The sequence below is a fragment of the Luteolibacter pohnpeiensis genome, assembly GCF_016595435.1.
GTDB classification, from domain to species: Bacteria; Verrucomicrobiota; Verrucomicrobiia; order Verrucomicrobiales; family Akkermansiaceae; genus Luteolibacter; species Luteolibacter pohnpeiensis.
This window is the reverse complement of record NZ_JAENIJ010000020.1, coordinates 1-94,956: the sequence shown is the minus strand read 5'-3', so window position 1 is coordinate 94,956 and position 94,956 is coordinate 1. Positions and strand designations below refer to the sequence as shown.

Here is a 94,956-nt window from a genome sequence, read left to right as displayed (position 1 = left end):
GCAACCGGCGCAACCGGCGCAACCGGCGCAACCGGCGCAACCGGCGCAACCGGCGCAACCGGCGCAACCGGCGCAACCGGCGCAACCGGCGCAACTGGCGCAACCGGGCCTGCTGGTGCTGACGGAGCGATCCAAACAGCCAGCAATGGCCTGACACTTACTGGATCAGATGTTCAGCTTGGTGGAACACTCACCCAAGATACCACGATCGATCAAAATGGCTCCAATATCGGCTTTATCGGAACTGGCAGAGTCGGCATTGATACCATCTCTCCAGAATTTCAGCTAACGATTCTGACTTCAGGAACTGGAGAAAAGAATGGGTTGGCCATCAAAGCAATTGATGAGCCTGTAACCGGTAACCCTGGTTTCGGGACCGCCAGCCAAAATACGACGTGGCTCCATCAAAATGCCGTGCACCAGCAAAACAACTCCACAGGCGCAAACCTATATCTGTCGAAGTCCACAGACGGAGATGTCACAGGGGCCATCTTTGCGAATTTCCTTACCAACGCGACGCAGCGCGGTTCCATCACTCGCACGGCTGGCGGGGTTGCCTACAACACGACTTCCGACATACGACTTAAAGAGAACATCCGGCCGACCGCCAAAGGCTTGAAAGAAGTCATGGACATCCAGGTCAGCGACTACAACTACAAGTCGAACCCAGGCCAAAGCGAAACGGGCTTCATTGCTCAACAACTCTACACGCAATTCCCACAAGTCGTGACCGTCGGTGGAGAGAATCCAACCACAGATCCATGGACCGTGGACTACGGCAAAGTAACTCCGCTGCTCGCCAAAGCCATCCAAGAACTGAAGCAGGAGAAGGATGCGGAAGTTTCAACCCTCCAGGCCGAAATCAAGGCTCTCAAGGAAGAGAATCAAAACCTGAAGCAAGGAATGGTTAGACTCGATATGCTGGAGAAAGCCGTCGCCGCTCTCGAAGGCCGCTCCCACGAAAACGTCACCGTTTCCCTGTCGAAGTAAGGGTTTCGACCGGTGTGCAAGGGAGATGTTCTCCGTTGCGCACCGGATTTTTTTCACGAAGGCGGATTAAAGCTCGCCCTCGATCAGATCTTCCATGGTCTGGCGTTTGCGGATCAAGGTGACCGTGCTTTCCTCGATCAAAACCTCGGCCGGCAGCGGGCGGGAATTGTAGTTGGAGGCCATCACGAATCCGTAAGCACCAGCCGACATCAGCGCGATGGTCTCGCCCGGTTGGAAATCGGGAAGTTCACGATCCTGACAGAAAAAGTCACCGCTTTCACAAATCGGACCTACGACATCGACTTTCACCCGGTCGGCAGTTGCCGGCTCCTGAAGCGGCACGATTTCGTGGTGTCCTTCGTAAAGGGCAGGACGGATCAAATCATTCATGCCGGCATCGACGATTTTGAAGGTCTTGGCAGATCCTTTTTTCTCGTAAAGGCACTTGGTGAGCAAAACTCCGGCGTTGCCAACGATGTAACGACCTGGCTCAAGCAGGATTTTCAGACCCAGTCCCTTGAGACGGGGAACCAATTCCTTGCCGTAACGCTCGATCGTAAGTGGTTTTTCTTCCTCTGGCTGGGCTTCCCACCAATCGACGCTGCCGGACTTCAGCGAATCCTTGTAGATGATGCCGATGCCGCCACCGATTGACCAGAACTCGATGCCGTAACTCTCCTTCAACTGCTTCACCAACGGAATCACCTTTTCCACCGCTTCCACAAACGGCGTGATGGAGGTGAGCTGGGAACCGATGTGCATTTGCAGTCCGCGCAGCTTGATATTGCGCAAGTCACGGTGGGCCCGCTCGTAAAGATCGGCAATGGCTTCGAAATCGACACCAAACTTGTTCTCGGACTTGCCGGTTGAAATGTATTTGTGGGTCTTCGCATCCACATTGGGATTTACCCGGACGGCTGCTGGCGCGATCACGCCAAGTTCTCCAGCCACCTGATTGAGGTAGCGCAGCTCTTCTTCGCTCTCGACGTTGAAAGAGTAAATTCCTTGCTCAAGCGCATAGACGATTTCTTCCCGGGTCTTGCCGACACCTGCGAACGTGCAATGCGCCGGATCACCACCAGCCTTGATCACGCGGTAAAGCTCGCCACCGGAAACGATGTCAAAGCTCGCACCCTGCGTCGCGAGCAAACGCAACACGGACAGGTTCGAATTCGCCTTCACCGCATAAGCCACCTCGTGCTCGACTCCGTCCAATGCCTTGTCCAAGCGCTTGTAGTGATCGACAATCGTTCCCGCTGAATAGACATACAGTGGGGTTCCGAATTCGTCCGCCAAGGAGGAGAGATCGACGTCTTCGCAGTAAAGTGAGCCGCTTTTGTAGGAGAAACCGTGCATGAGTTGGACGGAAGTAAACAGGTTTCCCACTGCGGTAAAGTGAGAAGACGCATGGCAGCGACGGATTCCCGGGAATCATCCGTACGCGAAACAGCGCGGGAATACCTCCCGCGCTGCCAGCAGCATCAACCTGATGCCGAGTTGGGGGGGAATCAGAAGTAGAAGTTGAGGCCGAAGTTCACTTGTTTTTCGAACTCCTCGTCGCCACCGGTGTTCCAGCCACCGCCGACGGAACCGGAAATGGCCAGGTTCGAGCGGAGGAAGTATTTCACACCACCGTCCAGACGGAGAGTGCCGCTATCTTCATTGTCTTCGTCGAGGCGGGTGTAAGCAGCGGTGCCGCGAACGAAAGGAACCCACTTGGTGCCGGTCAGGAAATTGTATTCAGCAAATGCGCCCACGGTGTAGTCGGTGTCACTGTTGACGCCGTTGATGCCGATCAACCCACCAATCAGCCAGTTGCTGGTCACGAATTGACCGTAGCTGACATTCATACTGTAGCGGGTGTCATCCGCCCAGTTAAGGTTACCGTTGAGGGTCAGTTCCTGCACGCCAGGAGCAAGCATTGGAAGACCATCACTCATCGGTGCGGATGGAGCATAGGAATCCGTGGTAACCATTCCACCTTTGGAGTCCGTGGTTGCTCCCATGGCGGCACTTGCTCCAAGAAGTGAAGCAATAGCTGCGATTTTGATAGCTGACTTGGATACTAGTGTTGTCGACATATTCGTAGGGTTCATGTTGTTTAAAAACCAGGACCGGGAGGCTCCTGGCGACGGCGTTACTCTTTGAGAGAAATTCACAGAGTCAAACGAGGATTCTGATAGAGAATTTGCGATCCGATGCGGAATCATTGCGTTGATTCGAGTCAAATGATTGCAAAACGCATCACTCATAATCAACGATTTGCAAAATTCTCTAATAGTCCTTAATTTTTACAACATTGCCAACCAACAATCAGCTGATTCATACATGCACAGCATTCGCAAAATGCAATCTAACCGAATATTGATACATTCAATTTGACGTAATTATGCACAGTTTTTGTTAGATATCTCAGACCAATTCCACAGGCTGACATTTGCTTAAAATACATAAAAAAGCAGCGCAGGGAACTTCCCCGCACTGCTCATGGCAACCAACGATAATTCCAGTATCTGTTAGAAGTAGAATCGGAGACCAAAGTTCACCTGCTTGCCGAAGTCGTCGCCATCCGGCGTGGTGTTCGAGATCCAGGATCCGGTCATCGAAGCACTGAGTGCCATATTGGCGCGAAGGAAATATTTCACCCCGAACTCACCGCTCAGTCGCACGGCATCGGCGTCGAAATGACCGTCGTTCACCCGTGCCCAATCCGCTCCCAGCCCCACGAAGGGAACCCACTTGGTGCCGGTGCAGAAGTTGTATTCGGTGAAAAGACCGAGATCGAAGCTGGCGTCACTGTTTTCGCCGATCACGCCACCTTTCACACCAACCATCCAGCCTTGGGCAACGAAACGACCGTAGCTCAGATCCAGTGCATACTTGGTGGAGGTATCCCAATTCAGATTTCCGGAAAGGCCGAATTCCTGAACCCCTTTGGAAAGGTCCGGCAGCTCATCATTGCTGAGATGAACCCCGGTCGTTTCCGAAATTTTGTTGCCGAGGTCGCTCAGAACCGCTGCTTGAGAAATTCCGGAACCCACTGCCATCACAGTCAGGAAAGCGGAAATCGAACTTTTGCTTTTTCTTAACATACTCATCTTAAGTCAATTTTTCTGAATACCGTGAACCTTCCGTTCAATCCGGTGCGACTTTCTGCAGGGGATGAGTCTTTATTTCAATCATTGTTTGTTTTTTAAGGATATTCGCCATGCTCCCCTGCTCCGTTCCCCTAGATTATTATGGATTGCCGATTTGCTCTGACGTGCGGACAATCGGTGCAGGTGGACGCAGCGAAGGCATTTCAGATCGAGCGCTATGGCGCACCGCATCCCGGTAAAGTGGAGGACCACGTCGCCGTCGAGGAACCGATGGAAATCCGCGTGGATGGTCATCCGATCTCGGTCGTCATGCGCACCCCCGGCCATGATGGTGATCTGGCCCTCGGTTTTCTGTTAACGGAACGCGTGATCTCGCAGCGCTCGGAGGTCCGAAAAATGGATGAGCGGCCGGAGGAGAACCGGGTATTGGTCTTTTTACACGATGGCGTGGAAGTGGATCTCAATCGTTTGAGCCGTCATTTGTTCGCTGCCAGCTCGTGTGGGATTTGCGGCAAAACCCGATTGGAATCGATCTTTCTGGATTCGCCACCTCTTACGCATCGATTGGAAATTCCCGATCACGTTTTGCTCGCCGCACCTGATCAGCTACGCGCCGCCCAACCCGGATTTGATTCAACCGGGGGCGTGCATGCAGCCGGTTTGTTCTCGCCACAAGGGGAACTGCTCATCGCGCGCGAAGACATCGGCCGTCACAACGCAGTGGATAAAGTCATCGGGCGGGCGCTTGCCGATGACATCCCGCTGAAGGATGGCTTCCTGCTCGTTTCGGGCCGGGTTTCCTTTGAAATCATGCAGAAAGCTCAAGTCGCCGGAATTCAACTGGTCGCCGCGGTTTCGGCCCCGAGCTCGCTGGCGATTGAATTTGCCAAAGGTTCGGGCCAGAGCTTGATCGCCTTTCTCCGGCCTCCCGGGTTCAATCGCTACACAGATTGAGCAATTTCAATTTCCACGGACTTGCTGGTCGGCGTGCCGCTGCCCTTCGCTTGCGCGCTGATCGGGACTAGCACATTTGCCTCCGGAAAGTAAGCGGCGGCGCTCCCGCGCGGCATCTCATAAGGCACTGCTGAAAAGTCGCGCACGATCCGGCGTTCATCGCCGCAAATGCTGGTGATATCGACCTTCGAGCCCGGGCGGATGCCGCGCTCGCGCAATTCCTCTGGGTTCACCAGGATCACCTTGCGGGCGTGACCAATGCCGCGATAGCGATCGTTCATCCCATAGATCGTCGTGTTGAACTGGTCGTGGCTGCGCAGCGTCTGCAAAATCAGCCGTCCCGGTTTCACGGCGAAAGAATCCATCTCCGCCGTGCTGAAAACTGCCTTCTGCTCCGGGGTTTTCCAGTCGCGCTCCTTGGCCGAATTTGGCAGATAAAATCCACCCTGGCGTGTCACCCGGAAATTGTAATCTTCAAACCCCGGCACCACCCGCTCGATCAAACTACGAATCCTATCGTAGTCCTCTGCCAACCACAGCCAAGGCACCGGATGCTTGGCATCGAAAAACGCAGCAGCGATCCCGGCGATGATCGCCACCTCACTCCGCAAGTCTGGCGAGAGCGGAGCCAGTATGCCACGCGATAGCTGCACCACGCCCATCGAGTTTTCGCAGGTGACGAAATTCTTTTCCCCATCGCGCTCGCTTCGCCCCAGACACGGAAGGATCAGCGCCGTCTTTCCGGTGACCAAGTGACTGCGATTCAATTTGGTCGAAACATGGCAAGTCAGCTCGCACTGCTCCAAGGCCGCTGCGGTGTAATCCGTATCCGGCGCGGCCTGCAGAAAGTTCCCGCCGAGGCCGAAGAACACTTTCGCCTCACCACGGTGCATCGCGTGGATCGAAGCCACCGTATCGTAACCGTGATCACGCGGCGCATGTATGCCGCATTCGCGATCCAGCGAGCTCAAAAACGATTCCGGCATTTTCTCCCAGATGCCAACGGTGCGATCACCCTGCACATTGCTGTGACCACGGACCGGGCACACTCCGGCGCCATCGCGACCGATCGCGCCTAACAAGAGATGCACATTCACCACCTCACGGATCGTTGCCACCGAGTTGCGATGCTGGGTAAGTCCCATCGCCCAGCAAGTGATGAGCTTGCGCGAACCATTGCACAGATCCAGTGCAAGATCCCGGATCTCGGATTCATCGATCCCGCTCAATCGCACGATCTCCGCCCAACCGGTGCCGACCGCCAAACTACGATACTCCTCGTAGTGAATGGTGTGGCTTTTGATAAAATCATCATCTACGACAGATCCCGGAGTGTTCTCCTCAAATTCCAGCAACGCTTTCGCGAGTCCGCGGAAAAGAGCGAGATCCCCATTGATCCGAATTTGAAGATACTTCGATGCCAAGCGCGTGGGACGGCCGAGCATGCCCGCGACTTTCTGCGGATGCGCAAACCCCATCAGCCCCGCTTCGCGCAGCGGATTCACCGCCACCAACTTGGTCCCGCCCTCCACCGCTTTTTCCAGGGTGCTCAGCATCCGCGGGTGATTCGTTCCGGGATTCTGGCCTACGCACAAAATGACATCCGCCTTCAGGAAATCATCCAGGGTCACCGTTCCCTTGCCCTCACCGATCGATTGCTTCAATGCCAGGCCGCTCGACTCGTGGCACATGTTAGAACAATCCGGCAGGTTGTTCGTGCCGTAGCTGCGGGCAAAAAGCTGATAGAGAAATGCCGCCTCATTGCTGGCACGACCCGAGGTGTAAAAGATCGCCTGATTCGGCGAATCCAGCGCCTTCAGCTGATCCGCAATCGTTCGAAACGCATCGTCCCACGAGATCGGCTCGTAATGGCTGGCACCCGCGCGCAGGATCATGGGTTCCGTGATGCGCCCTTGTTGTTCGTGCCACCAGCCGCTTTGTTTCGCCAGTTCGGTGACGGAATGTTTTGCAAAAAATTTCGCATCTACCCGCTTCGTTGTCGCTTCAGAGGCAAATGCCTTTGCCCCGTTTTCACAAAACTCCGCGATTGAGCGGTCATGATCTGGATCCGGCCAGGCGCAGCTCGGGCAATCAAATCCGCCGAACTGATTCATCTCCGCCAGCCCCACCGGCCCTCGCAATGCTCCCGCCTCCCGGAACATGTGCTCCATGGAAACCGCCACCGCAGGCGCCCCGGCAGCCCAGGTCTTCGGCTTCCCCTGCTTCAAATGTTCTTCACCGCTCATCGCATTTCAATAAGTGCCGGATCCTGATAAATTCAAGCGTATGGTGAGAAATCCCATGTGGATATTCAACAACGATATGTGCGAGCCACCCTGATCAGAATGCTCGTCAAAGCGCGTATCATCAGCCCCCATCCGCTAACCAACATTTTTTCTCCGCCCGAACTTTACCACTCTACCGATCGATCGATCGGCCTTTCCACGTTTTCCAAGTTTTCCATGAGCCTGAAAATCCGGATCCTATCCATCTGTCTTGTCGGCAGCTCGTTCTCAGTGGCCGCGCCACTGCGGGTTTTGATCACCAGTGATACCGACAGTTTCCAACAACTCTATTCACAGTCGTTGGAAAAAGCCGGCGCTGTCGTCACCGTCGACCCGACTCCCGACGAAGCTGATTTAAAAAATGCCGACGTGCTCCTGCTGCAGCAGTCCAACTACCAGCCGCTGCCGGATGCCTCGCAAAAAGCCATCGCCGATTTCGCCAGCCATGGCGGCGGAGTGGTTGCGATCAATGCCGCGCTTGCCGCCGGTGACGTCGCCTGGGGCAAGTCCGTCCTCGGCGGTGCCTGGGACCCGGAAAAGAGCCACCGGTTCAGCAGCCTGATGATGCTCTACGTTCTAACCGATGCGCACCCGATTGTAAAAAGTGCGTCGCAGTTCGACCTCCAGGACGACACGCTCTTCGACCTCGATACCGATCCGGACATCAACGTCCTCGCCTCCGCCTTCACTCCGAAAGGCCGCGATGGAGAAATCATCGGTGGCGATCCGACCAAGGGCGTCCGTGCCTCGATCTACGACATCCAGCCACAGATCTGGACTCATGAGGATGCGCAGCATCGTTCTTTCGTGATCCTCCCGGGATCTGAAAAAACGCTCGCTCACGAAAGCATCCGCACCTTCATCCTCCGCGGCCTCGCCTGGACGGCGAAACGCGAGAACGTGGATGAACTGACTGCCGATGTGAAACCGGACGATCTGCGCTACCCCAAGGGCGGCCCTTTGAAAGCGGAAGACGCGATCAAGAAATTTGAAATGCAGCCCGGCTTCACCGCCAGCGTCGTCGCCGCCGAGCCGCTGGTCAACAAGCCCATCGCCGTGCAGTGGGATGCCAAAGGTCGGCTGTGGGTTGCCGAAACCATCGAATACCCAAATGGTCGCCGTCCCGCCGTGGCCGAGCCATGGAAAGAAACCGGAGTCGTCGAGCCCGGCAAATACGATCGCCCGGCGCTCGATCGCATCAGCATTCTAACCGATACCGATGGTGACGGCGTCATGGACAAGAAGACCGTGTTCCATGAAGGCCTGGAGCTCATCACCGGATTCTGCATGCACGAAGACGGCGTCATCGTGGTCGCAGAGCCGGATGTCGTCTGGCTGCGCGATACGGATGGCGATGACAAGGCGGATCAGGAGATCCCACTGTTCGGCGGTTTTGTTCCCGGTGACACCCACTTCGTCGCCAACCACTTCATTTCCGCTCCAGACGGCTGGATCTACGCCAGCAATGGCAGCGGCTGCATCCCGACCGATCCGAAAACAGGCAAGGAACTCGCCCGCCTTTCCCCCGGGGTTTTCCGCTTCAAGCCGGACGGTTCCGTCATCGAACAAGTCGCATCCCAAGGCGGAAACACCTTTGGTGCTGAAGTCACCAGCGACATGGAAATTTACCACGGCAAGGCCACCAGCGGCGATCCGATCCAGCATGTGGTGCTTCCGGAATGGGTGCTGAAGAAGGCTCCCGGCTCCTCCATTTCCAGCATGCACTCGGTGAATCCTGGCCGCGCTGTCATCCGCAAGGATTTGCCAGACCGTGCGCCACTCATGCAGATCGACCAAGTCGGCCGATACACCGCTGCCTGCTCCGTCGCCATGTATGAAGGCGGTGCCTGGCCAGACGAATACAAGAACACGATGTTCACCTCGGAGCCGATCCTCGACATCGTGCACCACGAGAAAATCGTTCCTGATGGACCTTCGTTCAAAGGCGAGCTGGTTCTAACAGACCGCGAATGGCTCCGCTCGGAAGACTTCTGGTTCTGCCCCATCGATACCAGCTTCGGCCCGGATGGAGCTGCCTATCTGTTGGATTTTTATACCCCGGTCGTCGCCCACAATGACACCCGTGGTCCCCAGCACAGCCGCTCTGGCGCTTCTGTCCGCCCGGACCGCGAGCACTACTTCGGCCGCATCTACCGGATTCAACACGATGGCGCGCCGGTCCTCACTTCGCCGGATCTTTCGCAGGCAGATGCCGCCGGATTGATCAAAGCCTTCTCCCATCCGAACCGCGATGTTCGCTTTAACGCGATCCGGGTTCTGATCGAAAAGGCAGATCAGTTCCGCGACGACGCAGCGCCGCTTTTGGTGAATCTGCTCAAAGGCGGTGAGATGGAAGAAGCGCGGATCGAAGCGCTCTGGGCACTGCAACGTCTCGGCAAGCTCGACCCTTCCCTGCTGAACTTCATCGCAATTTCCTCCAAAGGCCATCTGCGCAAAAACGCCATGCTCGTTGCCGAATCCGGCGCCATCCCACTGGAACCGGAAGCGGTGAGCATCGCCTTGGCAGATCCCGATCAACGGACCCAGCTCGCCGCACTGCGTGCTCTCGGAGCTTCGCCGATGAGTGAAGAAAACGGCAAAGTGCTGCTCAACGCCGCATCGACTTTCAAGGACCCATGGTCGCTTGCCGCTGCTGCCGCTGCCGGCTCGGACAACCCGGTGCCACTTCTATCCGCGCTGCTGGAAACCGAACACGCGGACGATTCCCAAAAAGAACTCGCGCGTTTGCTGGCCGCCGCTCTTTCCGCCAAGACCTTGCCAGACCAGACCGCCTCGCTGTTTGAAAAAATCGCCAGCGCGACCGATTCCGAACTGGCCCTGCGCGTGTTGAACGAGCTCTCGAAGAACCCGCCACCGCCACCAGCGGACGCTTCCGCCGCCTTGGCTCATTTGAAAAATCTGCTCGCCTCCGGCAATCAATCGATCGCCACCGCCGCCATCCCCTTTGCCATCGCATGGGATCCACAAGGCAAGGTGCTGGCCGGTGAAGTCGCCGCCGCTTCCAAGAAACTGCTCGGCATCGCCCGCGATCCAAAGCAACCGGCCGAAGTCCGCGTCAACTCGCTGCGCTCGCTGATTGCCGCCCGTTCCACAGACCCGGAAATCCTGCCGGACTTGATCAACGTGCTGGATCAGAAACTGCCACAGCAAGTGATTCTTCCCGTGATCGAGCAACTGGCGGAAACCGGCGAGCCAAGCGTGGGCCCTGCCTTGCTGGAACACATGCAAAAGCTCGGTGGCCGTGCCCGCAATGCGATCTTCCGAGCACTCACCAGCCGCCCGGAATGGACCGCATTGATTCTGGACGCGATCGAGCAACAGAAGCTCGATTTCAAATCGCTCTCACCGCGCGAGGCATCCCTCCTGAGCAACCACCCGGATGCCGCCATCGCGGAGCGCGCCAAAGCCATCATCGAGAAACTCAACGGCAGCTCTGACAAGGCGAAGGTCATCGCCGATCTGCTCCCGGAAGTGAGCAAGAAAGGTGACCCGGCCCACGGCAAGGAACTGTTCAATCAGACCTGCACGATCTGCCACCAGATCGAGGGCAAGGGCGCCCAGTTCGGCCCCGCGCTGGATGGCATCGGCTCGCACCCGGTGAACGAGCTGCTCACCCACATTGTCGATCCAAGCCTGGTCGTCGACGATGAACATCGTACTTGGAACATCAAGATGAAGGATGGCACCCAGTATTCCGCCCTGATCGCGAGTGAGAACGACAAGCGCGTGCAGCTCCGCCTGCCAGGCGGTGCGACCCTCGACCTGGATCCGGCAAACATCGAGTCCCGCAGCAAAGGGTATAATTCCCTCATGCCGGAAGGCTTTGAAGCTCTCGGCGGCCCGGCCCTGCGCGATATCATTTCCTACCTGCAAAGCGTCGCCCCACAGACCGAATAAACGATCTCCAGCAAGTGCTGTTCGCAATGGCAAAGGGCCGGTTCCGAGTGGATCCGGTCCTTTGTTTTTCCTGCAGCAAGGCAAAATCTTCCAACAAACGGACTGGAAAAAATCAGCGCAGCCCCCGATGGTCCGCGCATGAACGCCGCTGCCGCTGGATTCCAAATGCCCGCCGAATGGTCACCGCAGGAAGCGGTCTGGCTGTCCTGGCCCGTCGATGACCCACGCCACTGGGGCGGCGCGAAACGCGATCTCATCTGGTCGAAATTCGCCGAGATCGCCGCTGCCATTTCCCGATTTGAGCCGGTCCGCATCAATGCCCCGGGAGCCGATCACGCTGAAATCGCCGCCATTTGCAACAAGGCCAAAGCCGTGCCGGAACACGTCCAGCTCTTCGACCACCCGCACAATGACGTCTGGTGCCGTGACCATGGTCCGATCTTTGTGAAACACCCGGAAACCGGCGAAGTCGCCGTCACCAACTGGGGCTTCAATGCATGGGGCGGCAAATTCCCACCATGGGATCAGGACAATGCCATCCCGGGAAAAATCGCCTCCTCGCTCGGCATGCGATGCTTTGACGGCGGCATGATCCTGGAAGGCGGCGCGATCGAAATCAACGGACGCGGCCACCTGCTGACCACCGAGGCCGTGTTGCTAAACCCGAACCGCAACCCGCATCTCAGCCGGGAAGAGATCGAAATCAAACTCCGCGATGGCCTGGGAGTTCGCGACATCCTTTGGCTCAAGCAAGGCATCGAAGGCGACGATACCGACGGCCACATTGATGACCTCGCCCGTTTCATCGATCCACAGACCATCCTCGCCTGCATCGATCAGAGCGGCACGATCTCCAACCAGAAGATCCTCGCGGAAAATCTCAGCCTGCTGAAAAATTTCACCGCTGCCGATGGCAGGCCATTCGAAGTGGTCGAGATCCCATTGCCGGAAGCCTGTGAAGTCCCCGGTTGGCGCTTGCCCGTGTTGCCGGCGAGTTATGTCAATTTCCTCATCGTCAATGGTGGCGTGTTGGTTCCGACTTTCCGCCAGCACCGCAACGACGATCGGGCGCTCGGCATGATTCGCGAGCTATTCCCCGGGCGTCAGGTCGTTGGCATTGATTGCCTCGATCTCGTCGAAGAAGGCGGCACCTTGCATTGCATCTCCCAGCAGCAACCCGCCTAAGCACCGCGAAATGGTAGCTGCGGCGTCCCATTAGTCCCACACATATCGCTCATCAAACGGCATCGCATATTTCGACAACAACCGGCGGTATTCCTCCTGAAATGTCATGACCCGATGATGGTCCGCCTGATTTTCGATATAACTCCCCAACGCCACCCGATGCGCCGGACTGACCGAAAAAATACCATAACCGCCCTGCCATTGGAAATTCGCCAATTTCCCTCCCTTCGCCTTCACCCATTTCGATGATCCCGTTTTGATTTCCCGCACCAGGTCCGCCGGAGCACACGTCCTTGGATGGCTGATCATCAGATGAATGTGATCCGCCACCGATCCGGCCTTCAACAGAGCGCCGTTCTGATTGGCAACAATCCCTCCAATATAGGCATGAAGTTCATCGCGGATTTCATCCTCAATCCATGCTTCACGATTCTTCGTCGAGAACACCAGATGCACCAATATTTGTGAGAGTGATTGCGACATGGAATGATCGTTGCGATTGGATTTTCGCGAATCGTTTGGGGGAGAGGCAATAGGGGGAATTGAAGCGAGAAGCCACCTCTATCATCGTATGGAAAGTTGTTCGAGATAAACCGTAGCCATTTTCATTTCGTGCCGTGATTCCGGTGAAATGGCAATGGGGATCAGGCAATCATCCAAACACCGGATGTCGCCCCGTTGGGGCTCAATAGCTCGGTTGCACGGATGCCCAGGGCCATGCCCTGGGCTATCGCATTTTACCCCTTTGGGGTATTCGTAACCGAATCGCCATTCCCGACCGCCGTTATTGAACCGCAAGCCATCGACGTATTCGGGCCGATCAAACCTCAATTGCCCCCATCACCAAAAGCCCCAACGGGGCTCAATGTGATAGCCCAAGGTGCAACTTCGGACAACCATCACAAAAATCATGTCGCCCCGTTGGGGCTCAATTGCTCGGTTGTATGGATTCCCAGGGCCATGCCCTGGGCTATCGCATTTTACCCCTTTGGGGTATTCGTGACCGAATCGCCATTCCCGACCGCCTTCATCGAACCGCAAACCACCGACGTATTCGGGCCGATCAAACCTCAATTCCCACCGTCTCGAAAAGCCCCAACGGGGCTCAATGTGATAGCCCAAGGTGCAACTTCGGACCAATCATCACAAAAATCATGTCGCCCCGTTGGGGCTCAATAGCTCGGTTATACGGATTCCCAGGGCCATGCCCTAGGCTATCTCATTTTACCCCTTCGGGGTATTCGTAACTGAATCGCCATTCCCGACCGCCGTCATCAAACCGCAAAACCACCGACGTATTCGGACCGATCAAACCTCCATTACTCCCGTCACCAAAAGCCCCAACGGGGCTCAATGTGATAGCCCAAGGTGCAACCTTGGGATCACGACCATAAAAATTATGTGCCCTGAAGGGGCACGATGAAACCCCGTCCGCGAATCAAGGCCATGCCCTGGGCTATCTCATTTTACCCCCTTCGGGGGTATTCGTAACCGAATCGCCATTCCCGACCGCCTTCATCGAACCGCAAACCACCGACGTATTCGGGCCGATCAAACCTCAATTACCCCCGTCTTCAAAAGCCCCAACGGGGCTCAATGTGATAGCCCAAGGTGCAACCTTGGGATCACGCACCATAAAAATTATGTGCCCTGAAGGGGCACGATGAAACCCCGTCCGCGAATTAAGGCCTCGCGCTGGGCTATCGCACTTTTACGCATCGGGGGTTTACCCGAACAACCCCGACGAATTCATGCAATAGCCCAGGGCGAAACCTTGGCATCCACCTTCACGCCAAAACATCACTCGCCCTGGAGGGGCGGCACAACACGCCGCCCCTCGCGGCCACTCAAATCATGGCACCACCTGCAAACGAATGAACCCTCCCTTTTCGTAGCCTTCCGGAACCTGCAACTCATACCAACGAATGGTCCCGAATTCGGTGGCGACCTCCACCGGTTCCTCCCCCTCTGTTAGAGGCACCCAGTCACTCAGATTCGCGGAAATTTCCGGCCGCACCACCTGCCCTGGCTGGGTCGTCCAATAAAGCCGGATGCGCTCCGCCTCTCCGGTGATCGCCGTGGGTGTGACTTGTGATAACTTGACCACCGGCACACGGGTTGTCGGAACCACGCGCACTTCATTCAACTGCAACGCAAAATCATCATATCGGGCCGGACCGGTATTCGGCGCGGTATCGAAAATGAAATAGCGTGAATCATTCGCAAAGGCAATCTCACCACTATCAACCAAGGCATCATTTATATAAATCTGATAGCCGGTTTGATAGACCGAGTAATCATTTGAATCATCAATCACCACTCGAATGTCCACCGGCTCTCCCGCAGGCAAACCTGTTGCAATGGCGGCATTGATATCCCCTGTTCCGGTGTGGGATGCGGCATCGATGCGCTTGAAAACTGAAATCGTATTGCCAGCCACCAAGTCGAGCTGGATGCCGAGATCCACTCCGCCCACCCCACCCGCTGGATCAGCCGAGTCGGAAATGCTCAACGTCGTTCTGGCCGATGCCGGATCGGTGTCATTCAGCTCATGCACCAGCCGCCATTCATACTGATTGCCGGCCAATTCCTTGCCGAAATCCAGCGGCGTTGATCCGTCGGCGGAAAACTGGAACGCCGTCGCATTCGCAGCCGATGCGATCTCAAGCGCGTTGTCCACGATCGAGTGCGCAAGCGCCGGCTTCGCATTGTTGGTGTGGATGTAGGAAAGCCCTGCTGCCATCGATCCGCTCAACCGCTCCTCCAGACCTTCGTTAACCCCCTGCCCGGCGGCGAATCCACCCGTCGTAGAGTTTCCACTAGGAAGATCGTAGCTATCCGCCAGCAACAGCCCTGCCGTCGCTCCATCAGACAGCTCGACCACCTCACCGACTTCACCCAGATAGACCTCTTGATACCACCGCATCAACGCTGTCTCCATTTCATCGATCAACCCCGCCTGGGATGCATCATTCACCAGATGGTTCGATTCCGCCGCATCATTGGATAGATCGTAAAATTCGCGATTGTTCCCATTCGTATCGCGCAAGAACTTCATGTCTCCACGGCGGATCGCCAACTGCGGGGACCGTCCTTTGGTGATGCCAGGATTGCTGGCAAATTCCCAAAACAGATCCCGCTTGCGAACCCGCGTCGATCCCTTGAAAACATCTAACATATTTTCCCCATCCAGCGTCGTCGGCGGAATATCCACATTCGCCAGCGCACAATAGGTCGGCAGCAAATCCAACGTCGATACCGCCGTGGTCGTGTTCACCTGCGCCGGAACCGTCCCCGGCATGCGGATGATGAATGGCTCACGCACCCCGCCCTCATAGATATCCCGTTTGCCACCGCGCAGGCCACCGGCACGATTCACGATCGACGTCGCCGAGTTATCCATCGGCGGGCCATTATCCCCCACCACCACGATCAACGTTTCCTCCGCAATGCCGAGGCTATCGACCGTATTGATCAAGCGGCCGATCTCCTTATCCAGCTCGTTCAGCTCGGAAAGGAACAACTTCGTCTGCGTGTCAGAGCTGATGTGATCGAAGTCGTTTTCCTTCCCAGGATCGGTGTTGAATGGCGTGTGCGTGTCGTTATAGGGCACGTGAACATAAAACGGTTTACCTTCACTCACCGCATCGGTGATGAACTCGATCGCCGCATCCGTGTGAAGGTCCGCGCCTTCCTCCCACTCCGCCCAGGTGATCTCGCCGGGCACGTCCGCATTGGCATCAGATAAACCATAATTCCGATACAGCACCCGATCGCCCATGCCTTCGAAGGCGACCAGCGATTTTTGAAATCCATAATCCTGCGGGTACGGCGCATTGTTCACATCACGCCCGCCACCCATGTGCCACTTGCCGAACTGACCGGTCGTCCAACCATGATCGCGAAATATCCGCGCGCTCGTTACTACATCCGGCTGCAGCCAATCGTTCAAACCTCGATTTTGATTGGCCGCCTTGTTATCGAGGAAACTATTGATCGCATGCCGTGCCGGCATACTACCTGTTAGAACGCCCACCCGGGATGGTGAGCAAATGGGCGATACCACATAGCCTTGGGTAAAACGAGTGCCGGACGCCGCCAAGGCATCCAGATTCGGCGTGATGGGATTGCCATTTTTATCCTTCACCGTGCTGCCATAGCAGGACAAATCGCCCCAGCCGATGTCGTCGATGAAAATGAAAAGATAATTCGGCACCGCAGAGGCCGGGAGGATCAGAAGAGCCGAAATGATGAGGGTTTTGAAAGTCAATTTCATAAATGGGTTTGGGAAAGTTCGAAGCCTCCCGGGTTAGTGGAGGCTTCTTCAGAGCGAGAGATCGGGTAATCCATCAAGCCACCTCAGCGGCGGCGGCGAACCAGTCCGAGCAATCCTAAGCAGCCGAGAATCGCCACCGATGGCTCAGGCACGGCGAAAGCAGCCACGGCATCCACATTCGCGCCCCAGGCTGTGGTGTTGCCGCCAAAAACATTCTGCGTATCCGAGCCCACGAGCGTTCCGCGATTCGTCGGGCTGGCGGCATAGAGCGTCACCGTTGCCCAGCCTTCCAGGTTTCCATTTCCGGCTGATTGATAATAGTGCCCTTCAAATTCATCACCCGCGGTGTAAACTCCTCCGCCACCCGCGATGAGCGTGGTGCCATCAGGATCATACAGATTGAAAAGATTTCCGCCATATGATGCCGCCGCAGTGGTGCCTGTATTGGTCAGCACGTCCGCCATCGAGGCCCACGATCTAACATCGCCATTGCTCGGCATCGTCCCGTAGAAACCACCCGTATTGCCATCATAGGAAAACCCGTTCAGCGCGGTCGATCCCGTAAACAAAGCCGTCGCTATGGTGGCACCGCCAGTGTTGGCCAAATAGCCGGAAAGGGTTGCATATTCAACTACATCGCCACTGCCTGTCACCCGGTAAATGTGGCCGGTGGAAAGATCCATCGTACTGCCCTGATCCGTTGCGTAAGACGCCTGTGTCGCAACCAACACGCCGCTGGTCACACTGCTGGTCTGCGAGAACATGTCGGCAACGCTGTCATATTGCCAAATACCGCCATCGGAAGTCGTCACATAAACCGCAGCCGCCTGAGCCACGCCACCAAGTCCCATCAAACCGACCGCCACAAGTGCGGTCGAAAGCCGACCGACTTTCATCTGCAAAGGTTTTATCATATTTCTATTTTGGGTTCCAGAGTTCACTCCCGAAGCAGTCACACCCCGGGCATCTCAATTGCATGTGCGCCCCGCCAAAAACGTTCGCAGGAATTCAGAGAAATTTTCCAGGTCCGTGTGTGATCGCTGTAAAGGCGGACTTCCCCCAGCCGACCCGCGCCCCCCCAAGAATCCCGCCCCTTCAGGGCGGATCTATTTGTTCCACATCTAACCCAGGGTGATACCCTGGGCTATCGCATTTCGCCCCGTTGGGGCATCCGTGACCCAATCGCCGTTCCCACCCGAAAACATCGGCGTATGCCATATCCACCCCAACCAAACCACACGATGCATTTCCAAATGGGTCCACCGATGCATGTCATGTCTACCCCGTTGGGGCATTCGTGCCCCAATCGCCGTTCCCACCCGAAAACACCGACGCATGCCATCTCCGCATCAACGAAACCATGCGATGCATTTCCAAATGGGTCCACCGACGAATGTCATATCTGCCCCGTTTGGACATTCGTGACCCAATCGCCGTTCCTACCCGAAAACACCGACGCATGTCATATCCACATCAACGAAACCATGCGATGCATGCCCAAATCGGCCCCAACGCATGCCATTTCCGCCCCAACGGGGCATGATACGATAGCCCAAGGTGTAACCTTGGGAACATCGAAGAACGAGATATTGAGCCCTGAAGGGGCGACATCCAACCGGCCGCATTTCCCCCCCACAATCCCGCCCCTTCAGGGCGGATCTATTTGTTTCATGTCTAACCCAGGGTGACACCCTGGGCTATCGCATTTTGCCCCGTTGGGGCATCCGTGACCTAATTGCGGTTCACACCCGCAAACACCGACGCATGCCATATCCACCCCAACCAAACCATGCGATGCATCCCCCAAATCGGTCCACCGACGCATGCCATTTCCGCCCCGACGAAACCATGCGATGCATCACCAAATCGGTCCACCGGCGCATGCCATATCTGCCCCAACGGGGCAAAATGAGATAGCCCAAGGTGCAACCTTGGGAACATCGATGATCAAGATATTGAGCCCTGAAGGGGCGACATCCAACCGGACGCATTTCCAACCGACAATCCCGCCCCTTCAGGGCGGATCTATTTTTACCCATCTAAACCCAGGGTGATACCCTGGGCTATCCCATTTTTGCCCCGTTGGGGCATTCGTGACCCAATCGCCGTTCCCACCCGAAAACACCGACGCATGTCATATCCGCATCAACGAAACCATGCGATGCATTTCCAAATGCGCCCACCGACGCATGCCATGTCCCCCCCGACGAAACCATGCGATGCATTTCTAAATGGGCCGACCGACACATGTCATTTCCGCCCCGACGGGGCATGATACGATAGCCCAAGGTGCAACCTTGGGAACACCGATGATCGAGATATTGAGCCCTGAAGGGGCGACATCTACCCGGCCGCATTTCCCCCCACAATCCCGCCCCTTCAGGGCGGATCCATTTGTTCCACATCTAACCCAGGGTGATACCCTGGGCTATCCCATTTCGCCCCGTTGGGGCATTCGTGCCGCAATCGCCGTTCCCACCCGCAAACATCGACGTATGCCATATCCGGCCCGACGAAACCATGCGATGCATTTCCAAATGCGCCTACCGATGCATACCATATCTGCCTCGTTTGTGCATTCGTGACCCAATCGCAGTTCCCACCTGCAAACATCGACGCATGCCATATCCGCCCCAACGAAACCATGCGATGCATTTCTAAATGGACCGACCGACACATGTCATGCCCCCACAGTTAAACCAGGAGATGCATGACCCAAATCGGCCCTGACACATGCCATATCTGCCCCAACGGGGCAAAATGAGATAGCCCAAGGTGTAACCTTGGGGACATCGAAGAACGAGATATTGAGCCCTGAAGGGGCGACATCCAATCGGCCGCATTTCCCCCCACAATCCCGCCCTTTCAGGGCGGATCTATTTGTTCCACACCTAACCCAGGGTGACACCCTGGGCTATCGCATTTTGCCCCGTAGGGGCATGTTGTATTCATCTTTCCAAACTACCCTAGACTATCTCATTTTGTTTTACCCCCGTTGAGGCATGTCATATTCAACACCACGACACGAATCGTTCGTGCCAACCCGATGGCGCGGTGGGCGTGTTTGAGAGTGGCTGCGGCGTCCCGCCGCAGGCCGTGGCAGGGGCGTCCCGCCCCTGCAATCCTCCCCAATCTCTACAACTCCACATTCCGCGAATGCGCCTCGATCCGATCTGCAATCCTTTCCACCTCCGCCACCGATAAAGCCCCCGCCACACCCAGCGATGGCAACCGCTTGCCAATCGGGCTTCCGCTCAAAACCGCCACGCTGCTCGTTCCATCATCCGTCACATACCACCCTGGCATCGCCACCACCGGGACCACCTTCACGGCCCGCGCCGACGATCCCGCCAACCACTTCGAAAACTCATCCGCGTTCCGCTTCGCCTGCGCCGTCGCCTTTCGATGCGGCTTCCCGTCCGGCAATTGGATCGTGTCCCCACTCACCTTCAGCTTGTGGCTTTGATTTCCATCCGGCAGCTCCCCATTTGGCTTCCGCCACGCCTTCGTCTCCACCGCGAACACCCCCGTCGGCCCCACCACGATGTGATCGATGTTAAACGTCGTCGCCTCCCCGCCCGGCTTCATGTCGAAGATGAAATCGTGGAAAACCCGATACCCCTGTGCCTGCAGCATCGAAAGTTTCTCCGCCACATACCGCTCCCCATGGAACCCCAAGCGGCAATTCCGCAAGTCCGTCCGCAGCTTCGCCAACTTCCGCCAACTCCGCCACATCATGCCACCACCCAAAAGCATGAAGAAAGACCAAATCAATCCATTCACCCACCAGATCTGCGAGCTGAAAAGCATGATCAACCACCCCGTAGCGACCATCGTCACAGCGAATCGCAGAGCCATATCCATCATCTCCTCGACCAAGTTCTCGATCTTCAACCGCAACGATTCCCCTGCCGGCCGCAGCATCTTCTCCGTAAACGGCGCCCGACTCTTCGCCCTCTCACGGGCAAACATCCTCTTAAAGCCAAAATGGATCAGCCCAAGCGCCGCACCGATCCAAACCACACCCACGATCATTCCCAGCTTCATCGGATCTCGAATACATTCAGTTGGAAGTTACACCTCGCTGCCCTTGGACCGCTCCAGCAACTCCCCCAAACTCACACCTCGCTCGTCCTTCCACATCGCCGGGCCGGAACTTGGATAACCGGAAACAATCGCCGCCGCCGCACTGGGTGAGGTAAACAAAGCATCCGAGGTAAAAACATAATTCCCATCCGGCTCCAGCTTCATCACCCCTTGCTCGATCAATTCCTCCCGCTGCAAGGCATAACCTTTCCCCAAAGTCTCCGTCACCTTTCCCGACGCCCGCGAGCCAGCAAGAATCACAAACCCCTCATCGCTCTGCATCGCCTGAGCCTTGAGATCCTGCTTCTGCTTTTGGATATAGAATTGTGCCACTGGAACCGCCCCCGTGCTCCGCACCTTGGCTCGTTCCAAAAAATGAAAGCCCGCCGTTTGCGCCACCAGCTTGAGGTTTTCGAGAAATTCCAACATCGTCGCCAGTTCTGCCTTTGATAGCGCCTTGGTGATGGGTGCCGTCGAATTCGTCAGCTTGATGCGCTTCGCATAGGTCGCCAGCTCGATCAAGGCGCTCTCCAGCCAGAGCACGTGAGACTTGGTGAGATTATCATCCTTGCTCGAAAACAAAAGCAGCTCCGTCACATCAAACCCCAAAGTCGCAGGATGCCCCTGCACCCGTTTGGCGACGTTTTCGCTCTCCCCGATGTAGGCGCAATGGTGCCCCTCCTGGGATTCCCCGCGCACCAAGTAAACGCCCGGCCGCTCAAACTCCGGCCACTCTCCGGATACCAAATCCTTGATGCGACTCACCGGCATCAACACCGCCTGCCCGGTCCAGTTCACCAATTCATAATAGCGCGGCCCCGAGGCCGATCCGTCAGGCAAAAAGAGCCGGAGTTGTTTCCCGTGATTCATGGATTGAATTGCGTTCGCTTGTTTCTACTTCGTCCACTCGTCCGCCAAGGCTTCACCTTCACCGAGCGCCAAACCGCCCTTAAGGATAAATCTCCGCAACAAATCCGTGGCTTTGATATTCACTCGATGGGGCGGCATTGACTTGCCTGCCACTGCCTCGAAATAAGCTTTTGCCTTTTGTTTATCGACCGTTTCCCGGAGATCATCGAAGCGACCATACTCATTTAAATTCGCATCCGTGACGTGGGAGTTCATCAAGGCGAGCAGCTTCTTCTCATCAACGCCGAGATGCGTGACGATGGTTCTCACTTCCGCCGCTTTTACCCGGGCCTGGTAGTCGGTCAGATATTCCCGAAAGCTTTTATCGGGATCAAGCTGCACATCCCCACGCTGAATGTCCCGCAATAGAATCTCAGCGAGCTTTTGCTCTTCCTGCGAGAGCGTGGAGAACGTTCGCTGCAATTCGATTAGAGTATTTTCACGAGCCTCCTCATCGCCTCCACTCTGCAAGACTTTGAGGTATTTCTTGAATCGTGAATTCATGTAATCCGTATCAATCTTGCCAGTATCGATCTCCGTGATGTGGCTATCGATCTCAAACGGCATCGACTCATCACCCCCACCTGCGCTGCTGCCCAGCTCTTTGTAGCGTTGCAGGAGCGTGATATACTGCTGCCGCGTAATCGCCAGTTCAACGGAGCGCACCTGCGGTTCCTCAAACTCGTAAACGGCCTGCTCCCAATCAAAACCTTGGATCTTCGCCGCTTCCAGAATGCAGCTAAATTCCTGGAACTGCCTCGCAAACGCCGCTCGCTCCGTGACATCGTCTGGCAACTTTCTAAAGTCCTCTACCCCTGCGGTGGAAAAGATGTTCGTGATCTCCACAAATGCAGCATTCATGCGCTCCAGGTTCTCTGGCAGCCGGTCCACAAACAGGCCGATCGGTTTATCGCCGGAATACAGTTTCACTGCAGCTGCGATATTCCGTTTCATGGTATGCGGCTTGCGATAGTAGCGGATCGTGCCAAACGGTTTATCTGGACCAAAGAGACGGTTCGTCCGGGAGAAGGCCTGAATGACATTTTCATAGGTCAGCACCTTATCGAGATAAAGCGTGTTTACCCACTTCGAGTCAAACCCCGTCAGCATCTGATCGACTACAATCAACAGATCGAGCTGCTTCTCCCGCTCCATCTCGATGCGGGTGTAGGGGCGCTTGTGCGCTAACCGGGCTGCAATGTCTTTCTTGAAAAGACTGTGACTCCCGAGGTCAAACCTTTGCCCATATCTCGCATTGTAGTCCTCCAGAACCTCGACCAATCCTTCGGATTTAAAAGCCGTGCGCTCGTCGTCATCGTCATCATTGTCCAGATGCGGGTCGAACAGCGCTGTGACCTTCAGTTCGGGGAACTCAGACTTCAACAACCGATAGTAAAGGATCGCCTCGACGATGCTGTGGGTGCCGAAGATGGCGTGAAACTTGTTATCCTGGCTCAAGGTTGTCCAATTCCGGGCAATGTCCTGAACGACTGCATTCTGGTGCTCGCTGCGGCGGTATTGGCTATTGAGAAGATAGTCCTCAATGCCTTTCTGATACACGCCCCTGTCATCCCGGCTCCCCGCCATCGGCACTTCCTGCATGTAGCGGTTGAAAATCTTTTTGCGATCCGGATCTGCCAAGGCTTCCTGAGGCGTGCTCGCTCTAGCCCGATCCAGTGCCACTGCCTGGCGCAGATCGCGGTCACGGTAGGTCAGCACCTGATAGGGATCGAAGCCCAGCACGTTCTTGTCCCGGATGCCGTCCGCGATGCTGTATCGGTGCAGCTCATCGCCGAACACATCGGTCGTTGCATTGTCCTTCTTCTCGTTTTCTTCGTGAATCGGCGTCCCGCTGAAACCAAAAAGAATCGCGCCTTTGAAGCTCTTCTTAATGTCGCCGAGCATGTCGCCAAAGGTTGAGCGATGGCATTCATCGACGATGAAGACGATGCGTTTGGCCCGGATCTTGAGCAGATCATCACCTTTCATGCCATCCTCCTCATCCTTCAGTCGGCTCATCTTCTGGATCGACGTCACGATCAAGGTATCCGCCGGGGCATTGCTCTTGAGCTTCTTCACCAGCACTCCGGTGTGTTCCGTGGCCTGCACCTCATTGCTATCACCGGCAAAGTTCCGGTAGGCCTGCAGCGTCTGGGTTCCCAGCTCGATGCGATCAAGCAGGAACACCACCTTATCCGCATCCTTGGAATTCGCGATGAGCTGGGCGGACTTGAAACTCGTCATCGTCTTGCCCGATCCAGTGGTGTGCCAGATGTATCCCCCAAGGCGGCTCGGGTTTTTCCAATCCGTCTTTGCCACCTTATCGGAGATGGCATGCGCGGCGTAGTATTGATAACTCCGCATCACCTTGAGCACGCCGTCAGACTCATCTGCCACCGTATAGGAGCCGATCAGCTGATGCGCCGTCGGAATCGAAAGCAGACTGGAGGTGAAGATTTTCCAGTCCTTGATGGGTTCATTGTTAAAGTCTGCCCATTGAAAGGCGTAGTCATGGTTAAATACTCCATCCGGTCCCGGATTGGCAAAGTAGCGCGCCTCGGTCGGCGTCATGGCCACGAAGATCTGAATGAGCGAAAACAGCCTGCTGAAAATCCCCTCGCGGGCGTAGGTCTGGATCTGGTTGTAAGCTTGGCTCACGGGAACCCCGCTCTTCTTCAGCTCGATGTGGATGACGGGCATGCCATTGATGAGCAGGATAAGGTCTCCCCGCCGATCATTGAGCAATTGCCCGCCACGGGCGTATCGTGGCTGCTGCACGATCTGATAGCGGCTCTGCCCGGCGGCGATCTCGTGACGATCGAAGATTTTAAGACTCACCTCCTTGCCGCAGTGCAGCTTATCCTTCGGGTTGTCACGGGTGATGGCGACCGTCTTGCCATTGATGAAGCCATTGAGCCGCAGGGGCGTGCGGAGCGCGGTGATCTGCTCCAGGATCTGCTGCATCTCCGTGTCCGTCAGCGGCACTTCATTTAGCCGGTCCTTGCCGGGATTGTTCTCAAAGAGGATTTTTCGCCAGTTCTCCAGCAGGTCCGCCTCGGTTGGGTTCTTCAGCACGGGCAGTTCGCCCCAACCGCGCTGGCGCAGCTCGTGGATCACGGCAGCTTCAAAGTCGGATTCTTTGGCAAAGGTGGTCATGGGTGATGGGCGCGGCGCTTAGACAAACATTCTCTCCAGGCAGGCGGATTTGAGCTGCTTGAGCTTTCGAAGCTGAATGGCGTGTTTGGAAATCAGCTCGTCCAGCGTGCGGAAGTAGCGGCCGATTTTTTGTTGTTCGGCTGGGCTTGGTGAGACCACCCCGATCTCGTTGATCGCAACTTTCGAGAGGCTTGGAACTCCCGTTGCCTCATTCTTTTTCTTCCAGTCCATTCCTTGAAAGATACAAAACACGAAATCGAGATCGTTTCCAAATCTCGGGATTGCATAGAATAACGTATCTACCGTCCAAAATGGGGCCTTCAAAATATAGGGCTTATCGATCGTTCCTTTTCGTCCAATTCCAATTGCATCACTGATAGATGAAAGCGCCTCGTTCACACTGAGCATGTATCCTCCCGTTCCGTAAACTGGTATGTTCCCCGCCGAGAGATGTTTGTAATCACGTCCACTACCGAGATCAATGATCTCCCCCAACTTCTTCTCCTCCCACTCCCCCTCGAAGCCTTTGAAGCGGATTTCGGGGGTGGTGGTGCCGGGTTGGGGGAACATCTTTTGGAGCATCGCTTTTTTCAGCGTCACCAGCTTGTCATGCTTCCGCTGTTGCAGCCCAATCAGCCGATCCACCTCCCGGAAATACCCGCCGATTTGGGTTTGTTCGGCTGTAACTTTCGAGACTGTAATCGGAGTGGCTTTTGCCTGCTCAACGGTGTAGTGCGCAATCGTGCCGATATGACTGATGCTTTGAAGGTGTTTCCGGAAGGGCTGAGCACCCAGATACGTGTGTAGGTAGTGACTATCTATTGAGCCGCGCACTTTGAACCAGAGAAGGTCGGCGTCTTTAAAATACAGCGGATCGTCGTTCTCGACCAGATAAGGCACTCCAATCGAGCCGCCGCCAGTGACCAAGACGTCGCCCGCTTTAATACGACCAACTTTCGCGGAGAGCTTTTCATAAAGGTCGTGAGAGATGAACGCTTTTGCATTCTTCTCGCCTTTGAACGCCGAAACCACATCGCTTGAACGGAAGAATGGCACGCCCGATTGAGTCCACTCATGCTTGTGAACACGCGCCGCCGAGGTAATCGGAAACAGTCCCTCAAGTGACACCTCGTCCCACTCCCCCTCGAACCCCTTGAAGCGGATCCTCGGCACCTTGCTGTTGCATTCCTTTCCCATTCAGTTCCCCGCTAGTAAGGTTTTCAACTCGGCGAGGCCTTTGAGGTCGAACTCATTGCCATCCAGTTCCTCGATCATGCCCGCCAGCGCGGTTTCTGCCTGCTGAATCTCGCGGGCGTTGTCGGCGTAGGTGATCCGATACTTTTCCGCGAGGGCTTCCAGCTTTCCAATGAGCATCTCAATCCGCTGTCCGGGCAGGCAATGCAGCGCTTCGCTAAACGGCGCGATCCATTTGCGTTCGAGGAGCTCGAGCACCTGTTCGTCACTCAGGCCTTTGATGATGTCTTTGGTCTGCAGGTGAAGGGCGGCGGCATCCTTTTTGATCGCAGCCTTGAGGGTTTTCTCTTCGGCCAGCCATGCGGCGACTTGAATGATTTTCGCCTCGTAAGATTCGGAATCGAACTTGCCGGACTTCTTCGCCTCGGCCTGCAGTGTTTTCGCTTCCCTGGCCACTGCGGCGGCGGCGAACTTGTCGCCCTCGTCGTTAACGGTGTCATTGGTCTTTTCCTCTTCGCTGAAGCTCTCGAGCGTTTCCTCGATGGAGGCAGCAATTTCGCTGAGACGGGTTTGCTTTTCACGGAGTGCTTCCAGGCCGGCCTGATGATGGACCTGCTGGACTAGATCAAAGGGCAGGATGCGGCCTTTCCAGCCATCCTGCACCTCGGCCTTCACGCCCTTGCTCGTTTTCTCCACTAGAATCGGCTCCACCACGCGGCAGGCATCGAAGCCCTCGGTCTGGATGATTTCCAGATCAATGGCGATGGGTTGCCAGTGATCATCGAGGATTTGGTATGCCTCGTATCGGTCGATGAGCGGCAGCGGCTCCAGCCGGGCAAATAGCGCCTCGCTAAGCACCGCCTCCTGCCGGGGAATCATGAGCGTAAGCATCGGCTTCAGCAACGCACCGCGCAACCAGGGCGTAAAATCAGCCAGGGCAGCGGCGAAACGATCCACGAAAGCCCGCACCTCAGTGTGGTCGCGGGTGGCGGTAGCGAGGTCAGGCACCTGTGGCTCCACGTAAGGCGTGCCATTGTCAGTAAAAAGGGCGGAGCGCAATCCGGGGAAGGCATCCCAAAATTCCCGCAGTGAATCCAGCTCGCTCACCGGGATGCCGCCGAACATGGAAGCATAGAGGTCCCAGCTTTCCGCAGGCTCGGAGGAATCCACGTAGCGAGGGATATTGAGATTGTAGTCATTTTCCTGCACCTCGGTCTTGGGGACGAGGCGGCTGTAGCCCGGCACGGTGGCCCGGGCGGTCACGGTGTCCGCGATCTTTTTGATATCGGAGGCGCGGAGCTTGTTGTTTTTTCCTTCCTTGGCGAAGCCCTTGGAGGCGTCCACGATCAGGACATCGCTCGCCGCGCGCCGCTGGCGGAGCACGAGGATGATGGTGGGGATGCCGGTGCCGAAGAAGATATTCGGCGGCAGGCCGATGATGGTCTCGAGGTGGTCGTTCTCGATCAGGTTTTTCCGAATCTCGCCCTCTTCACCTCCCCGGAACAGCACGCCGTGCGGCAGGACGATGGCCATGATGCCGTTCGGCTTCAGGTGGTAAAGATCGTGCAGGAGAAAGGCGTAGTCAGCCTTTGACTTGGGCGCGAGGCCGAAGCGGGAGAAACGGGCGTCGTTTTCCTTGTGCTCGGGGTCCCACTTCTGGGAGTAAGGGGGATTCGAAACAACCGCGTCGAGGTAAAGCGGGTTGTAGGTATTGACGGGGTCCCTGTCATCGAAGAACGGCCAGTCATCCTCCAGCGTATCGGCATTTCGCGTGACGATGTTTGTGGGGAGGATGCCGCGCATGACGAGGTTCATGCGGGTGAGGTTGTAGGTGTTCTCCTTTAGCTCCTGAGCGTAGTATTTGACGTTGTCCTGATTCGCCATGTGCTTGGCGATGGAGCGGCCGATATTCAGCAGCAGCGAGCCGGAGCCACTGGTGGAATCGTAAATCTCGATGGTATCGCGGTCGTGCAGGTGGTGCGCGATGATCTCCGACATGAGCACGGAAACCTCGTGCGGGGTGTAGAACTCGCCCGCCTTTTTGCCAGCATTGGCGGCAAACATGCCGATGAGATACTCGTAAATGAAGCCGAGCACGTCATAACCTTGCCGACCATCCATGGGGATGTCCTTGATGAGCTGGATGAGATCGCTGATGGCCTTGGTCTGCCGTGCGGCGGTATCGCCCAGCTTGCTCAGGCCAGTTTCCAGGGTTTTGAAAATGCCCTCGAAGAGCCGCTTGTGGTTCGGATGGATGAGGCGGCTGAAGGCGGACAAAGCATCGCGGACGTGGGAGACGTCGAAATCCCCTTTATTTTCGATCCAAGTGGAAAAGAGGTGCGGGTAAGCAATGAAGTAACCGATCTGGCTTTTGATGTGCTCGACGATCTCGGGATCGTCCTCCGAAAGATCGTGCAGATTTTGATCAGTGAAGTCTTCGCTCTTCGCAAAGCGGACCAATTTGTCAGAGAGGTATTTGTAGAAAATAAAGCCGAGGATGTAGTCTTTGTATTCGTTGGCTTCGATTTTCGACCGCATCTGATTGGCCGATTCCCAGATCTTGGAGGCGAGTTGTTGTTTATTCAAGGTGTTGGCAAGGCAGCGTGTGATCTCCGATATTCGCGCTAGGAACAGGCGATGGCAGTTTGGTTTTTGCTGCATGAGCAGCAGGAGGCGTTGCTTTTGATGGCAATGCCGGGATTTCTATCTCAGAAAACAGTTTTTTCGGCACGCACTTTATCCATCGAGCGAGGGAGTTTGTGTTGTTCGCGGCGGACTTTGTCTTGTTCGCGGAGGAAGGCTTGGGAGGAGGAATCGGGCATCTTGCAAAGATTGTTCTAATCGGCAGAGAGGCAACGGGAAGCCAAAAAGGCGCTAGGGTGGAAATAAGGGATTGGTGGCGTGAATGGATAGGGGTTTGGCCGGGGTGGATTGCGATGAAGGGCGATGCATGAAGGATGGTGGCGGGAGGGAAATCATCCGATGATGTCGCCCTCTTCAGGGCTCGGTTTTTTGGGGATGCTCCAACCCAGGGTGATACCCTGGGCTATCCCATATTGCCCCGTTGGGGCATTCGTGACCCAATCGCCATTTCCACCCGCAATTACCGACACAAGCCATATACCCCCCAGCAAAAGCAAGCGATGCATCACCCAAATCGGTCCACAGGCGCATACCATATCTGCCCCGACGCAACCATCCGATGCATCACCCAAATCGGCCACCGACGTATGCCATATCCGCCCCGACGGGGCAAAATGAGATAGCCCAAGGTGCAACCTTGGGAACATCAATGTTCGAGATATTGAGCCCTGGAAGGGCGACATCCAATCGGCCCGCATTTCCATCCGACGATCCACACCCCGGCCGCAATCCCGCCCCTTCAGGGCTCGGTTTATTTGGAATGCCCCAACCCAGGGTGATACCCTGGGCTATCCCATATTGCCCCGTTGGGGCGGCGGGCGTGTTTGAGAGTGGCTGCGGCGTCTCGCCGCAGGTCGTGACTGGGGCGTCCCGCCACAGCATGCCCCCCTTCCCGGCTCAAATGCCGGTGACGATTTCGTTCTTTAGCTTGTTCGTCGCAGGCTTTGCCTTGTTCGCGGCGGACCTTGCCTTGTTCGCGGCGGACTTTGTCTTGTTCGCGGCGGACTTTGTCTTGTTCGCGGCGGACCTTGTCTTGTTCGCGACGGACTTTGCCTTGTTCGTGGCGGACCTTGCCTTGTTCGCGGCGGACTTTGTCTTGTTCCCGGCGGACTTTGTCTTGTTCCCGGCGGACTTTGTCTTGTTCCCGGCGGACTTTGTCTTGTTCGTGGCGGACTTTGCCTTGTTCGCGACGGACTTTGCCTAGTTTTCGACGTGCTTTAGCTTCTACAGATCGGATTTGGGAAGATGCAGGGGGGGGATTCGGATGGAGCGAAAGGCGGAATTCAATCGGAACGCTGAGGTCATTTTCACTGCTAAATCATGGGGCGATTCCGGGAAATCATTTCAAAAATCGACGCATCTCAGCGCAAGGTTTGAAAATATTTTTAAATTTTTCACTGCGCAAATCTTGCTTAGATTTGCGAATTTTAAAATCCCTAAGTATTTGATGATGAATGATGTTCATTTATCATTAGGGCAAGCGACCGAATTCATTAAATTTGTTAGATCCATTGTCATGATTCATTTTTAGTTGCCGGGATACAATTTTTTAGATTAATGACTAATCCATAGCCAAGTAATTGAAAAAATTCCCAGTCATTTGGCTACACCAACCAATAATTCATGATTAGAAATGAGCACCACAAAACTAAGAGTATCGCAGAAATTCGCATCGGGTAGTGCGGAGGATTTAGTCACATTAGCACGAACGGTATCTGCCAAGTTGTATTCGGATGTGGATTACATCAGCCCTCCATTTCCCAAGGACACGCTGGATGTGGAAATCGCTGGGCTGGAGGAGGCCATGGAGCTGCAGGCGAGCAGCGGCCCTGCCGGGACGGCATTGAAGAATGAACGCCAGGCGTATTTGGTATCGCTGCTGCAGGAGCTGGCGCTCTACGTGCAGGTGGCATCGAAAAACAACCTTTCGATGTTGCTGGACAGTGGGTTCCAGGCAATGAGCCGTAACCGCAGCATGGTTCCATTAGCCACGCCATTGTTGCAACGGATCAAGCAAGGGATGTCTGGAGAAACGGAGGTGACGGTGAAGCCGGTGGCCACGGCAAAGTGCTACCAGGTGGACATCGCCCCGGTATCGAATGAGGGGGTATTGGGTGAGTTTTCCCAAGTCGCGATCCAGTCGAGTTCCCGTAATATTTTAGTAACAGGATTAACGCCGGGTAATGTGTATGCGTATCGAATTCGGGCCATTGGTGGCAGCACCGGATTTTCTGATTGGAGCAATATTACCACGCATCGTTCTCTATAGTTATTTTGATTTTGAATTCGAATCTATTCATCGCACGATGGAGATCTATCGAGGTTTTCATCGTGCGATTTTTTATTATCTGGGATGTTGTGGATGAAATTTGATCCCGGAAATAGGTTGGATGAGATTGAATTTTCGTAAGGTTTTGAGGATAGTTATTTCCGAAATTTGAAGAGGTTCCCGTGCGAGGTGGGGCATGCGGGAATGGGTGTGGAAAGGGTTTTAGCGGCAGATGTCGCCCCTTCAGGGCTCGTTTTTTTGGGGTGCCCCCAACCCAGGGTGATACCCTGGGCTATCTCATTTTTGCCCCGTTGGGGCATTCGTCACCCAATCGCCGTTCCCACCCGCAATTACCGACGCAGCCATATACCCCCCAGCAAAACCATACGATGCATCACCCAAATCGGCCCCCGGCGCATGCCATATCTGCCCCAACGGGGCAAAATGAGATAGCCCAAGGTGCAACCTTGGGAACATCAATGTTCGAAATATTGAGCCCTGAAGGGGCGACATCCAATTGGTCCGCATTTCCCCCGACGATCCCACACCCCGGCCGCAATCCCGCCCCTTCAGGGCGGATCTATTTTTCCACATCTTACCCAGGGTGATACCCTGGGCTATCGGATTTTGCCCCGTTGGGGCATTCGTGTTCTGCCTCATATAAACCACCCTGGGCTATCTCATTTTGCCCCGTTGGGGCGTGTGGTGTTCATCTTCCCAAACCAACCTGGGCTATCCCATTTTGCCCCGTTGGGGCGTGTCATGTTTAACACCACGACGCGAATCGTTCGTGCAAACCCGATGGGGCGGCGGGTGTGTTTGAGAGTGGCTGGGGCGTCCCGCCACAGCATGCTCCCCTGCCCGGCTCAGATGCCGGTGACGATTTCGCAGTTGGGCATTTCTTTTTTGAGACGCTCAATGGTCTCCGGGGTGACCTTGGTGTGCCAAAGGTAGAGGTGCTTGAGATTGGGCAATGATTTGAGCTTTTCCACGCCGGCATCGGTGACCTCGGTGCCGTAGAGATTGACGGATTCGAGGGTTTGCAAGCCTGCCAGGGTATCGAGCGAGGCGTCGCCGATCTGGGTCTGGGACAGGCGCAGGGTGCGGAGGTTTTTGGCATCGCCAAGTTTCTCGACGCTTTGATCGGTGATTTGGGTGGAGGCGAGATCGAGCGAGGTCAGCTCGGGAAGCACGGGGCTGAGTTTGCCGAATTGGGCATCGTCAAATCCATCGCGGATGGACACGGCGGTGAAGACCAGGTTGCTGGAATCCGCAGCTTCGTAGGTGAGCGCGCCGGAGAGTTCCTTGGAAATGCCAGCGACTTTTTGCTTCAGCTCCTCGTTGATGGGGGCGGCGGCGGTGGCTTTGATGAGGCTGCCGGCGACCTCGTCCAGGGACTTGCGCACGGCGTCCGGGACTTCCAGGTCCTTGACCTTTTTGGCGGGGTCCGCGCCGCTGTCGATCCACCATTTCAGCACGGCGAGTTCATCCACGGAGATGTCCGGCTTGCCTTCCGGTGGCATGTGCTCATCGTCGTCTTTTTCCAGCTCAATGCGGAAGACGAGATTGCTGTCGTGGGCGTTGCCGGGCTCGATCCCATCACCTTCCTTGCCGCCCTTGAGGATCATGTCGTAGGTGTCCAGACGGAGCCGGCCTTTGGACTTTTCCGCCTTGTGGCACTGGACGCACTTGTTATCGAGAATGGGGGCGATGACATCGGTGTAGACGACGAGATCATCGACGGATGCCACCTTAGCAGCTGGGGTGGATTTTGCCGCTGGCACTTCTTCGCCGAGCAGTTTTTTGAGAAATGGTGGCGCGTATTGGGTGAGGTAGGTGCTGCCGTGGGTCATGGAGGCGCCATCGTGGCTGGCGAAGGCCATGAGCCCGGAACTGCCGAAAAGCATGGCGCGGAATGCGAGGGCATTCCCGGAATAGGCTACGGTCCAGGCTTTGACTAAAAAGGTGAGGATGGCGGCGACGCTGAAAGCGAGGCCGAGCCAGAGGTGGCGGGTGGCCGTGGCATTTCCTTCGTAACCGCCGCCCTGGTAGAGCAAAAACCCGGCGACCACGGCGACCACGGCGGTGGCAGCGGCGAAGAACATGGGAAACAGCGGCGTTCCCGGGCCATAGCGCCAGCTGCGGAACATGCCGACGGTTTCCTGAAACAAGATCAGCGCGAAGACTCCGATGGGGAGGTGCAGCAGGACCGGATGGAAGTGGCCAAGGAAGCGGACCCAGTCCGGTGCTTTATCGCCATTCGGATCGCCAACCAGCAAGGGCATGGCGATGAGGCAGGCGATGATGAAGAGGCTGCAGATGGTGATGAACCAAGGTTTTCTGGAGGGCTTGCGGTGGTTTTTTACCATAAAGTTGCTGTCTTGGGAGGCAGTGGGAGATCAGACATCGACCGTTTTGGTCCATGCGAGCTCAGGCCGGTGTGGCATCGGGCCAGGGGTGGCGCGGCGCGGGGCTGATTTAGCACGGCGTTTGCCGAAAAATGGCAGCAGGCCGCGTACGTCGTGGCCGAGGTAGCTCGCCGCTTTCACAAAAATCGTGAGGGCGAAGGCTTCGTCGAGAAATGGAAGTGGGTCTGGCAAAATACCAATCGTGAGGAGGTAGCCGCCAGAGAGCAAAGTCAGGAGCCAAGCTAGTTTACGTCTCATGGCACAGGCTACTACGATTCCGTGTTGCGGCAACTTGCGGATGATTACCGGAAATCCGCTATTCTGCGAGTTTTTCCACCACCACATCCACCTCCAACAAGCACTGACCGGTGCCGAAATACGAGCCGCGGACGGGAGCAACGTCCTCGTAGTCACGGCCTACGGCGATTTTCACGAATCGTTCATCGGCCAGCGTGTTATTGGTGGGGTCAAAGCCGATCCAGCCGACGCCGGTGAGGTAGATTTCACACCAGGCGTGGGATGCCTGCGCGCCGACCAGCGAATCGCGCGGACCATTGTAGATGTATCCGGATGCGTAGCGGGCGGGAATGCCAATGGACCGGCAGAGGCCGATCATGACATGGGCGAAATCCTGGCAAACCCCGCAACGCAGGCGGAACACCTCGTCCAGATGGGTATTCACATCGGTGATGCCCGCTTCGTAGCGGAATTCCTGCCGGATCCAGGCCATGATGGCGGTTGCCTGATCGTAAACCGTTTTCAACCCTGCGGTGAGATCCAGCGCCATGCGCCAGAGTTCCGGGCTTTTGGCAACCCAGCGGCTGTCCTGAAGAAACTGCCAGGTGCGCTCCTTGACTGAGGAGTCGGTGTAATCCGCCATGACCATTTCCCGCCCTGCCGCCGGGATGACCAAGGGCAGGTTGTGGACCTTGATGCGGCTTTCGATCTCCAGCTTCTGGTGAGGCTTTGGCAGCTCGAAGTGGTGGGTGATGTTCTGGAACAGGTCGGTAAATCGCCGCACGCGGGTGGCGGGCAAAATGCGGACCAGAGCGGAAGTGGTATTCTGGAAGGGATAAGTCCGCGGCTCCAGATGCAGGGTGTTCACGCTATCCGTGACCGGGTGCGCGTAATGAAACACCGTCCGGTGCAGCACGGAGAGTTTCGTCCCCAGTTTGGTGGAGCGGTTGCTGGTTTGCGGTGATTCTGGGTAGCCGGTCACTGCTGTTGCTGTTGCTGCTCCATCTGCCACGCGGAAAGAGCGGATGGCGTGGACTTGGCCTCAGCCTGGAATTGCACCCGCTCCGGCATCAACACATAGGTTTCGAAAATCTCCGAGCCGATGTCGTTGAAGCGGCGCTGCAGTTCATCCAGATAGGAATGCAGGCCAGCGTCCAAAATATCGCTGGTGGAGCCGAAGTTCAGCGCGGCGAGCAAGCGCCCGGAAACGCGCTCCGATTCATTGGTGAACACGCCCTGCGGTGAATTCGAAATCCGGTGCAGGCTGGTGTCCACCCGCTCGATGCAGTAGCGGACCGAGCGTGGAAAATTGCGCGAAAAGATCAGGAATTCCAGCACGTTGCGGGCGGAGATCGCCTTGCGTTCCGCGCGGAATGCACCGATGGCGCCGCAGGAACGCAGGATCGCCGTCCAGTGGAGCACGCCAGGAGCGGTGACCTCTCCCCCCTCCTCCGCCGGTGGCAGGTAGTTGGAAATATCCAGGAAGCGGGTGGTCTTATCCGCGCGTTCGAGAAAGCGGCCGAGATCCATGAAATCCCACGCCTCATTGCGCGAAATCGTCGATGCCGCGACGCCGAGGAAAGTCACCGCCGAGCGACGGATGTTTTCGTAGTACTTCGGCGGGTCCAGCTCCAGGAAGCGCGATGCTTCGTCCGACTTGGTAAACAGGTAAAGCGCGTTGATTTCCTCCCACAGCTCGTCCGAAAGCTGATCGCGCACCGTGCGGGCATTTTCGCGAGCGAGGCCGATGCAGGAGGCGATGCTGTTCTGGTTCTTCGCGTCGTCGGTGAGAAACCGGATCACCTGCGTGCTGCCGACATCGTCATAGAGTTGCTCGAAAAGCTCTTCTTCCCCCAGGCTGAGCACGATCGGCATCCAGAAGGCCTTCAGGCGCTGGCTATCCAGACTTTCGAAGTCCAGCAGCAGCTGCTGGTTCACATCGATCAATCGGGCCAAATTATCAGCCCGTTCGACGTAACGGACCATCCAGTAGAGAGTGTTGGCAACGCGGGATAGCATGAAGATACGAGGGGGTTTTTTGATCGAAAACGCAGCGATTCCTTACTGGCGGAGCACCCAGGTGTCCTTGCTGCCGCCGCCTTGTGACGAATTCACCACCAAAGAGTCCTTGGTGAGCGCCACCCGCGTCAAGCCTCCCGGCACGATCTTCACATCTTCACCGTAAATGATATACGGCCGGAGATCGATATGGCGGCCTTCAATTCCGCCTTCACACCAGGTCGGGCTGCGCGAAAGGGAAATCACAGGCTGGGCGATGTAGTTGCGTGGGTCTGCGATGATCAGCTGACGGAATTTTTCGATCTCCTCCTTGCTGGCGGTCGGCCCCATCAGCATGCCGTAGCCGCCGGATTCATTGGCCGCCTTCACGACCAATTCCGACAAGTGACTGAGGATGTATTTTCGATCCTCTTCCTCAGAGGCCAGATAGGTCGGCACGTTCGGCAGGATCGGCTCCTGACCGAGGTAGTATTCGATCATCTTCGGCACGAAGTAATAGGTCACTTTATCATCCGCCACGCCGGTGCCGACGGCATTGGCCAGCGCGACATTGCCATGGCGGTAGGCATTCATCAGCCCCGGAACGCCGAGCACCGAGTCCTTGCGGAACACCACGGGATCGATGAAATCGTCATCGATACGCCGGTAGATCACATCCACCCGGACCAGGCCGTGGGTGGTGCGCATGTAAACGAAATTATCCACCACGACGAGGTCGCGGCCTTCCACGATCTCGATGCCCATTTCGCGGGCGAGGTAGCAGTGCTCGAAGTAGGCACTGTTATGACAACCGGGCGTCAAGAGCACGCAGACCGGGTTCACATCCCGGCGGGGCGAGATGTAGTGCAGCATGTTGAGCAGGTCGCGCGGGTAGGAATCGACCGGACGGACGCCCATCGAATCGAAAATTCCCGGGAACGCACGCTTCAGGGCGTTGCGGTTTTCCAGCAAATAGGAGGCACCGGATGGGCAGCGGCCATTGTCCTCCAGCACGTAGTAAACGCCGTCCGAGCCACGGATCAGGTCACTGCCGCAAATGTGGATGTAGATGTCCTTTGGCACGTCCACGCCGCGGAATTCCGGGCGGTAGTGCTTTGCCTGCTCGATGTAAAAGCGCGGGATCACGCCGTCCTTCAGGATCTGCTGATCGTGATAAATATCATGCAGGAACAGGTTCAGCGCGATGATGCGCTGGGTGAGCCCGGCTTCCAGATGCGCCCATTCATCGGCGGGGATCACGCGCGGAACCGGATCGAACGGGAAAATCCGCTCGGTGCCGCGGTTATCGTGATAGACGTTGAAAGTGATGCCCTGGCGGAGGAAATAGAGTTCCGAATTGCTCTTCCGGGTCAGGAAATCGCGCTCGGAAAGCTTTCCAAAACGTTCAAACAGTGGCGCGCAGAACGGTCTGACCTCACCATTTTCGCAAAACATCTCATCATGAAATTTGCCAGGATTGTAGAGATCAAACATTGCCATGGGTTGTATATAAGGCGTTAGCAGCTGTCGGGCCAACTTTGATTTACCGGGGTTTGCAAACCAGGAAACGCAATCTAGCGACAGTCTCCCCTTGAAATGCTGAAATCGGGAACGTATCAAGGGCGCGCCAGCCCGCCCGCGGGCGTTTTTTCTCCGTCTTCACTACCAATGAACGCCCTAACCCGCAGTTTTTCCGCCATTTGGAACTCATCACTTGGGAAAAAGTACATCGTCGCCCTCACCGGCATTGTCCTGTTTCTCTTCCTCGCCGGCCACCTTATCGGAAACCTTCTGGTTTTCGTCGGTCGCGAAGCCTTTAACAGCTATGCGGTCTTCCTGCATGAAGTCGGACACGGCATGGGCGTCTGGGTCGCCCGCCTGGTGCTGCTGGCCTGCCTCGTCGCCCACGTGATCGCCACCATTCAGCTGACGATCCAAAACCGCAGCGCGCGCGAGCAATACCAGAACAAGAACACGATCCAGGCCACCCTTTCCTCCCGCATCATGATGTGGACCGGCCTAACAATCCTGGCCTTCGTCATTTACCACTTGCTGCACTTCACGGTGCGCTTCTCGAACAGCTACAACGACTACATCGACCCCGAGTATTTCGCCGAGACCGGCTTGCAGCGCCAGGACGCCTGGAAAATGGTGATCGACGGCTTCTCCTGGTTCCCCGCCGTGTTCTTCTACATGGTCGCGCTGAGTCTGCTTTGCTCCCACCTTTCGCACGGCGTTTCGTCGGTTTTCCAAACCCTCGGGTTCCGCTCGAAAAAGTCGCAGGACCTCATCCGTTGCGGCGGAAAGATCTACGCGTTCGTCATCTGGGCCGGATTCATGTCCATCCCGGTCGCCATTTATTTCTTCAAGTTCGGTCGCTGACAGGCACTCCCAACCTTCCCCACGCTCATGATTCTCGACTCCAAAATTCCTACCGGCCCGCTTGAACAGAAATGGTCCAAGCACAAGATGGACTCCAAGCTGATCAACCCGGCCAACAAGCGGAAATTCACCGTGATCGTGGTCGGCTCCGGCCTCGCCGGTGGATCGGCTGCCGCCACCTTGGCCGAGCTTGGCTACCAGGTGAAGTGCTTCTGCTACCAGGATTCCCCACGCCGCGCCCACTCGATCGCCGCGCAAGGTGGCATCAACGCCGCCAAAAACTACCGCAACGACGGCGACTCGGTTTACCGACTTTTCTACGACACGATCAAGGGCGGTGACTTCCGCTCCCGTGAGGCAAACGTCTACCGCCTGGCGGAAGTTTCCAACGGCATCATTGACCAATGCGTCGCCCAAGGCGTCCCATTTGCCCGCGAATACGGCGGCTTGCTCGACAACCGCTCGTTCGGTGGTGCGCAGGTTTCCCGGACCTTCTACGCCCGCGGTCAAACCGGACAACAGCTCCTCATCGGCTGCTATCAGGCGCTGGAGAAGGAGATCAAAAAAGGCGGCGTGAAGATGTATCCGCGCACCGAGATGCTGGACATGGTGTTGGTGAACGGCCACGCCAAGGGCATCGTCGTCCGCGACATGACCACCGGCAAGATTTCCACCCACGCGGCGGATGCCGTGATTCTGGCGACCGGTGGCTACGGCAACGTGTTCTACCTTTCCACCAACGCGATGGGTTGCAACGTCACCGCAGCCTGGCGCGCCGCCCGCCGTGGAGCGCTTTTCGCCAACCCTTGCTACACCCAGATCCACCCGACCTGTATCCCGGTCAGCGGCGACTATCAGTCGAAGCTCACCCTGATGTCCGAGTCACTCCGCAACGACGGCCGCATCTGGGCACCGAAGTCCCGCGAGATCGCCAAGAAGCTGCAGAAGAAGGAAATCAATCCGTCCGACGTGGCCGAGGAAGATCGCGATTACTACCTGGAGCGGAAATACCCGTCCTTCGGCAACCTTGCCCCGCGCGACATTTCCTCCCGCGCGGCGAAGGAAGCGTGCGACGATGGCCGCGGTGTCGCCCCGACCGGTCTCGGCGTTTACCTCGATTTCCGCGACGCGACCAAGCGCCTCGGCGAGGACACGATCCGCGCCCGCTACGGCAACCTGTTCCAGATGTATGAAAAGATCGCCGGTGAAAACCCCTACAAGGGGCCGATGATGATCTATCCTGCCGTTCACTACACCATGGGCGGCCTGTGGGTTGACTACAACCTGATGTCGAACGTTCCGGGTCTGCACGTGCTGGGCGAAGCAAACTTCTCCGACCACGGCGCAAACCGCCTGGGTGCATCCGCGCTGATGCAAGGTCTCGCCGACGGATATTTCGTCATCCCGACGACGATCGCCAACTACCTGGTGACTCAAAAGCCGGGCAGCGTGTCCACCGAGATGCCGGAATTCAAGCAAGCGGAAGCCGATGCCAGCGCACGGATCAACAAGCTGCTGAGCGTCCAAGGCAACCGCACCGTCGATTCCTTCCACCGCGAGCTGGGCCATGTGATGTGGAACCAGTGCGGCATGGAGCGCTCCCGCGAAGGCCTGACCGAAGCGATCGCCAAGATCCCGGAAATCCGCGAGGAATTCTGGAAAAACGTCCGCATCCCAGGCTCCGGAAGCAGCGTCAACATGGAGCTGGAAAAAGCCGGCCGCGTCGCCGACTTCCTCGAGTTCGGCGAGCTGATGTGCTACGACGCCCGCGACCGAGAAGAGTCCTGCGGCGGCCACTTCCGTGCCGAGCACCAGTTCACCGAAGCCGATCCTGAAGTCCAAGCTGGCAAGACCCAGGCTGGTGAAGCGAAACGCCACGACGATCTGTTCTCCCACGTTTCCGCCTGGGCCTACAACGGCGAGGGCAAGGAGCCGAGCCTGCACAAGGAAGCTCTGGTCTACGAATCGGTGAAGGCATCGATCCGCAGTTACGCTTGATCGGCGTTCGTTTCCCGATTCGAAATCGATTTCAATCCGCAGTGCCTGCACGGTGCTGCGGATTTTTTTTGCAACCGGTTCGGATTGCAGTAGTTCTATCCACGCTTCAGCGACACTGAAGCTTCATCCCCGTTGAACCCACGCAAGGCACCTGCACCGCGCAAGGACTGAAAATCGGCTGTTCCTGATCTTCAGTGTCTCGCCGTGATGCGCTGTGCCTTGATTTCTACAAAAATCATACACTTTGCTCCATTGACTGAACGTCTTTCCCCCGTCCGCAGTAAGTCCCAAGTTTTCTCACCATTCACTCCACCGCCGCAGCGATCCTGCCGATGCCGAACCTGGCTTCAGACAGGCTTGGCGGCAGCTGTATTCGCGACGCTCTATGCAGCGCCCGCGACGGTTTTCTCGCAACCCGCTGCCCCGGTGGAACAGAAAAGCGCCAAACTTTCCGAAGTTGCTCCGGAAATCGTGCGCTCTCTGGAAATGGTGGACCAGGACATTTCCACAAGCCCGAACAAGGCAGAGCCAGATGTCCGTGCCTTTCTGCACGGCCTGTTTGCCCTGAACGAAGGCCACACCGCCGGTGGCACCCTGGCTCAGGATCATCCAGATCTGATGCTGCAGCTGCTGGCCGATCTGTGGCAACGCATCGAGAATGGTCCGGGTGACAAGCTGCCAAAAACCACCGGCATCCGCATCCGCAACAACACGCGGGAATTTGATCTGACGGATACCTACATCCAGCTCCTCACCCCAACGATCGCCAACGGCCCGGCCAATGACCAGGCGATCGCCGGATTGGCGAAAAATCCGGAAGTGACCAAGTTGCTGGCTCATTTTTCCGAAGGCAACGATGGCTCGACGGTGGAGAACGCGCTCACGCTTGGCCGGATGATTTTCAACATCCGCAAGGGTGAACCCCCATTGCAGGCGGCCCCTGCCGCGCATCCGGCGCTGACGATCGAGGATTTGCCGAAGCTGGACCGCAGGGTTGATCTCGGTGGCTTCGGTACGGTCCAGGAACTGGTCGCCTGGGCTCATGGGATGAATCCGGATCGCAAGAATCCATTCAAAGTTGCCACCAAAGAAGAGAATCAAACCATCACTCGGCGGGCCAATGCCTACATCAAACTGCCCGTGGAAGCCCTGCTCCCTCATCCGAGCGCGAAGGTTCTGATGGGTGACATTCCAGCGGATGCCGAACGGGTGGAGGATCGCGAGGTTCAAATCAATCTCAACCAACCGCGTTGGCAGGCGACCGGATTGTATGCGGCCCCGGGCGAAGCGATCACGATTCACGTGCCTTCCCGCCTCCGCAAAATGGGGCTACAAGTTCGCATCGGCACCCAGACAGACAATGTCTCACAACCCGGCAGCAACACCGCCGGCAGCCTTCAGCGATTCCCGGTGGTGGCGAATCACTTCGCGCTCAACCAGCCAGAGGTGACCGTTGGCAACCCATTTGGCGGCGGCATTTACATTGAGGTCCCCACCGGGGCAAATCAAGGCGACCTGCGGGTGACAACCTTCGGCTATATCATCCGCACGTTCGAAAAATTGCCATCGCCCGACCTGCAAAGCCTGACCATCAGCGGCGGCATCGAGATGCCCTGGTGGCGGCCCGGCATGTCACAGGCGGATTGGAAAAAGGAACTGGCCAAGCCTGCACCGTGGACGGAAATGGACTTCGGCACGCTGTGCCTCTACGTGCCCACAAGCGACGCCCGCAAGGCAAGGAATCCGCAGGGACTGACCGAGTTCTGGCAAAAAGTGATGGATGCGGAGTGGAAATTCGGCGGCTACACCGGCACCCGACTGGAGCCAATGCGCATCAGTTTCGACCGCCAAATCGCCTATGGCTTCATGCACTCCGGCTACCCGATCATGGCCTTCCTGCCGCAGGCGAAGGAGGCGCTGGATCTGAAAACCCTGGAGGAAAAAGGCAACTGGGGCTTTTTCCACGAAATCGGCCACGATCACCAACCACAGTGCATCACGCCGGACGGATTCACCGAATCCACCGTCAATTTGTTCACGATGTCCGCCTATGCGGCGATTTTTCCCAAGCGCGATCCCAAGCTGGGTCATGAATCGCTTGCCCATCCCGATGAGCTGCTCAAACGCCGCCGCGACGGGGAATCTGCCGATCCATGGGTCAACATTTCAGTATTCCTGCCACTCATTGATGCGTTTGGCATGGACAGCCTGACGCGGATGTTCAGCAGCTACTGGAAGGAAGACACCAAACACGGCGATGCCCCCCGGTATTCGTCGGATGAACGGCAGGACCATCTGGTGCTGCGCTACGGCCAGACGGTGAAACGGGATGTTTCCGCTTATTTTGAAAGCGTGCACTTCTACGTTTCACCATCGACCAAGAAGCAGCTCTCTGACTTCGAAGCCTGGGAGCCCTGAATTCCAGATCAGGACTCTTTGTGAGCCCCCTTGGACTGGGCCAGCCGGATCGTTTGCAGAATCACCGATGCATGCACCGCCCGGCTCAGTCCCATCGCCGTCTCAATCCGGCGGGTTTCGCGCTCGCCGGTGATGTTTTCGATGTGGTTGATGCGCTCAATCACCAGGCCGTAGATCGCCGGTTTGCCCTGGCCATTATCGATGAAGACCGGGCCGCCGCTGTCGCCATCCCATGAGGTGACATCGAGCATGAAGGTTGGTTGTTTTTCCAATGACTTCGCAGGGTAGCTCGCGACCAGTGCACGACGTGCGAGCGGGAAGCCGGCTTCGTTGGCTTCGACGCGGGCGGGATACGTCAGCAGGATGGTGTCGTCGCCAAAGCCCGGGAGATCTTTTTCGATCAATGAGGAGATCGGCAAAGTCGCATTTTCCGGCAGGTCCAGCTTCACCGGCATGACCGCGACATCGTAGTCCGGATTCTTGGTCCAGAGCGGCTTGCCGTCACTGCGGATCTGGACTTTGACGTCCTTGCGCTCGTAGTCCTTGTCACCATCCAACTCACGGAGCACGAGGATTGAGGTGCGTCCGGAAGATTTTTCGAACGTGTGGCCTGCGGAAACGATAAAGACCTGGGATTGATCCTGGATCAAAAAGCACGTCGCCGTGGAGTCCTTGTTGAAGAGCTTGAACGTCGCATTCATCATCGTTTCCGCGCATTCATTGGCTTGAGCAAAGGAAACAAGCACCGCCATGACACCTCCTAAAAAGGCCAGATTTTTCATGCCGCGAGCGTGCGAAGTCCGCGCCACCGCTGCGAGTGAAACTTCTGCGGGATGATGATTTTTCCGCGGTTATTTCTGGCAGGTCGGGCACCAATAGGTGGAGCGCTGGCCCTGCACCGCGTGGCGGATCTCGGTGCCGCAAACCAGGCACGGCTCGCCTTTCCGATCGTAGACAAATAGCTTTTGCCGGAAATAGCCGGGCTGGCCGTCGGATTTCAGAAAATCCCTGAGGGTGGTGCCGCCTGCGGAAATGGCATCAGAAAGCACCTCGCGTATGGAACTGACCAGCCGTTCCAGTCTTGGCAGAGAAAGCCGACAAGCCTGTGTCTGTGGTCGGATTCCCGCGCGGAAAAGCGCTTCGGAGGCGTAGATATTTCCCACACCCACCACCACCTTGCCGTCCATGATGACCTGCTTGATCGCGGATTTCCGGGTGGAGCAGATGCTTTTCAAATAGGTCGCGCTAAAACCATCGCCCAGCGGCTCCGGACCGAGACTGGCCAGCAGTGGATGCTCGAAAGGACTTTCGGATTTCAGATGAAGAATCACTCCGAACCGGCGGGGATCATGAAACCGCAGCTGCATGCCGGTGGATAGCGTGACGGCGAAATGATCGTGCTTTTTCCAGGCTTCCGCAGGATCGATCACCCGCAAACTGCCGGACATCCCCAGATGGATCAGCAGGGTCGAGCCATCATTCACCGCCAACAGCAGGTACTTCGAGCGGCGGGTCACGCCGATGAAGGTCCGCTGTTCCAGTTCCGCGACCGAATCCGACACCGGCCAGCGCAGGTCGTATCGTTTCACGATGACTTCCTGAATCTGCGCCCCGGTAAGATGCGGCTCGATCCCACACCGCGTGGTTTCCACTTCTGGCAGCTCTGGCACGATCGTTCAGTTGAGGACGTAAAACCAGACAGCCACCACGTGGCAGGCGCTCCCGCCCAACACGAACAAATGCCAGATCGCATGATGGAAACGCAGACTCGTCCACGCGAAAAACACGACCCCTAGCGTGTAGCTCAAACCACCAGCCACCAACCAGGCCAGTCCGGCAAATGGCAGGGCCTTGAGCAGGGGACCAATGGCGATCACCACCAGCCACCCCATCACCACGTAGAGTGCGGTCGAGATCCAGTGGTCTTTTTTACCGGGGATCAGCGTTTTCACCATCACACCGGCGATGGCCAGCCCCCAGACCGCTCCGAACAAACTCCATCCCCACGGCCCCTTCAAAGAAATCAGGGTCACCGGCGTGTAGGATCCGGCGATCAGCAGGTAAATGCAGGCATGATCCAGCATTTGGAAGAACTGCTTGGTCCGGACCGTGGTGAAAACGTGGTAAAGCGTGGAAGAGAGGTAGAGCAAAATCAGCGAAGCTCCAAACACCGTGACCGATACCACGGCGAGGGCGCTGCCTTGCGCCGCAAGAATCATCCCAACCAGCGCGGCAATGCTGAGAAGCACTCCGGCGGCATGGGTCATGACATTCGCCACTTCCTCACGATGAGTGTGACAAAGGGGTGAACGTGACGAGAGATCCAAATTCATAACAGCCTTCCCTCCATGCAACAGCAGTTGCCGTTTGTCCAGAAGCCTGTCTCTGAATCATGAGATTTGCGCTTCGCCATTTTGGAAAACCGATTAGTTTAACACCGTGCCCGAAGACGCAAGTTCCCCCATCCAACAGGAAATCCTGAAGCTGCGGCATGAATTGGAGGTCATGAAAATCCGCCACGAGCGGGAGTTGGACGAATTCAACACAAGGCTTTCGAAACTCGATGTTCTTGAGAATTTTGAGAATCCGCCCGTGGCTGACATTCCAGCAGCGGAGCCAGTTCCTGAGCCTGCCCCCATGCTGGTTCCGATGGCTGAAATTTCGCCGAAACAGGCTCCTCAACCGTCGACTCCCCCGCCCTTGCCGAAAAAGCCCGCAGGCGAATCGTTCGAATTGCAATTTGGCCGCACCTGGCTGGTCCGGATCGGCATTGTCCTGCTGCTCACCGGCTTGGTTCTGTTAGGAAATTTTGCCTATCGGAATTGGATTCACGATCTGCCGAACGGACTGCGCCTGACGGGATTGTTTCTCCTCGCAGGCTTGCTGACCGAAACGGGCCGCCGACTGGCGAAACGCGAGCACCTTCACGCCTACGGCGAGGTGGTGATGGCGGGAGGCCTGGCGTTTTTCTACTACTGCTGCTTTGCCGCGCATCATGTCGAACGCCTGCGCGTCATCGACAGCCCGGTGTTTGCGGGGATTCTGTTGCTCGTGTCCGCCGGGGCGATGGCCGGCATTTCGTGGATTCGCAATGCAAAGGCAACCGCCGTGCTCGGGCTGCTGCTCGCGTCCTACGCCACAATCCTGCAGCCGATCGGCTGGCTTTCCTGCGTCTCGAATGTGATTCTGGCGTTGACCGGACTGATGTTCATGCTGCGCCCCGGCTGGGCCGGACCGGGAATCGCATCGATGGTGGGCACCTATGTTTCGTTCACCGTGTGGCAAGTTCTTCAGGGAGCTCATGGCCAACCGACCGATCAGGCGAGCATGTGGTTTTTAGTCCCGACCTGGGTGATCTTTTCGCTCCCCGGGGTGCTGGGGCGCTTCAGGGAAACTCTATCCGATCGTGGCCGGGCGTGGTTCACCGGAGCCAACAATGCTGCGTTTTTCCTGCTGTTTTCCGCCGTATGGATCGCGGAAAACGACCGATCTGCTTACTGGCTGGTTCCCGCCGTTTTTGGCGCGGTTTTGCTGATACTTGGCTCATGGTGCCGCCGCCAGCAGCAAATCGTCGGCTCAGTCGACATCAGCCAAGGGCTCGCACTGATCACTCTGGCGCTTGCGATGAAACTCGATGGCAACCAGCTCCCGCTTGCCTTGGCGGTTGAGTCGCTGCTGCTGGCGCTCGCGTTTTTCCGCTTCAAGACCAAGCCGGAATTGGTTTTCACCTTCATCACCGCGCTCGGATCGACCTTGTTATTGATCGGTTCACCCGAACCCGCGCCTGTCTGGAGCGCAGGGTTGGCAGCGTTGGTCATGGCCATTTCCGGGGTGGTGCTGCAGCTAGGCCTGAACCAGGACGAGCAGCGATTCGCTTGGAAGCCCATCCTTTCGTCAGCGGTATTCTATCTGGCCAGTGTCACCGCGCTGGCCAGTTGGTGTTGGCGGCTTGAACCGTCCTTGAGATTTCCGGTGACCGTTGGCGTCGCCACGGTTCTTTCCGCCGTAGCGCTGTTTCTGAATCGGAAAATCCGCATGGTCGCGATGCAGTATTCGGTTCTGCTTTTCCTTGCTGCTGCGCTTTTGATCGTCTCGATTTCCGGGCTCGGAATCTCGACCTATGTGGCATTTCCGCTGATGCTCGCCGGATGCTGGCTGTGGCACCGTTTCGGTGAAAAATCGATCGATTCGATCCTTCAAGCATCCGCCTTTGCGGGGGTGACCGCGATCTCGTCCTGGAATTTCATCCATCAGCTGAATCTCTCCACGGAGCTGATCGTTCTCACGGTCGCAGGCGCTGGCTTGATCCTCCTCCTGATCGGCAAAGCTCTGCGTTGCCCGACACTTGCGATCTCTGCGGTATTTCTTCCATTGGCCGCCCTGATCGAGACCGGCTACCATGATCCGCTGGCGCCGTTTGTTCCATTCATGATCACCGCCATCGCTCTGGCAGAGATTGGCGTGATGCTGGTTCGAAAATCCGAAAGCCTCGTCGCCATTCCACCCGCGCGGATCACGGCGTTTCTCGGATTCGTCTACGGCTGCTACCTGTTCAGTCCTGAATATCATGCGGACCTCCTGGCGGGCACTGCGCTGGCGCTCATCCTAATTTCAACCATCATCAAACGTCCGATTGTGACCGAAGCCGCTGGTTTCGCCGCCATCGGGTGGCTTGGCGTGGTGGCGGCATTGATCATGGGGCCTTGGCAAGTGGCTCTTGAGACGGCTTGGTCAGGCGCAGCCGTGATCGCCGCCTCACTCGCTATTGCCATCACCTGGCGGCGTGGTTCGCACTTGCTGGGCATTTGGGTCGCGGCACTCACCTCGCTTTGGTCCACTCAAATGCTGGTCATGCGTCTCGACTGGAATGGAACGGCAGTGCTCTGGGCGATGCTCGGGTTTGCCTTTGTCAGCATCGGGCTTTGGCGGCGTTTGCTCGGGTTTCGCCAAGTCGGATTCGTCTTGCTGGCGGCATCCTTAATCAAGGTTTTCGCGGTCGATGTTTGGGATTTCAACGCGTTCATGCGGGTCGCCTCCTTCTCGGTGCTCGGGCTTGCGTTGATCTTGCTGGGCTTGTTCTACAATCGCTTCGCGCCACTTCTGAAGCGCCTGCTGGAGGAAGAAATGGAGCATCGACCATGATTTCACCGGGCAGTACTTGAAAGTTCGCCCGGCTACTGGGAATCATCATGCATGACCCAAGCATTCATTCTTGGCGCCGGCCTTGGCACCCGCCTCCAGCCGCTCACCGAATATCTTCCCAAACCTCTCGTCCCGCTTTTCCATCGACCACTGACCTCGTGGACCATCGATGCCTGCCGCGCCGCCGGCATCACCCGCTTTGCGATCAACACCCACCACATTCCAGACGCCTGGGAAGAATACCTGGCCAGCGCCGAAGGCGACGATGCCGACATCACCCTCTTCCACGAACCGGAGTTGTTGGAAACCGGCGGCGGCTTGAAAAACATCGCCGATTGGATGGAGGACGGCCCTCTTTTGGTGCACAACGGCGACATTTATTCCGACCTGCCGCTGGAAAAACTCATCGCCGCGCACAAGGCCTCCGGCCTGCCGGTGACGCTCGCAGTTCGCTCGACTGGCCATGCCAAACACATCGCGCTGAACAAGATCGAGGATCGGGTGACGGACATTCGCAACAAGCTTGGCAAAGGCGAAGGCACCCATCTTTTCACCGGCATTTACTGCATCAATCGCGAGTTCCTTGATCTGATCCCAGCGGGTGAGAAAATCTCCGTGATCCCGGCATTTCTGGAGCTCGCCAAGCTGGGAAAGCTCGGGGCCATCGTTCTGGACAGCGGCAAATGGTTGGATCTCGGCGATCCGGAATCCTACCTGCTAGCGCATCGCGAACTTTTCCTCGCTCCTTCGGTTCATCCACACGCGATGATTGGGAAAAACGTCACCATCAATCGCTCCGTTATCGGGCCATTTGCCGACATCGGCGACAACAGCGTGATTGAGGATTCCGTCGTTTGGCCAAGCGCGGAAATTCCCGCCGATTCCAAGATTTCCAAGCAGATCGTTTGTTTTTGATGGGTAAGTCCTGACTGCGGCGGCGCGCTCATTCCGCCCCTTCAGGGCTCCGATTTTGTGGTGGGATCGTTCCCAGGGTTGCACCCTGGGCTGTCTCATTTTCGCCCCGTTGGGGCGGTGGCGATGCGAGTGCATTGGAATGAGGATATTACGAAGGAGGGAATCGTTGCCCAGTAAATCCGCGGTTTTGGAACGACCGCCATCCCGTCGATCAACCCGTGCCGAAAAGCGGTCCAGCAGTTGAGATGGGTAGAATATTTTGGCAACAGGCCGCCTCTCTGCATCGTCCGATAGGCAAAACAATCCAACGGACCGACAGCCCATAACTTGCCCCAACGGGGCATCATGAAATAGCCCAAGGTGAAACCTTGGGAACATCGATCACCCACACATTGAGCCCTGAAAGGGCGGCATTGGAATGTGCGGAAAATTCACCCGAATCTTCCGATTTCTCATCATTCCGCACCCTTCCCCCGACCTCAACTCACGCAAAAAACTTTGCCACACCAACCAGCGCTAACGGCAAAACAATCCAACGGACCGACAGCCCATAACTTGCCCCAACGGGGCATCATGAAATAGCCCAAGGTGCAACCTTGGGAACATCGATCACCCACACATTGAGCCCTGAAAGGGCGGCATTGGAATCTGCGGAAAAATCACCCAAATCTTCCGATTCCGCACCTTTCCCCCAACCTCCACTCAAGTAAAAAACTTTGCCACAACAACCGGCAATAACGGCAAAAAACAATCCAACGGACCGACAACCCATAACTTGCCCCAACGGGGCATCATGGAATAGCCCAAGGTGCAACCTTGGGAACCTCGGTCACCTACACATTAAGCCCTGAAAGGGCGACATCCAATCGGCCCGCATTTCCAACCGACAATCCCGCCCCTTCAGGGCGGATCTATTTTTCCACATCTAACCCAGGGTGATACTCTGGGCTATCCCTTTTCGCCCCGTTGGGGCGGTGGAGATGCCGGGTATGGAAATCACCCTCGTCTCCATGGCGACTCGATATCGGAAAAACGGTTTGGCCGACCTTTACACGCGCTTGATCTTGCCGCTAGCGGTGAGAGGAACGGCATCGACGATGCGAAATTTGATGGGAACTTTGTAGCTCGAGAGCAGTCCGCGACAAAATTCGGCCAACTGTCTGGAGGTGGCTGTTTTTTCGCCATCAAGGACGACTTCCGCGACCGGCACCGCGCCCATGACGGGATGGTCGAGGCCGGTGACCCGTGACCGCGCGACTGCCGGGTGCCGATTCAGCACGGCCTCGATTTCCTCAGGGAAAACCTTCATCCCCCCCACGTTCAGCACGCTTTTCTTCCGGCCACGCAAAAATACCCGGCCGGTTTCATCCATTTCCGCGAGGTCTCCGGTCGCAAACCATCCGTCGTCGCAAACGTCCGCACAGAGCTTCCACGGCGATAGGTAGGCATCGAACATGCCCGGCCCGCGAACCCACAATTCGCCGATACTTTCGCCCTCAATCCGCACTTGGTAGGCCGGTTGCGGACGACCGACCGAGGCCGGCGCTTCGCCATCGAGATTCAACAAGGGCAGACCGATTTCGATGATGCCCAGGCCTTGCACCAACGGTTTGCCAAAGCGGCGTAAAAACTCATCGGCGGTTCCTGGGGCCAGCGCTGCAGCGGTGCTCACGGCCAACCTCAGCTCCGGCCAGGCATACCCGCCCCGATCCGCGGCCAGCAAGGCGTGGTGAAAGGGTGAGCCGTAAATGACAGTGGCGTTCGAAGCCTCGGCGAGTTCTAACACATCGGCCGCCAGATGGGATTCTCCCAGCACTGTGCAAGCGCCGGCGTGAAGGTAGAGCACGATCGAAACCGCGAAGTGATGGGTCATGGGCAGCATCCACAGGACCCGATCCGCCGGGCCGATCTGCAGGCCTGCATTCGCCGCCGTGATTCGTTCTAACAGTTTCTGATGACTTAGCACCACGCCTTTGCTTTTCCCGGTGGTGCCGGAACTGAAGCGGATGAACGCAGGGTTCAGTGCCAGAAATTCTTCTTCGTGTGAAAACCTTGCGGGATTCAAAGAACGCCAGATCCGGCCAGCATCACTGCGTTCCAGAATGCCACCGAGGCACGTCCGCTCCACCACCTCATCGCGCTCAGCTGCGGTGAGTTCGTCAGCCAGCGGAACCAGGCAAGCTCCGGCTTTCAAAAGCGCCAAGGCGAGGACGATGTATTCGACGCCATTCGCACACGAAAGCCCGACGCGAATCCCCGCGTGAAATCCCTCACAAGCTGCCAGCCAATCTGCGGCTTCACTGACCTGCGACTCCAATTCGCCAAACGTCAGGATCGCTCCATCTGCCAGCAACGCCGACCGTTCCTTCACCGCGCCACTGAAGATTTCGTCGACGATGTTCATTCTGAAATCGCGGCCAGAAAATAGCAGCAGTTAGAAATGATGAGGTTCATGATTGGTGGAGACTTCCCGCCAAAATTCCTAAACGCCTCGCAGGGGAGCAAGGATTTTTCAGCCACCGGGATTTGAAATCCTCTCAGAAATCGAACGGGATTTCAGGAAAGTGGTGAATTTTTGCGCAATTCGATTTCGTAACAATTCAGGCACCGAAGCCTGCTTTTCGAGCGGCTTGGGATGTTGAAATTCCGATCATGAAACGACTCCACCTGCTCACCTTCGCTCTCATTGGCGCCCTCGCTTCGCTTCCATTCTCTGCATCAGCCGAACCAGATGCCAAAGCCATTCGTGAGGCGATTTTAAATCCGAAATCGGATCGCGTGCTGGTGGTCGCCCATCGCGCACTTTCAGGAAAATCAACCGGTGCGTGGGAGCGCCACCCCGAAAATTCATTGTCCGCGATCCGTGAATCGATCGAAAAAGGCATCGATATTCTTGAAATCGATGTCCGGAAAACCAAGGACGGCGAGCTGGTTCTGATGCACGACTCGACCATTGACCGGACCACCGATGGCAAAGGCAAGGTGAGCGATCTGACATTGGAGCAACTGCGAAGCTATCATCTGAAGCTCGGGCTCGGTGGATCGAAAGCGGAAATCACCGATGAAACCATTCCAACTTTAACGGAAGTCATGGAGACGGTGCGCGGCAAGTGCATGGTGAATCTCGATAAGGCAGGCTCGCTTTTCGGAGAATGCAGCAAAGTGCTCAAGGAAACTCACACCAGCGAGCAGGCGATCATCAAATCCGGTGATTCCGCCAAGGATTGCGCCATTCAGCTGAAGAAGCTCGATCGCCACATTCTCTTCATGCCCGTGCTATCCGGCAAGGGAGCGGATCAGACCGAAGAGGCCATGACTCAGTGGATCGATTCCTATCGCCCGCTTCACCCCGTCGCCTACGAACTGGTGTTTGATGACGACCGGGATCCGATCGTTGCACCGGCGACCATCGCTGCGATTCAAAAACAGGGCGCGCGGGTCTGGATCAACAGCCTGTGGGCGAGCTTGAACGGCGGCCATGACGACGCTCGCTCGCTGAAATATCCCAAGCAAGGCTGGAGCTGGTTGATGGATCACGGCGCCACCATCATCCAGAGTGATGAATCGGAAACCTTGATCGGGTATCTCACCGACCAAGGCAAACGAGGTCAATGAGCCGTCTTAGTTCGCGGGCTGGCTGACCGATGGAGGAGGATTTTTCGTTCCCCAATCGGAAGGTTCCGGCCCCATCACGAAACGGAGCGTGGCTCCATTTTTGATGTCTTCGTGCCGCAGCCAGGCTTTGTCCCATGGCTTGCCATTCACGGTAAGCGATTGGACGTAGATGTTTTCCGGGCTGGCATCGACTCCTTCGATCACGATCTTCGCTCCGTTTTCCCGAGTCAGAGTGGCTTTCGGGAAACGCGGACCATTGAGGAGATAAACGTCCTGGCCCGCGTTCGGGAACAGGCCCAGGCTGGCGAACACATACCAAGAACTCATCGCACCGCCGTCTTCATCGCCCGGATACGAGGTCATGGTGTAGTTTTTGAAATTCGACCGCACCCACTTGGACGCGAGATCCGGTCTGCCTGCGTAAATGAAGCTGAACGGCGTGAGGAAGGATGGCTCATTGCTGAAGTCGATGAGCTTCTTGTCCAACGCGTGCTCAAGGCGCTTCACATACGCTTCCTTGCCCCCGGAAAGCTCGATCAAACGGGCGAAGTCGTGAGGAATGAAATAGGAATACACCCAGGAGGAACCTTGATAGAAACTGCGGTCCGTCACGCCGTAGCTCGGTTCGCTGCGGGAGTTTTTCGGATCAAACTTCAACCAGGTACCGTCGTGCCAGCGAGGTGCGAGAAAGCCTTTGAAGCCATCGCTTTCTTCATCCGGATTCCAGAGATTTTCCCAACCGCTGCTGCGTTTCGCATAGCGCTTGGCATCCTCGGTTTGGCGGAATTTGGCCGCGACTTCTGAAACGCAGAAATCGTTGTAGGCGAACTCGATGGAGCGCGAGCAATACAGCCCGAATTCGAATTCACGGAATGGCACCCATCCGCGGTCATCGACCCGATAGGACGGTGTGCGCTGCTGGTCCGCGTTGAATTTCAGAAACTCGTAGGCTTCTTTCCAATCGATCCCTTCCACACCTTTCACGCAGGCATCGGCAAAGATGTTATCGACATCATCGCCACCCTGGTTGCCAAGCCATTCCGGAGCATCCTTGCCAGTCCATTTGTAGAACCGGTCGTTGCCGCCGACGAAGGCATCCATCACCCGGCCATTGTGTTTGTAGCGATCGATGAACGCCTTCAGGTTGTCGCGCACCATGCTTTCATGGAGCAGCAGGTGGAGAGGAAAGGTGGTTTTCCAACTGTCCCAAACGCAGTAATGATCGTCCCAATACGGTTGATCCGACTGCCAATGTGGATTGTCACCGGTGCGGTTTTTCGGCATCCGCATGGTGTTGAATAGCGTGGTGTAGAACATCGTCCGCTCGTCCTCCGTGCCGCCTTCCAGGCGGACCTGTCCAAGCTTGTCACGCCAGGCGGACTCAGCAGCGGATTTGACCTTCTCGAAATCCCAGTCGGGGATCTCAGCTTTCAAAAACTCCGCCGCGCGATCCATGCTGGTGAAGGAAACCGCCAGCTTGAGGCCGATCGTTTCCTGGTCCTTGGTTTTGAATTTGAGCCAGGCACCGATTTTATCGTCCTTGTTCTCGCATTTCTTGGAAAGCTCTCCTTCACCGCCTTTTTTGTTTTTCCAGGTTCCGACCACCTCCGCATCGCGGCTGTATTCCGCGCAAAAATAAACCCGGACGGCTTCGGCAGACCAGCCGCCCCAATAGCTGCCCCAGCCACGGATGGTGTGAGACTTCGGATCGACGAAAACCTCACCCTCGTCCATGTAGCCTGCATTGAAAATCGTCCCCGGAATGCTGTAGGAAAGATCGATGAGCAAGCTCGATTCGTCACTTTCCGGGTAGGTGAACTGATAAATCGCCGAATGCTCGGTCGGGCTGACCTTGCAAAGAATTCCCGGATCTTTGAGCCGAACTTGGTAGCTGCCAATGCCAGCGACCTCGTCCGATTTCTCCGATCCCGGATGGGCATTCGGATTTTTAATTCCGATCTGTGGGGTGACCAAAAACTGGCCGTATTTGCCAAAGCTACCGGTGCCAGTGACGTGCAGTTGGCTGAAGCCGATGATTTTTTTCTCCGCGTGATAGCCATCCGAATAGCCATCGGGAGTTTCAGGGCCCGGGTTGATGGAAGCCCATGGGAGCTGAGGCCCGATTGACACGTTTCCAGTTCCGGTCGTTCCCATGCCGCGGTTCACCACCGTTGATAAATCCTGGGCTGTAACAGGACTCATCCCGAAAACCGAGCACCCTAGAATCACTGCCACCGAGACGCGACTGGCCAATGCGGCCGACACAACAAACTTCATGCCGGTGATTCTGGAAAACCGGCTCCATCTGCCAAGAACTCTTATGCAATTCCTTTATGCCAACAGATCGTGATATTCTGGATGCCGTTGGAAATAAGTCATCGCGTAACTACAAATCGGGACCACTTTCAGGCCTCTTTCTTTGGCAAGATCCAGCACGGCGGCCATGAACCGCCCTGCTGCGCCGGTTCCGCGCAGCAGCGGGTCCGCTTCAACGTAAGGCAAGGTCATGATGCCATCCTCGATCCGATAGTCACCGAAAACCATTTTGCCGTCTTCGATCATCTCGAAACGATGCCGCTCCGTATTGTCGATGAGTGCTTGTTTTTCCATTTCAGCTATCAGCTAAAACCACCATTCCGTGGGGTCAAGTGGAGGAAAAATCGAATTTTGGACCGCCGTTTATTTCACCGGCTCCAGCTTGTAGCCATCTTTTGAATCCAGCACGGACCATCCGGCTGCAGCCAACTGATCCCGAAGCTCATCTGACTTTGCCCAATTGCGATCGGCGCGGAATTTCCAACGTTCATCCGCCAAGGCCACGATTTCCGCCGGAATGTCCGATTCTTCGGCTTCTTCCGGCAGGGTGAGGCCCAGAGCGCGCAAAATCCGATTCAACCCGGCGAGGGCTTTGGCGGCAGCTTCGCCTTCGAGAGAAGATGCTTCGCGCAATCCGGTGAAAATCCCCCCCAGTGCGGCTGGCGTATTCAGGTCATGGCACAAGCTGTCCCAAGCCGCTTGAAATGGGCCGAATTCGACCGAATCGAGGGCGACATCACCGCCGGTTTTCGCGGCGAGTTGGCGCGCGCCTTTCGCCATTTTGGCCAAGGCCTCCCGCGCTGCCGTGAGCGAGGACAGGGTGAAATTCAGTTGCTTGCGGTAATGCGCCCCGATGAGCACGTAGCGGACTTCCATCGCGCTGAAGCCTTTTTCTTCCAGTAAATCGAGGGTGTAGAAATTGCCAAGGGACTTCGACATTTTACCGCCATCCACCAGCAAGTGGGTGATGTGGAACCAATGGGCTGCGAAATGTCCGCCGCATGAGCATTCGCTCTGCGCGATTTCGTTTTCATGGTGAGGGAAAACCAGATCGATGCCGCCGGAATGGAGATCGAACGATTCGCCGAGGTATTCCTTGATCATCGCCGAGCACTCGAGGTGCCAGCCCGGGCGACCCTCGCCCCAGGGAGATTGCCAGAAATTCTCGCCGTCCTCTGGGCGGCGGGCTTTCCATAGGACAAAGTCCGAGAGGTTGTCTTTCTCGTATTCATCTGCATTGGCGCGGGCATTTTGCGTTTTGCCGAGGTCCAGCTCGCGAGTGTCGAGATGGGACAATTTGCCGTAGCCGGGGAATGAATCGATTTTGAAATAAACCGAGCCGTCTTCTGACGCATAGGCATGACCTTTTTCTACCAGCTGGGCGATCATCGCAATCTGCTGTGGGATGTGCTCGACCGCACGCGGCTCAATGTGTGGCTCCAAGCAACCGAGTTTCGCGCAATCCGCATGGAATTTATCGGTCCAACCGGCGGTGAATTCGCTCAATTTCAAGCCTGCCGCCTGCGAATCACGGATGGTCTTATCATCCACATCCGTGATGTTCCTCACGTGCAGCGTCGGCACACCACCGGTTTCCAGCGTTCTGCGAAAAACGTCCTGCAGCACGAAGGTCCGGAAATTCCCGATATGGGCAGGTCCATAAACCGTAGGTCCACAGCAGTAAAACCGGAAGGATTTACCGTCCATGGGAGTGAGTTCGCGATCGGTCCGGGTCAGCGTGTCGAATAGCCGCATGACCGGCATTTAGCCCTGCGATGCCGACTGGGCAAGTGCGCGTTCACATCAATCATTTGTATGGGATTGACTTGTGACGAACACTCTGCGTTTGGATTGTGGCAGATCACGTGTATGAAGTCGCTGCAGATGGAAGCCGAAGAAGGTTCAAGATTGAGGCAAGTTTTAGTGGCAGCACTGATTTGCGGGAGCATTGCGATACTGACTTGCAGCCTGTTGCTGGGCTGGCACTACGTCCCCGGCTTCCTTGGCGAGTGGCTCGGGATGATCGCCGGCTTCATTTCCACCCCCTTTCTACTCGAAGGATCCTTTGCACTACTCGGCATTTTTCTGGTGATTTCCCTCAACAGCTGGAGACGCCACCGCGAAGGAGACGAGTTCGTTTATCTTGAGCAAGTGGATGGCCCGGAAGTTCCGGCCAATCTTCCAGACAGCGCGCGCTGGGCGGTGTATACCAAAGCTCCACTCGTTGGTGAAGAGCCATCACTTTTAACCCGAGCCGAGGGCACCTTGGCCATTGGCGATCACGGAGCCACGGCCGAGCTCATTGCGGAAATGAGCGAAAGTGAGCTACGCCATCCGAGCGTTCTCGCACTACGCCGCGAACTGGCCCGCGCCACCGGCAATCATCAAGCCGAGCAACGCCTGGCCCGTGAAATTGAAGATCTACAAACTGATCCCAACCACCCCCCAACCCTGTGAATCAAGACCCCCCGATTCTGAATGAAGACCGCTTTCGGCGCATGGCCTGTGGCGACATGGATAGCTTTTACGAATTGGCCGGAGATTATTTTGAAGAGGTAGAAAGCCGCATTCCCGAGTGGCGGAAGCTCAACGCATCTGGTGATGACCACCGGTTGCGCGAAGAGTTTCACCGCAGCAAAGGCGGAGCTGCCATTTTCGGATTTGAACGCTTGCATGCCCATCTCACCAGCCTGGAAAAACAAATCGAAGCCGGCGGCGGAGAAGTCGATATCGACCAGCTGCTCGGCGAATATGAAAATGCCAAGCAAGCAGTCGCGGCCTTGCAGGTAGGGAACTGATTTTATGGCCACAAAGATCCAAAATCCGGAAAAGGAGCTGCGTTTCACCCGCGCGGCCCAGGCGTCGATTTTCTGGGTTGCCGCCGCGGTTTTTCTAGCGATGGGAATCACTTTGCTCGCTTGTGCCTACTATCGATTCATCAACCCCTCGCTCCCCCACCCGGCTTGGGCGGCCCTGCCGATATTGCTGGCGATTTTGGCAATCCGGGTGGCGATCCGGCTGACCAAGCACGCTTATCTGATTTTCACACCACTCGGGATCGAGATTTTTCCGTTTTTCCGGCCTGCATCGACAATGCGTCTGGTTACATGGCAAGAGATTGAAGATGCGGAGGTTGACACAGACCGCCGATTGCTGACCCTCCACCACAACCGGGAAAAAACATCGGGAATTCACCTTTCCTTGCAACCGATTCCGAGAGATCGCCGCGAGTTGCTTGCCAAAGCCATCATGGGCCGGGTATCCCGGGCGGGTCAGGCATCCTGAAACTCCCACTTTCCCGATCATGCGTCCTCATTCCCGACAAATTCTCTCCGTTGAAGATTGCTTCGGCGGCAACGGCTGGCATTGCGAACTCGTCGAAGGCCGCGATGTGCTGCGCGCCGGATTCGAAGCCCATCACACCCGGGTCAATCTGGTAGCCCAAGCTTACCCACAACTGAATGCGCTCGGCATCGTCACCGAGGCTCCGCTGAGCGTGGACAAAGCCCACATGGAGGCGGTGTTGGAACTGCTGGCCCACGCCAACAAACAACTGACGCTGGGCGGTTTTGAGTATGACCTCGACCGATCGATGCTGGTGTTTCGCATCACCAATCTGTTCGAGCGCGAAAAATTCGATCCGGATATCATTTCCTCCATGGTCCACTGCGGAATCGCCGAACTGGATCGGATCACCCCCTACACCTCCGTCGTTTGCAGCACGGCTCCCGATCTTTTGCCGGACCTTGATTTACGCCGACTGTTGATGCGTGAGGATTTGATTCCCCCAGTCCCCGGCGAAGAGGAAGAAGAGGAATACTGATTTTCTTACCCCATCCAACCCCCATGAAATCCGTCTCACTCATCGCCATTGTTGCCAGCCTGGCAGCCGCAGGAACCGCCATTTCTCATCCTGCCGACGAGTGGGAATACGTGCTGGAAAGTGGATTTCTCCGCAATGTCGGCCATAACACCGATATTGATTACGAGATCATTCCCACGCAGCTGACCTTCCGCAGCCCTGCGGTCTGGACGCCGTGGGAAAGCGACTCCGGCGCGAAACTGGTGGTTCGGCATCGGGTTTCCGCACTTTTCGAATCGTTCATCAAAGGACCGGAAGATTACTACGTCGGCGTCGCTGCCGCGCCGTCCCTCGAATACTGGTTTCCGTCTGAAAAAACCTCATTGTTCCTGTCGCTCGGTGGCGGAGTAGGTTTCACCAACAGCTCCGGTGGCGAACAAGGCCAGGGTCAGGACTTTACTCTCAATTGGTTCAGCCAGCTGGGCATCCGCCAGCAACTTTGCGAGAATGTCTCAATCCTTGGCGGAGCGTACTTCCTCCACCATTCCAATGGAGGCCAGACCGATCCCAATCCGGGGATTGATGCGTTCGGCATGACCGTTGGACTTGGCTGGAAATTTTAGGCAATTCCACCGATGCGTCGCTTCGCGAAAGTCGACACGGATTTCCAGTCCGTTGAAATTTGGAAATCCAAACTCGCCACGGAGTTTCGCGTCGCCGGAGCGATCCACGCTTCCTATCATTCTCAACGTTTTCTGACAGGACTCGCCTGGGACCTGATTGCTGCTGCTGCGCTGATCCGCACCGCGGGTCCGCCGCGATCCGTATTGATGCTCGGCCTAGCTGGTGGCACTTCGCTGCGCGTTCTCCGCCACCTGCTGCCGGATTGCGAACTCACCGCAATCGAAATCGATCCACAAATCGTCGACCTCGCCCGTGAGCACATGGCATTGGATGATTTGCAAATCGAGGTTCAGCTGGCAGATGCCTACTCTTGGCTGGAACAGAACCAGCGGCAGTTTGATGTCGTTTTTGATGATATTTATCTGGCAGGCAAAACCGACGTGTTCCGCCCTCGGAAATGGGATCCCTCGCTGCTGAAGCATTTGCGACGGGCCGTTGCCAAAGATGGGCTGCTGGCCGTAAATCTTGTCACCGGCCAAGGCCATCGCAGCATGCAATCGCTGACGCGTCGTCTTTTAGCCCAAGAGTTCGGCTCAATCCGCAGCCTGACCACGAGTGATAGCATGAATGAAGTGTTGGTCGCTGGACCCAGCGCTCCCCCACGCCCGAGGCTCAACACCTTCACCCATTGCTTTGACCAATCACGCGATCGGAATTACTGGCAACGGATCCGCTCTCGCCTCATCCGAGGATGACTCAGTCAGCATCCCCACTTCGAGGACTTTACAATTCGAGGACTTATCCGCTGATCGCTTTTCTCCAAGCCCTGCAGTTTGATGGATAGCCGCGAATATTTACCAGAAGCCCTGGATTCTTAAGACCTTATTTCTCCCGATGAATCGTAACTGCTGGCATACAGCAGTCAGGCCGATTCTCGCGCGCGCAAGGACTGCAATCCGGCTTCATCGTCATGGGATTCAACGGACACACGGTGCGACATGAAGTGGCCAATGCCATCAGCAGGGATAGGGGAAATAAGAACCAGATTTTCATAAAATGAGGGGTTCGATCAGCAATCGCCGCCAAGATGTAGCCCAATTTCTCCCGGCAATCCAGTGATCTCTGAGAACCAAGCCAATACATTGTTTGGATTTTTATTTAAGTTCACACCAATTGTCGCTTGCCAACTCTTATCTGGATGCTCACAATACCGATGTTCAGATGATTACGCGTCTTTTTTCAGCAGCCTTGCGCGGCGTCGATGCCGTAGAAGTGGAGGTCGAGGTAAATGTCCGTGGAGCAGATAAGCCGATGGTGATCATTGTAGGTTTACCGGATGCAGCGGTGCGTGAATCTTCTCAACGAGTCATTTCCGCCATCGGGGCATCGGCGCTTTTTCTTCAGGATGGGGTAAAAACCGTCAATCTGGCACCGGCGGATTTAAAAAAGGAAGGACCGGCATTTGATTTGCCGATCGCCCTCGCCATGGCTGCCGCAAGTGGAACGCAACCGATTGATACTTCGGAATATTGCGTTGTGGGTGAACTCGCATTGGACGGCGGCGTTCGCCCGGTAAAGGGAGTTCTATCCATTGCGCTTGAAGCCAAACGAAAAGGAAGGAGCCGAGTTCTCGTACCGGAAGCCAATGCTGCTGAAGCCGCCGTGATCAAAGGAATCCAGGTTTTTCCCATTCGCCATCTCCGAGAAGCCTGGGATTTCATCAACGGCGATGTGGCAATCCTCCCCTATCAGCTGGATCGACAAGCTTTTTTCGACGCCCAACGCCACTACGATGTGGATTTCGAAGAGGTTCGGGGTCAACACCACGTCAAACGTGCCTTGGAAGTCGCTGCGGCTGGCGGCCACAATCTCCTCATGGTCGGCCCACCTGGGACTGGTAAATCCATGCTCGCCAAACGCATTCCTTCCATCATGCCCGATATGACAGAGGAGGAAGCGATCGAAACCACCAAGATTCATTCGGTCACCGGCCAGCTCGATTTGAATAAAGGCTTCATCACAACCCGGCCCTTTCGAGCACCTCATCACACCATTTCAGATGCCGGCTTGCTCGGTGGTGGCTCAAATCCGGGTCCTGGTGAAGTATCCCTAGCCCATCATGGGATTCTTTTCCTCGATGAGCTGCCGGAATTTCGTCGCCAGACCTTGGAAGTCTTACGCCAGCCACTAGAAAATCGGGAAGTTACGATTTCACGAGCCGCCGGAACTTTAACGTTTCCCGCGGGTTTCATGTTAGTTGCCGCCATGAACCCATGCCCTTGTGGATATTACGGAGATATTAAACGGGAATGTAGATGCTCTCCAAAACAAATTGAAAACTATCGCCAGAGAATCAGCGGCCCTTTATTGGACCGTATTGATCTACATGTCGAAGTTCCACTCGTCGAATTCCGTGAACTAACTTCAAATCAAACCAGTGGAGAGAAGTCAGAGAGCATCCGAAAACGAGTAATTAACGCCAGAAAAGTACAGCACTCTAGGTTTCCCAATTCATCCATTGGGACTAACTCATCCATGTCGTCACGTTTAGTACGACGTTATTGCCAAATCACCAGCGAAGCTGCCCATTACCTCGAACGGGCCATGGAAGAAATGAACTTCTCAGCCCGCGCTCATGACCGGATTCTGAAGGTCGCTCGTACACTTGCCGATCTCGATGAAGCTCCCGAGATCAGGACAAATGACATTTTAGAAGCGATTCAATATCGTTCTTTAGACAGAAAACTATTCGCCTAACAACTACCCATCATGAATTAGATCAATCATCTAATTTTCGCAAGCGACCCCATGTGAAACAAACGAAGTTTCAGTACGCGAGGGTACCTTAAGAGCCACGCCGGGTTCTTTTCGGTTAGCGTTTTTCTGCGGCCAGGATTTCGGATACTTTCACGTCGAGCGCTTTCGACAGATCGAGCAACGCTGCCAATGAAGGCCAGCGCTCTCCCCTCTCAGCCCGGGAGATCATGCCAGCGTCAATGCCGCTCATGCCTGAAAGTTCCCGAAGGGTTAATCCTTGAACACGTCGTGCTTCACGGAGTCGATCCACGATTTTCCGTACCAGAGCCAAACTCTCATCAGTTGCCATAAACGAATACATAGCACCTTCTTTTACCAACTGGCAGTATTATTTTTCATCTTGCCTAATATCATCACAATCAAATCAATCGGCAATCAAAGACAGTACCATACAACAGTTTAACTCATCGGTTTCACTCGTTAGTTTGAGCCAATCCATATACAAAGACTTTACATGTTGATATCTATTCTCAAATAGAATTAGAATCCTAACCCAAAAATAAGCAGTTATTTAAATTAAGTGCTAAATAGCCACTTAGGATTCGCCCTTATTACATGATACGCATTCAGCAGCGCCAATCATTCATCATTTTGCGTGGGGAAATAGCTTAAATTTATTGCGAATCGATCTCAACAGCCTAGAATTCACCCGTGACCGAGAACCATCAAGCGAGCCAAAAGCCCATTACAACCTGGCGATCAACCGCTGCGAAGGTGACCGAGGAGCTTTTCCCGGTCAGCCCGGAATCCACCTGGAATGATCTTCTCGATTTCCGACAAATGATTCTTCACGAAGAAAATTGGGAACGGGTGCTGGACGCCTTCTTGATTTGCCGTCGCAAATTGGAAGATGACCACTACCTTCCCTTCTACCGATTGAGGAAAATTCTGGCATCCCATCTTCAATTGGAAAATGCCGGAGTCTCCTTAGAAGTTCTACTCCGCCGCAAAAACTTCTGCCTTCGCCGCTGGCAATCCGTTCGACAAAAGCGATCTCCCATGGCCAAGCCAGAAGTCAGGGTCGTGGAAATCCGCTAAGACGGCGCCCGACCATTCGCGCATCCACTCATTCGCGGTTTCTAGAATCGATGACGATGGTCACCGGACCATCGTTGATGAGGGACACCTTCATGTCCGCTCCAAAGACTCCCCGGCCAATCGGTCGACCCAACTCGATCTCCGCCAACCGGCAAAATTGCTCGTAAAGCGGTTCGGAAAGGCTGGGAACTGCAGCACGAAGAAACGACGGACGATTCCCTTTCTTCGTGGATGCCTGAAGAGTGAATTGACTGACTACGATCATCTCTCCGCCGGTGTCGATGAGCGATCGATTCATTTTTCCCTCCTCATCCGCGAGAATTCGCATTCGACAAACCTTTTGCGAAAGCCATTCGAGATCCTCAATACCATCTCCTTCCTGCACCCCCAACAGCACCAGCAGGCCCTCCCCGATCTCTGAAATCAAAGAGTTATTCACAGAAACGGAGGCTTGAATCACTCGCTGAACCACGGCTTTCACGGCAGAATCTTGAGGCAATGACTGCAATATTCAACACTGATTCCCAGTGATAAACCAAGTTGCTCTCATCAATTCACAGGTTATTCACATTCAGTTGTTCGCATTTAATTCACCCACTATTCACAGGTTATTCAGATTGCGAACAACCTGCGAATAGTGGGCGGATAACATGTTCACAATTTCTGGCACAGGCGGACATTGACCAGCAACTTTGGAGTGTGCGAATCTGGCCGCCTCCCATGGCCGACGAAACCAAATCCGCATCCAATTCATCGTATCTGCAACAGGGGGCGAGTTCCGTTGACGACGTGACCCGTGCCTTGCCCCACGCACTTGGACCGGAAAAAAGTTTGCTCTCATCCATGCTCCAGGATCCCCAGGAGTACATTGGGGTGGCGATGGAGGAACGTCTGACCAAAGAGCACTTTTATCTACCGGCCCATTCCACTCTGTTTGGTTTCTTGGTAGAGCTTTTCGAAGGTGGTCATGAGGTCGAACTGGTTTCTTTGATTCAGCGACTGATCGATCGCGGGCTGCTTGACCGGGTTGGCGGTCCGGCCGCACTGACCGATTTATATACCTACGCGCCGAGCCCCGGTCATTTCCGGCACCACCTTCAGCACGTCAAAGATAAGTTTGTGCTGCGCGCGATTATTCAGAATTCCAACGAAGCGATTTCGCGCGCGTATGACTCCCCCGACGAGGTCGCCGGATTGTTAGATAGCGTCGAAGCCAGCGTTTTGGCCATCCGGGAAGGCTCAGAAACCAGCAAGGCACCGACCATCAAGCAGTCGGTGCAGGAAGTCATCGAGCAATTCCAGTCGCTCCTCGCTGGCGAGCGTGGAGCGCAGGGTATTTCCACAGGATTCGAGGAACTGGACAAAATGAGCAGCGGTCTCAAGCCTGGAGAAATGTTTGTCGTCGCAGCCCGACCATCGATGGGTAAAACCTCGTTCATGATGAATATCGTGGAACACATCTGCATGGATCAGGCGAAGCCGAGCATGGTGTTTTCATGCGAAATGAGCGCCTTCCAATTGGTTCAGCGCTTGGTGTTCTCTCGCGCGCGATTCGCAGTGAGCCAACTTTCCCGCGGCTACACCCCGAACAAGGGCGACCTCCAACGCATCCAACGCTCGGCGATGGAAACGACGGCCTCCAAGCTTTTCATCGACGACACTCCGGGTATCTCGATCAACGAATTGCGGGCAAAAGCACGGCGGAAAAAACGCGATGAGAATATCCAGTTCATCGCGATCGACTACCTCCAGCTCATGAAATCCCGCACCAAGCAGGCAGAGAACTCACGTGAGCGGGAAATCGCGGAAATTTCCGCTGGCATCAAGGGGTTGGCGAAAGAGCTTGAGTTACCGATCCTGATTCTGGCCCAGCTGAACCGGGGACCTGAAAGCCGTTCGGGCAAAAGCCTCGGGGTGCCCCGGATGTCCGACCTCCGGGAATCCGGATCAATCGAGCAAGACGCTGACATGGTCGGCCTGCTTTATCGGACCGCTTATTACGCCGAAGACGCCGAGGAAAAAGAAGCCAAAGCCGGTGAAGCCGAGCTCGTTCTGGCAAAAAACCGCAACGGTGAAACCGGGCATATTCCACTCACCTTCATCGCGGAATTGATGCGATTCGAAACGGGAGCTCCAGCTCGGGAAGGCGAACCTTGATTGCCATGGCATTCACGGTGGATTGCAGATTCAATCCACCATCCATGGATCATCCGCACTTCCTATGGCTTGGCGGGAACTTCCACCTTTTCGGTGAAGTATTTTTCCTGCACCGCTTTCATCAGGGAAACGCCGGTTTCCTTTTTATGGCGGACCTGAATGCCCAGAAGAAAGGCGAATGCCACCAGCACCAGAACCAACAGCGCGGCAAAGAAGCCCATGTTGCCCTCGGATTCGTTTTGAATGATGATTTGGCGACCACCCTGTGGAGAAACCCGGGCTACCCGGGGAACTTCGGCCTCTTTCAAAATAGGCGAGTTCTGCAACGGCTGCTCCCGCAACAAGGCGGCTTGCTCATCATCTGAAAGCGAGAAATCAAAGGCAACATCCCCCAGTTTGGCACAGACACCGGGCAACAAGGTGATGACCGAAACCCGCTCCTCGCCTAACTTCAGGCCATTGGTTGAACCCAAATCGACCAGCTGATACCCTCCAACGACTCGGCGCATTTCAGCGTGTACGGTCGAAACGGATGAGGAATCGATCACAATATCATTATCGCTCCCTCTTCCCAGACTCACTACCTGACGATCCAGCTGGAAACGATAAGGTTGAGCATTGGAATCCGGGACAGTGATCGTTACGCGAGGCATTTGAGAAGAACGTTGGTTTCGGGACTCTTCTAGCGGGTGCATGGTGAAACGCACGGCAAATTTTGCACCGAATGCCACGGCCCTTCTTTCTCGATTGCCAGACGGACTCAGCTCTGCTCCATTCCTCCCATGGCCAATCCGACCAACGTGCTCTCCAACGGAATCGAAATCACTGGTTCCATTCGCTTTTCCCATGACATGATCATTGACGGCAAGGTCGAGGGAGAAATCACCTCAGACAAAGGCCGCGTTACCATTGGTGAAAACGCCACCGTCAAAGGCGACGTGAGCGCCGGCGAAGTAAAAATCTACGGCAAAGTTGAAGGTAAAATCACTTCCCAACGCTGCGAGCTGAAGGACAAGTCCCGCATCAACGGCGATATCAAATCCAAGGTATTTTCGATGGAAGAAGGTGCCCAGCTTTCCGGCCGCACCGACATCGGCGGCTGATGGGTCATCGAAAAGCTCTTTTTGGCCCGGAGACAATCGTCAAAAGGTCGCAATGCTCAGCTCCGGTCTACCGGGGCTGATTTTGTATTTGGGGGGGAACAGGTGTAAAACAGCACGGGGAGTTGATTGGCCGAGTCGACGCTTCCACGAGGTCGGTTGACCCGACCGATTGAGAATCTTGCTTGGCCTGGGGTTCGCGCTGCCCAGCCAATCTGAGAAAACTCTCCCCATTCCTGGCAACCGAGCTGCCGCCCTATCGAAGATCGTCGGCCAATTCGAGAATCTGCCCAGCAACTTCTTTTCTAACCGAAAAGACGCCGTCATTCTCCGGCCATGGATTCAATCACGCAGGCAGCCCTAGGGGCGGCGATGGGCGAACTGGTGTTGGGGAAAAAGCTCGGGAATCGTGCTCTTTCCTGGGGAGCTCTTTTTGGAATACTGCCGGATCTGGACGTGCTGCTGCTCCCGTTTTTCAACACGACCCACGATCTCTGGGTCCACCGGACGCTGACGCACTCACTGCTTTTTATCATCGTCGCAGCCCTCGCCATTTCTCCCTGGCTGGCGAAACTCTGGAAACGCGACAAGGTCAGCAAGGGACAGGCTGCCGGATTCATCTTCCTCGTCTTGGGGGTTCACGTGCTGGTCGACTGCTTCAATGTCTATGGCACACCAGTTTTGTGGCCATTTCTGAACGAAAGGATCGCATTTAATAATCTCTACCTCACGGATTACCTGTTCAGCGCGCCTTTGGTCATATCGTTGGTTTGGCTCGCATTTTTGCGGTCGAAAAAACAGAAGCCGAAAAGGCGAAAAATTTGCCTCTGGGGCCTTGGCATCTGCATGGTTTACACCCTGTTCAGCCTGTTGGCCAAGTGGGCCGTCTCGAGCGGATTCGAGGCAGATCTGCATCGCCGCGAAGTGACCTACAAACGGCGGATGGAGGCACCCACGCCCTACAACATCATTCTGTGGCGATCCGTGGTCGATTGCGGAGATGAGCTCTGGGTGGGCTACCGATCCGTATTCGAATTCCAGAAAACCCCGATTCACTGGACCGTATACCCGAAGGGAAACGATGCTTTCGCTGAGGCCTCCACGACACCAGAAGCCAAGGCGATCAATTGGTATTCCGACGGATGGTGGATCGCCCGCAGGCACTCCACCGGCATCTGGCTGGGTGATCTGCGGTTTTGTGAAATTCGCACCTGGGGAGCCCGCAAGGACACGGTGGACAGCAACCTGAAGCTGACCTGGGTTCTCAACGCCGGCAAAAAAGGCGACCGATTGCAAGAAGAGGAACTTCGATTCCCGGAGCAAAAAGACATCTTCAAACGAATGCTCTACCGAATGATCGGCAATCGTGAGAAGTGGGAAGGCTATCCGCGCCTCGCCGGGGTGAAGGGAAGTTTTCCAGAGCACCTGCGTTGGATCGAATGACAAATCCGGGCTTTCCCGCGAGGCTGAATCCGCTATGGGTTGCTTTGTGAAATTCGTCATCGCCGTGGTTCTGGCTGCCGCTTGGGCAATGCCCGAGGCTCATGCTGCCTCGGCGACACCTGCCAAGGCGGCTGTGGGATTTTTGGAAAAAATCCGCGAGGGCAACATCGACCTTGAGCCAGGAAAGGGCACCGCCATCACCGCCAATATTTCCCCGGGCAAACGGGAGGAAATCGATCGGTGGCTGAAGCGCATTGCCAAAGACATCAGCAACGGAGAATTGAACGCTGGTGAGGTAAAAATCGACCAAGACCTTGCCGCGGTGCTCGTCAGTGATTCCGATGGCTACGATCCAGCACGTTGGCGGGTTTACGGCATCGCCCTGATGAAGCATGGCGGTGAATGGCTGCCAGCCCCTGTCCCTGCCTCCTTTGAAAACACCGGCAGTTCCTATCAAAGTGATTTGCGCCAGCGCATGGAATCCTTGGAAACCTGGATGCTCGACGGCCAAGTCACCTGGATGGAGGCGTTGCGTGATCAGGCCGGAGAAAAGATGCGCCAACATTTCGCGCTCAGTATTTCTCCCGATGAGTTGCGCAAAATGTCAGCCACTCAGGTGCAACAACGGTTCACTCAGGCCTGCATCGACAAAAACCTGGACCTGATGCTCGCCTTGCTCGGCGGTTTGCAAAAAACGCCGCCTGCTGATTGGAATCTGCTCGTTCGGCGCGCACGCGACACCACATCGGCCAAGCTCAAGGATACGGATCCGTGGCGATTGCTGAGCTCCCCGGAAGTCTTGCGCATCCCGATGACTCAAAACCTGGGAACCCACCAAGCCAGCTTGGTGACAGCTTATTTGGATCCGAGCAACCCCAACATCTGGCTGCTCACTCTGAAGCTGAGCCAAGATTCCGATGGACTCTGGCGAGTCGACCTTCCCAAGGCGCTGCTCGACTCGGAGAATGATGCTTACGAGGCGATCCAGGAGCTGGAGCTCGATTCCTACCCAGAATTTCAATCCCGACTTCGGGAACAAATCCCGCTACAACCCTCTGCGGATTTCAATAGTGCGGTGTCCGCCTTCCACGCTGGGTTGGAAAAAAAAGATCTAACCGGCTTGCTGGCCAACATCCACCTCAACGATGACCCGGAGCGCACAAAGCGCACCTGTGCGAAACTGGCCCGTGATTGGCGCGGTGCTCATCCGCTGGATTCTTTTGTCATCCCGGTAAAGCTGGCCACTCATGAAGCTGGCTCTCGCGGTGTTGCGGCATATCAGTTTTTTTCCACCACAAGCCCCACCAAATCAGACATTCGTCTTTTCTATTTTAGCAATACCTCAGATGGATGGATGCTAGAGTCCGAAGAAACCTCTGCGGGTGTCGATGGAGAGGATTTCGACGAAATTCACCGCTGGGTCGGTGACAGCCAAAGAAAATGGCACAACGAATGGGTATCAACCCTGCTAGCGAATGCCACGCCAATCGAAGCAATCCAGCCCGGCCAGCCGCCGACCAAGGAAGACGCTGAAAAATTGGTCCGGGAATGGATTACCAAGACCCAAGCCACCGATGTTTCAGGAGCACTTCAACTGGCCGCTACTTTCACCGACCCACGAGGAGCGGCCAAATCCGTGCAAAACCTTTCGTTCGAAATCAAAGCTCACGGAAATTCGGAAAAAACACCCCAGATTCTTCAGACCAAAGTCGGTAAGACGTGGGCCGCTGTCAGCGTGGAAAGCACCAACGGAGAAGAACAAAAACCTGTCTACGCCGTCATCAACACCAAACTCGGACCTCGGCTGATGCTTGAAGTTGATTTGTTTACTGGAGGTAGCCGTGGCCGGGAATTCCTCAATCGTACTTCGCTCGAGCGATTGAAAAAATTCGCTCCGCCTGAAGTCGTTGATGAACTGGGCAATTTGCTCCAGCAATTTGATCAATAGCGGGTTCGAGCAGGGAACTCATTTCCAGATGGCGGAAATTTCCGTCGGATTCATTTCGCGCCACTCGCCGACTTTTAAGGCCCCCAGCTCGAACGACCCAATTCGCACACGGATCAGTCGCAGGGTCGGGAATCCGACCGCCGCTGTCATGCGCCGCACTTGGCGGTTTTTGCCTTCTTTCAACGTCATCTCGACCCAAGACGTCGGGATTTCCTTGCGAAAGCGCACCGGAGGATCGCGCGGCGGAAAATCCGGATCGTTGCAGGGTGCCGCACGGCATGGGAGGGTCCGATGCCCCTTGATCACAAGCCCGCCTTTCGAAAGTCGCTGAGTCGCCTCCAAATCCACCGCTCCGTCGACCTGCACCAAATAGGTTCTGGAATGACCTGCGGAAGGATCCAGCAAACGGTTGTTCATTCCCGGCTCATCGCTGAGCAAGATGAGCCCTTCCGAATCCAGATCCAGCCGCCCTAACGGATAGACGGATGCGGGAAAACCAAACTCGGCGAGTGTTCGCTGGCCAGGCTGATCCTGGGTAAACTGGCTGAGCACCCCGTAGGGTTTGTGGAAAGCGATAACCATGCTTCACTTCCTGAAAATGAAATAGACCGCACCCGCCAGGCAAAGCGCCGCGCCGAGGTAATTCCACGTCAGTTTCTCCTTCATGAAGAAAATCGCAAACGGCACAAAAACCGTAAGTGTCACCACTTCCTGCAGAATCTTGAGCTGGCCCAAACTAAAAGTCTGATAGCCAATCCGGTTTGCGGGGACCTGGATCAGGTATTCGAACAACGCCACGCCCCACGAAAGGAATGCCGCGATCCACCACGGCTTGTCCTTCAACTCCTTCAGGTGGGCATACCAGGCAAAGGTCATGAAGATGTTTGAGAGCGCGAGCAATGAAATCGTTTTCAGGCCAGTCATACGTCGGGTGGGTTGATGACAAAATGGGATTGGGGCAGTCCTGCCACTCAGCGGTTCAACCAAGCGATGCCGGCATTCAGATAGGTCGCGTAACCGACCCAGAGCAGATAGGGCAGCAATAGGTAGGCCGAAACTTTGTCACTGTGTTCAGCTTCACGGATGGTCCATCCCAGGATCAACCCGAGGATGGCGATAATCCCCAGCGCAGGTACGATCTGGTGAGCGCCGAAAAACATCGGCGTCCACGCGAGATTCAGCACGAGTTGAATCAGAAAACCCCAAAATGCCTTCCACTGCCGACGGTGCACCAATCGCCCGGCTGCCGCCCCCATCATCAGATAGAGCACCGTCCAAACGGGCCCAAACACGCTGGCCGCTGGTGTTCCCGGTGGTTTGTTCAGCTTTTCATACCACACTCCCCCACCCTCAACTGAAATCAGCCCGGAGGCAGCCCCGGCGATCAAACACAAGATGGCCGCTGCGGAGGGAAGAATCCATGCCGCCTGGGAAAACGATTGCTCACCGGGTAATTCGTCGTTCATATCCTCTTTTCCATCGTTTCCGGGCAATTGTCCAATTTCCCGTGAACATTGCTCCCCGATCCATGAATTTTTTATCGATGCTCCACGTCGGAACTCCCATGAGACGGCTTCCGCTCCTCGTCATGTCGTTGTCCATGATCGGCGTTTTTGGCACAAACTCCTGCGCTCCGGGCCCCGGAAAGTTCGTCGGCAAGGAGTCTGGCAAAAAAAGTGAAGGCAACGCCCCACTCGTTGGCCCAACCGCAGGCGACCTCATTCGCCAGAGCCGATACGATTACGAACGGCGGCAATATCTCGACCGGCTTGAGCAAGACAAAGCCCGCCGCCGCTGAAGCAATCGGTCCGGACTTCGCTCAATCCGTCGCCGCTGGCGGCATGTGGAAGCTCCCCCGCAGGTATTTGCACTGAAACGCCGGCGCCTCCTTGTCCGGGGTCCAACCGTTTTTGCGACCAAAATCGATCGCACTGGTAATCATCGAGTGGTTCACAATTCGCGGCAGGGTCGCCACGAGCTTCTGACCATTGACCGCGGCCGCCATTTCAATGACCAATTCGTTGAATCCACTGCGGTTCTGCATGATCCAGCGGAACTGGGTGTCATGATAAACGAGAATCTTGTGGCCTTTTTGTGGAGGTGGCATCGGCGGATGATTAGATTTTTTGCAGCACTTCCTGAAATACCGTCAGCGTGTCGTCCAGATCCGATTCCGTGTGTGCCAACGAAATGAATCCTGTCTCATATGGCGATGGCGCGAGATAGACGCCCTTGTCCAAGCAGCCCCAGAAGAATTTTTTGAAGAGATCGAGATCCTGCTTCATCACATCGTCCACATTCACGATTTCCCGATCGGTGAAATAGAGGCAGAACATCGATCCGACCCGATTGAAGCGATAAGGCATGCCTTTTTCCGCCAGCAATTGGTGCAGCCCGCTTTCAAAATGGGCACCAAGCCGGTCAAGCCGGGCAAAGCCCGAGTTCTTTTCCAGCTCATGCAGCTGCGTCAATCCGGCCGCCATAGCGAGTGGATTCCCGGATAAGGTGCCGGCTTGGTAAACCGGTCCGACGGGGGCGAGCATGTCCATCACATCCGCCCGGCCGCCAAACGCACCGACGGGCAAGCCACCGCCGATCACTTTGCCGAAGCAGCTGAGGTCCGGTGTCAGGTTTTCAAGCCCCTGCACACCAGCTTTGCCAAGACGGAATCCCGTCATGACTTCGTCAAAAATCAGCAAACTGCCATATCGCTGGGTGATCTCGCGCAACAACGTGAGATAGCCCGGTTTCGGGAAAACCAGTCCGGCATTCGCAGGATAGGATTCGACAATGATGGCCGCGATGTTTTCGCCTTCTTCGGCGAAGACTTTTTCCAGCGTCTCCGGATCATTGTAAGGGACGACGATCGTCAGATTCGCGAAATCACGCGGCACTCCTGCTGAATCCGGCTCGCCATGGGTCAAAGCACCCGAGCCTGCCGCGACCAGCAGCGAATCACTATGACCGTGGTAGCAGCCATTGAATTTCACGATCTTGTCGCGCTTGGTGAATCCGCGGGCGAGGCGGATCGCGGACATCGTCGCCTCGGTGCCCGAATTGCACATCCGGACTTTTTCGACGGAAGGCACCCAGTCGATGATCTTCTGGGCCATCTCGACCTCAGCGGGATGAGGAATGCCAAAGGAAATTCCCTCTTTCGCGACTTCGTGAATGCGGTTCGCCACCACATTGGGAGCATGGCCGAGAATGTTCGGTCCCCAGGAACCGATGTAGTCGATGTAGCTTTTGCCGTCGATATCCTCGATCCGGCTACCTTTGGCACGACGGACAAAAAACGGCTCACCGCCGACGTTTTTGAAAGCACGGACGGGTGAGTTCACCCCACCTGGGATCACTTCTTTGGCAACGGCGAACAGCTTGGATGAGAGATTTTGTGGCATAGCTCCGGGCCGCTACTTTCAGGGGCTGGAACAAAATCAGCAACTGCCAAAATTTCCTGAATATCCCGAATACCGTTTTCGTCTCAGTCGATTAAAGCTTCCTGATTTTGGTGGAAGTGCTAAATTATTAGAACGATGTGGCGATTTCTCATACTCTTCCTAGGGCTGTGCACACTGAACGCAACAGCGGAAATCCAACGTGACGAACGTCGATCCCTGTTGGATTCGGATCCGGACGTCGTCTACCTCGACCAAACGGTGAAAAATCCCATCATGCTGGAGGTCATTAAAGAAGCGCCCATTTATTCCACCAAAGAGGGAACCCGACAAATCGGCACTCTCCAGATTAACCAAACCTTGAAATTGGAAGCGATGACCGAGAAGGCCTATCGCGTGCGCGGCAAAGGGGTGGGAAAAGCTGTTGTCGGATGGGTCGGCCCCTGGGCATTTAAATCCAAAGATCCGGATTTTGTCGAAAATCTGAAAAAGCTCTATCAACGCCAAATCGAAGTCGTCGCCCTGATTGATGCGAACGATGTGGCCATCGGCATGACGCTTGAGGAAGTCACCAGTTCCTTGGGCAAACCGGTGAAAACAGCATCACGAAAGACCGCCAATGGTGAAACCGGAAAATGGGAATACATCGAATACGAGGATGTGAAACACTACGTCACCCGGATCGATCCCTACAGTGGAGCAGTTTACCGACAGTTCTCCCACATCACGCGTGAAGAAAAAAGCAAGACCGCCGTGGAGTTCGAAAACAACGTGGTCACGGCGATAGAACGAATGGAGGATGAAAAAGGCGCGAACGTCAGGATTATCGTTCCGCCAGTCATTTTCCGTTGGTAATGCTTTGCGCCGGCTCCCACGGTCGGCAGCTTTGACCTTCACAGACGATCGATTCACCGGCGACAGATTCACTGAAAACGGCACGTGGTAAAAACTGCTGCCGGAGCGCTGGGTGAAATCCACCAGGCAATTGGAATTTCATCACTCCCCGCTCGTGCAAATCCAAGGCGGAGAGCAGCAAGGGAGCAGCAAATGAATTGGTCTCCAAAACTCGCGAGCCTGCCCGAAGCAATGCCTCCGCACGAACTTGGTATTCCGGCTCGTCTAACAACATGGCCAGCTTGAGAAGATTTTCAGCGGCCAAATGATTGGGCGATGGTTCGGCTCCATCGTAATCCTCGCGAATCACCAGCAGTGGCTTTCCCTGCAATTTCGACGTCATCACATATCCGGCTTGGGATGCTTCCCAAAAATCCTGATCGAGCTTTCGTTGCAATTCCTCCGCCCACACCAGCCAACCTTCTGCCGGGAAAGCGCCATGCAATTCCAACAATCCCGAAATAAGAAATACATAATCGGCAGGAAAGCCTTCGGTGGTTCCACGCTGCCCACGAAATGCCCGGAACAAGGTTTCTCCATCCCATAACTCAGATTGGATGAAATTCGCTGCAGCTTTGGCGGCGCTTCCCCATGACTCCCGATCCAGCAAACGAGCCGCGCGCGCCAATGCTCCGATCGCCAAACCATTCCACGCGGTCACCATTTTATCATCACGGTGTGGCAAAGGACGCTTTATTCTAACTTCTAACAAAAATGACTTCGAATGATTCAGCGATGACTGGATTTCAGTTTCCGTTAGATTGAACATCGCCGCCAAATCGGCAACCTGCATCGCGCGGAACAAGGTATTCTGGCCTTCCAATTCTCCGTGTGGATCGCTCTCCGGCCGGGCATTGCCTTCTGCCTGCACTCCGTATGCCGCGCAGAAAATCGCGGCGGATCTCGCATCCAACTGCTGATAGATTTCACCGGCCTCCCAGGTCCAATAAGCACCTTCCCGTTTTTCGGCAGCATCGGCCACAGGCAAGCTATCCGCATCTTCAGCCGCGTGAAAACCACCCCTGTCATCCCGCATTTCATCGAGGAGATATTGGAAAAGTTCCTCCACCACTTGTAGAAATTCCACATTCCCGGAAATTTGCCATGCATCGAGATATGCCATCGCGAGCTGACCTTGATCATATAACATTTTTTCGTAGTGCGGAACATGCCAATAGCGATCGACTGAGTATCGATGAAATCCTCCACCCAGTTGATCATGCATGCCGCCGGCCGACATCGCCTTGAGAGTTCGCTCGACCATTTCCCAGGCCATGTGACCTTCCTCGGAATCCATGCCGAACCGCTCGACCAATTGCATCAAAGCCCGAACCACCACCGGTCTGGGAAACTTCGGCGCACCGCCAAAACCACCCCATTGCGAATCGAACATGCTTTCGCAACGATCCAGGAAGTCCCCGAAAACCTTTGGTCCAGCCAAACCGCGCATGGCCACGGTTTCTGCGGCTTCCTTCTGCAAATGTTCCATCACCCGTGCAGCGCTGCTTTCCATTTTCGTCCGATCATCGCGCCACAATCGCGCGATTTCGTGGCATAACCGGACAAACCCCGCACGCCCTTGGCGATCCTCTGGCGGGAAATAGGTTCCGCCCACGACGGCTTTCCCATCGGGAGTGAGCCAGACACTCATCGGCCAACCGCCTTGCCCGGTTGTAGCCTGAACGAATGCCATGTAAGTTGCATCGATGTCCGGGCGTTCCTCCCGATCCACCTTCACATTGATGAAATGGTGATTCATCACCTGCGCCACTTTTTCATTCTCGAAGCTTTCCCGCTCCATCACGTGGCACCAGTGACAAGTCGAATAACCAATCGATAGAAAAACCAGTTTATCCTCCGCCTTGGCGCGTTGGAACACCTCATCACTCCAGGCATGCCAATCCACGGGATTGTGCGCATGCTGCAGCAAATACGGCGAGGTCTCGTGGATCAGTGCATTCGGCATGGACCGAAATTAACCGGAATCCGCATTCACACAACTCCAGCAAACCGATCCCACTCTTTCCAGAATCGTTCGGTCTGCGTCGCATCCGGCACAATTTCCATCAGCAAAGTTCTCGCAGGTTCCTCATATCGATCAAAATCATCGACCGTTCGGATTTGCAGATGGTCCATGCCCCAGAGCTTGGCAAATCCGGAAAGATCGGCCGCCTGTGGGTTTGTCATCCATTCCACCGCTTTGGGGCTCATGCTTTGCAGTCTCGGCAAGCGTTCAAAGATTTTCCCTCCGCCGTTGTTGATGACTACCAGGACGCGACCTTCCCCCTCGACCTGTTCTAACAAAAATGGCGCTGCCAGATCATACAAGGCGGTTAGATCACCTACCACCGCCCAGCTGCCTGCGACATCGGCCGACCAACCGAGCCAGGTGCTCACCTGGCCATCGATCCCATTCGCACCGCGATTCGCACGGACGATCGGCACTGGCCGATCCCATTGGGCGAACAAATTCCACTCCCGGATCGGCATGCTGTTTCCAAGGAACAGACCATTCCCAATCGATGCATAATGGGAAAGCGTGCGCAGCAATCCCGGCTCGCTATCCGGATAGCTCTCTAACAACTCATCAATCTTCGCCGCATCTCTCGAACCACCTTCGAGATAATCCATGGCGTCCTCGGCCGGTTCAATATCGCCAAGCGCCAACATCACCCGATTGAGCGGCCCGACGGTAAGTCGGCATTCCCGCGCCAAACCCGGATACGCATTGCGCGATACCGACCAAACCGAAACATCCGGTAAGTCTTCCAAATCCCGCCAAAAGCGACCACTTGGCACATCGCCGATGCGCAGCACTTTGCCCGGCGGATTCCTCTTCAAGACCCGGTCCGCATCGCGCAGCGCCAGGTCCGCCAGACCTTCGCGCAAACCACTGGTTGCCTCTGCCACGACCGGCGCCTGCAGCGATTTGCAAAAATAAAAAACCTCCTCACGCTCCTCCGGCTCCAATCCGCCAATCATTACCACCATCCCACGGAACAGATCCTTTTTCAGCCATCGCGCCAGTTCCGCCACATCTATGCGAACCCGTTCCGGCTTGAATTCACCGGCGGTCGTTTGCGCAAAATTCGTATCGTCCAACTCGAACCCTTCTTCCAGCTCTGGATTCAAATGCAGCGGTTCGCGGCCACTCCAGCCGTCAAATCCGCCCTGAAATGCGTAATCGCCGAAAAGTCCGGGCTGCTCGATCGCTTGCGGGGCGCCCGTGCCACGAAATTCGGCTGGCCGATCCGCCGTGATCGCAATCAGCGGGCGGCCTTGGTATTTTGCCTCGATCATGGCGGGTAAAAGTTCCGCGGCGGCGGTCCCACTGGTCGTCACCACCGCACAAGGCGAAGCCGTTTCCATCGTCCGCCCGAGAGCAAAGAATCCGGCAGAGCGTTCTTCAAAATGCCGCCAAACCCGAACCAACCCCGCCTGCTCGGCGCGCGCCAGCGCTTCCAGAATCGCAGCATTCCTGGCCCCGGCACAGACCACGAATTCGGTAACCCCGGCTTTGAGACAGGTATTCAACAACTCAACCGACTGATGCCATGCGTTCACGGCGACTTGCTACTCCAGAGAGGGGGATTTCGCGAAGAAGAATCGGCCTTTTCGTTTCGGCTCGGTTCATGCTTAGCTTGTCGCAGACATGACTGACCCTGCCGGCCATCCCACCCGCGAACAACTCCGGCTCGAAGGATTCGAGCTGATCGACGAAACCCTTGGATTCCTCCTTGGCTGTCTGAAAGACGCTTTGGCCAGCACCGGCGAAACCGAGCTGTTACCATTCATGCCGTGGTCAGGTAGCGAACCCAGTGTCGGATCGTCCCCGGAAGGCCTCCCTCAACTATACTCGATTGGTTTCCAATTGCTTAACATGGTCGAAGAACGGGTATCCGCCGATATCCGACGCGAGCGGGAAAACGTGCTCGGCCCGCAATCGATCCGCGGTCTCTGGCCAAAAGCGATCCAGGATCTGCAATCGCTGGGACTGGACCCGGAACAGATCCTCGAAGTCCTGCGCGATGTCAAAGTGGAGCCGGTTCTTACCGCTCACCCAACTGAGGCAAAACGAGTTAGCATCCGCGAAAGGCACCGTGCACTTTACGATGAAATGGTGCGAAACGAGTATCCGAAATACACCGCTCGCGAGCGTCGGCGCATCCGCCAACGCGTGGTCACCATTTTGGAGACACTTTGGAGAACGGCGGAAATTCACATGGTCCGGCCTGATATTTATAGCGAATTACGCAACGCTATTCACTACTTGCGCGACCTCTTCCCTGCCGCGATCAACCGCCTGGACGAACATTTCACCGATGCCTGGAGCGATGCGGGACTTCCGCTCGACCTCCTCCGCTCCGCAGGCAACATCCCCCGGCTTTCCTTCGGTTCATGGATCGGCGGTGACCGCGACGGCCACCCGCTGGTCACGCCTGAAGTTACGGAAAAATCACTCGAAGCCCTGCGCCACGCGGCCTTCGAGCTATTGCATCGCGAACTCCGGAAACTCGCGAAACAGCTGACCCTTTCCCGCCACCTCACCGCCGTCCCGGATGAACTGCAGGCGCGCATCGACGAGCTCTCGTTCATGGTCGCCACCGAGCAGGACGTGCGCGAAATTCTGGATCGCAATGCCGAGGAGCCTTGGCGGCAAATGGCCGATCTGATGGCGCTCCGCCTGAAAGAACAAACCCGCGGCAAAGCCGGTTATGACAGCGCTGCGAAACTTTCCGCGGACCTGGATTTGATTTCCGAAACCCTGGCCGAAGCAGGTTGCAGCTTGATCGAAGAGCAGGCGATCCGCCCATTGCGTCACAAGCTCGAGGTTTTCGGTTTCCATTTGGCCGTGCTCGATCTCCGGCAAAACTCGGAGTTCCACGACAAGGCGATCAGCCAATTGCTAGCAGCCGCCGGAGTGAAGGATGGCGAAAACTACAGCGAATGGGACGAGGCCAAACGGCTTGAGTTTCTCAATCGCGAGCTCGATTCCCCACGGCCGTTCCTGCACGAGACCACACGCATCGGCCCCGAAGCCAATGATGTGCTGGACACCTATCGGGTATTTGTCCGCCATCGGAAAAGCTGGGGATCGGACGGTCTGGGATCGCTGATCATTTCGATGACCCGCCAGCTTTCCGACCTTCTTGGCGTGTATCTGCTCGCGCGTGAAGCCGGGCTGATGGATCTCACCGAGGAAGGTTTGGTTTGCCCGCTGCAAGTGGTTCCACTCTTCGAAACCATGGACGATCTGGATCGATCACCGGGAATTTTGGAGGCCTTTTTGGATCATCCGCTGGCCATCCGTTCCCGCAATGCGATGACCAAACACGGCAGAAAACCGGGCCAACAGGTGATGCTCGGCTACTCCGACTCGAACAAAGATTGCGGAATTCTCGCCGCCCAATTCGCCCTGCAACGAGCCCAGCACGCGCTGACCGCAGTGGGCCAGGCGCGCGATGTCAGCATCTGCTTCTTCCACGGTCGTGGCGGCACCATTTCCCGCGGAGCGGGTCCGACGCATTGGTTCATGGCTTCTCTCCCGCATGGTGCGATGAGCGGCGGCTTCCGGATGACGGAGCAAGGCGAAACCATCGTCCAAAAGTACGCCAACCTCGCCAACGCGACCTTCAATCTGGAGCTGCTTCTCGCAGGAGCCGCAGTCACCACGGCGCGCCACCGCCACATGGAAGCGGAGCCGGATCCTTGTCAGAAGTTCATGACCGTTTTGGCATCGGCCAGCCAGGAAGCTTATCAAAAGTTCCTCCGGACTGAGGGATTCATCGAATTTTACCGTCAGGCAACGCCGATCGACGCGCTGGAAAATTCCCGGATCGGCTCCCGTCCAGCACGCCGGACCGGCAAAAAAGGATTTTCCATCAGCGATCTGCGAGCCATCCCGTGGGTCTTCTCCTGGACCCAGGCGAGATTCTATCTGCCCGGCTGGTTCGGCGTCGGCACCGCGCTGGAAAAGCTCAAGTCCGAGAATCCCGCTGGTTTTCAGGAACTGAAAGCCGCCTTGGAGAAATCCTCGTTCTTCAGCTACGTCCTCACCAACGTGGAAACCAACCTGGCATCGGCCAATTTGGACCTGATGCGCGCTTACTCGGAATTGGTCGCGAATATTGAAATCCGCGAACGGTTCCTCGGCCGCATCATCGATGAATTCGAAAAAACCAGCACCTTGCTGGCGGAGCTGTTCGAGGGCAGCATGCGCGACCGCCGCCCTCGGATGGCCAAGACTCTGGACATTCGCGAGGCCCCGCTGCGCGTGCTACACCACCAGCAAATCGGCCTGCTGAAGCAATGGCGCAACCACGTGGCCAACGATCAGCGCGCCGCTGCCGACGCGCTGTTGCCGAAATTACTGCTTTCGATCAACGCCATCGCCTCCGGCCTGCGGACGACGGGTTGATCACAAAAGTTCAGCTGTGGTGATGGTCGGACCATTCCAAGGCCATCGCCGCCGCCCCCACGGTTCCGGCTTCGTGACCGAACCGTGCGGGTAGAATTTTAAGGTGATCCTTGAATGGGCCCGATAGCTGATCGAGCAGATACTTGTTGAGTGGTTCGAACAACAGCGCGCCCGCCCGGGCAACGCCACCTCCGATCACAACGGCTTCCGGGTTGAGCAACCAGCAGCAGTTCATCACCGCTGTGGCTAGTTTTTTACCAATGTCGTCCCAGAGCTGTTTCGCGGTCTCATCCCCCTCCGCAGCCGCAGCGGCGAGCGCAGCCGGACTGCATTCGTCCAATGGCTTCGAAGTACCAGATTCACCGTAGGTATCATGGGCCGTGGCGGTGATTTCGTTGTTGCCAATATAATCTTCCAAAGCGCCCATGTTGCCATAGTGACCTCTACGACCTTGGTAATCGATGGATGTTTGCCCGACTTCACCAGCACCATGGTAGGCTCCACGCACCATCTGGCCGTTAGCAATAATGCCGCCACCGACGCCTGTTCCGAGCGAGATGCAGACCAGATGTTTGGTCCCCTGCCCGGCTCCGCGCTTCCATTCCGCAAACGCCATGCAATTGGCATCGTTATCCACGACCACGGGCAAACCGGTCTTTTCCTCCAGAAGGCTTTTCAAGGGAATGTTAACCCAGCCCCGCACGTTTGTTAGATTATAAACCACGCCGTTTTCGAAATCGACAAATCCAGGCATGCCCACGCCAACGGCGACGATGCCCGGGTGTCTTGCGCGCAAATCTTCGATGACGCGGACGATCGCTTCGATCAGTCCTGCAGGTTCGGTAAAATCTTGGGTGGCGATCGGTGGAGCATGATCAATGATCGTGTCCAATTTCACAACGCCGGCTTTCACGGAGGTTCCGCCGAAATCGATTCCAATCGCAAGTGGTGTTTCGCTCATTTCTCCCCAAGGCGTAGCGAAACATCAAGGAATGGCACGTCTTTTCAGCGACTTTCTGAGAACACTCTGCAGGCGACGTGGCGCAATCCGTCCAATGTTAGATCGCGATCCACGGCTGAGATTTCAGAAACCCCCTTGGCAATCAGTGCCGCGTCTCCGCCAGTCGCGACAATGAAGGTGTTTTCAGGAAGCTCCTTGAGAATTTCAGCAAGGATTCCACGCACCAATCCGCGATATCCAAACACGGCTCCGGCTTGCATCGCCTGCACGGTGGACTTGCCAATAGCGGTATCCGGCTCGACCAGATCCACCTCGGGAAGCAGTGCGGTTTTTCGGGTTAGATAACCGGACATCGCGCCAAGACCAGGAGCAATGACTCCGCCCAAATACGCTGGCGCAGCCGATACCACATCGAACGTCACCGCGGTTCCAAAATCGATCACCACGGCCGGTGTTCCATGACGGGCCATGACTCCCACCGCATTTGCCAAACGATCAGCTCCGATCTGTTGAGGATTGGGATAATCGATCCCGATCCCGAGCGGACTGCGGTAATCCAGAAGATGGAGCGGATGCGCATCGCGAAAAAACTCCGCCATGAGGTCGCGTTTGAGCGGAACAACCGACCCGATCAACACCCCATGATAATCCACCCCTTGGAGTAGCTCTAACAAGGTTTCCTGAGAAATGTCCGGCGTTGCAATAACACCTCTCCACTCCAGCAATCCGCTTTCGTCCGCCAGCGCGAACTTGGTGCGGGTGTTCGAATTATCAATCAACAGCCAAGACATGATTACCAGTATTTGGTGCGGTAAACTTTGATCTGCCCTTCCTCCAACGAAGGGACATCTGCATGCGACCGAATGGTCAATTCTCCTTCATTCAAATGCAACGTCAGCGGGCCATGAAAAGCTGACTCCGGAACCCAGAATTTATACCAGATTTCAGAAACCTCGCCGTCCTTATCCGTGCCGAAAGTCACCCCGACCGAGTCGAGTTTTTCACCATCTTTCCCCTGCAGCCAAACCGGCTTTTCTTTGACATGGGGCTCGCTACCGGATTTCACCAAATGAACATCCAACCAAAAATAGGAATGGTCGCGAGTGATCTGCGTGGCCTCGACTTTGAATCGCGCGGCTGAATCTGCCTTCCAGTCGTAGGGCATGAACCAAAGAATCGCCGCGACGATCAGGCCGATCGCCAAGGTGCCAAGAAAGATCAAACGGCTGGGACTTTTCACCGCCGCCAGAGGAACCGGAGTTGGCCCGGACTGCAAACGAAAACGGGCGGCCCCGTTATGGACCGCCCGCGTGAGGATCAATTCAATTGATCGGAGGATGAATCAATCAGTCGGTGTAAGCTGGTGCACCGTGCTCGGCAACATCCAAGCCTTCTTCTTCTTCCTGGGCATCAACCCGGACACCGATCGTGACCTTCAGGATCAAGAACAGGACAAGGGAAGCCACGAAGGCGAAAGCACCAACAGAGAGTGTGCCAATCAGCTGGGTAAGCACCGAGTGTGACCCATCAAGGGCAACAGCGAGAGTTCCGAAAACACCGCAAACACCGTGAACGGAAACGGCACCGACAGGATCGTCGATTTTCAATTTGTCGAACACAAGCACTGCAATCACGACCAGAATGCCAGCAACTGCACCAACGGCAACTGCTACCCAGGTTCCGAGCACATCAGCACCGGCGGTGATACCAACCAAACCGGCGAGGATTCCGTTAAGACCCATGGAGAGATCTGGTTTTTTGATCACGATCCAAGAGAAGAAGGTAGCACCAAGGCCACCCGCGAAACCGGCCATTGCTGTGGTAACAAAAACACGGGACACTCCAGCTGGGTCAGCGCTCAGCACGGAACCGCCGTTGAATCCGAACCAACCGATGAACAGGGCAAACACACCGGTAAGTGCAAACGGAAGGTTGTGAGGAAGCACTGGCTTCACACCTTCAGCGGTGTATTTACCACGGCGTGGTCCGAGAACGAGAATCGCAGCGAGCGCAGCAAAACCGCCGAATGCATGGACCAATGTTGAACCGGCAAAGTCATAGAAGCCCATCTTATCAAGCCAGCCCAAGCCCCATTTCCAGGAGCCCGTGATTGGGTAAAAGAACATGACCAGAATGGTTGCGTAAATCATGAATGAAGAAAGCTTCACCCGTTCAGCAACTGCACCAGAAACGATGGTTGCAGCAGTCGCAGCGAACATCGCTTGGAAGATGAAGTCTGTCCAATAGGTGTAGTTCGCGTAGGCGGAAGTCATATTAGCGACGATCTCACCGTCAGCAATTGAGTTCGGGAGAGGTTTGCCTAATGCAAAAATCCCATTCACCAACCAATCTTCACCGGGATACATCGATTTGAAGCCCCAGAGCATGTAGGTGAGTGCACCGATGCAAACGATGAACACGTTCTTGAACATGATGTTCACGCAGTTCTTCTTTTGGCACATGCCGGACTCAACAGCCGAGAAGCCCAAGTGCATGATGAACACCAAGGCTGCTGCGATCAGGATCCAAAGGTTGTTCACAGCAAACATCGCCCCTTCAGGCCCGGCCATGAACTCTTTATACGCGGCTTCGCCTGCAGACGTTGATTCTTCCGCAGCCTCGGGAGCAGGTGCTTCAGGCGCTGGCGTGGTATCAGCCATCTGCTCGGTAGGCGGCGCGGTTTCCTCCTGCGCGTATAGCGGAGCGGTCATCGGAATCGCCGCAAAAGCGATTGCCGCGACCAATAAGGTCCGCAGTTTATTTTTTTTTCGACTAATCATTGTGGTTAGGGGTGGGGATGTATTGCTGCTATTTATTCGGGAACTACAAGTCCCCCAGCGCTTTGCGGGGGAAGCAACGATCGTGCCAAAATAACCTCCCGACCTTAGGCTCAACCTGGAAGCTGAAATCTTAGCAAATTTACAATGTAATGCTGTTTTATGAAAAAATAGGCACAGCTTATGTGTATGAAAAGGTTGCTCACCCCACTGGCAACCAGCCTGAAGCCAATCGGTTGCCACATTTCAGGTGCATTACCCGTTAAAGATCCACATTCATTAGTCAGTTACTCGAATTTACTTGAAAAAAACAAAGTTCTTGGTGTTAAGGCGAACTTTGCAGAACAAATCTACACGTTCGAAACGTACGTTCACTCGAATAGTTATCGTTGGCTAATGGCATGAAATCTCAATGCGCCTCATTTCACTTGCCATCACTAAACCAAGTATCTAACCCTCCGACTAGAAGACACCTAAAAGCCCAAAAGGATCTGGACAGAAGCTTAGGAAATGTGAAATATCTACATTTAGGCGCTGCTCCGGCACCCAGAGTGCTACATAGGAGTCGTCTCCCGTTGTCTGTAACAACATCCTAACCCGAATTTGTTAAGACAACATCTGCAATCGACAACCAAACAAACAGATGCGCAATTATAGTAAAACCATCGTTGCCTTGGCAGCTGCCTCCGGACTTGCCGCAGGAAGTGCTTCGGCGATCGACCTTGATTACAACCTCCACGCCGGATACACCAGCGAGTACCTCTTCCGCGGTCTTAACCTCGGCCAAGACCTCACTGAGGTTGGCGGTGATGTTTCCACAGAAATGTATGGCCTCGATTTGAGCGCTGGTTTCTGGCAAGCTTCGTTCGACGCTCCTATGGGCGGCGATCACCTCAACGAGCTCGATCTCTACGGCAGCGTTGCCAAGGATTTCGACTTCGTGACCGCATCGGTCGGTTACATTTGGTATTATAACTACGATGATATCGATGATGCTCAAGAAGTGGTGTTCGCTCTTTCCCACGACTTCGGTTTTGTGGAAGCGTCTCTTTCCTACTTCCTGGATGTGGAAACCGACAACGACGGCTACTCCGAGTTTGCCCTTTCCAAAGGCTTTGATCTTACCAGCTGCCTTACTTTGAACGTCTCCAGCGCCCTTGGTTACTATGTTGAGCCAAATGATTTCGCTCACGTGACCACCAAAGTCGCTCTGGACTACAAGTTCGCTGAGTCCGCCACCATTTCACCATTCATCGCTGCTTCGATCTCGCTCAGCGATAAGGACTACACGCTCAACAGCGGTGCCAAAAACCAATTGGTTGGCGGCATGATGGTCAGCGTCGATTTCTGATCCACGCAGACTTTCGTCTGAACTAATTTAAAGGGTGGTCGCTCATGCGATCACCCTTTTTTTGCGCGTATCGGGCCAGAGCAAATCAAAGGGACTCAACGCGTCGACGCCGCTGATGGAATAAGACGGTTTCGGTATAACCGGCAGCTTTGGCCAATTGAATGGCGGCAGGAAAATCACGCGCCACATCGCCCGGCGTATGCGCGTCTGAAGAAATCACCAATCCGATTCCTGCGGATCGTGCCAGCTCCAAGAATCTCGGAGCCGGATAAGCCTCCTCACATGGTTTGTGCCAACCTGCGGTATTAAGCTCAATCACCGCGCCTGATGTCGCGATCGCATCGATCACAGGTTCATAAAAGCGATCCAGATCGCCGGTGGGTCGGTAAGCGAACTTTTTGACCAAATCCGGATGGCCTAAAATATCGAAGCTCCCGCTTTCCGCCATGGCGGCATAACTTTTCCAATATTCGGCCCAAACATGCTCCACATCACTTTCGGCCCAGCGTCCCAGCCATTTCGGGTTATCGAAATCCCAGCCTCCGAGATAGTGGACAGATCCAATGAGGTAATCCCACGCGTAACGCTCGCTGAGATTTTGGATCCATTTTTCGCATCCGGGCAACCAGTCGCACTCCAAGCCAGCCCTGACTTCAAGTCGGCCGACCGCTCTCGCCCTCGCGCGCTCGATCCAATTGTAATATTCCGGGAGCTCGGCTTCGAACATTCTCCAGTCATCAAATGGCTCTGGCAGCATCGGCGCGTGGTCGGAAATGCCGTATTCAGTCAGTCCGGCTGCGATCGCAGCGTCTATATAAGCCTCGGGTTCGCCCTCCGCATGGCGGCAAAGGGGGGTGTGGGTGTGATAATCAGCAGGCACGATGTGGTTTAGGGATGAATCCGATTGAACGACGCAAGCGACCCATAATAGATTGTGCGCGCGAAGCAAGCGCCGGGCCCATTTCCCTGAACCATTTCCATGTCCTCAAACACACCAGAATCGAGCAGTGGCAACCGAGTCACCCAGCATTTGATCGAACAACTCAGGCGCCATCCGAAACGGGTGGTTTTCACCGAAGGAGAAGACGTCCGCGTCCTACAAGCCGCTGCAAGGCTGGTTCAACTGGAGGCCGTTGCGCCGATCCTGCTGGGCAATCGCGAACGCATCCGCTCCATCGCCGAAGAGAATTCGATCTCGATGAAATTCATTCACACGATCGATCCGCCCAAGGCGACCGACTTCGAGCTGTTCTGCAAACGCGTGGAAAATGTTGCCCGCTATCGAGGCAATCCGATCAAAAATGCCGCCGAGCTCGTTTCTCGGCCACATTATTTCGGTGCCCTCATGACCCAATACGGCCAGGCTGACGCCATCGTTGGAGGCAACATTGCGCTTCCTGCATCATTTTTCCGCGCCCTGCTCAATACCATCAAGCCGCTGGCGCATGTTCCGAAAATCTTCGGAACCACCATGCTGATGGCGCGTCATCTGCAGCACTTCGGACACGAAAACATTTTGTTCCTCGCTGACACCGCGATGATCCCGAATCCGACGGTGCAAGAACTGGCAAGCATCGCACTGGAAACCGGCAAACTGGCTCACCACTTCCTGGGCCGCACGGTCAAAGTTGCCATGCTGAGCCACTCCACACTCGGCTCAGCCGGAACTCCAGATGCAAAGCGAGTCCAAGCGGCAACCTCGCTGGCACGGGAAGAGGCGCTCAAGCAATTCCTCGACATCGAAATCGAAGGCGAAATCCAAGCAGACGTGGCACTCGATCCGGCTGCTGCCGAAACCAAACTGGCGGGCGCCGAGACCCGGACCAGCGCAGATGTGCTCGTTTTCCCAAATTTGGATGCCGCCCACATTTCCCTCAAACTGCTGCAGCATGTCGCCGGAGCTCAAAACTATGGCCAACTCATTCTCGGCTTGGCCCGCCCCGCGGCACAAATCCCACGCACTGCGAGCCCGGAAACCATTTTCGGAACCGCTGCGGCCGTTGCCGTGGAAGCGATCAAGTACCATCAGCTCTATCCGGAAGGCCACGCCTTACCGGAAGGCCACGAATGATGATCTTTTTTCCATCTTTCGGTCGGTTGCATTGACGTCTCGCCAAGAGTTCGGTAGGCCTTCAGCCTGATGACTCTTCGCATTCTCCGCAACCTCGCTATATTCATCGCTATCGTTGGTCTGGCCAAGGCACAGATCAGCGTGCGCTTGGATTTGACCAGCACACAATATCTTACCGGTGAACCGGTCATTGCGCAGGTAGCCATCACCAACAATTCCGGCCGAGAATTGAATTTTTCTGGATCCACCCGGCTGCCCTGGATCGATTTCATCGTCAAGAAAGGGGACGGTTCCCTTGTGGTATCGCCACAAAAGCCAGCTTTCGGCGCCATGACCATCCCTGTCGGCCAAACGATGGCCCGCAAATTTTCCCTTTCGAGTTTCTACTACCTTTCGCAACAGGGGAACTACTCAGTAACGGCCATCGTCCGGATGCCTGGTAACGAAGAAAGCGAAGTCCCCAGCAATCGCAGAATTTTCAACCTCAGCCCAGGCCGCCCCTACATCACCCCAGTCAAAGTCGGGGTTCCGGGAAAACCAAATGAAACCAGGGAGTATCGCGTGATGAGCTTCACCCCTAAAAACCACCAGATGATCTACGTTCAAGTCGTTGACGGCAAAACCGGCATTCCGATGCGAACCTTCCCCCTCGGTGAGATTCTCAGCGTGCGCAAACCCCAGATCTCAGTGGATCGAAATCTCCAACTGCACGTCCTCTATCTCGAGAATGCCTCTATCTGGGATCACTGCATCATCAATTCGGATGGCCAAATCGTTGATCGTAAATACCACAACCGCAGTGCCCAAGGTGACCCCTCACTCTACACCTCGCCCGATGGTGTCGTGAGTGTCGCGAATAGCACCCCATATGACCCAGTCGCGGTTGCTGAGGCCAAATCCAAGATTCATAAAGCCTCGGATCGCCCTTCATTCATTTACCAATGAATTGCAAACCTAAATATTCCGGATTGCTTAAATAATCTCTTTACTTTTTTTAAAAAAAATAGATAGATCCTAACGATTTTTCCATTTCATCGTTATGAGAACACTCCTTCGGACTATCACATTGCTGGGTGCGTGCGCTTTCGCTTCCGTCGCCCAAGCCAAAAGTTTCCGAACCGTGGTGATCGATCCGGGTCACGGCGGTCATGATAAAGGCGGACAATGGGGCCGCGTGTATGAAAAACATCTGGCACTGGATACAGCACTCCGACTTGAGGCTCATTTGAAAAAAATGGGCTTCAATACATTCGTCACACGCCGGAGTGATTATTTCATTTCCCTTCCGCAGCGGGTAACGATCGCCAACCGCTACCGCAACGCGATTTTCGTCAGCATTCATTACAATTACACCTGGAAGCAACAGGTCAGTGGTTTGGAGACTTTCTACAATCGCTCCGACAGCCAAAAGCTCGCCCAGTTTGTTCAACAAGGGATGATCAATCGAGTGCACTGTATTGATCGCGGCGCAAAATACGCCCGTTTCTACGTCATCCGGCATACGGAAATCCCTGCCGTTCTTGCAGAATGCGGATTTGTGAGCAACCAGACGGAGCGGGATCGCATGAAGTCCGCCTGGTATAGAGATACACTGGCCAAAGGCATTGCCGAAGGCATCCAGCGCTTCCGCAACGAAGGCTGATTTTAACGGTCCAACACCGAATCGTTTTTACCCCATGGCCTCGCTTTCCGTCGCAGAAATGCGGGAGCTCGAATCGCAGGCCATCCAAAAGGGCTGGACTGAAGAAACGTTGATGGACAAGGCCGGTCAGAGCCTTGCGATCGCAATCGCCCGCCAATTTCCGATTCCTGGAACAGCAATTGGCTATCTTGGAAAGGGGCACAACGCCGGGGATACGCTCATTGCCCTCAAAATTCTCCGCGATCAGTTCGGTTGGCAAACCTACATCCGTGCGGCATTCCCCAAAGCCAGCTGTGCCATACTTACAGCTAGCAAATGGGATGCCTATGAAACGGAATCGCAAGATTCAGTATTAGCGACTCCACCAGACCTCCAAAATCTCCCCTACCCCGTCTTTTTGTTGGATGGCCTGGTTGGAATCGGCGCAAAGGGAGCTTTAAGGGAACCACTCGCAAGTTTCGCGGCTGAAATGAATGAACTCCGCCAGAGACGCGGATGTACGACCATTGCGATCGATCTGCCCTCAGGAACAGATCCGGATGATGGAAAAATTTCCGAAACCTCGGTGATCGCCGACCTAACGCTCATGATTGGAGCGACGAAAATCGGCTTACTCAAGGCCTGTGCCGGAGAGGCGACAGGAGCTCTCGGACTCGTCCGCGTCGATCCACTCAGTGCAGATCAAGCAGCCGATGAGCTCGAACTTATTTGCCCACAGAGTCTTCAGATCGCCAAATCTCCGAGAAATTTCGAATCTCATAAAGGGACATCCGGTCGCGTCGGACTTTATGTGGGATCTTCTCATTTTACGGGTGCTGCCGTGCTGTCCGCAACCGGAGCGCTTCGTGGTGGAGCCGGGCTGATCACGATTCACGCGCCGCCCGATGCTGCCGACGCGATTTCCAAGAAATGTCCGCCTGAAATCATGGTCATCCCCACGGAAGACCCAGCTTCGATTCTCAAGGTGCGGTACGATGCCTTAGTACTGGGATGTGGCCTCGGAGAAATGAATCAGGAGCGTCAGCAGCAACTCTTCAAGCTGATTGAAAAATCGCCAATTCCAACCGTGATCGATGCGGATGCCTTGAATGCCATCTCGACAGCAGGACGATTAGAGCTCTTGCCTGAGCATCATGTGATCACCCCCCACCCCGGAGAATTCAAAAGACTCGCTCCAGAAATGAGCGAACTTCCACGCGAACAAGCGGTAAGTCAGTTTACCAAAAAACATGAGCCTGTTTTACTTCTGAAAGGCGCGAGAACCTTAATTGGCTCTAAAGCCAGCCGCTCCATCCGGGTGAATTCCACCGGAAACCCTGGTATGGCCAGCGGGGGGCAGGGAGATTTTCTCGCTGGTGTGATCGGCGCGTTGCTAGCAAGGGGCGAACCTCCGCTCGATGCTGCCACAGTGGCAGCATGGGTATGTGGCCGTGCCGCGGAAATTGCAGTTCATCATGATCACGAATCGGTTGAATCCTTGACGGCGTCCGACATCGCCATCCACCTGGGCAGCGCATTCAAAGATTGGCGCCGCGCCACGCGGTAAGCTAAGCCATTTAGCTCAAGCCGGTTAGCAACTTGGTTTGTTCATCCAGAAGAAAAATGGATCGTCTGAAATCAATAAACGATACAAGCCTTTTGGCTTCCAAGGTGGATCGTTGGTCCAGATGCAGTTCCAGTTTTCCCATGGAAACACCTGGAATTTCCGCCACCAAGGTGGGATCACCGACGCGGAGAACGATTTTTCGAATCTTCCACCACTTTTTGACCAGCTCGACATGCTCAATCTCTCCGTAAGGAAGATCGATTTTAGTCATCACCTCGTCATCGCTACGGAATACATTCCCTTTCCGCCGCCAATGCAGTTCCACTTTTTCAGCCATGAAACGCAATTTGCCAGCGACCTCATCCCGCCCGAGGGGATCGCTGGCTGGCAGAAAAAACCACAGGTTGATTGGCTCCGTTTCGGTCACTGACATCCATTAACCTTAGATCGAAACCACATCAAAAACAAAAACCGACGGCCCTTCAGGAAGCCGACGGTTTCGTGGGAGTATGCGGCATTTCACCGCAGTTAGGAGATCAGTTTACAGCGACTGCAGAAGAGCCGGTTTCTCCGGTCCGGATGCGAATTGCTTCTTCGATGGTAGAGATGAATACTTTACCATCACCGATTTTACCTGTGTTCGCGCTCTTAACAATAGCTGCTGCGACGCCTTCGGCTTGGGCTTCATCTACTACGATTTCTATCTTAACTTTAGGTAGGAAATCGACAGTATATTCGGAACCACGATAAATTTCAGTGTGTCCTTTTTGGCGACCGAAGCCTTTGACTTCGGTTACGGTCATCCCTTGGACACCCACTTCAGCCAGGGCCTCCTTCACTTCCTCTAGCTTGAATGGCTTTATGATTGCTTCGATTTTTTTCATGATATGGGCGGATTGGTAGGCGATAGGAAAGCAAAGGACGTGCCAATATCTTCGAGTTTCACCTAGTATCTGTACCGCAAAAGCTACCTCAATAATTGAATTTGACTAGTGTAAAAAATCACTCAGAGGGCGCATTTCAACTCCCCTCAGCTACCCGCAGATTGGTGCAAATTTTTTGAGAAACCCGCAGAGAAAACCCGGTATAAAAGGCGTCGTTTGAGTTGCAGGCCTAGCAAGCTGGCTCTACGATAGATCATCTTAATCACCGAACACCTATGAAGAAACTTTGCCTGATCCTAGCCGCAGTCATCGCCGCTCCCTTCGCTCTTGCACAAGACGAAGCGAAACTGGAACTGACCGGAAACGACATGATGCAGTACAACACCAAGACCTTGGAAGTTGTGACCGGTCAAAAAGTGACCCTGACTTTCAAGCACATCGGCAAATTGCCAATCGCTGCCATGGGACACAATGTTGTCATTCTGAAACCCGGCACCGACATTCCAAAATTTGCAACTGCGTGCGTTCCAGCCAAGGACACTGGCTACATTCCACAAGACGAAGACAGCAAAGCTAAAATCGTAGCTCACACTGAACTAGTTGGCGGCGGCGACTCTTCAACAGTTACTTTCACCGCTCCTGAGCCGGGTGAATATCCGTATATCTGCACATTCCCTGGTCACTTTTCGCTCATGCAAGGAGTCCTGACCGTGAAACCAAAGCCATAATTTCACAGATTAACTATTCAATAAATAAGGCCGCCCGACTGAGTCGAGCGGCCTTATTTTTTACAAATCAATCAATTTTTATTTTTCAACAGGTCCCGAATTTCACTCAGAATAACTTCTTCATTAGATGGCTTGGGTGAGGCTGATGGTTCGGCAGGTTTTTCGTGTAGCGATTTAGCCTTATTAATCGTCTTAACGATCATGAACATCACAAATGCCACGATCAAAAAATTCAGTAGTATTGAAATGAAGTCCCCGTAAGCGAAAACAGGAGCTAGTTTCTGCGCTTCAGCCAAAGGAGTTCCCTTCGGCACGGAAGCACTGTTCTTGAGGATGAAGTAATTGTTGGAAAAATCGAGTTTCCCGGGAGTCACCCACCCCACAATCGGCATGATGAAGTCATTGATGAAGGCGGTCGACAGTTTGGTAAATGCCGCACCCATGACGAATGCCACACCCATATCGACCAAGTTTCCTTTTAGAGCAAATTTTTTGAATTCTTCCAACATAACACCTTTGAATGCCTCTAGTTGAACAGGTTTAGCACGGAATTGCAAAGCCTGATCCTCAAATCGCCCGCAATCGCAAGCATGCCACCGTCCCGCGCCCGGGCTGTGCGCTCAAGGTGATCGAACCACCATGGAGCTCTGCCGTTTCCTTTACCAAGGTCAGTCCCAACCCAGTTCCCTTGCGTCCCGAGGCGTGATGCCTGAGCGAGTAAAACCGTTCGAACATCCGCTCTTTCGCATAATCTGGGAATCCTGGACCTTCGTCATGGATATTCAAAACGATGCGCTCATCCACCAACTCCAGCGAGACATGAACTGTCCCACCATGTGGTGAAAAATCGATGGCATTCTCAAGCAAGTTGGTAACTGCAGCTCTCAAAATGAAAGCATCACCCACCAAACGCAGCTTCATCTTATTCTGCGGCCGAACGATTTTCACGCCTGCAACGTCGGCTAAAGGCTTTGCCTGATCGATGGCCTTTTCCACGATTTGTCCAAATTCAAGTTCTTCACTTTTCTCCAGGCTTTTCATCCCTTCGATCGCTGAAAGCTCCAGTAAGCGATTGATCAATCGCTCTGCGCGAGACGTCTCGGCGCGAATGTTTTCGAGGAACCGGTGCCGGTCCGATTCAGGCATATCCTCATCCAGAAGTTCCGCAGCGCCACGGATCGCAGCCAAGGGACTCTTCATTTCATGAGTCAGCGTCTGGATATACCGAACCGCATATTGTCGCCCTTCCAAAGCATCGCGCATCGAATCCAAGGCATGAGCCAATGTGTTGACCTCTTTGCCGATCCCAATCCTTGGCTTGGGAGGCCGCTCGCCCCTTTCGATCGCTTTGGCATATTCCGTAATTTTTCCAATCGGGTGGAACAGCCAAAGAAAGACCGCCCCTATCAGAAATAAAATCCCTCCACCAATCATGCCGCAAGCTGTGTAAATGATGCGCTGCCTCTCCTTGATCAGGGGCAATACATCCGCCTGTGGTTTATAAACCGTCAAAACTCCGAGAGGATGATCCGGTGGGCCCACCGGGGCAGCCACATATAAAATGGAACTCGTCGAATCCGCTTCATCGTCCCGGCTGCTCCGCGCGCCATATTCTCCTTTGAGCGTTCGATGAACATCTCTCATATTCGAAAGATCCTGTCCCACGCGCTTCCCATGTTCTGAGTCGTAGATCACAACTCCTTTCGCATCCGTCAAATAAGCTTGGATACCGACTCGAGTTTTCAAATGGCCAAAAATTCTAGCTTGAAACTCGTTGCCACGAGCCCCCTCGAACGCAGCTCTCAAACCACGGGTTTGTTCGTCACCATTGGTGATTTCATCCTCCACCAATTCCGCGAGAACTTGGGCAGTATCTACCAACACCTCTTCGGTTGCCTGGAATGTTTGAGGTTCAACCTCTGATAAAAAATTTCGGGTCAGCTGGTAAAATCCAAGCGTGATAATGAATGCGATGAAGAACAGTGTAACGCGGGTGAATCTCAAAATATCAATGGCTTATGTTTAACCAATATCAAAAAGATAGCCCAAACCTCGCCGCGTTTGAATGCAATCTTCCGCGCCTAAACGCACCTCACGCAATTTTGCTCGAATGGATTTAATATGCGCGTCGACGGTCCGATCCGTAACAGCACCCGGATCCGCCCACGCTTTATCGAGCAATTGTTCACGCGTGAAAACCCGCCCAGGCTGTTTGATTAATACGAGTAATAGTTTGTATTCATGTGCCGTTAAATCCAATGCAATACCATGACAGTGAACCCGCATGGAAGAATCGTCATGATGGAAAAATGAAGAAGCCAATCCCAATTCATTCACTGATTCACTCGGTGACTCCTCGTCCCGAAGCTCAGGTGAGCGCCTGAGAATTGCTCGCACACGGGCCACCACTTCACGAGGAGAGAATGGCTTCGTAACATAATCATCCCCTCCTAATTCAAGTCCAAGAATCCGGTCAACCTCGCCACTTCGGGCTGTGAGAAATAAAATCGGAACGTGGGTGACTTTGCGCAGCCTACGACACACATCCAGCCCTGTCATATCCGGCAAACCAATATCCAAAATCACAAAATCGAAGGATATTTCTTTAAAAGCAGCTATGGCATCCGCCCCTGTCAATGCGTGGGTGACCTCAAAACAATCTGTGCCAAGTGCATACAGCAACGTGTCTGCGATCGCAGGCTCATCTTCGACGAGGAGGATATGTGGCATGAATCGATTCCATCTGTTCGATTTGAAATGCCAATGAAGATTCGAAGAAAATCACGTAAACGAACCCATGAAGAGTGCGCAACTTGAAAGCGCCACAGGGACTTTCTCCGAAGAGCACTGCGTTTTGCCTCTTGCATATAAAAAAGGAGCCCGGCTCCAAATTGCTTTGGAGCCGGGCTTTTACCTGGCGACGACCTACTCTCACAGGACCTATCGTCCCACTACCATCGGCGCT

77 protein-coding genes are annotated in these 94,956 nt (G+C 55.4%); 33 read left to right on the top strand and 44 right to left on the bottom strand.

Going from position 1 to position 94,956, the window contains the following annotated elements; translation table 11 throughout:
* On the top strand, positions 1 to 990 hold a 990-nt coding region (locus JIN85_RS13130), incomplete at its 5' end, for a tail fiber domain-containing protein (RefSeq protein ID WP_200271450.1).
* A 66-nt stretch (positions 991 to 1,056) separates the two neighbouring features.
* Here the strand turns inward: JIN85_RS13130 and lysA are convergent.
* The 3 genes from lysA to JIN85_RS13115 form a co-directional block, all read right to left on the bottom strand.
* Positions 1,057 to 2,346, bottom strand: coding sequence for a diaminopimelate decarboxylase (gene lysA / locus JIN85_RS13125; protein WP_200271448.1), 1,290 nt, complete (start codon positions 2,344 to 2,346; stop codon positions 1,057 to 1,059).
* Between the two features lie 152 nt (positions 2,347 to 2,498).
* The gene (locus JIN85_RS13120) at positions 2,499 to 3,071 is read right to left on the bottom strand and encodes a transporter family protein (protein ID WP_200271446.1); all 573 of its coding nucleotides are present in this window, start codon (positions 3,069 to 3,071) and stop codon (positions 2,499 to 2,501) included.
* 435 nt (positions 3,072 to 3,506) lie between these two features.
* Positions 3,507 to 4,082, bottom strand: coding sequence for an outer membrane beta-barrel protein (locus JIN85_RS13115; RefSeq protein WP_200271444.1), 576 nt, complete (start codon positions 4,080 to 4,082; stop codon positions 3,507 to 3,509).
* A gap of 147 nt (positions 4,083 to 4,229) precedes the next feature.
* Between JIN85_RS13115 and fdhD the strand changes: the two genes are divergently transcribed.
* Complete coding sequence (fdhD, locus tag JIN85_RS13110) at positions 4,230 to 5,042, top strand: formate dehydrogenase accessory sulfurtransferase FdhD (protein WP_200271442.1); 813 nt, start codon at positions 4,230 to 4,232, stop codon at positions 5,040 to 5,042.
* Here the strand turns inward: fdhD and JIN85_RS13105 are convergent.
* Positions 5,030 to 7,288 (bottom strand): FdhF/YdeP family oxidoreductase, encoded by a 2,259-nt coding sequence (locus tag JIN85_RS13105; protein WP_200271440.1) that lies wholly within the window; start codon positions 7,286 to 7,288, stop codon positions 5,030 to 5,032. The genes fdhD and JIN85_RS13105 overlap by 13 nt on opposite strands.
* A gap of 216 nt (positions 7,289 to 7,504) precedes the next feature.
* Between JIN85_RS13105 and JIN85_RS13100 the strand changes: the two genes are divergently transcribed.
* Positions 7,505 to 11,245, top strand: a complete 3,741-nt coding sequence (locus JIN85_RS13100) for a PVC-type heme-binding CxxCH protein (protein ID WP_200271438.1) — start codon at positions 7,505 to 7,507, stop codon at positions 11,243 to 11,245.
* A gap of 138 nt (positions 11,246 to 11,383) precedes the next feature.
* A complete protein-coding gene (locus tag JIN85_RS13095) occupies positions 11,384 to 12,430 on the top strand; it encodes an agmatine deiminase family protein (protein ID WP_200271436.1) in 1,047 nt (348 codons plus the stop codon).
* A 30-nt stretch (positions 12,431 to 12,460) separates the two neighbouring features.
* Here the strand turns inward: JIN85_RS13095 and tnpA are convergent, their stop codons facing one another.
* The 8 genes from tnpA to JIN85_RS13055 all read right to left on the bottom strand — a co-directional run bounded on the left by tnpA (position 12,461) and on the right by JIN85_RS13055 (position 28,637).
* Positions 12,461 to 12,913, bottom strand: coding sequence for an IS200/IS605 family transposase (gene tnpA / locus JIN85_RS13090; protein WP_200271433.1), 453 nt, complete (start codon positions 12,911 to 12,913; stop codon positions 12,461 to 12,463).
* A 1,369-nt stretch (positions 12,914 to 14,282) separates the two neighbouring features.
* Positions 14,283 to 16,706: a sulfatase-like hydrolase/transferase gene (locus JIN85_RS13085; protein WP_200271431.1), complete on the bottom strand. Its 2,424-nt coding sequence runs from the start codon at positions 16,704 to 16,706 to the stop codon at positions 14,283 to 14,285.
* A gap of 83 nt (positions 16,707 to 16,789) precedes the next feature.
* A complete protein-coding gene (locus JIN85_RS13080; RefSeq protein ID WP_200271430.1) occupies positions 16,790 to 17,602 on the bottom strand; it encodes a PEP-CTERM sorting domain-containing protein in 813 nt (270 codons plus the stop codon).
* Between the two features lie 2,239 nt (positions 17,603 to 19,841).
* Complete coding sequence (locus JIN85_RS13075; protein ID WP_200271428.1) at positions 19,842 to 20,753, bottom strand: nuclease-related domain-containing protein; 912 nt, start codon at positions 20,751 to 20,753, stop codon at positions 19,842 to 19,844.
* 27 nt (positions 20,754 to 20,780) lie between these two features.
* Positions 20,781 to 21,662 (bottom strand): GIY-YIG nuclease family protein, encoded by an 882-nt coding sequence (locus tag JIN85_RS13070; RefSeq protein WP_200271426.1) that lies wholly within the window; start codon positions 21,660 to 21,662, stop codon positions 20,781 to 20,783.
* 24 nt (positions 21,663 to 21,686) lie between these two features.
* The gene (locus tag JIN85_RS13065; RefSeq protein ID WP_200271424.1) at positions 21,687 to 24,857 is read right to left on the bottom strand and encodes a type I restriction endonuclease subunit R; all 3,171 of its coding nucleotides are present in this window, start codon (positions 24,855 to 24,857) and stop codon (positions 21,687 to 21,689) included.
* 18 nt (positions 24,858 to 24,875) lie between these two features.
* The gene (locus JIN85_RS21965; protein WP_200271422.1) at positions 24,876 to 26,030 is read right to left on the bottom strand and encodes a restriction endonuclease subunit S; all 1,155 of its coding nucleotides are present in this window, start codon (positions 26,028 to 26,030) and stop codon (positions 24,876 to 24,878) included.
* Positions 26,031 to 26,054: 24 nt separating this feature from the next.
* Entirely contained in the window at positions 26,055 to 28,637 is a 2,583-nt protein-coding gene (locus JIN85_RS13055) for a type I restriction-modification system subunit M (RefSeq protein WP_200271458.1), read from the bottom strand.
* 937 nt (positions 28,638 to 29,574) lie between these two features.
* Between JIN85_RS13055 and JIN85_RS13050 the strand changes: the two genes are divergently transcribed.
* Together JIN85_RS13050 and JIN85_RS13045 are read left to right on the top strand one after the other, a co-directional pair.
* Complete coding sequence (locus JIN85_RS13050; protein ID WP_200271420.1) at positions 29,575 to 29,898, top strand: hypothetical protein; 324 nt, start codon at positions 29,575 to 29,577, stop codon at positions 29,896 to 29,898.
* A gap of 429 nt (positions 29,899 to 30,327) precedes the next feature.
* Positions 30,328 to 30,963: a fibronectin type III domain-containing protein gene (locus JIN85_RS13045; protein WP_200271418.1), complete on the top strand. Its 636-nt coding sequence runs from the start codon at positions 30,328 to 30,330 to the stop codon at positions 30,961 to 30,963.
* An 866-nt stretch (positions 30,964 to 31,829) separates the two neighbouring features.
* Here JIN85_RS13045 and JIN85_RS13040 read toward each other — a convergent pair.
* Genes JIN85_RS13040 through JIN85_RS13020 form a run of 5 tightly spaced genes read right to left on the bottom strand, consistent with a single transcriptional unit; the run spans position 31,830 to position 37,100 of the window.
* Positions 31,830 to 33,332, bottom strand: coding sequence for a c-type cytochrome domain-containing protein (locus JIN85_RS13040; RefSeq protein WP_200271416.1), 1,503 nt, complete (start codon positions 33,330 to 33,332; stop codon positions 31,830 to 31,832).
* Positions 33,333 to 33,362: 30 nt separating this feature from the next.
* Complete coding sequence (locus JIN85_RS13035) at positions 33,363 to 33,629, bottom strand: hypothetical protein (protein WP_200271415.1); 267 nt, start codon at positions 33,627 to 33,629, stop codon at positions 33,363 to 33,365.
* Between the two features lie 58 nt (positions 33,630 to 33,687).
* The gene (locus JIN85_RS13030) at positions 33,688 to 34,620 is read right to left on the bottom strand and encodes a transglutaminase family protein (protein WP_200271413.1); all 933 of its coding nucleotides are present in this window, start codon (positions 34,618 to 34,620) and stop codon (positions 33,688 to 33,690) included.
* Entirely contained in the window at positions 34,587 to 35,627 is a 1,041-nt protein-coding gene (locus JIN85_RS13025) for an alpha-E domain-containing protein (RefSeq protein ID WP_200271411.1), read from the bottom strand. Before JIN85_RS13025 ends, JIN85_RS13030 begins: the two co-directional genes overlap by 34 nt.
* Positions 35,628 to 35,669: 42 nt before the next feature.
* Complete coding sequence (locus JIN85_RS13020) at positions 35,670 to 37,100, bottom strand: circularly permuted type 2 ATP-grasp protein (RefSeq protein WP_200271456.1); 1,431 nt, start codon at positions 37,098 to 37,100, stop codon at positions 35,670 to 35,672.
* Between the two features lie 174 nt (positions 37,101 to 37,274).
* Here JIN85_RS13020 and JIN85_RS13015 point away from each other — a divergent pair, with 174 nt between their 5' ends.
* The 3 genes from JIN85_RS13015 (at position 37,275) to JIN85_RS13005 (ending at position 42,404) form a co-directional block, all read left to right on the top strand.
* Positions 37,275 to 37,988: a succinate dehydrogenase cytochrome b subunit gene (locus JIN85_RS13015; protein WP_200271409.1), complete on the top strand. Its 714-nt coding sequence runs from the start codon at positions 37,275 to 37,277 to the stop codon at positions 37,986 to 37,988.
* 27 nt (positions 37,989 to 38,015) lie between these two features.
* Positions 38,016 to 39,986 carry a fumarate reductase/succinate dehydrogenase flavoprotein subunit gene (locus JIN85_RS13010; RefSeq protein WP_200271407.1) on the top strand — a complete coding sequence of 657 codons (1,971 nt, stop codon included), beginning with the start codon at positions 38,016 to 38,018 and terminating at the stop codon, positions 39,984 to 39,986.
* A 252-nt stretch (positions 39,987 to 40,238) separates the two neighbouring features.
* A complete protein-coding gene (locus tag JIN85_RS13005; RefSeq protein WP_200271405.1) occupies positions 40,239 to 42,404 on the top strand; it encodes a M60 family metallopeptidase in 2,166 nt (721 codons plus the stop codon).
* 8 nt (positions 42,405 to 42,412) lie between these two features.
* Here the strand turns inward: JIN85_RS13005 and JIN85_RS13000 are convergent, their stop codons facing one another.
* From JIN85_RS13000 to trhA, 3 genes are all read right to left on the bottom strand, one after another.
* Complete coding sequence (locus tag JIN85_RS13000) at positions 42,413 to 43,186, bottom strand: trypsin-like peptidase domain-containing protein (RefSeq protein WP_200271403.1); 774 nt, start codon at positions 43,184 to 43,186, stop codon at positions 42,413 to 42,415.
* A gap of 69 nt (positions 43,187 to 43,255) precedes the next feature.
* Positions 43,256 to 44,074: a bifunctional DNA-formamidopyrimidine glycosylase/DNA-(apurinic or apyrimidinic site) lyase gene (gene mutM, locus JIN85_RS12995; protein ID WP_325109324.1), complete on the bottom strand. Its 819-nt coding sequence runs from the start codon at positions 44,072 to 44,074 to the stop codon at positions 43,256 to 43,258.
* 6 nt (positions 44,075 to 44,080) lie between these two features.
* On the bottom strand, positions 44,081 to 44,737 hold the full coding sequence (gene trhA, locus JIN85_RS12990; RefSeq protein WP_200271401.1) for a PAQR family membrane homeostasis protein TrhA: 657 nt from the start codon (positions 44,735 to 44,737) through the stop codon (positions 44,081 to 44,083).
* Positions 44,738 to 44,843: 106 nt separating this feature from the next.
* Between trhA and JIN85_RS12985 the strand changes: the two genes are divergently transcribed.
* Both JIN85_RS12985 and JIN85_RS12980 read left to right on the top strand, forming a co-directional pair.
* A complete protein-coding gene (locus JIN85_RS12985) occupies positions 44,844 to 47,546 on the top strand; it encodes a DUF2339 domain-containing protein (RefSeq protein ID WP_200271399.1) in 2,703 nt (900 codons plus the stop codon).
* Positions 47,547 to 47,597: 51 nt separating this feature from the next.
* Positions 47,598 to 48,461 carry a nucleotidyltransferase family protein gene (locus tag JIN85_RS12980; protein WP_200271397.1) on the top strand — a complete coding sequence of 288 codons (864 nt, stop codon included), beginning with the start codon at positions 47,598 to 47,600 and terminating at the stop codon, positions 48,459 to 48,461.
* Positions 48,462 to 49,509: 1,048 nt separating this feature from the next.
* Here the strand turns inward: JIN85_RS12980 and JIN85_RS12975 are convergent.
* Complete coding sequence (locus JIN85_RS12975) at positions 49,510 to 50,865, bottom strand: class I adenylate-forming enzyme family protein (RefSeq protein WP_200271395.1); 1,356 nt, start codon at positions 50,863 to 50,865, stop codon at positions 49,510 to 49,512.
* Between the two features lie 248 nt (positions 50,866 to 51,113).
* Between JIN85_RS12975 and JIN85_RS12970 the strand changes: the two genes are divergently transcribed.
* Complete coding sequence (locus JIN85_RS12970; RefSeq protein ID WP_200271393.1) at positions 51,114 to 52,076, top strand: glycerophosphodiester phosphodiesterase family protein; 963 nt, start codon at positions 51,114 to 51,116, stop codon at positions 52,074 to 52,076.
* Positions 52,077 to 52,082: 6 nt separating this feature from the next.
* On the opposite strand, the gene JIN85_RS12965 is transcribed toward JIN85_RS12970, so the two are convergent.
* The 3 genes from JIN85_RS12965 to cysS all read right to left on the bottom strand — a co-directional run bounded on the left by JIN85_RS12965 (position 52,083) and on the right by cysS (position 56,147).
* Positions 52,083 to 54,353: a GH92 family glycosyl hydrolase gene (locus tag JIN85_RS12965; RefSeq protein WP_200271391.1), complete on the bottom strand. Its 2,271-nt coding sequence runs from the start codon at positions 54,351 to 54,353 to the stop codon at positions 52,083 to 52,085.
* Between the two features lie 54 nt (positions 54,354 to 54,407).
* On the bottom strand, positions 54,408 to 54,686 hold the full coding sequence (locus tag JIN85_RS12960; protein ID WP_200271389.1) for a GNAT family N-acetyltransferase: 279 nt from the start codon (positions 54,684 to 54,686) through the stop codon (positions 54,408 to 54,410).
* 69 nt (positions 54,687 to 54,755) lie between these two features.
* Positions 54,756 to 56,147 (bottom strand): cysteine--tRNA ligase, encoded by a 1,392-nt coding sequence (gene cysS, locus JIN85_RS12955; protein ID WP_200271387.1) that lies wholly within the window; start codon positions 56,145 to 56,147, stop codon positions 54,756 to 54,758.
* Positions 56,148 to 56,261: 114 nt separating this feature from the next.
* Here cysS and JIN85_RS12950 point away from each other — a divergent pair, with 114 nt between their 5' ends.
* From JIN85_RS12950 to JIN85_RS12920, 7 genes are all read left to right on the top strand, one after another.
* Positions 56,262 to 56,849 (top strand): hypothetical protein, encoded by a 588-nt coding sequence (locus JIN85_RS12950; RefSeq protein ID WP_200271385.1) that lies wholly within the window; start codon positions 56,262 to 56,264, stop codon positions 56,847 to 56,849.
* Positions 56,846 to 57,190 (top strand): Hpt domain-containing protein, encoded by a 345-nt coding sequence (locus JIN85_RS12945; protein WP_200271382.1) that lies wholly within the window; start codon positions 56,846 to 56,848, stop codon positions 57,188 to 57,190. Before JIN85_RS12950 ends, JIN85_RS12945 begins: the two co-directional genes overlap by 4 nt.
* A 4-nt stretch (positions 57,191 to 57,194) precedes the next feature.
* Positions 57,195 to 57,677, top strand: coding sequence for a hypothetical protein (locus JIN85_RS12940; protein WP_200271379.1), 483 nt, complete (start codon positions 57,195 to 57,197; stop codon positions 57,675 to 57,677).
* Between the two features lie 19 nt (positions 57,678 to 57,696).
* The gene (locus tag JIN85_RS12935) at positions 57,697 to 58,215 is read left to right on the top strand and encodes a YbjN domain-containing protein (RefSeq protein WP_200271377.1); all 519 of its coding nucleotides are present in this window, start codon (positions 57,697 to 57,699) and stop codon (positions 58,213 to 58,215) included.
* Positions 58,216 to 58,238: 23 nt separating this feature from the next.
* Positions 58,239 to 58,817, top strand: a complete 579-nt coding sequence (locus JIN85_RS12930; RefSeq protein ID WP_200271375.1) for an acyloxyacyl hydrolase — start codon at positions 58,239 to 58,241, stop codon at positions 58,815 to 58,817.
* Between the two features lie 12 nt (positions 58,818 to 58,829).
* Complete coding sequence (locus JIN85_RS12925) at positions 58,830 to 59,573, top strand: spermidine synthase (RefSeq protein ID WP_200271373.1); 744 nt, start codon at positions 58,830 to 58,832, stop codon at positions 59,571 to 59,573.
* Positions 59,574 to 60,039: 466 nt separating this feature from the next.
* Complete coding sequence (locus JIN85_RS12920) at positions 60,040 to 61,575, top strand: YifB family Mg chelatase-like AAA ATPase (protein WP_200271371.1); 1,536 nt, start codon at positions 60,040 to 60,042, stop codon at positions 61,573 to 61,575.
* 115 nt (positions 61,576 to 61,690) lie between these two features.
* Here JIN85_RS12920 and JIN85_RS21680 read toward each other — a convergent pair whose 3' ends face one another.
* Positions 61,691 to 61,885, bottom strand: a complete 195-nt coding sequence (locus tag JIN85_RS21680) for a helix-turn-helix domain-containing protein (protein WP_200271369.1) — start codon at positions 61,883 to 61,885, stop codon at positions 61,691 to 61,693.
* Positions 61,886 to 62,286: 401 nt separating this feature from the next.
* Between JIN85_RS21680 and JIN85_RS12910 the strand changes: the two genes are divergently transcribed.
* Positions 62,287 to 62,673, top strand: a complete 387-nt coding sequence (locus tag JIN85_RS12910) for a hypothetical protein (protein WP_200271367.1) — start codon at positions 62,287 to 62,289, stop codon at positions 62,671 to 62,673.
* A gap of 28 nt (positions 62,674 to 62,701) precedes the next feature.
* Here JIN85_RS12910 and dtd read toward each other — a convergent pair whose 3' ends face one another.
* Positions 62,702 to 63,154, bottom strand: a complete 453-nt coding sequence (dtd, locus tag JIN85_RS12905) for a D-aminoacyl-tRNA deacylase (RefSeq protein WP_200271364.1) — start codon at positions 63,152 to 63,154, stop codon at positions 62,702 to 62,704.
* 239 nt (positions 63,155 to 63,393) lie between these two features.
* Between dtd and dnaB the strand changes: the two genes are divergently transcribed.
* Positions 63,394 to 64,830 (top strand): replicative DNA helicase, encoded by a 1,437-nt coding sequence (dnaB, locus tag JIN85_RS12900; protein ID WP_200271363.1) that lies wholly within the window; start codon positions 63,394 to 63,396, stop codon positions 64,828 to 64,830.
* A gap of 62 nt (positions 64,831 to 64,892) precedes the next feature.
* On the opposite strand, the gene JIN85_RS12895 is transcribed toward dnaB, so the two are convergent.
* Positions 64,893 to 65,483: an FHA domain-containing protein gene (locus JIN85_RS12895; protein WP_200271361.1), complete on the bottom strand. Its 591-nt coding sequence runs from the start codon at positions 65,481 to 65,483 to the stop codon at positions 64,893 to 64,895.
* A 129-nt stretch (positions 65,484 to 65,612) separates the two neighbouring features.
* Here JIN85_RS12895 and JIN85_RS12890 point away from each other — a divergent pair, with 129 nt between their 5' ends.
* The 3 genes from JIN85_RS12890 to JIN85_RS12880 all read left to right on the top strand — a co-directional run bounded on the left by JIN85_RS12890 (position 65,613) and on the right by JIN85_RS12880 (position 69,321).
* Positions 65,613 to 65,933, top strand: a complete 321-nt coding sequence (locus tag JIN85_RS12890; RefSeq protein WP_200271359.1) for a bactofilin family protein — start codon at positions 65,613 to 65,615, stop codon at positions 65,931 to 65,933.
* Between the two features lie 333 nt (positions 65,934 to 66,266).
* Positions 66,267 to 67,373, top strand: a complete 1,107-nt coding sequence (locus JIN85_RS12885; RefSeq protein ID WP_200271357.1) for a metal-dependent hydrolase — start codon at positions 66,267 to 66,269, stop codon at positions 67,371 to 67,373.
* Positions 67,374 to 67,419: 46 nt separating this feature from the next.
* Positions 67,420 to 69,321: a hypothetical protein gene (locus JIN85_RS12880; protein WP_200271355.1), complete on the top strand. Its 1,902-nt coding sequence runs from the start codon at positions 67,420 to 67,422 to the stop codon at positions 69,319 to 69,321.
* A gap of 18 nt (positions 69,322 to 69,339) precedes the next feature.
* On the opposite strand, the gene JIN85_RS12875 is transcribed toward JIN85_RS12880, so the two are convergent.
* Genes JIN85_RS12875 through JIN85_RS12865 form a run of 3 tightly spaced genes read right to left on the bottom strand, consistent with a single transcriptional unit; the run spans position 69,340 to position 70,787 of the window.
* Positions 69,340 to 69,903 carry a pseudouridine synthase gene (locus JIN85_RS12875; protein WP_200271352.1) on the bottom strand — a complete coding sequence of 188 codons (564 nt, stop codon included), beginning with the start codon at positions 69,901 to 69,903 and terminating at the stop codon, positions 69,340 to 69,342.
* 3 nt (positions 69,904 to 69,906) lie between these two features.
* The gene (locus tag JIN85_RS12870; RefSeq protein ID WP_200271349.1) at positions 69,907 to 70,245 is read right to left on the bottom strand and encodes a DMT family protein; all 339 of its coding nucleotides are present in this window, start codon (positions 70,243 to 70,245) and stop codon (positions 69,907 to 69,909) included.
* 47 nt (positions 70,246 to 70,292) lie between these two features.
* The gene (locus tag JIN85_RS12865; protein WP_200271346.1) at positions 70,293 to 70,787 is read right to left on the bottom strand and encodes a TspO/MBR family protein; all 495 of its coding nucleotides are present in this window, start codon (positions 70,785 to 70,787) and stop codon (positions 70,293 to 70,295) included.
* A gap of 62 nt (positions 70,788 to 70,849) precedes the next feature.
* Here JIN85_RS12865 and JIN85_RS12860 point away from each other — a divergent pair, with 62 nt between their 5' ends.
* Positions 70,850 to 71,119 (top strand): hypothetical protein, encoded by a 270-nt coding sequence (locus JIN85_RS12860; RefSeq protein ID WP_200271343.1) that lies wholly within the window; start codon positions 70,850 to 70,852, stop codon positions 71,117 to 71,119.
* 21 nt (positions 71,120 to 71,140) lie between these two features.
* On the opposite strand, the gene JIN85_RS12855 is transcribed toward JIN85_RS12860, so the two are convergent.
* Positions 71,141 to 71,428: a hypothetical protein gene (locus JIN85_RS12855; RefSeq protein WP_200271340.1), complete on the bottom strand. Its 288-nt coding sequence runs from the start codon at positions 71,426 to 71,428 to the stop codon at positions 71,141 to 71,143.
* Between the two features lie 10 nt (positions 71,429 to 71,438).
* Positions 71,439 to 72,722, bottom strand: a complete 1,284-nt coding sequence (gene hemL / locus JIN85_RS12850) for a glutamate-1-semialdehyde 2,1-aminomutase (protein WP_200271337.1) — start codon at positions 72,720 to 72,722, stop codon at positions 71,439 to 71,441.
* Between the two features lie 135 nt (positions 72,723 to 72,857).
* Between hemL and JIN85_RS12845 the strand changes: the two genes are divergently transcribed.
* Positions 72,858 to 73,574, top strand: coding sequence for a hypothetical protein (locus JIN85_RS12845; protein ID WP_200271334.1), 717 nt, complete (start codon positions 72,858 to 72,860; stop codon positions 73,572 to 73,574).
* Here the strand turns inward: JIN85_RS12845 and JIN85_RS12840 are convergent.
* Both JIN85_RS12840 and JIN85_RS12835 read right to left on the bottom strand, forming a co-directional pair.
* Entirely contained in the window at positions 73,558 to 75,579 is a 2,022-nt protein-coding gene (locus JIN85_RS12840; RefSeq protein WP_200271331.1) for a thioredoxin domain-containing protein, read from the bottom strand. The two genes, JIN85_RS12845 and JIN85_RS12840, sit on opposite strands and share 17 nt — an antisense overlap.
* A gap of 26 nt (positions 75,580 to 75,605) precedes the next feature.
* Positions 75,606 to 77,177, bottom strand: coding sequence for a thiamine pyrophosphate-binding protein (locus JIN85_RS12835; protein WP_200271328.1), 1,572 nt, complete (start codon positions 77,175 to 77,177; stop codon positions 75,606 to 75,608).
* Between the two features lie 88 nt (positions 77,178 to 77,265).
* Here JIN85_RS12835 and JIN85_RS12830 point away from each other — a divergent pair, with 88 nt between their 5' ends.
* Complete coding sequence (locus tag JIN85_RS12830) at positions 77,266 to 80,031, top strand: phosphoenolpyruvate carboxylase (protein ID WP_200271326.1); 2,766 nt, start codon at positions 77,266 to 77,268, stop codon at positions 80,029 to 80,031.
* Between the two features lie 10 nt (positions 80,032 to 80,041).
* Here JIN85_RS12830 and JIN85_RS12825 read toward each other — a convergent pair whose 3' ends face one another.
* From JIN85_RS12825 to JIN85_RS12810, 4 genes are all read right to left on the bottom strand, one after another.
* Entirely contained in the window at positions 80,042 to 80,992 is a 951-nt protein-coding gene (locus tag JIN85_RS12825) for an ROK family protein (protein WP_200271324.1), read from the bottom strand.
* Between the two features lie 44 nt (positions 80,993 to 81,036).
* Positions 81,037 to 81,783, bottom strand: a complete 747-nt coding sequence (locus JIN85_RS12820; protein WP_200271322.1) for a type III pantothenate kinase — start codon at positions 81,781 to 81,783, stop codon at positions 81,037 to 81,039.
* Positions 81,784 to 81,785: 2 nt separating this feature from the next.
* A complete protein-coding gene (locus JIN85_RS12815; RefSeq protein WP_200271320.1) occupies positions 81,786 to 82,232 on the bottom strand; it encodes a hypothetical protein in 447 nt (148 codons plus the stop codon).
* 106 nt (positions 82,233 to 82,338) lie between these two features.
* Positions 82,339 to 83,703: an ammonium transporter gene (locus tag JIN85_RS12810; protein ID WP_234047410.1), complete on the bottom strand. Its 1,365-nt coding sequence runs from the start codon at positions 83,701 to 83,703 to the stop codon at positions 82,339 to 82,341.
* Between the two features lie 709 nt (positions 83,704 to 84,412).
* On the opposite strand from JIN85_RS12810, the gene JIN85_RS12805 reads away from it, so the two are divergent.
* Positions 84,413 to 85,120, top strand: coding sequence for a TorF family putative porin (locus JIN85_RS12805; RefSeq protein ID WP_200271318.1), 708 nt, complete (start codon positions 84,413 to 84,415; stop codon positions 85,118 to 85,120).
* Between the two features lie 85 nt (positions 85,121 to 85,205).
* Here JIN85_RS12805 and JIN85_RS12800 read toward each other — a convergent pair whose 3' ends face one another.
* Positions 85,206 to 86,000: a histidinol-phosphatase HisJ family protein gene (locus JIN85_RS12800; RefSeq protein ID WP_200271315.1), complete on the bottom strand. Its 795-nt coding sequence runs from the start codon at positions 85,998 to 86,000 to the stop codon at positions 85,206 to 85,208.
* A gap of 99 nt (positions 86,001 to 86,099) precedes the next feature.
* Here JIN85_RS12800 and JIN85_RS12795 point away from each other — a divergent pair, with 99 nt between their 5' ends.
* From JIN85_RS12795 to JIN85_RS12780, 4 genes are all read left to right on the top strand, one after another.
* On the top strand, positions 86,100 to 87,191 hold the full coding sequence (locus tag JIN85_RS12795) for a phosphate acyltransferase (RefSeq protein WP_200271311.1): 1,092 nt from the start codon (positions 86,100 to 86,102) through the stop codon (positions 87,189 to 87,191).
* A 69-nt stretch (positions 87,192 to 87,260) separates the two neighbouring features.
* Positions 87,261 to 88,136: a hypothetical protein gene (locus JIN85_RS12790; protein ID WP_200271309.1), complete on the top strand. Its 876-nt coding sequence runs from the start codon at positions 87,261 to 87,263 to the stop codon at positions 88,134 to 88,136.
* A gap of 94 nt (positions 88,137 to 88,230) precedes the next feature.
* Entirely contained in the window at positions 88,231 to 88,833 is a 603-nt protein-coding gene (locus JIN85_RS12785; RefSeq protein ID WP_200271306.1) for an N-acetylmuramoyl-L-alanine amidase family protein, read from the top strand.
* Between the two features lie 34 nt (positions 88,834 to 88,867).
* Positions 88,868 to 90,379: an NAD(P)H-hydrate dehydratase gene (locus tag JIN85_RS12780; protein WP_200271303.1), complete on the top strand. Its 1,512-nt coding sequence runs from the start codon at positions 88,868 to 88,870 to the stop codon at positions 90,377 to 90,379.
* Positions 90,380 to 90,389: 10 nt separating this feature from the next.
* Here JIN85_RS12780 and JIN85_RS12775 read toward each other — a convergent pair whose 3' ends face one another.
* On the bottom strand, positions 90,390 to 90,812 hold the full coding sequence (locus JIN85_RS12775; RefSeq protein WP_200271300.1) for a hypothetical protein: 423 nt from the start codon (positions 90,810 to 90,812) through the stop codon (positions 90,390 to 90,392).
* A gap of 103 nt (positions 90,813 to 90,915) precedes the next feature.
* A complete protein-coding gene (locus tag JIN85_RS12770; protein WP_200271297.1) occupies positions 90,916 to 91,263 on the bottom strand; it encodes a P-II family nitrogen regulator in 348 nt (115 codons plus the stop codon).
* Positions 91,264 to 91,538: 275 nt separating this feature from the next.
* On the opposite strand from JIN85_RS12770, the gene azu reads away from it, so the two are divergent.
* Positions 91,539 to 91,991, top strand: a complete 453-nt coding sequence (azu, locus tag JIN85_RS12765; protein WP_200271294.1) for an azurin — start codon at positions 91,539 to 91,541, stop codon at positions 91,989 to 91,991.
* A gap of 71 nt (positions 91,992 to 92,062) precedes the next feature.
* Here the strand turns inward: azu and mscL are convergent, their stop codons facing one another.
* Genes mscL through creB form a run of 3 tightly spaced genes read right to left on the bottom strand, consistent with a single transcriptional unit; the run spans position 92,063 to position 94,721 of the window.
* Positions 92,063 to 92,500 (bottom strand): large conductance mechanosensitive channel protein MscL, encoded by a 438-nt coding sequence (gene mscL / locus JIN85_RS12760; protein WP_200271290.1) that lies wholly within the window; start codon positions 92,498 to 92,500, stop codon positions 92,063 to 92,065.
* 58 nt (positions 92,501 to 92,558) lie between these two features.
* On the bottom strand, positions 92,559 to 93,995 hold the full coding sequence (gene creC / locus JIN85_RS12755; RefSeq protein WP_200271287.1) for a two-component system sensor histidine kinase CreC: 1,437 nt from the start codon (positions 93,993 to 93,995) through the stop codon (positions 92,559 to 92,561).
* Positions 93,996 to 94,013: 18 nt separating this feature from the next.
* Entirely contained in the window at positions 94,014 to 94,721 is a 708-nt protein-coding gene (creB, locus tag JIN85_RS12750) for a two-component system response regulator CreB (RefSeq protein ID WP_200271284.1), read from the bottom strand.
* Positions 94,722 to 94,956 lie beyond the last annotated feature (235 nt).

Excerpts from the sequence above, each read along its gene's own strand:
- lysA (WP_200271448.1), bottom strand. The coding sequence starts at position 2,346 with ATGCACGGTTTCTCCTACAAAAGCGGCTCACTTTACTGCGAAGACGTC.
- JIN85_RS13120 (WP_200271446.1), bottom strand. The coding sequence starts at position 3,071 with ATGTCGACAACACTAGTATCCAAGTCAGCTATCAAAATCGCAGCTATT.
- JIN85_RS13115 (WP_200271444.1), bottom strand. The coding sequence starts at position 4,082 with ATGTTAAGAAAAAGCAAAAGTTCGATTTCCGCTTTCCTGACTGTGATG.
- fdhD (WP_200271442.1), top strand. The coding sequence starts at position 4,230 with ATGGATTGCCGATTTGCTCTGACGTGCGGACAATCGGTGCAGGTGGAC.
- JIN85_RS13105 (WP_200271440.1), bottom strand. The coding sequence starts at position 7,288 with ATGAGCGGTGAAGAACATTTGAAGCAGGGGAAGCCGAAGACCTGGGCT.
- JIN85_RS13100 (WP_200271438.1), top strand. The coding sequence starts at position 7,505 with ATGAGCCTGAAAATCCGGATCCTATCCATCTGTCTTGTCGGCAGCTCG.
- JIN85_RS13095 (WP_200271436.1), top strand. The coding sequence starts at position 11,384 with ATGAACGCCGCTGCCGCTGGATTCCAAATGCCCGCCGAATGGTCACCG.
- tnpA (WP_200271433.1), bottom strand. The coding sequence starts at position 12,913 with ATGTCGCAATCACTCTCACAAATATTGGTGCATCTGGTGTTCTCGACG.
- JIN85_RS13085 (WP_200271431.1), bottom strand. The coding sequence starts at position 16,706 with ATGAAATTGACTTTCAAAACCCTCATCATTTCGGCTCTTCTGATCCTC.
- JIN85_RS13080 (WP_200271430.1), bottom strand. The coding sequence starts at position 17,602 with ATGAAAGTCGGTCGGCTTTCGACCGCACTTGTGGCGGTCGGTTTGATG.
- JIN85_RS13075 (WP_200271428.1), bottom strand. The coding sequence starts at position 20,753 with ATGAAGCTGGGAATGATCGTGGGTGTGGTTTGGATCGGTGCGGCGCTT.
- JIN85_RS13070 (WP_200271426.1), bottom strand. The coding sequence starts at position 21,662 with ATGAATCACGGGAAACAACTCCGGCTCTTTTTGCCTGACGGATCGGCC.
- JIN85_RS13065 (WP_200271424.1), bottom strand. The coding sequence starts at position 24,857 with ATGACCACCTTTGCCAAAGAATCCGACTTTGAAGCTGCCGTGATCCAC.
- JIN85_RS13050 (WP_200271420.1), top strand. The coding sequence starts at position 29,575 with ATGCCCCCCTTCCCGGCTCAAATGCCGGTGACGATTTCGTTCTTTAGC.
- JIN85_RS13045 (WP_200271418.1), top strand. The coding sequence starts at position 30,328 with ATGAGCACCACAAAACTAAGAGTATCGCAGAAATTCGCATCGGGTAGT.
- JIN85_RS13040 (WP_200271416.1), bottom strand. The coding sequence starts at position 33,332 with ATGGTAAAAAACCACCGCAAGCCCTCCAGAAAACCTTGGTTCATCACC.
- JIN85_RS13035 (WP_200271415.1), bottom strand. The coding sequence starts at position 33,629 with ATGAGACGTAAACTAGCTTGGCTCCTGACTTTGCTCTCTGGCGGCTAC.
- JIN85_RS13025 (WP_200271411.1), bottom strand. The coding sequence starts at position 35,627 with ATGCTATCCCGCGTTGCCAACACTCTCTACTGGATGGTCCGTTACGTC.
- JIN85_RS13020 (WP_200271456.1), bottom strand. The coding sequence starts at position 37,100 with ATGTTTGATCTCTACAATCCTGGCAAATTTCATGATGAGATGTTTTGC.
- JIN85_RS13015 (WP_200271409.1), top strand. The coding sequence starts at position 37,275 with ATGAACGCCCTAACCCGCAGTTTTTCCGCCATTTGGAACTCATCACTT.
- JIN85_RS13010 (WP_200271407.1), top strand. The coding sequence starts at position 38,016 with ATGATTCTCGACTCCAAAATTCCTACCGGCCCGCTTGAACAGAAATGG.
- JIN85_RS13000 (WP_200271403.1), bottom strand. The coding sequence starts at position 43,186 with ATGAAAAATCTGGCCTTTTTAGGAGGTGTCATGGCGGTGCTTGTTTCC.
- trhA (WP_200271401.1), bottom strand. The coding sequence starts at position 44,737 with ATGAATTTGGATCTCTCGTCACGTTCACCCCTTTGTCACACTCATCGT.
- JIN85_RS12980 (WP_200271397.1), top strand. The coding sequence starts at position 47,598 with ATGACCCAAGCATTCATTCTTGGCGCCGGCCTTGGCACCCGCCTCCAG.
- JIN85_RS12975 (WP_200271395.1), bottom strand. The coding sequence starts at position 50,865 with ATGAACATCGTCGACGAAATCTTCAGTGGCGCGGTGAAGGAACGGTCG.
- JIN85_RS12970 (WP_200271393.1), top strand. The coding sequence starts at position 51,114 with ATGAAACGACTCCACCTGCTCACCTTCGCTCTCATTGGCGCCCTCGCT.
- JIN85_RS12965 (WP_200271391.1), bottom strand. The coding sequence starts at position 54,353 with ATGAAGTTTGTTGTGTCGGCCGCATTGGCCAGTCGCGTCTCGGTGGCA.
- JIN85_RS12960 (WP_200271389.1), bottom strand. The coding sequence starts at position 54,686 with ATGGAAAAACAAGCACTCATCGACAATACGGAGCGGCATCGTTTCGAG.
- cysS (WP_200271387.1), bottom strand. The coding sequence starts at position 56,147 with ATGCGGCTATTCGACACGCTGACCCGGACCGATCGCGAACTCACTCCC.
- JIN85_RS12950 (WP_200271385.1), top strand. The coding sequence starts at position 56,262 with ATGAAGTCGCTGCAGATGGAAGCCGAAGAAGGTTCAAGATTGAGGCAA.
- JIN85_RS12940 (WP_200271379.1), top strand. The coding sequence starts at position 57,195 with ATGGCCACAAAGATCCAAAATCCGGAAAAGGAGCTGCGTTTCACCCGC.
- JIN85_RS12935 (WP_200271377.1), top strand. The coding sequence starts at position 57,697 with ATGCGTCCTCATTCCCGACAAATTCTCTCCGTTGAAGATTGCTTCGGC.
- JIN85_RS12930 (WP_200271375.1), top strand. The coding sequence starts at position 58,239 with ATGAAATCCGTCTCACTCATCGCCATTGTTGCCAGCCTGGCAGCCGCA.
- JIN85_RS12925 (WP_200271373.1), top strand. The coding sequence starts at position 58,830 with ATGCGTCGCTTCGCGAAAGTCGACACGGATTTCCAGTCCGTTGAAATT.
- JIN85_RS12920 (WP_200271371.1), top strand. The coding sequence starts at position 60,040 with ATGATTACGCGTCTTTTTTCAGCAGCCTTGCGCGGCGTCGATGCCGTA.
- dnaB (WP_200271363.1), top strand. The coding sequence starts at position 63,394 with ATGGCCGACGAAACCAAATCCGCATCCAATTCATCGTATCTGCAACAG.
- JIN85_RS12895 (WP_200271361.1), bottom strand. The coding sequence starts at position 65,483 with ATGCCTCGCGTAACGATCACTGTCCCGGATTCCAATGCTCAACCTTAT.
- JIN85_RS12890 (WP_200271359.1), top strand. The coding sequence starts at position 65,613 with ATGGCCAATCCGACCAACGTGCTCTCCAACGGAATCGAAATCACTGGT.
- JIN85_RS12885 (WP_200271357.1), top strand. The coding sequence starts at position 66,267 with ATGGATTCAATCACGCAGGCAGCCCTAGGGGCGGCGATGGGCGAACTG.
- JIN85_RS12875 (WP_200271352.1), bottom strand. The coding sequence starts at position 69,903 with ATGGTTATCGCTTTCCACAAACCCTACGGGGTGCTCAGCCAGTTTACC.
- JIN85_RS12870 (WP_200271349.1), bottom strand. The coding sequence starts at position 70,245 with ATGACTGGCCTGAAAACGATTTCATTGCTCGCGCTCTCAAACATCTTC.
- JIN85_RS12865 (WP_200271346.1), bottom strand. The coding sequence starts at position 70,787 with ATGAACGACGAATTACCCGGTGAGCAATCGTTTTCCCAGGCGGCATGG.
- JIN85_RS12860 (WP_200271343.1), top strand. The coding sequence starts at position 70,850 with ATGAATTTTTTATCGATGCTCCACGTCGGAACTCCCATGAGACGGCTT.
- JIN85_RS12855 (WP_200271340.1), bottom strand. The coding sequence starts at position 71,428 with ATGCCACCTCCACAAAAAGGCCACAAGATTCTCGTTTATCATGACACC.
- hemL (WP_200271337.1), bottom strand. The coding sequence starts at position 72,722 with ATGCCACAAAATCTCTCATCCAAGCTGTTCGCCGTTGCCAAAGAAGTG.
- JIN85_RS12845 (WP_200271334.1), top strand. The coding sequence starts at position 72,858 with ATGTGGCGATTTCTCATACTCTTCCTAGGGCTGTGCACACTGAACGCA.
- JIN85_RS12840 (WP_200271331.1), bottom strand. The coding sequence starts at position 75,579 with ATGCCGAATGCACTGATCCACGAGACCTCGCCGTATTTGCTGCAGCAT.
- JIN85_RS12830 (WP_200271326.1), top strand. The coding sequence starts at position 77,266 with ATGACTGACCCTGCCGGCCATCCCACCCGCGAACAACTCCGGCTCGAA.
- JIN85_RS12825 (WP_200271324.1), bottom strand. The coding sequence starts at position 80,992 with ATGAGCGAAACACCACTTGCGATTGGAATCGATTTCGGCGGAACCTCC.
- JIN85_RS12820 (WP_200271322.1), bottom strand. The coding sequence starts at position 81,783 with ATGTCTTGGCTGTTGATTGATAATTCGAACACCCGCACCAAGTTCGCG.
- JIN85_RS12810 (WP_234047410.1), bottom strand. The coding sequence starts at position 83,703 with ATGACCGCTCCGCTATACGCGCAGGAGGAAACCGCGCCGCCTACCGAG.
- JIN85_RS12805 (WP_200271318.1), top strand. The coding sequence starts at position 84,413 with ATGCGCAATTATAGTAAAACCATCGTTGCCTTGGCAGCTGCCTCCGGA.
- JIN85_RS12795 (WP_200271311.1), top strand. The coding sequence starts at position 86,100 with ATGTCCTCAAACACACCAGAATCGAGCAGTGGCAACCGAGTCACCCAG.
- JIN85_RS12790 (WP_200271309.1), top strand. The coding sequence starts at position 87,261 with ATGACTCTTCGCATTCTCCGCAACCTCGCTATATTCATCGCTATCGTT.
- JIN85_RS12785 (WP_200271306.1), top strand. The coding sequence starts at position 88,231 with ATGAGAACACTCCTTCGGACTATCACATTGCTGGGTGCGTGCGCTTTC.
- JIN85_RS12780 (WP_200271303.1), top strand. The coding sequence starts at position 88,868 with ATGGCCTCGCTTTCCGTCGCAGAAATGCGGGAGCTCGAATCGCAGGCC.
- JIN85_RS12775 (WP_200271300.1), bottom strand. The coding sequence starts at position 90,812 with ATGTCAGTGACCGAAACGGAGCCAATCAACCTGTGGTTTTTTCTGCCA.
- JIN85_RS12770 (WP_200271297.1), bottom strand. The coding sequence starts at position 91,263 with ATGAAAAAAATCGAAGCAATCATAAAGCCATTCAAGCTAGAGGAAGTG.
- azu (WP_200271294.1), top strand. The coding sequence starts at position 91,539 with ATGAAGAAACTTTGCCTGATCCTAGCCGCAGTCATCGCCGCTCCCTTC.
- mscL (WP_200271290.1), bottom strand. The coding sequence starts at position 92,500 with ATGTTGGAAGAATTCAAAAAATTTGCTCTAAAAGGAAACTTGGTCGAT.
- creB (WP_200271284.1), bottom strand. The coding sequence starts at position 94,721 with ATGCCACATATCCTCCTCGTCGAAGATGAGCCTGCGATCGCAGACACG.